Source organism: Streptomyces sp. NPDC006335, from assembly GCF_040612795.1.
Taxonomy (GTDB): Bacteria; Actinomycetota; Actinomycetes; order Streptomycetales; family Streptomycetaceae; genus Streptomyces.
The window spans coordinates 1-111552 of sequence record NZ_JBEXQX010000014.1 but is presented as its reverse complement, the minus strand read 5'-3'; the positions used below and the strand labels follow the sequence as shown (position 1 = coordinate 111552).

110 protein-coding genes, 4 tRNA genes and 2 pseudogenes (1 of these 116 only partly in view) are annotated in these 111552 nt (G+C 70.1%); 62 read left to right on the top strand and 54 right to left on the bottom strand.

All coding sequences use genetic code 11. The annotated features are described in order from the left end of the window. Positions 1 to 1706: the 3' portion of an immune inhibitor A domain-containing protein gene (locus tag ABZ098_RS32025; protein ID WP_356597111.1), read on the top strand. The gene continues 652 nt to the left of window position 1, outside the view; the window shows 1706 of its 2358 coding nt (coding positions 653-2358); its start codon lies off the left edge, out of view; it ends in the stop codon at positions 1704 to 1706. Positions 1707 to 1819: 113 nt separating this feature from the next. Then, positions 1820 to 2164, top strand: coding sequence for a hypothetical protein (locus ABZ098_RS32020; protein ID WP_356597109.1), 345 nt, complete (start codon positions 1820 to 1822; stop codon positions 2162 to 2164). Between the two features lie 14 nt (positions 2165 to 2178). Here the strand turns inward: ABZ098_RS32020 and ABZ098_RS32015 are convergent, their stop codons facing one another. Both ABZ098_RS32015 and ABZ098_RS32010 read right to left on the bottom strand, forming a co-directional pair. After that, positions 2179 to 2766 carry an isochorismatase family protein gene (locus tag ABZ098_RS32015; RefSeq protein WP_020121185.1) on the bottom strand — a complete coding sequence of 196 codons (588 nt, stop codon included), beginning with the start codon at positions 2764 to 2766 and terminating at the stop codon, positions 2179 to 2181. A 229-nt stretch (positions 2767 to 2995) separates the two neighbouring features. Further along, the gene (locus tag ABZ098_RS32010) at positions 2996 to 4342 is read right to left on the bottom strand and encodes a nicotinate phosphoribosyltransferase (RefSeq protein ID WP_356597106.1); all 1347 of its coding nucleotides are present in this window, start codon (positions 4340 to 4342) and stop codon (positions 2996 to 2998) included. 58 nt (positions 4343 to 4400) lie between these two features. Here ABZ098_RS32010 and clpS point away from each other — a divergent pair, with 58 nt between their 5' ends. The 8 genes from clpS to ABZ098_RS31970 all read left to right on the top strand — a co-directional run bounded on the left by clpS (position 4401) and on the right by ABZ098_RS31970 (position 10223). Continuing rightward, complete coding sequence (clpS, locus tag ABZ098_RS32005) at positions 4401 to 4718, top strand: ATP-dependent Clp protease adapter ClpS (RefSeq protein ID WP_007382360.1); 318 nt, start codon at positions 4401 to 4403, stop codon at positions 4716 to 4718. Between the two features lie 12 nt (positions 4719 to 4730). Then, positions 4731 to 5333, top strand: a complete 603-nt coding sequence (locus ABZ098_RS32000) for a DUF2017 domain-containing protein (protein ID WP_356597104.1) — start codon at positions 4731 to 4733, stop codon at positions 5331 to 5333. A 344-nt stretch (positions 5334 to 5677) separates the two neighbouring features. Next, complete coding sequence (locus tag ABZ098_RS31995; protein WP_356597102.1) at positions 5678 to 7129, top strand: amino acid permease; 1452 nt, start codon at positions 5678 to 5680, stop codon at positions 7127 to 7129. A 68-nt stretch (positions 7130 to 7197) separates the two neighbouring features. After that, complete coding sequence (locus ABZ098_RS31990) at positions 7198 to 7620, top strand: M67 family metallopeptidase (protein ID WP_356597100.1); 423 nt, start codon at positions 7198 to 7200, stop codon at positions 7618 to 7620. A 39-nt stretch (positions 7621 to 7659) separates the two neighbouring features. Then, the gene (locus ABZ098_RS31985; RefSeq protein WP_356597098.1) at positions 7660 to 8688 is read left to right on the top strand and encodes a LacI family DNA-binding transcriptional regulator; all 1029 of its coding nucleotides are present in this window, start codon (positions 7660 to 7662) and stop codon (positions 8686 to 8688) included. A gap of 88 nt (positions 8689 to 8776) precedes the next feature. Beyond that, positions 8777 to 8872: a putative leader peptide gene (locus tag ABZ098_RS31980; RefSeq protein WP_319256640.1), complete on the top strand. Its 96-nt coding sequence runs from the start codon at positions 8777 to 8779 to the stop codon at positions 8870 to 8872. Positions 8873 to 8987: 115 nt separating this feature from the next. After that, the gene (locus ABZ098_RS31975) at positions 8988 to 9266 is read left to right on the top strand and encodes a MoaD/ThiS family protein (protein ID WP_007382355.1); all 279 of its coding nucleotides are present in this window, start codon (positions 8988 to 8990) and stop codon (positions 9264 to 9266) included. A 6-nt stretch (positions 9267 to 9272) separates the two neighbouring features. Beyond that, positions 9273 to 10223, top strand: coding sequence for a cysteine synthase (locus ABZ098_RS31970; RefSeq protein WP_356597095.1), 951 nt, complete (start codon positions 9273 to 9275; stop codon positions 10221 to 10223). A gap of 7 nt (positions 10224 to 10230) precedes the next feature. Here ABZ098_RS31970 and ABZ098_RS31965 read toward each other — a convergent pair whose 3' ends face one another. Then, on the bottom strand, positions 10231 to 10683 hold the full coding sequence (locus tag ABZ098_RS31965; protein ID WP_356597093.1) for a type II toxin-antitoxin system PemK/MazF family toxin: 453 nt from the start codon (positions 10681 to 10683) through the stop codon (positions 10231 to 10233). 234 nt (positions 10684 to 10917) lie between these two features. Between ABZ098_RS31965 and ABZ098_RS31960 the strand changes: the two genes are divergently transcribed. Further along, a complete protein-coding gene (locus tag ABZ098_RS31960; RefSeq protein ID WP_356597091.1) occupies positions 10918 to 11670 on the top strand; it encodes an MBL fold metallo-hydrolase in 753 nt (250 codons plus the stop codon). Positions 11671 to 11741: 71 nt separating this feature from the next. On the opposite strand, the gene ABZ098_RS31955 is transcribed toward ABZ098_RS31960, so the two are convergent. Further along, positions 11742 to 12992, bottom strand: coding sequence for a PTS transporter subunit EIIC (locus ABZ098_RS31955; RefSeq protein ID WP_356597089.1), 1251 nt, complete (start codon positions 12990 to 12992; stop codon positions 11742 to 11744). A gap of 103 nt (positions 12993 to 13095) precedes the next feature. Next, on the bottom strand, positions 13096 to 14388 hold the full coding sequence (locus tag ABZ098_RS31950) for a PTS transporter subunit EIIC (protein WP_356597087.1): 1293 nt from the start codon (positions 14386 to 14388) through the stop codon (positions 13096 to 13098). Between the two features lie 126 nt (positions 14389 to 14514). Here ABZ098_RS31950 and ABZ098_RS31945 point away from each other — a divergent pair, with 126 nt between their 5' ends. From ABZ098_RS31945 to rdgB, 4 genes are all read left to right on the top strand, one after another. Beyond that, the gene (locus ABZ098_RS31945) at positions 14515 to 14748 is read left to right on the top strand and encodes a PTS glucose/sucrose transporter subunit IIB (RefSeq protein WP_007382349.1); all 234 of its coding nucleotides are present in this window, start codon (positions 14515 to 14517) and stop codon (positions 14746 to 14748) included. A gap of 47 nt (positions 14749 to 14795) precedes the next feature. Beyond that, on the top strand, positions 14796 to 15533 hold the full coding sequence (gene rph, locus ABZ098_RS31940) for a ribonuclease PH (protein WP_356597086.1): 738 nt from the start codon (positions 14796 to 14798) through the stop codon (positions 15531 to 15533). A 145-nt stretch (positions 15534 to 15678) separates the two neighbouring features. Further along, the gene (locus ABZ098_RS31935; protein ID WP_356597085.1) at positions 15679 to 16083 is read left to right on the top strand and encodes a hypothetical protein; all 405 of its coding nucleotides are present in this window, start codon (positions 15679 to 15681) and stop codon (positions 16081 to 16083) included. A 10-nt stretch (positions 16084 to 16093) separates the two neighbouring features. Continuing rightward, positions 16094 to 16696 (top strand): RdgB/HAM1 family non-canonical purine NTP pyrophosphatase, encoded by a 603-nt coding sequence (gene rdgB / locus ABZ098_RS31930; protein ID WP_356597083.1) that lies wholly within the window; start codon positions 16094 to 16096, stop codon positions 16694 to 16696. Between the two features lie 44 nt (positions 16697 to 16740). On the opposite strand, the gene ABZ098_RS31925 is transcribed toward rdgB, so the two are convergent. From ABZ098_RS31925 to bcp, 4 genes and pseudogenes are all read right to left on the bottom strand, one after another. Then, positions 16741 to 16815: transfer RNA gene (locus ABZ098_RS31925), tRNA-Leu, on the bottom strand. A gap of 15 nt (positions 16816 to 16830) precedes the next feature. Then, positions 16831 to 17494 (bottom strand): annotated as a pseudogene (locus ABZ098_RS31920) (HNH endonuclease signature motif containing protein). After that, positions 17491 to 18144: an HNH endonuclease signature motif containing protein gene (locus tag ABZ098_RS31915; RefSeq protein WP_356597291.1), complete on the bottom strand. Its 654-nt coding sequence runs from the start codon at positions 18142 to 18144 to the stop codon at positions 17491 to 17493. The pseudogene ABZ098_RS31920 and the gene ABZ098_RS31915 overlap by 4 nt, the downstream one beginning before the upstream one ends. Positions 18145 to 18285: 141 nt before the next feature. Continuing rightward, positions 18286 to 18753: a thioredoxin-dependent thiol peroxidase gene (gene bcp / locus ABZ098_RS31910; RefSeq protein WP_356597081.1), complete on the bottom strand. Its 468-nt coding sequence runs from the start codon at positions 18751 to 18753 to the stop codon at positions 18286 to 18288. 93 nt (positions 18754 to 18846) lie between these two features. On the opposite strand from bcp, the gene ABZ098_RS31905 reads away from it, so the two are divergent. Then, positions 18847 to 19176: a DUF3618 domain-containing protein gene (locus tag ABZ098_RS31905; protein ID WP_356597079.1), complete on the top strand. Its 330-nt coding sequence runs from the start codon at positions 18847 to 18849 to the stop codon at positions 19174 to 19176. 44 nt (positions 19177 to 19220) lie between these two features. Then, entirely contained in the window at positions 19221 to 19571 is a 351-nt protein-coding gene (locus tag ABZ098_RS31900; RefSeq protein ID WP_037710614.1) for a co-chaperone GroES, read from the top strand. 113 nt (positions 19572 to 19684) lie between these two features. On the opposite strand, the gene ABZ098_RS31895 is transcribed toward ABZ098_RS31900, so the two are convergent. Then, positions 19685 to 22102 carry a transglycosylase domain-containing protein gene (locus ABZ098_RS31895; RefSeq protein ID WP_356597077.1) on the bottom strand — a complete coding sequence of 806 codons (2418 nt, stop codon included), beginning with the start codon at positions 22100 to 22102 and terminating at the stop codon, positions 19685 to 19687. A 202-nt stretch (positions 22103 to 22304) separates the two neighbouring features. On the opposite strand from ABZ098_RS31895, the gene ABZ098_RS31890 reads away from it, so the two are divergent. The 4 genes from ABZ098_RS31890 to ABZ098_RS31875 are packed head-to-tail and all read left to right on the top strand — an operon-like array spanning position 22305 to position 25796. After that, entirely contained in the window at positions 22305 to 23105 is an 801-nt protein-coding gene (locus ABZ098_RS31890) for an ABC-2 family transporter protein (protein WP_356597075.1), read from the top strand. After that, positions 23098 to 23919, top strand: a complete 822-nt coding sequence (locus ABZ098_RS31885) for an ABC transporter permease (protein WP_356597073.1) — start codon at positions 23098 to 23100, stop codon at positions 23917 to 23919. The genes ABZ098_RS31890 and ABZ098_RS31885 overlap by 8 nt, the downstream gene beginning before the upstream one ends. 2 nt (positions 23920 to 23921) lie before the next feature. Next, entirely contained in the window at positions 23922 to 24941 is a 1020-nt protein-coding gene (locus ABZ098_RS31880; RefSeq protein ID WP_356597071.1) for an ATP-binding cassette domain-containing protein, read from the top strand. Between the two features lie 33 nt (positions 24942 to 24974). Further along, a complete protein-coding gene (locus tag ABZ098_RS31875) occupies positions 24975 to 25796 on the top strand; it encodes a DUF1707 domain-containing protein (RefSeq protein ID WP_356597069.1) in 822 nt (273 codons plus the stop codon). A gap of 109 nt (positions 25797 to 25905) precedes the next feature. Here ABZ098_RS31875 and ABZ098_RS31870 read toward each other — a convergent pair whose 3' ends face one another. Continuing rightward, positions 25906 to 27240 (bottom strand): SGNH/GDSL hydrolase family protein, encoded by a 1335-nt coding sequence (locus ABZ098_RS31870; protein WP_356597068.1) that lies wholly within the window; start codon positions 27238 to 27240, stop codon positions 25906 to 25908. A 165-nt stretch (positions 27241 to 27405) separates the two neighbouring features. Here ABZ098_RS31870 and ABZ098_RS31865 point away from each other — a divergent pair, with 165 nt between their 5' ends. Then, positions 27406 to 28803 (top strand): DUF445 domain-containing protein, encoded by a 1398-nt coding sequence (locus tag ABZ098_RS31865; protein WP_356597066.1) that lies wholly within the window; start codon positions 27406 to 27408, stop codon positions 28801 to 28803. 66 nt (positions 28804 to 28869) lie between these two features. Next, entirely contained in the window at positions 28870 to 30330 is a 1461-nt protein-coding gene (locus ABZ098_RS31860) for an MFS transporter (protein ID WP_356597064.1), read from the top strand. A gap of 489 nt (positions 30331 to 30819) precedes the next feature. On the opposite strand, the gene ABZ098_RS31855 is transcribed toward ABZ098_RS31860, so the two are convergent. Further along, a complete protein-coding gene (locus ABZ098_RS31855; RefSeq protein ID WP_356597289.1) occupies positions 30820 to 32229 on the bottom strand; it encodes an alginate lyase family protein in 1410 nt (469 codons plus the stop codon). 173 nt (positions 32230 to 32402) lie between these two features. Between ABZ098_RS31855 and ABZ098_RS31850 the strand changes: the two genes are divergently transcribed. Continuing rightward, a complete protein-coding gene (locus ABZ098_RS31850; protein ID WP_356597062.1) occupies positions 32403 to 32774 on the top strand; it encodes a VOC family protein in 372 nt (123 codons plus the stop codon). A 4-nt stretch (positions 32775 to 32778) separates the two neighbouring features. Here the strand turns inward: ABZ098_RS31850 and ABZ098_RS31845 are convergent, their stop codons facing one another. Continuing rightward, on the bottom strand, positions 32779 to 33081 hold the full coding sequence (locus tag ABZ098_RS31845) for a hypothetical protein (protein WP_356099501.1): 303 nt from the start codon (positions 33079 to 33081) through the stop codon (positions 32779 to 32781). A gap of 188 nt (positions 33082 to 33269) precedes the next feature. On the opposite strand from ABZ098_RS31845, the gene ABZ098_RS31840 reads away from it, so the two are divergent. The 5 genes from ABZ098_RS31840 to ABZ098_RS31820 all read left to right on the top strand — a co-directional run bounded on the left by ABZ098_RS31840 (position 33270) and on the right by ABZ098_RS31820 (position 36292). Beyond that, positions 33270 to 33695 (top strand): Hsp20/alpha crystallin family protein, encoded by a 426-nt coding sequence (locus ABZ098_RS31840; protein ID WP_356597060.1) that lies wholly within the window; start codon positions 33270 to 33272, stop codon positions 33693 to 33695. 93 nt (positions 33696 to 33788) lie between these two features. Further along, positions 33789 to 34223, top strand: coding sequence for a DUF2267 domain-containing protein (locus tag ABZ098_RS31835; RefSeq protein ID WP_356597058.1), 435 nt, complete (start codon positions 33789 to 33791; stop codon positions 34221 to 34223). A gap of 106 nt (positions 34224 to 34329) precedes the next feature. After that, on the top strand, positions 34330 to 35181 hold the full coding sequence (locus tag ABZ098_RS31830; protein ID WP_356597056.1) for an alpha/beta hydrolase: 852 nt from the start codon (positions 34330 to 34332) through the stop codon (positions 35179 to 35181). Beyond that, positions 35178 to 35753 carry a GNAT family N-acetyltransferase gene (locus ABZ098_RS31825; RefSeq protein ID WP_356597054.1) on the top strand — a complete coding sequence of 192 codons (576 nt, stop codon included), beginning with the start codon at positions 35178 to 35180 and terminating at the stop codon, positions 35751 to 35753. Before ABZ098_RS31830 ends, ABZ098_RS31825 begins: the two co-directional genes overlap by 4 nt. Further along, positions 35750 to 36292, top strand: a complete 543-nt coding sequence (locus tag ABZ098_RS31820; RefSeq protein WP_356597052.1) for an HAD domain-containing protein — start codon at positions 35750 to 35752, stop codon at positions 36290 to 36292. The genes ABZ098_RS31825 and ABZ098_RS31820 overlap by 4 nt, the downstream gene beginning before the upstream one ends. A gap of 6 nt (positions 36293 to 36298) precedes the next feature. On the opposite strand, the gene ABZ098_RS31815 is transcribed toward ABZ098_RS31820, so the two are convergent. Further along, positions 36299 to 37078: a hypothetical protein gene (locus ABZ098_RS31815; protein WP_356597050.1), complete on the bottom strand. Its 780-nt coding sequence runs from the start codon at positions 37076 to 37078 to the stop codon at positions 36299 to 36301. Between the two features lie 88 nt (positions 37079 to 37166). Next, on the bottom strand, positions 37167 to 37583 hold the full coding sequence (locus tag ABZ098_RS31810; protein WP_356597048.1) for an SsgA family sporulation/cell division regulator: 417 nt from the start codon (positions 37581 to 37583) through the stop codon (positions 37167 to 37169). A 217-nt stretch (positions 37584 to 37800) separates the two neighbouring features. Here ABZ098_RS31810 and ABZ098_RS31805 point away from each other — a divergent pair, with 217 nt between their 5' ends. Beyond that, positions 37801 to 39438 carry a sigma-70 family RNA polymerase sigma factor gene (locus tag ABZ098_RS31805; RefSeq protein WP_356597046.1) on the top strand — a complete coding sequence of 546 codons (1638 nt, stop codon included), beginning with the start codon at positions 37801 to 37803 and terminating at the stop codon, positions 39436 to 39438. 4 nt (positions 39439 to 39442) lie between these two features. Here the strand turns inward: ABZ098_RS31805 and ABZ098_RS31800 are convergent, their stop codons facing one another. Continuing rightward, entirely contained in the window at positions 39443 to 39742 is a 300-nt protein-coding gene (locus tag ABZ098_RS31800) for a zinc-ribbon domain-containing protein (protein WP_356597044.1), read from the bottom strand. A gap of 63 nt (positions 39743 to 39805) precedes the next feature. Then, on the bottom strand, positions 39806 to 39949 hold the full coding sequence (locus ABZ098_RS31795; protein ID WP_356597042.1) for a hypothetical protein: 144 nt from the start codon (positions 39947 to 39949) through the stop codon (positions 39806 to 39808). A 761-nt stretch (positions 39950 to 40710) separates the two neighbouring features. Here ABZ098_RS31795 and ABZ098_RS31790 point away from each other — a divergent pair. Beyond that, the gene (locus ABZ098_RS31790; RefSeq protein ID WP_356597040.1) at positions 40711 to 41337 is read left to right on the top strand and encodes a dihydrofolate reductase family protein; all 627 of its coding nucleotides are present in this window, start codon (positions 40711 to 40713) and stop codon (positions 41335 to 41337) included. Positions 41338 to 41382: 45 nt separating this feature from the next. Here ABZ098_RS31790 and ABZ098_RS31785 read toward each other — a convergent pair whose 3' ends face one another. From ABZ098_RS31785 to ABZ098_RS31770, 4 genes are all read right to left on the bottom strand, one after another. Next, entirely contained in the window at positions 41383 to 42372 is a 990-nt protein-coding gene (locus ABZ098_RS31785) for a BtrH N-terminal domain-containing protein (protein ID WP_356597038.1), read from the bottom strand. 67 nt (positions 42373 to 42439) lie between these two features. Beyond that, positions 42440 to 42727: a DUF6247 family protein gene (locus tag ABZ098_RS31780; protein ID WP_356597036.1), complete on the bottom strand. Its 288-nt coding sequence runs from the start codon at positions 42725 to 42727 to the stop codon at positions 42440 to 42442. An 11-nt stretch (positions 42728 to 42738) separates the two neighbouring features. Further along, positions 42739 to 42942, bottom strand: coding sequence for a DUF397 domain-containing protein (locus ABZ098_RS31775; protein WP_356597034.1), 204 nt, complete (start codon positions 42940 to 42942; stop codon positions 42739 to 42741). Beyond that, positions 42942 to 43787, bottom strand: coding sequence for a helix-turn-helix transcriptional regulator (locus ABZ098_RS31770; protein ID WP_356597032.1), 846 nt, complete (start codon positions 43785 to 43787; stop codon positions 42942 to 42944). The genes ABZ098_RS31775 and ABZ098_RS31770 overlap by 1 nt, the downstream gene beginning before the upstream one ends. Positions 43788 to 43990: 203 nt before the next feature. Here ABZ098_RS31770 and ABZ098_RS31765 point away from each other — a divergent pair. Beyond that, positions 43991 to 44401, top strand: a pseudogene (locus ABZ098_RS31765) (ATP-binding protein); the annotation flags it as partial. Positions 44402 to 44506: 105 nt separating this feature from the next. On the opposite strand, the gene ABZ098_RS31760 reads toward ABZ098_RS31765, so the two are convergent. Then, a complete protein-coding gene (locus tag ABZ098_RS31760; RefSeq protein WP_356597030.1) occupies positions 44507 to 45541 on the bottom strand; it encodes a hypothetical protein in 1035 nt (344 codons plus the stop codon). 101 nt (positions 45542 to 45642) lie between these two features. Between ABZ098_RS31760 and ABZ098_RS31755 the strand changes: the two genes are divergently transcribed. Next, positions 45643 to 46218 (top strand): hypothetical protein, encoded by a 576-nt coding sequence (locus ABZ098_RS31755; protein WP_356597028.1) that lies wholly within the window; start codon positions 45643 to 45645, stop codon positions 46216 to 46218. A gap of 52 nt (positions 46219 to 46270) precedes the next feature. On the opposite strand, the gene ABZ098_RS31750 is transcribed toward ABZ098_RS31755, so the two are convergent. Then, positions 46271 to 49411, bottom strand: a complete 3141-nt coding sequence (locus ABZ098_RS31750; protein ID WP_356597026.1) for a DUF3427 domain-containing protein — start codon at positions 49409 to 49411, stop codon at positions 46271 to 46273. A 545-nt stretch (positions 49412 to 49956) separates the two neighbouring features. Beyond that, entirely contained in the window at positions 49957 to 50160 is a 204-nt protein-coding gene (locus ABZ098_RS31745) for a hypothetical protein (RefSeq protein WP_356597024.1), read from the bottom strand. A gap of 653 nt (positions 50161 to 50813) precedes the next feature. Here ABZ098_RS31745 and ABZ098_RS31740 point away from each other — a divergent pair. The 3 genes from ABZ098_RS31740 (at position 50814) to ABZ098_RS31730 (ending at position 54633) form a co-directional block, all read left to right on the top strand. Continuing rightward, complete coding sequence (locus tag ABZ098_RS31740; protein WP_356597022.1) at positions 50814 to 53171, top strand: proprotein convertase P-domain-containing protein; 2358 nt, start codon at positions 50814 to 50816, stop codon at positions 53169 to 53171. 326 nt (positions 53172 to 53497) lie between these two features. Further along, a complete protein-coding gene (locus ABZ098_RS31735; protein ID WP_356597020.1) occupies positions 53498 to 54118 on the top strand; it encodes a hypothetical protein in 621 nt (206 codons plus the stop codon). 71 nt (positions 54119 to 54189) lie between these two features. After that, the gene (locus ABZ098_RS31730) at positions 54190 to 54633 is read left to right on the top strand and encodes a hypothetical protein (protein WP_356597018.1); all 444 of its coding nucleotides are present in this window, start codon (positions 54190 to 54192) and stop codon (positions 54631 to 54633) included. 351 nt (positions 54634 to 54984) lie between these two features. Here the strand turns inward: ABZ098_RS31730 and ABZ098_RS31725 are convergent, their stop codons facing one another. Both ABZ098_RS31725 and ABZ098_RS31720 read right to left on the bottom strand, forming a co-directional pair. Beyond that, positions 54985 to 55995, bottom strand: a complete 1011-nt coding sequence (locus tag ABZ098_RS31725) for an SEC-C domain-containing protein (RefSeq protein WP_356597016.1) — start codon at positions 55993 to 55995, stop codon at positions 54985 to 54987. A gap of 96 nt (positions 55996 to 56091) precedes the next feature. Continuing rightward, positions 56092 to 57564, bottom strand: a complete 1473-nt coding sequence (locus ABZ098_RS31720; RefSeq protein WP_356597014.1) for a beta-1,6-galactanase — start codon at positions 57562 to 57564, stop codon at positions 56092 to 56094. Between the two features lie 344 nt (positions 57565 to 57908). On the opposite strand from ABZ098_RS31720, the gene ABZ098_RS31715 reads away from it, so the two are divergent. Beyond that, positions 57909 to 58691 (top strand): class E sortase, encoded by a 783-nt coding sequence (locus ABZ098_RS31715; protein WP_356597012.1) that lies wholly within the window; start codon positions 57909 to 57911, stop codon positions 58689 to 58691. Between the two features lie 5 nt (positions 58692 to 58696). Here ABZ098_RS31715 and ABZ098_RS31710 read toward each other — a convergent pair whose 3' ends face one another. Beyond that, positions 58697 to 60088, bottom strand: coding sequence for an MFS transporter (locus ABZ098_RS31710; protein ID WP_356597010.1), 1392 nt, complete (start codon positions 60086 to 60088; stop codon positions 58697 to 58699). A 68-nt stretch (positions 60089 to 60156) separates the two neighbouring features. Here ABZ098_RS31710 and ABZ098_RS31705 point away from each other — a divergent pair, with 68 nt between their 5' ends. The 4 genes from ABZ098_RS31705 (at position 60157) to ABZ098_RS31690 (ending at position 62819) form a co-directional block, all read left to right on the top strand. Next, positions 60157 to 60684 (top strand): helix-turn-helix domain-containing protein, encoded by a 528-nt coding sequence (locus ABZ098_RS31705; protein ID WP_356597008.1) that lies wholly within the window; start codon positions 60157 to 60159, stop codon positions 60682 to 60684. A 37-nt stretch (positions 60685 to 60721) separates the two neighbouring features. Further along, a complete protein-coding gene (locus ABZ098_RS31700) occupies positions 60722 to 61033 on the top strand; it encodes a DUF6412 domain-containing protein (RefSeq protein WP_356597006.1) in 312 nt (103 codons plus the stop codon). 87 nt (positions 61034 to 61120) lie between these two features. Then, positions 61121 to 61834 carry a YidC/Oxa1 family membrane protein insertase gene (locus tag ABZ098_RS31695; protein WP_356597004.1) on the top strand — a complete coding sequence of 238 codons (714 nt, stop codon included), beginning with the start codon at positions 61121 to 61123 and terminating at the stop codon, positions 61832 to 61834. Between the two features lie 127 nt (positions 61835 to 61961). Then, complete coding sequence (locus ABZ098_RS31690) at positions 61962 to 62819, top strand: fumarylacetoacetate hydrolase family protein (RefSeq protein WP_356597002.1); 858 nt, start codon at positions 61962 to 61964, stop codon at positions 62817 to 62819. Positions 62820 to 62871: 52 nt separating this feature from the next. Here ABZ098_RS31690 and ABZ098_RS31685 read toward each other — a convergent pair whose 3' ends face one another. The 3 genes from ABZ098_RS31685 to ABZ098_RS31675 are packed head-to-tail and all read right to left on the bottom strand — an operon-like array spanning position 62872 to position 65352. Continuing rightward, entirely contained in the window at positions 62872 to 63729 is an 858-nt protein-coding gene (locus ABZ098_RS31685; protein ID WP_356597000.1) for an LLM class F420-dependent oxidoreductase, read from the bottom strand. Between the two features lie 43 nt (positions 63730 to 63772). Beyond that, positions 63773 to 64282, bottom strand: a complete 510-nt coding sequence (locus tag ABZ098_RS31680; RefSeq protein ID WP_356596998.1) for a heme-degrading domain-containing protein — start codon at positions 64280 to 64282, stop codon at positions 63773 to 63775. After that, positions 64279 to 65352, bottom strand: coding sequence for a Gfo/Idh/MocA family oxidoreductase (locus ABZ098_RS31675; protein ID WP_356596996.1), 1074 nt, complete (start codon positions 65350 to 65352; stop codon positions 64279 to 64281). The genes ABZ098_RS31680 and ABZ098_RS31675 overlap by 4 nt, the downstream gene beginning before the upstream one ends. Positions 65353 to 65409: 57 nt before the next feature. On the opposite strand from ABZ098_RS31675, the gene ABZ098_RS31670 reads away from it, so the two are divergent. The 5 genes from ABZ098_RS31670 (at position 65410) to ABZ098_RS31650 (ending at position 69808) form a co-directional block, all read left to right on the top strand. Beyond that, complete coding sequence (locus ABZ098_RS31670; RefSeq protein ID WP_356596994.1) at positions 65410 to 66612, top strand: ROK family transcriptional regulator; 1203 nt, start codon at positions 65410 to 65412, stop codon at positions 66610 to 66612. Positions 66613 to 66778: 166 nt separating this feature from the next. Beyond that, positions 66779 to 67519 (top strand): hypothetical protein, encoded by a 741-nt coding sequence (locus ABZ098_RS31665; protein ID WP_356596992.1) that lies wholly within the window; start codon positions 66779 to 66781, stop codon positions 67517 to 67519. 113 nt (positions 67520 to 67632) lie between these two features. Further along, positions 67633 to 68412 (top strand): HAD-IIA family hydrolase, encoded by a 780-nt coding sequence (locus ABZ098_RS31660; RefSeq protein ID WP_280851281.1) that lies wholly within the window; start codon positions 67633 to 67635, stop codon positions 68410 to 68412. A 112-nt stretch (positions 68413 to 68524) separates the two neighbouring features. After that, the gene (locus ABZ098_RS31655) at positions 68525 to 69052 is read left to right on the top strand and encodes a hypothetical protein (RefSeq protein ID WP_356596990.1); all 528 of its coding nucleotides are present in this window, start codon (positions 68525 to 68527) and stop codon (positions 69050 to 69052) included. Between the two features lie 6 nt (positions 69053 to 69058). Further along, positions 69059 to 69808: a class F sortase gene (locus ABZ098_RS31650; protein WP_356596988.1), complete on the top strand. Its 750-nt coding sequence runs from the start codon at positions 69059 to 69061 to the stop codon at positions 69806 to 69808. A 296-nt stretch (positions 69809 to 70104) separates the two neighbouring features. Here the strand turns inward: ABZ098_RS31650 and ABZ098_RS31645 are convergent, their stop codons facing one another. Further along, positions 70105 to 70884 carry a GAF and ANTAR domain-containing protein gene (locus ABZ098_RS31645; protein ID WP_356596986.1) on the bottom strand — a complete coding sequence of 260 codons (780 nt, stop codon included), beginning with the start codon at positions 70882 to 70884 and terminating at the stop codon, positions 70105 to 70107. Positions 70885 to 71047: 163 nt separating this feature from the next. Between ABZ098_RS31645 and ABZ098_RS31640 the strand changes: the two genes are divergently transcribed. After that, complete coding sequence (locus ABZ098_RS31640) at positions 71048 to 72088, top strand: glycoside hydrolase family 6 protein (protein ID WP_356596984.1); 1041 nt, start codon at positions 71048 to 71050, stop codon at positions 72086 to 72088. A 76-nt stretch (positions 72089 to 72164) separates the two neighbouring features. On the opposite strand, the gene ABZ098_RS31635 is transcribed toward ABZ098_RS31640, so the two are convergent. From ABZ098_RS31635 to ABZ098_RS31625, 3 genes are all read right to left on the bottom strand, one after another. Further along, complete coding sequence (locus tag ABZ098_RS31635; protein ID WP_356596982.1) at positions 72165 to 74102, bottom strand: kelch motif-containing protein; 1938 nt, start codon at positions 74100 to 74102, stop codon at positions 72165 to 72167. Then, positions 74099 to 76129: a glycosyltransferase family 2 protein gene (locus ABZ098_RS31630; RefSeq protein ID WP_356596980.1), complete on the bottom strand. Its 2031-nt coding sequence runs from the start codon at positions 76127 to 76129 to the stop codon at positions 74099 to 74101. Before ABZ098_RS31630 ends, ABZ098_RS31635 begins: the two co-directional genes overlap by 4 nt. A 593-nt stretch (positions 76130 to 76722) precedes the next feature. Then, positions 76723 to 76796 (bottom strand) — tRNA-Lys (locus ABZ098_RS31625). Between the two features lie 153 nt (positions 76797 to 76949). On the opposite strand from ABZ098_RS31625, the gene ABZ098_RS31620 reads away from it, so the two are divergent. The 4 genes from ABZ098_RS31620 (at position 76950) to ABZ098_RS31605 (ending at position 82318) form a co-directional block, all read left to right on the top strand. After that, on the top strand, positions 76950 to 78311 hold the full coding sequence (locus ABZ098_RS31620) for a peptidoglycan-binding protein (RefSeq protein WP_356596978.1): 1362 nt from the start codon (positions 76950 to 76952) through the stop codon (positions 78309 to 78311). A gap of 40 nt (positions 78312 to 78351) precedes the next feature. After that, positions 78352 to 79461, top strand: a complete 1110-nt coding sequence (locus ABZ098_RS31615) for an SPFH domain-containing protein (RefSeq protein WP_356596976.1) — start codon at positions 78352 to 78354, stop codon at positions 79459 to 79461. A gap of 96 nt (positions 79462 to 79557) precedes the next feature. After that, on the top strand, positions 79558 to 80163 hold the full coding sequence (locus ABZ098_RS31610; protein WP_356596974.1) for a lytic polysaccharide monooxygenase: 606 nt from the start codon (positions 79558 to 79560) through the stop codon (positions 80161 to 80163). 502 nt (positions 80164 to 80665) lie between these two features. Then, positions 80666 to 82318, top strand: a complete 1653-nt coding sequence (locus ABZ098_RS31605; RefSeq protein WP_356596972.1) for a long-chain-fatty-acid--CoA ligase — start codon at positions 80666 to 80668, stop codon at positions 82316 to 82318. Here the strand turns inward: ABZ098_RS31605 and ABZ098_RS31600 are convergent. The 6 genes from ABZ098_RS31600 to ehuB form a co-directional block, all read right to left on the bottom strand. After that, positions 82284 to 82357: transfer RNA gene (locus ABZ098_RS31600), tRNA-Lys, on the bottom strand. The genes ABZ098_RS31605 and ABZ098_RS31600 overlap by 35 nt on opposite strands. A gap of 163 nt (positions 82358 to 82520) precedes the next feature. Beyond that, positions 82521 to 83279, bottom strand: coding sequence for an IclR family transcriptional regulator C-terminal domain-containing protein (locus tag ABZ098_RS31595; RefSeq protein ID WP_356596970.1), 759 nt, complete (start codon positions 83277 to 83279; stop codon positions 82521 to 82523). Between the two features lie 221 nt (positions 83280 to 83500). Further along, on the bottom strand, positions 83501 to 84277 hold the full coding sequence (gene ehuA, locus ABZ098_RS31590; RefSeq protein ID WP_356596968.1) for an ectoine/hydroxyectoine ABC transporter ATP-binding protein EhuA: 777 nt from the start codon (positions 84275 to 84277) through the stop codon (positions 83501 to 83503). Positions 84278 to 84287: 10 nt separating this feature from the next. Beyond that, positions 84288 to 84938, bottom strand: coding sequence for an ectoine/hydroxyectoine ABC transporter permease subunit EhuD (ehuD, locus tag ABZ098_RS31585; RefSeq protein ID WP_356596966.1), 651 nt, complete (start codon positions 84936 to 84938; stop codon positions 84288 to 84290). After that, complete coding sequence (gene ehuC, locus ABZ098_RS31580) at positions 84935 to 85633, bottom strand: ectoine/hydroxyectoine ABC transporter permease subunit EhuC (RefSeq protein ID WP_356596964.1); 699 nt, start codon at positions 85631 to 85633, stop codon at positions 84935 to 84937. The genes ehuD and ehuC overlap by 4 nt, the downstream gene beginning before the upstream one ends. Then, positions 85630 to 86535, bottom strand: coding sequence for an ectoine/hydroxyectoine ABC transporter substrate-binding protein EhuB (gene ehuB, locus ABZ098_RS31575; protein WP_356596962.1), 906 nt, complete (start codon positions 86533 to 86535; stop codon positions 85630 to 85632). The genes ehuC and ehuB overlap by 4 nt, the downstream gene beginning before the upstream one ends. Before the next feature lie 96 nt (positions 86536 to 86631). Here ehuB and ABZ098_RS31570 point away from each other — a divergent pair, with 96 nt between their 5' ends. Continuing rightward, entirely contained in the window at positions 86632 to 87126 is a 495-nt protein-coding gene (locus ABZ098_RS31570; protein ID WP_356596960.1) for a DUF3830 family protein, read from the top strand. An 84-nt stretch (positions 87127 to 87210) separates the two neighbouring features. Here the strand turns inward: ABZ098_RS31570 and ABZ098_RS31565 are convergent, their stop codons facing one another. Both ABZ098_RS31565 and ABZ098_RS31560 read right to left on the bottom strand, forming a co-directional pair. Beyond that, on the bottom strand, positions 87211 to 88608 hold the full coding sequence (locus ABZ098_RS31565) for an amidase (RefSeq protein WP_356596958.1): 1398 nt from the start codon (positions 88606 to 88608) through the stop codon (positions 87211 to 87213). A 20-nt stretch (positions 88609 to 88628) separates the two neighbouring features. Beyond that, a complete protein-coding gene (locus ABZ098_RS31560) occupies positions 88629 to 89576 on the bottom strand; it encodes a D-2-hydroxyacid dehydrogenase (RefSeq protein ID WP_356596956.1) in 948 nt (315 codons plus the stop codon). A 199-nt stretch (positions 89577 to 89775) separates the two neighbouring features. On the opposite strand from ABZ098_RS31560, the gene ABZ098_RS31555 reads away from it, so the two are divergent. Both ABZ098_RS31555 and ABZ098_RS31550 read left to right on the top strand, forming a co-directional pair. Then, positions 89776 to 90600, top strand: coding sequence for an aspartate/glutamate racemase family protein (locus tag ABZ098_RS31555; RefSeq protein WP_356596954.1), 825 nt, complete (start codon positions 89776 to 89778; stop codon positions 90598 to 90600). Then, positions 90597 to 91328, top strand: coding sequence for a decarboxylase (locus ABZ098_RS31550; protein WP_356596952.1), 732 nt, complete (start codon positions 90597 to 90599; stop codon positions 91326 to 91328). Before ABZ098_RS31555 ends, ABZ098_RS31550 begins: the two co-directional genes overlap by 4 nt. A gap of 19 nt (positions 91329 to 91347) precedes the next feature. Here ABZ098_RS31550 and ABZ098_RS31545 read toward each other — a convergent pair whose 3' ends face one another. Together ABZ098_RS31545 and ABZ098_RS31540 are read right to left on the bottom strand one after the other, a co-directional pair. Then, positions 91348 to 91878, bottom strand: a complete 531-nt coding sequence (locus tag ABZ098_RS31545) for a hypothetical protein (RefSeq protein ID WP_356596950.1) — start codon at positions 91876 to 91878, stop codon at positions 91348 to 91350. Between the two features lie 11 nt (positions 91879 to 91889). Next, entirely contained in the window at positions 91890 to 92156 is a 267-nt protein-coding gene (locus tag ABZ098_RS31540) for a hypothetical protein (protein ID WP_356596948.1), read from the bottom strand. A 217-nt stretch (positions 92157 to 92373) separates the two neighbouring features. Here ABZ098_RS31540 and ABZ098_RS31535 point away from each other — a divergent pair, with 217 nt between their 5' ends. After that, positions 92374 to 93462 (top strand): LLM class flavin-dependent oxidoreductase, encoded by a 1089-nt coding sequence (locus ABZ098_RS31535; RefSeq protein ID WP_356596946.1) that lies wholly within the window; start codon positions 92374 to 92376, stop codon positions 93460 to 93462. A gap of 3 nt (positions 93463 to 93465) precedes the next feature. Here ABZ098_RS31535 and ABZ098_RS31530 read toward each other — a convergent pair whose 3' ends face one another. Continuing rightward, entirely contained in the window at positions 93466 to 95277 is a 1812-nt protein-coding gene (locus ABZ098_RS31530; protein ID WP_356596944.1) for an EAL domain-containing protein, read from the bottom strand. Positions 95278 to 95561: 284 nt separating this feature from the next. Between ABZ098_RS31530 and ABZ098_RS31525 the strand changes: the two genes are divergently transcribed. Then, the gene (locus tag ABZ098_RS31525; RefSeq protein WP_356596942.1) at positions 95562 to 96845 is read left to right on the top strand and encodes a M6 family metalloprotease domain-containing protein; all 1284 of its coding nucleotides are present in this window, start codon (positions 95562 to 95564) and stop codon (positions 96843 to 96845) included. Between the two features lie 51 nt (positions 96846 to 96896). Here the strand turns inward: ABZ098_RS31525 and ABZ098_RS31520 are convergent. The 7 genes from ABZ098_RS31520 to ABZ098_RS31490 all read right to left on the bottom strand — a co-directional run bounded on the left by ABZ098_RS31520 (position 96897) and on the right by ABZ098_RS31490 (position 103128). Then, positions 96897 to 96970: transfer RNA gene (locus ABZ098_RS31520), tRNA-Lys, on the bottom strand. Further along, positions 96961 to 97548 (bottom strand): bifunctional DNA primase/polymerase, encoded by a 588-nt coding sequence (locus tag ABZ098_RS31515; protein ID WP_356596940.1) that lies wholly within the window; start codon positions 97546 to 97548, stop codon positions 96961 to 96963. Before ABZ098_RS31515 ends, ABZ098_RS31520 begins: the two co-directional genes overlap by 10 nt. Positions 97549 to 97672: 124 nt before the next feature. After that, a complete protein-coding gene (locus tag ABZ098_RS31510) occupies positions 97673 to 98041 on the bottom strand; it encodes a hypothetical protein (RefSeq protein WP_355748044.1) in 369 nt (122 codons plus the stop codon). A 117-nt stretch (positions 98042 to 98158) separates the two neighbouring features. Next, positions 98159 to 99523 (bottom strand): AAA domain-containing protein, encoded by a 1365-nt coding sequence (locus ABZ098_RS31505; protein ID WP_356596938.1) that lies wholly within the window; start codon positions 99521 to 99523, stop codon positions 98159 to 98161. Next, positions 99520 to 101112: a hypothetical protein gene (locus tag ABZ098_RS31500; RefSeq protein WP_356596936.1), complete on the bottom strand. Its 1593-nt coding sequence runs from the start codon at positions 101110 to 101112 to the stop codon at positions 99520 to 99522. The genes ABZ098_RS31505 and ABZ098_RS31500 overlap by 4 nt, the downstream gene beginning before the upstream one ends. Further along, the gene (locus ABZ098_RS31495) at positions 101103 to 102224 is read right to left on the bottom strand and encodes a hypothetical protein (protein WP_356596934.1); all 1122 of its coding nucleotides are present in this window, start codon (positions 102222 to 102224) and stop codon (positions 101103 to 101105) included. The genes ABZ098_RS31500 and ABZ098_RS31495 overlap by 10 nt, the downstream gene beginning before the upstream one ends. After that, on the bottom strand, positions 102175 to 103128 hold the full coding sequence (locus ABZ098_RS31490) for a phosphatase PAP2 family protein (RefSeq protein WP_356596932.1): 954 nt from the start codon (positions 103126 to 103128) through the stop codon (positions 102175 to 102177). Before ABZ098_RS31490 ends, ABZ098_RS31495 begins: the two co-directional genes overlap by 50 nt. A gap of 209 nt (positions 103129 to 103337) precedes the next feature. Here ABZ098_RS31490 and ABZ098_RS31485 point away from each other — a divergent pair, with 209 nt between their 5' ends. After that, positions 103338 to 103931, top strand: a complete 594-nt coding sequence (locus ABZ098_RS31485) for a histidine phosphatase family protein (protein ID WP_356596930.1) — start codon at positions 103338 to 103340, stop codon at positions 103929 to 103931. Between the two features lie 149 nt (positions 103932 to 104080). On the opposite strand, the gene ABZ098_RS31480 is transcribed toward ABZ098_RS31485, so the two are convergent. Continuing rightward, positions 104081 to 105496, bottom strand: coding sequence for a tetratricopeptide repeat protein (locus ABZ098_RS31480; protein ID WP_356596928.1), 1416 nt, complete (start codon positions 105494 to 105496; stop codon positions 104081 to 104083). Between the two features lie 264 nt (positions 105497 to 105760). Between ABZ098_RS31480 and ABZ098_RS31475 the strand changes: the two genes are divergently transcribed. Beyond that, on the top strand, positions 105761 to 106141 hold the full coding sequence (locus tag ABZ098_RS31475; protein ID WP_356596926.1) for a hypothetical protein: 381 nt from the start codon (positions 105761 to 105763) through the stop codon (positions 106139 to 106141). A 99-nt stretch (positions 106142 to 106240) separates the two neighbouring features. Further along, positions 106241 to 107062: a fused MFS/spermidine synthase gene (locus ABZ098_RS31470; protein WP_356596924.1), complete on the top strand. Its 822-nt coding sequence runs from the start codon at positions 106241 to 106243 to the stop codon at positions 107060 to 107062. A gap of 9 nt (positions 107063 to 107071) precedes the next feature. Here the strand turns inward: ABZ098_RS31470 and ABZ098_RS31465 are convergent, their stop codons facing one another. Further along, positions 107072 to 107581, bottom strand: coding sequence for a hypothetical protein (locus tag ABZ098_RS31465; protein WP_356596922.1), 510 nt, complete (start codon positions 107579 to 107581; stop codon positions 107072 to 107074). 98 nt (positions 107582 to 107679) lie between these two features. Between ABZ098_RS31465 and ABZ098_RS31460 the strand changes: the two genes are divergently transcribed. The 3 genes from ABZ098_RS31460 (at position 107680) to ABZ098_RS31450 (ending at position 111235) form a co-directional block, all read left to right on the top strand. Then, positions 107680 to 108384 (top strand): response regulator transcription factor, encoded by a 705-nt coding sequence (locus ABZ098_RS31460; protein WP_356596920.1) that lies wholly within the window; start codon positions 107680 to 107682, stop codon positions 108382 to 108384. Then, positions 108381 to 109778: a HAMP domain-containing sensor histidine kinase gene (locus ABZ098_RS31455; RefSeq protein ID WP_356596918.1), complete on the top strand. Its 1398-nt coding sequence runs from the start codon at positions 108381 to 108383 to the stop codon at positions 109776 to 109778. Before ABZ098_RS31460 ends, ABZ098_RS31455 begins: the two co-directional genes overlap by 4 nt. 74 nt (positions 109779 to 109852) lie before the next feature. Beyond that, the gene (locus ABZ098_RS31450; RefSeq protein WP_356596916.1) at positions 109853 to 111235 is read left to right on the top strand and encodes a cellulose binding domain-containing protein; all 1383 of its coding nucleotides are present in this window, start codon (positions 109853 to 109855) and stop codon (positions 111233 to 111235) included. Positions 111236 to 111552 lie beyond the last annotated feature (317 nt).

Below are 111552 nucleotides of genomic sequence, written 5' to 3'. Positions count from 1 at the left end.
CCTGGTACGCGGTGCAGGACGGCGTCAACGCCTGGGTCGCCGAGCGCGAGGCCGCCGGGGACACCCCCGCCGAGATCGCCGCGGAGCTGGCCGAGTTCGACCAGTGGGACCGCTACGACTTCGACGGCGACGGCAACTTCAACGAGCGCGACGGCTACATCGACCACTTCCAGATCGTGCACGCCGGCGAGGACGAGTCCGCGGGCGGCGGCGCCCAGGGCGAGGACGCGATCTGGGCCCACCGCTGGTACGCCTTCGCGAGCGACTCCGGCGCCACCGGCCCGGCCGGCAACAAGCTCGGCGGCACCCAGATCGGCGACACCGGCATCTGGGTCGGCGACTACACCATCCAGCCGGAGAACGGCGGACTGGGCGTCTTCGCCCACGAGTACGGCCACGACCTCGGCCTGCCCGACGAGTACGACACCTCCGGCGGCGGCGAGAACTCCACCGGCTTCTGGACGCTGATGTCCTCCGGCTCCTGGCTCGGCACCGGCAAGGACTCCATCGGCGACCTGCCCGGCGACATGAACGCCTGGGACAAGCTCCAACTGGGCTGGCTCGACTACGACGTCGCCACGGCCGGCAAGCGCTCCGCCCACAAGCTGGGCGTCGCGGAGTACAACACCAAGAACCCGCAGGCGCTCGTGGTCCAGCTGCCGAGGAAGAAGGTCACCACCCCGGTGGTCACCCCGGCGCAGGGCGCGACCCAGTGGTGGAGCGGCAGCGGCAACGACCTGCGCAACACCCTGACCCGCCCGGTCGACCTGACCGGCAAGTCCTCGGCGGCGCTGACCCTCGACGGCTGGTGGGACATCGAGAAGGACTTCGACTACCTCTACACCGAGGTCTCCACCGACGGCGCCAACTGGACCGCGGTCGACGGCACCCTGGCCGACGGCACCGCGATCCCGCGCGACGGCAGCGGCAAGCCCGCCCTCACCGGCTCGGTCGACGCCCACCAGAAGCTGACCTTCCCGCTGAACGCCTACGCGGGCCAGAAGATCCAGCTGCGCTTCCGCTACCAGACGGACGGCGGGGTCGCCCTGAAGGGCTTCGCGGCCGACGAGATCACGGTGACCGCCGACGGCGCGACCCTGTTCTCCGACAACGCCGAGACGGCGGACGCCGCCTGGACCGCGAGCGGCTTCTCGCGCATCGGCGCCTCGATCACGGACGACTACGCGCAGTACTACATCGCCGAGAACCGCCAATACGTGTCGTACGACAAGGTGTTGAAGGTCGGCCCGTACAACTACGGCTTCTCGAAGACCCGTCCGGAGTGGGTGGAGCACTACGCCTACCAGAACGGCCTGTTGATCTGGAAGTGGGACACCTCCCAGGCGGACGACAACACCAGCCAGCACCCGGGTGAGGGTCTGATCCTCCCGGTCGACTCGCACCCGACCGCGCTGAAGTGGTCCGACGGCACGCTGATGCGCAACCGAATCCAGGCCTACGACTCCACCTTCAGCTGGTACCCGACGGACTCGATCACGCTGCACAACGCCGACGTCCCGACGAAGATCAAGTCCAAGCCGGGCGTCCCGGTCTTCGACGACGGCCTGTCGAGCTACTACGACGAGTCGAACCCGCTCGCCGGTGTCAACATCACTGACACCAACACCCGGATCAAGATCGTCAAGGAGCCCCTGAACGGCTCCACGATCACGCTCCAGGTCGGACCTTCGGCCAAGAAGAAGTAAAACCGCAGGTCAGAAGCGTATCGGCGGCAACCCCTGGCGGGTTGCCGCCGATCGTGTTTAGGTGCGTCCTGTGGCTCCCTTATTGACACCGACGCACACGGGGGTGTGACCGCATGGCCGCAGGAGGCTTCTGCAAGCTGCCGAACGGCAGGGTGGTGGTGGCGCTGAACCTGCCCCGCCCGCCCGCCGACGGCTACGGCAGCGTGCGGGTACTCGTCCACGCCCAGAACCGGGCGCGCGCCCTGACCAGGCTGCGCAACCTGGGGCTGCGCGCGGTGTACCTGCGCGGCAACGGCGCGCCCCCGACCCCGGACGAGATCACCGCCGTACTCCACCATCCGGACGGGCTGATATGGCGAACCGCCCCCGACAACGCTGTCGTGGGCGGGCCCGAGCTGGTCCAGGAGCTGTGGCATCCGATCAGGTCACTGCTGAGGAGGCCGACGGCACGGGCCTGAGCGGCCGTGCCCGCCTAGACGACCGGCTTCCCGGACAGTTCCACGCCCGCCTCCCGCAGCTCCTCGATCGCCCGCTCGGTCGTCGCCTCGGCGACCCCGGCGGTGAGGTCGAGGAGGACCTGGGTGCGGAAGCCCTCCCGGGCCGCGTCCAGCGCGGTGGCCCGTACGCAGTGGTCCGTGGCGATCCCGACCACGTCCACCTCCGTCACCTCCCGCGCCCGCAGCCAGTCGCCCAGCGTCACGCCGTTCTCGTCGGCGCCCTCGAACCCGCTGTACGCCGCCGCGTACGCCCCCTTGTCGAAGACCGCGTCGATCGCCCCCGAGGCGACGGCCGGCGCGAAGTTCGGGTGGAACCCCACCCCCTCGGTCCCGGCGACGCAGTGCGCGGGCCAGGAGTGCACGAAGTCGGGGTTGTCGGCGAAGTGGCCGCCGGGGGCGATGTGGTGGTCCCGGGTGGCCACCACGTGCTGGTAGCCGGAGCCGGCCGCCTGCCCGATCAGCTCGGTGACGGCGGCGGCCACATCGGCGCCTCCGGCCACCGCGAGGCTGCCTCCCTCGCAGAAGTCGTTCTGCACGTCGACGACGATCAAGGCGCGGCGCATGGTGGGTGTCCTTCGACTAAGAGTGAACTTACGAGCCTAGAGACTTCGGGGAGCGTGCGGGAGGGGGCGTGGGCGGGCGCGTTCGGGACGGCGCCCGCGGGGCCCGTCCGGCGGATCACGCCGACGTCGCCCGGGCCGGCGCGCCGAGCAGCGACGTCGTCGTCGGTGGCCGGATCCGCCGTGCTCGAACGACCTCGTACGGGAGCCGGCCCGATCGGCCGGACAGACCCTAGCTACCCGTGCGCGCGTTGACGTACTCCGTCGGAATGACCGGCTCCCCGCGCGAGAGCTGGGTCGCCGACAGCGGCAGGTTGGCCCGGGCGGCGGCATGCCGGTCCCGTACGACGTCCAGCGGCTCGCGTGCGACGACCTCGCCGCCCTTGACCAGCTCGACCAGGAGCTGGCGGTCCGTGAGCGCCGGGGGCACGGGCCCGGTGCCCACCACCTCGGCCTCCGCGATGCCCTCCGCGTCCAGCCGCCGGGCCGCCCACTTGCGGCCGCCGACCGAGCTCTTGCCGCCGGACGACTTCTTCGCGACCGGGATCAGCGGCGCCTTCGGGTCGTCGGACTCGGCGCGCGCGACCAGCTTGTAGACCATCGAGGCGGTCGGGTGCCCGGACCCGGTCACCAGCTGGGTGCCGACGCCGTACGCGTCCACCGGCGCGACGGCGAGGGAGGCGATGGCGTACTCGTCGAGGTCGGAGGTGACGATGATCCGCGTCCGCTTGGCGCCCAGCTCGTCGAGCTGCTGCCGGACCCGGTGGGCGACGAGGAGCAGGTCGCCGGAGTCGATGCGCACGGCCCCCAGCTCGGGCCCGGCGACCTCGACGGCCGTACGGACGGCCTCGGTGACGTCGTAGGTGTCCACCAGCAGGGTGGTGCCCCGGCCCAGCGACTCCACCTGGGCCTGGAAGGCGTCCCGCTCCTGGTCGTGCAGCAGGGTGAAGGCGTGGGCGGAGGTGCCGACCGTGGGGATGCCGTAGCGGAAACCGGCCGCGAGGTCGGAGGTGGTGGCGAAACCGCCGACGTAGGCGGCGCGGGCGGCAGCCACCGCGGACAGCTCGTGGGTGCGGCGGGCGCCCATCTCGATCAGCGGCCGGTCGCCTGCGGCCGAGGACATCCGGGAGGCGGCCGCGGCGATCGCGGAGTCGTGGTTGAGGATCGACAGGATCACGGTCTCCAGCAGCACGCACTCGGCGAAGGTGCCCTCCACCCGCAGGATCGGCGAGCCCGGGAAGTACACCTCGCCCTCCGGGTAGCCCCAGATGTCGCCGCCGAAGCGGTAGGAGGCGAGCCAGTCGAGGGTCTCCTCGTCGACGATGGAGCGCTCGCGCAGGAAGCCGAGGACGTCCCCGTCGAAGCGGAAGTTCTCCACCGCGTCCAGCACCCGGCCGGTGCCCGCGACGACACCGTAGCGGCGCCCCTCCGGCAGCCGCCGGGTGAAGACCTCGAACACGCTGCGCCGTTCGGCGGTACCCGCCTTCAGCGCGGCCTGCAGCATCGTCAGCTCGTACTGGTCCGTGAAGAGCGCCGTCGAGGGAACGTCCACCGGCAGCCCAAGGTCCGCTGTGTTCATAACAAGAGATGCTACCCCACTTCGCGTCAGTGTGACGATTTGTGGGGTGCGTGGCAGCATGGGCCGTGTGACGTCACCCGCTCCCGTAGAGATCGAACGCACCGAGTCGGCGGAAGAGGTCTTCGCCGTCCCCGAGCCGGACGTCCCCTGGGTCACGATCGTGCACAACGACCCGGTCAACCTCATGAGCTACGTGACCTACGTCTTCCAGACGTACTTCGGCTACTCGAAGGACAAGGCCACCAAACTGATGCTCGACGTCCACCACAAGGGCCGGGCGGTCGTCTCCAGCGGATCCCGCGAGGAGATGGAACGCGATGTGCAGGCCATGCACGGCTACGGTCTGTGGGCCACCCTCCAGCAGGACCGGAAGTAGCGACGACACCTGATGCCAGGAACCTTCGAACCGCTCCCCGGCGGCGGCGCCGCCGTCGCCCTCGACGACGTCGAGATCTCCATCATCCGGTCGCTGGCCGTCCAGCTCCTGGAACTCATCGGCCCGGGACCCGCCGAGGACGCCCCCGACGACCCGCTCGCCGAGCTCTTCGCGGACGGCCCGAGCGAGCCGCCCTCCGACCCCGTGCTCAAGCGGCTCTTCCCGGACGCCTACGGCGACCCCGAGGGCACCCCGCAGGCGAAGGAGGCCGAGGAGCAGCGGGCGTACTCCTCGGAGTTCCGCCGCTACACCGAGAACGACCTGCGGGCCGGCAAGCGCGACAACGCCCTCGCGGTGGTCCGCTCCCTGGACGCGCTGCGCTCCGCAGGTGACGACGGGGTGGTCCTCAAGCTGTCGGCCGACGAGTCCCGGCAGTGGCTCGGCGCCCTCAACGACCTGCGGCTCGCGATCGGCTCCCGCCTCGACATCACCGACGAGGAGGACACCGACCTCCTCTACCGGCTCCCGGACGAGGACCCCCGCAAGCCGATGGTGATGGCGTACCTGTGGCTGGGCGGTCTCCAGGAGACCCTCGTGAGCACCCTTATGCCGTGAGTTGTGACGGTTTCGCGCCCGGTCCTCGACCGCGATGTGTTCGCTCAGAGGACGCTCAAATCCGGATAACGATCACGTCACCGTGATGGCCGCGTATGTCCATCGAGGGTGCTTTTTGTCCGCTTCTCCCTGTGGTCCGCGCCACACGTCGTACCGGTGATCAATGTTGCGGCCGTGATAAATCTTCACGACCGCCCGGCGAACACCACCCGCATGTTCGCTCGGGTGCGCCACCGAGCCGGCAACCGCCGGCCAGGCACCACTCCATCAATCCGGGGGGATCGAAACCCGATCCGAGGCCGACGAAAGGCCCGGTTCGGCATGGAGAAAGGCGCACCACACACATGACCTCCGCTCAGGTCGAAGACAAAGGCTCAGGCTCGGAGAAGGCCCCGAACGCCTCCGAAGAGGGGTACGAGCGCGGACTCGGCAGCCGCCAGGTCCAGATGATCGCGATCGGCGGCGCCATCGGCGTCGGCCTCTTCCTCAACGCCGGGGCGAACATCGCCAAGGCCGGTCCGAGCCTCATCCTGATGTACGCCGTCGCCGGCGTGATCATCTTCTTCATCATGCGGGCCCTCGGCGAGCTGCTGCTCTACCGCCCGGTCTCCGGCTCCTTCGCGGAGTACTCCCGCGAGTTCCTCGGCCCGTTCTTCGGCTACTTCACCGGCTGGACGTACTGGCTGCTGTGGGTCGTCACCGGCATGGCGGAACTCACCGCCGCCGCGATCTACGTCAACTACTGGTTCCCCGCCGTCCCGCAGTGGACGACGGCCCTGGTCTTCCTGGTCGTCCTGTTCGTGGCGAACCTGATCTCGGTGAAGCTGTTCGGCGAGATCGAGTTCTGGTTCTCGATGATCAAGGTCACCGCCCTCATCGGCATGATCGTGATCGGCCTCGGCGTCCTGACCTTCGGCTTCAGCGCGGCCGGCGACACCGCCGCGGTCTCCAACCTCTGGGCCTTCGACGGCTTCTTCCCCAAGGGCATCGGCTCGTCCCTGATGACCCTCCAGGGCGTCATGTTCGCCTACCTCGCCGTCGAGCTCGTCGGCGTCACCGCCGGTGAGTCCGAGAACCCCGAGAAGACCCTCCCCAAGGCGATCAACACCCTGCCCTGGCGCATCGGCCTCTTCTACGTCGGCGCCCTCACCGTCATCCTGTGCGTGGTCAAGTGGACCGAGTTCGCGAAGGGCGTCAGCCCCTTCGTGAAGGCCTTCGCCGTGATCGGCATCCCGGCCGGCGCCGGCATCGTCAACTTCGTCGTCCTCACCGCGGCCCTGTCCTCCTGTAACTCCGGCATGTACTCCACGGGCCGCATGCTGCGCACCCTCGCCGACAGCGGAGAGGCCCCCCAGGCCTTCAACAAGCTCTCCGTCACCCGCACCCCGGCGCTCGCCATCACCGTCTCCGTGCTCTTCATGGGCATCGGCGTGGTGCTGAACTACGTCGTACCGGAGAAGGCCTTCGAATACGTCGTCTCGGTGGCGACCGCCGCCGGCATCTGGACCTGGCTGATGATCCTCATCAGCCACGTGCGCTACCGCCGCGAGGTCGTGGCCGGCCGCCTGCCCGCCTCACCCTTCCCGGCACCGGGCGGCTCCGTCGGCAGCTGGATCGCGATCGTGTTCCTGCTCTTCGTGACCGTCCTGATCGCGTGCGACGCCGAGTCCCGCGTCTGCCTGTACGTGATGGCCGGATGGGCCGTGGCGCTGGGCATCGGCTGGGCCGTCCTCAAGACCCGCAACCCCGGCATCACGGACCGGCGCGAGCCGGAGTTCGAGAAGGTCGGCGCCTAGAAGTCCGGCATGTGGGCCGCCCCGTACCGCTCCTCGGTACGCGGCGGCCCTCTGCTTATCCTTTCGGCATGCTGACCATCACCCAGGAGCTCGTCGACCGGATCGTCGCGCACGCGCGCAAGGACCACCCCGACGAGGCGTGCGGAGTCGTCGCGGGACCGGCCGGCTCGGACCGCCCCGAGCGCTTCATCCCCATGCTCAACGCCGCCATGTCGCCCACGTTCTACGAGTTCGACTCCGGCGACCTGCTCAAGCTCTACCGCGAGATGGACGACCGCGACGAGGAGCCGGTGGTCATCTACCACTCCCACACCGCGACCGAGGCCTACCCGTCCCGCACGGACATCTCCTACGCCAACGAGCCCGGCGCCCACTACGTCCTCGTCTCCACCGCCGACACCGACGGCCTCGGCGACTTCCAGTTCCGCTCGTACCGGATCGTCGAGGGCGAGGTCACCGAGGAGGAGGTGGAGATCGTCGCCGCGTACTAGGCTCGTACGCACGATCAACTTCCCGTATCGGAGCAGGTGTTGACCCCCCACGCGCACGGACGACGGCCCACCCTGGAGGATGTCGCACGACGTTCGGGGGTGTCGAGGTCCACGGTCTCCCGGGTGATCAACGGCGAGCCCAGAGTGCGTGCGGAGGTCGTCGAGCAGGTCCGCCAGGTCATCGCCGAACTCGGCTACGTCCCCAACCAGGCCGCACGCCAGCTCGTCACCCGCCGCACCGGCGCCGTCGCCGTCGTCGCCAGCCAACCGCAGAACCGGCTCTTCCTCGACCCGTTCTTCGACTGCCTGCTGCGCGGGGTCCGCCGCGAACTCGCCGAGTACGGCGCCCAGGCCGTCCTGCTGTTCCTGGACGACCCCGACGACCACCCCCGCGTCGCCGACTACCTCGGCGGCGGCCACGTCGACGGCGCCGTCCTGTTCTCCCTGCGCCCCGGCGACCGGCTCCACGAGATGGCCGACGGGCTCGACATCCCGGTCGTCTTCGGCGGCCGCCCCCTGCTGCGCGACGGCGACATCATGCGCGCCCACGCCCACGCCTACGTCGACGGCGACAACCGCGGCGGCGCCCGGCAGGCCGTCCAGCACCTCGTCTCCCTGGGCCGTACCAGGATCGCCACCGTCACCGGGCCCTACGACCAGGAGGACTCCGCCGCCGAACGGCTCGCCGGCTACCGGGACGTCCTCCCGGGCGCCCCGCCCGAGCTGACCGAGCGCGCCGACTACACCGAGCAGGGCGGCGCCGACGCCATGGCCGCGCTCCTCGACCGCTGCCCCGCCCTGGACGCCGTCTTCGTCGCCTCCGACCTCATGGCCACCGGCGCCCTGCGCGCCCTGCGGGAGTACGGCCGCCGGATCCCCGACGACGTCGCCGTCATCGGCTTCGACGACCTGACCGAGATCAGCGAGTCGGCCGACCCGCCGCTGACCACCGTCCACCAGGACGTCGAGCGGATGGGCCGGCTCATGGCCCGCCTGCTCTTCGACCGGCCTGCGCAGCCGTCCTCGGTGGTCGTACCCACCAGACTGGTCCTACGGCAGTCCGCCTGAGCAGCCGAATCTCAGCCAGCGATCGGATTCCGTCCGCATGGTGGGATCACATTCCGGGACCCGGACCGGGAATCGATACGATGACCCCATGGTTTCTTACGACGTGAGCGAGAAGACGCCGGGCGCCCTGCTCGTGGCGCGGCTGCACGTCGACCTGTGCAGGCTCGCCAGCGCCATCTGTTGACGCCGCGCTGCCGCCGTACGGCCGTGAGCCGCGGCGCTTCCTACACGCACGACCTGCTGTACCAGCGCTGCCGCGCGCCCACCGACCAGACACCATCCGACAGGAGCCCTGAGCCATGGCCATCGAGGTCCGCATCCCGACCATCCTCCGCACCTACACCGACGGCCAGAAGGCGGTGGAGGGCAACGGGAACACCCTCGCCGAGCTCTTCGCCGACCTCGAGACCCGGCACGCGGGCGTCCAGGCCCGCATTGTCGACGGTGGTGAGCTGCGCCGCTTCGTCAACGTCTACCTGAACGACGAGGACGTCCGCTTCCTCGACGGCATCAACACCAAGCTCACCGACGGCGACAACGTCACGATCCTGCCGGCCGTGGCCGGCGGCATGGCCTGATCGTCGATGCGTTACGACTCCCCGCTGGCCGCGGTGGGCAACACCCCTCTGGTGCGCCTGCCGCGGCTCTCGCCGTCCGCCGACGTCCGCATCTGGGCCAAGCTGGAGGACCGCAACCCCACCGGCTCCGTCAAGGACCGCCCCGCCCTGCACATGATCGAGCAGGCGGAGAAGGACGGCCGCCTCACCCCGGGCTGCACGATCCTCGAACCCACCTCCGGCAACACCGGCATCTCGCTGGCGATGGCGGCGAAGCTCAAGGGCTACCGGATCGTCTGCGTGATGCCCGAGAACACCTCGCAGGAGCGCCGGGACCTGCTCGCCATGTGGGGCGCCGAGATCATCTCCTCGCCGGCCGCGGGCGGCTCCAACACCGCCGTACGGGTCGCCAAGGAGCTCTCCGCCGAGCACCCCGACTGGGTGATGCTCTACCAGTACGGCAACCCCGACAACGCCGGCGCCCACTACGCGACCACCGGCCCGGAGATCCTCACCGACCTCCCCTCGATCACCCACTTCGTCGCGGGCCTCGGCACCACCGGCACCCTGATGGGCGTCGGCCGCTACCTGCGCGAGCACAGGCCGGACGTGAAGATCGTCGCCGCCGAACCGCGCTACGACGACCTGGTGTACGGCCTGCGCAACCTCGACGAGGGCTTCGTACCGGAGCTCTACGACGCGTCGGTGCTGACCACCCGCTTCTCCGTCGGCTCCGCAGAGGCCGTCACCCGCACCCGCGAGCTCCTCCAGCAGGAGGGCATCTTCGCGGGCGTCTCCACGGGCGCGGCCCTGCACGCGGCGATCGGCGTCGGCAAGAAGGCGCTCAAGGCGGGGGAGTCCGCCGACATCGTGTTCGTCGTGGCCGACGGCGGCTGGAAGTACCTCTCGACGGGCGTCTACACGGCGGCGACCACCGAAGAAGCGATCGAGACGCTCCAGGGCCAGCTCTGGGCCTGACCTCCCGCTAGGTCGCCAGGTGACGGACCTGGTCCCACAGGACCGGGTCCACCACCCCCGCCCTGCGCCGGAAGTCCCCCACCGGCACGTCCCGCAGCTCGCCCGTCTCCAGGAAGCTCGCCCGCCCCTGGGCATCGCCCACCGAGCCGAGCGGCAACGGGATCACCCCGGCCCGCTCGTCGTGGTACTTGCTGGTGATCTTCACGACGACGGCCCGCCGACCGTGCACCGCCAGCACGAGACACGGCCGGTCCTTGGCCCCCGGCCCGTCCTCGTACGGCACCTGCGCCCACCAGATCTCGGCGGGCCGCGGCCGCACCCCCGTCGTACGCCCGGACGGCCCAGTCGTACGGTCCGCGCGCCCCCGGGGCCGGTGCCCGCGACCCCACCCGTCGACGAGCGCGGCGACCAGCGCCAGCAGCACCACCGCCGCGAGCGCGAGCAACCAGGACGTGTCCATGAGGACGACGTTACCGGCGCGCGATCTGCCCCGCGCGCCCTCTGTTCAAGCCGTTAGCGCGGTCACACTCCCCACACGCCCCTGGTCCAGCCGAACCGGTGACACCACAGGTGAGTTCGCCCACAACAGCCCTTGGCGGAGGAGCGACCCGAGGTTTTGCGCCTTACGCTCGACGGACCGCACGACCCCCGTCTCTATCCCAGAAAAGTTCCCGCCAGCGGAGGTTTCTGTTTCATGAAGCTCACCGTCGTCGGCTGCTCGGGGTCGTTCCCGTCCGCGGAATCGGCCTGCTCGAGCTACCTCGTCGAGGCCGACGGCTTCCGGCTGCTTCTCGACATGGGCAACGGTGCCCTTGGCGAGTTGCAGCGCCACTGCGGTCTCTACGACCTCGACGCGATCTTCCTCAGCCATCTGCACGCCGACCACTGCATCGACATGTGCGCGTACTTCGTCGCGCGCTACTACCGCCACGACGGCGGCCGCTGCGACCCCATCCCGGTCTACGGCCCCGAAGGCACCGAACACCGTCTGACCACGGCCTACGCCGACACCCCCACCGCCTCCTCCATGAGCGAGGTCTTCGACTTCCACACGGTCAAGCCGTCCACCTTCGACATCGGCCCGTTCACCGTCCACACCGAACGCGTGGCGCACCCCGTGGAGGCGTACGGCATCCGGATCGAGCACGGCGGCCGGTCGCTGACCTACTCCGGTGACACGGGCCTCAGCCCCGCCCTCACCGAACTCGCCCGCGACACCGACCTGTTCCTGTGCGAGGCCGCCTTCACGCACGGCAAGGAGAACATCCCCGACCTGCACCTCAACGGCCGCGAGGCGGGTGAGACCGCGACCCGGGCAGGCGCCCGCCGCCTGGTCCTCACCCACATCCCCCCGTGGACCGACCCCCAGGTCAACCTCGCCGACGCGCGCGCGGTGTACGACGGTCCGGTGTCCCTCGCGACGCCGAGGGAGTCGTACGAGATCTAGCCCCCGCGGCATGACGAAGGCCCCCGGAGAGGTTCAGGACTCCGGGGGCCTTCGCTTGCTCCGACGGACTCTCACGCCTTGGTGAGATCCTCGACCTCCTCCTCGGGCTCGCGGCCGGGGGTGGGGAGGTTCCACTTGACGATGGCGAAGCGGAAGACCGAGTAGTAGATCGCCGCGAAGACCAGGCCGATGGGGATGATCAGCCAGGGCTTGGTGGCCAGGTTCCAGTTCAGGGCGTAGTCGATGAAGCCCGCGGAGAAGTTGAAGCCCGCGTGGACTCCCAGCCCCCAGGTGACGGCCATGGACACGGCGGTCAGCACCGCGTGGATCACATAGAGGATCGGGGCGATGAACATGAACGAGAACTCGATCGGCTCGGTCACACCGGTCACGAAGGACGTCAGGGCGAGCGAGACCATCATGCCGGTCACGGCCTTGCGGCGCTCGGGGCGAGCGGTGTGCGCGATGGCCATCGCTGCCGCGGGCAGACCGAACATCATGATGGGGAAGAAGCCGGACATGAACATTCCGGCAGTCGGGTCGCCGTGCAGGAAGCGGTTGTAGTCGCCCACCCAGACATGGCCCGCGGCGTCCTTGAACTCGCCGAGCTGGAACCACGCCACCGTGTTCACGAACTGGTGCATGCCGATCGGGATGAGCCCGCGGTTGATCGCGCCGAAGAGGGCCGCACCGAACGAGCCGAGCCCCGTCATCCACTCGCCGAAGTTGGTGATGGCGTCACCGATCGGTTCCCAGACCAGCCCGAAGAAGACGCCGACGGCCACGCCGACGAAGGCCATGATGATCGGGACGAGACGGCGGCCGTTGAAGAAGCCGAGCCAGTCGACCAGCTTCTTGCGGTGGTACCGCTGCCACAGGACCGCCGAGAGCAGACCCATGATGATGCCGCCCAGGACACCGGGGTTGTTGTAGGTCGCGGCTATGTCCGCGCCCTTCTGGATCTTGGCCTCGGTGACCGGGAACGACTCCAGGACCTTGCTGTAGACCAGGAAGCCCACCAGTGCGGCGAGCGCGGTCGAGCCGTCGGCCTTCTTCGCGAAGCCGATGGCGACGCCGATGCAGAACAGCATCGGAAGGGCGCCGGTGATGGCGCCGCCGGCGTTGGCGAAGACCGACGCGACCTTGTCCCAGCCCAGGCCGTCCTTGCCGAACACGTCGTCCTGGCCGAGCCTGACCATCAGCCCCGCCGCCGGCAACACGGCGATCGGGAGCTGCAAACTGCGGCCGACCTTCTGCAGGCCCTGGAAAAGACCGGATCCCCGCTTCTTCGCGGGGGCCGCCGTCTCGGTGGCGGTGCTCATAACGCTTCCTCCATCGGGTGGTGGTCTACACCACTCAGTGGTGTAGACCTGTTGTACACGATGGGGGCGTTATAAGGAACCCGTCAGTTCCGCAACCGGAGGACTACACCTTGGTGACGTCCTCGACCTCCTCCGCCGGCTCCCTGCCCGGTGTCTTCAGATCGAACTTGGTGATCGCGAACCGGAAGATCACGTAGTACAGGGCCGCGAAGCACAGCCCGATCGGGATGATCGCCCACGGTCTCGTCGCGAGGTTCCAGTTGATGACGTAGTCGATGAGACCGGCCGAGAAGCTGAAGCCGTCGTGCACCCCGAGCCCCCACGTCACCGCCATCGACACCCCCGTCAGCACCGCGTGCACCGCGTACAGCAGCGGCGCGATGAACAGGAACGAGTACTCGATCGGCTCGGTGATCCCCGTCACGAACGACGTCAGGGCCACCGAGAGCATGAGCCCGCCGACCTCCTTGCGCCGCTCCGGCTTCGCGCAGTGCGTGATCGCCAGCGCCGCCGCCGGCAGCGCGAACATCATGATCGGGAAGAACCCCGAGGTGAACTGCCCCGCGTTCGGATCGCCCGCCAGGAACATGTTGATGTCACCGTGCACCTGCGAGCCGTCCGCCTTGGTGTACGTCCCGAACTGGAACCAGATGGGCACGTTCAGGAACTGGTGCAGTCCGATCACCAGCAACGCCCGGTTCGCGACACCGAACAGCCCCGCACCCCACGCCCCCGCGTCCTTCAGCCAGTCACTGAAGTTCTCCAGCCCGTCACCGATCGGCGGCCACACCCACAGACACAGCGCCGCGAAACCGATCGCGACGAACGCCATGATGATCGGGACCAGCCGCCGCCCGTTGAAGAACCCGAGCCAGTCCACCAGCTTCGTGCGGTGGTACCGCTGCCAGAAGAACGCCGTCAGCAACCCCATCACGATGCCGCCGAACACCCCCGGGTTCTGGTAGGTGAACGCCACCACCGTGTGGTCCACCGCCGCCTGGCACCCGATGCCCGGCACGGCCTTCGCCCCGCTCGGACAGTCCTCCGGGAACTGCCTCAACACCGTGAAGTAGACGAGGAATCCGGCCACCGCCGCCAGCGCCGTCGACCCGTCCGCCTTCTTCGCCATCCCGATGGCCACACCCACGCAGAACAGCAGCGGCAGCCCCAGCTGGCCGTCGAGCAGCGCCCCGCCCGCGCCCCCCATCACCTTGGAGACGTTCGTCCAGCCCAGCCCGTCGTCCCCGAACACGTCCGGCTGGCCGAGCCGGTTGAGGATGCCCGCGGCCGGCAGCACGGCGATGGGCAGCTGAAGACTGCGGCCCATCTTCTGCAGCCCTTGGAACGCCGACTGCCATCGCCGGCGCGCAGGTGAGATCTCGGTCTCTGAACTCATCAGTTGGCGACCGCCTGTCGGGTGGTGTAGACCAGTCACGGGCGATTGGTTGCTGTGACGTCATACTTCGGTACGGACAGCGCGATCGCCCGCGAAGTTGGGCCAACTGTGCATGAGGAGAACGACATGGCCACCAAGGCAGAGAAGATCGTCGCCGGACTCGGCGGCATCGGCAACATCGACGAGATCGAGGGCTGCATCACCCGCCTGCGCACCGAGGTCCACGACGCGGCCCTCGTCGACGAAGCCGCCCTCAAGGCCGCCGGCGCCCACGGCGTCGTCAAGATGGGCACCGCGATCCAGGTCGTGATCGGCACCGACGCCGACCCGATCGCCGCCGAGATCGAGGACATGATGTGAGCTGAGCACGCCGAACGCCCACCCGGGAGGCCGATAGGCTCGGCGCCATGTCTCGAATCGACGGCCGCACCCCCGAACAACTCCGCCCGGTCACCATCGAACGCGGCTGGAGCAAGCACGCCGAGGGCTCCGTCCTCGTCTCCTTCGGCGACACCAAGGTCTTCTGCACCGCCTCCGTCACCGAAGGAGTCCCCCGCTGGCGCAAGGGCAGCGGCGAGGGCTGGGTGACCGCCGAGTACTCCATGCTGCCCCGCGCCACCAACACCCGCGGCGACCGCGAGTCCGTCCGCGGCAAGATCGGCGGCCGCACCCACGAGATCAGCCGCCTCATCGGCCGCTCCCTGCGCGCGGTCATCGACTACAAGGCGCTCGGCGAGAACACCATCGTCCTCGACTGCGACGTTCTCCAGGCCGACGGCGGCACCCGCACCGCCGCCATCACCGGCGCCTACGTCGCCCTCGCCGACGCCGTCGCCTGGGCCCAGGGCAAGAAGCTCATCAAGGCCGGCCGCCAGCCGCTGACCGGAACCGTCAGCGCCGTCTCCGTCGGCATCGTCGGCGGCGTCCCCCTCCTCGACCTCCGCTACGAGGAGGACGTGAAGGCCGACACCGACATGAACGTCGTCTGCACCGGCGACGGCCGCTTCGTCGAGGTCCAGGGCACCGCCGAGGCCGAACCCTTCGCCCGCGACGAGCTCAACGCCCTCCTCGACCTCGCCGTCCTCGGCTGCTCCGAACTCGCCGCCCTGCAATCCAAGGCGCTTGATACCGTCCTCGAAAAGTAAAGGAACCGCCAAGAACGGCGGTCGGCAAGCGCAACCCGACCGGCCGTCCCGGCGTCTTCGGGAGTACGGGCGCCCGCTGTGCACGACGGGCGCCCGGCCAGTCAACGGGGGCCTCCTGAGGCCTGCACAGGGAGGTAACAGATCCATGGCCGCGAGCCGACGCCGCCGTAGTCGCCGTATCACCATCGCCACCGCGGTGGCCGCCGCAGTACTCACGACCGGCCTCACCACCGGCTGCGACGCCGTCAGCAAGGCACTGGACTGCGTCCAGACCGCCGAGGCCGTCGCCGACAGCGTCACCGACCTCCAGCAGGCCGTGGAGAACGCGTCGAACGACCCGACCCAGATCGACGAGGCCCTCACCTCCATCGACCAGAACCTCGACGAGATCGGCGACAAGACCGACAACACCGACGTCAACCAGGCGGTCGACCACCTCAACGAGGCCGTGTCCAACGTCCGTACGGCCGTCAAGAACGGCGACGAGACGCCGGACCTCAGCCCGATCACCGATGCGGCCGGCGAACTGACCAAGGTCTGTACGCCGTAATACTGGGGACATGACCCGCCTGATCCTCGCCACCCGCAACGCCGGCAAAATCACCGAGCTCCACGCGATCCTCGCCGACGCAGGTCTGCCCTTGGACCTCGTCGGCGCGGACGCGTACCCCGAGATCCCCGACGTCAAGGAAACCGGCGTCACCTTCGCGGAGAACGCCCTGCTGAAGGCCCACGCGTTGGCCCAGGCCACAGGCCTCCCGGCGGTGGCCGACGACTCCGGCCTCTGCGTCGACGTCCTGAACGGCGCCCCGGGTATCTTCTCGGCCCGCTGGTCGGGACGGCACGGAGACGACGAGGCCAACCTGAACCTCCTCCTGGCCCAGCTCTCCGACATCGCCGACGAACACAGGGGCGCCCACTTCGCCTGCGCGGCGGCCCTCGCGTTGCCCGACGGCACGGAGCGCGTGGTCGAGGGCCGGCTACGAGGCCGGTTGCGCCACGCCCCCGTGGGCACGAACGGCTTCGGCTACGACCCGATCCTCCAGCCGGACGGCGAAACCCGGACCTGCGCCGAACTGACGGCAGAGGAGAAGAACGCGATCAGCCACCGCGGCAAGGCGTTCAGGGCACTGGTACCGGTGGTGCGGGAGCTGTTGGGCTGACACTGAAGGGCGCCTCACCTGGTGGCGGGGCGCCCTTCACAAGGTGGGCCCGGTGGGACTCGAACCCACGACATACCGGATCTAAACCGGCATCCTCTTGCCAGCTGGGATACGGGCCCGCGGCGGTGCCCACTCTACTGGGAGCTGCGCGTTGTGCGCCGACCTCCCCTGCACCAGGTGCTGGTGATCGCGTGACAGTTGGGGCACAGCAGCCGCAGGTTCTCGCGCCGGTCGTCGCTCCAGTCGCCGTTGATGTGGTCGACCTCCAGCGTCATCGGCTTGCCGAGCCACTCCGGACCCGTCCCGCACTCGGCGCACACCTCGGGTACGCCTACCTCCGAGAGCGCCCGGCGGAGCAGGTGAGTTCTGGTCCGCCTGTTGCCCTGATGCTGGACCAGGATGTCCTCGGCGCGTCTGAGCGGTGTAGGGCCCGGCCCGCCACGTCGACGTGCCTGCCCCAGAAAGTGCGAGGTATCAAGGCCGTCCTCGGTCATCCACTGTCGTAGCAGCGCGCGTTGCCCGCCGTTGTCCTTGCGTCCCAGGGTGCGCAGCACCTCTGCGAGGGAGAGCGACTCGGAGACCACGGTCCGCAGCTCCTCGGGCGGGGGCCGCGGCTGCCTGCATCGGCGGGCCGAAGTGGGAGACATCGATCCCGAAGTGGTCGAAGCGTTGAAAGAGGTGGCGGCGCAGATTGGCGTACGGCCGCGTTCCGAAGAAGGCGATCACCTCGTCGATGTCGGAGCACTGCGCGGCTGCTGCCTCCAGGCGCTCGCGTGTGTACTGCACGCCGGCGCTCACGGAGTGTTCTCCCCGGCGCGTCCTTTTCCGCGCCCTCGATAAGTGTCTGTCGTGGAGTGGCAGTTGGGGCAGAGGAACCGCAGATTCTCGATCCTGTTGTCGCGCCAGTCGCCGTCGATGTGATCGACCTCCAACGGCAGCGGTCGGCCCCGCCACACCGCTTCCGTACCGCAGAGCGCACACTTCTCCTGTACGCCCATGGTCGTCATCGCCCAACGGAGTCGGTCACTCGGGACACGCCGGGCCTCGGTCGGCGGCTGCTCGACGAGGAGCCCCTCCGGAGTCCGGGGGCGCCGCGCTTTGCCTCGCTGTGTCGGCAGGCGGAAGTGCGAGGTGTCGATCCTGTATGCCCTGATCCGCCGGCTGATGTGCGTGTGGTGCCCACCGACCACTTCCAGTCCCAGCCGCCGGAGCACCTCGCACATGTTCGTGGAGGCCGCGACCGCCCTTTCCAGGGTCTCCTTCTTCCACTTCACCCCCTCCCGCTCGAAGTGGGAGACCTCCACCCCCAGCTTCTTCATTCGCTCGAAGACATATCGACGAGTCGAACTCCGCGGATCCACACCCAGCCTCCCGCACGCCTCCGACAGCGTCCGAGCCCCCCGAGCCGCCTCCTCCAGCCGCTCCCTGGTGTACGCACTGGCCCCCACCGAACCCCCTCCGTCCTCGGCCACACGTTCGTGAGCCCGTACGGAGTAACGAACCGCTTATCGGGCAGTCACGCCCGGAACGTGGAGCGGCCCGCGTCGGTGTTCCGGTGCGGGCCGCTCGGCAGGGGAGAAGGGGGAGGTTCAGATACCCAGGTCCTTGATGATCTTCGCCACGTGGCCCGTCGCGCGGACGTTGTACAGGGCCCGTTCGACCTTGCCCTCCTCGTCCACGACGACCGTGGAGCGGATGACGCCCATGTAGGTCTTGCCGTAGTTCTTCTTCTCGCCGTAGGCGCCGTAGGCCTCGGTCACGGTCTTCTCCGGGTCGGCGAGGAGAGTGACCTTCAGGGATTCCTTCTCGCGGAACTTCGCCAGTTTCTCCGGGGCGTCCGGGGAGATGCCGATGACGTCGTAGCCGGCGCCGGCGAGCACCTCCAGGTTGTCGGTGAAGTCGCAGGCCTGCTTCGTGCAGCCGGGGGTCAGGGCGGCCGGGTAGAAGTAGACGATGACCTTGCGGCCCTTGTGGTCCGACAGGGAGACCTCGGTGCCGTCGGCGTCGGGCAGGGTGAAGGCGGGGGCCACGTCCCCGGGCTGGAGTCGCTCGCTCATTGGGTCAGCGTAACCGGGGGTCCTGACAGTGCGGTCGCGGGCGGAACTGACAGACTGTCCGGGACAAGTAGCAGCGACCCCGGAGGCTCTACCGTGGCTGACACGTCGGACATCAGAACCCCGGCGCAGATCGAGGCGGACATCAAGCGCCGCCGCGAGGTGCTGGCAGAGACGCTCGACGAGATCGGGGTGCGGGTGCACCCGAAGACGATCGTCGGCGACGCCAAGGCGAAGGTCGTCTCCAACATCGACCACACGCTCGGACGGGCGTACGTCTCCGTCAACAAGGCGGTCACGGACGTGAAGGCCCAGTTCGTGGACGAGGAGGGCGCTCCTCGTCTGGAGCGCCTCGTGCCGGTCGCCCTCGTCGCCGTGGGACTCGTGGGGCTCCTCGCCCTGGGCACCCGGCGTCGCAAGGGCTGACCCGGCCGCGTACACGGGCGTCGAGGACAGGTAGGTTCAGTGGCGTGAGCGCCAAGAGAAACGACACCCCGAACGACAAGCTGCCCATCCGGATGCTGCACGACCGCGTACTCGTGCGGCAGGAGAACGGTGAGGGCGAGCGGCGGTCCGGTGGCGGCATCCTCATTCCCGCCACCGCGGCCGTCGGACGCCGGCTGGCCTGGGCCGAGGTCGTGGCCGTGGGGCAGAACGTACGGACCGTGGAGCCGGGGGACCGGGTGCTGTACGACCCGGAGGACCGGGCCGAGGTCGAGGTGCGCGGGACGGGTTATGTCCTGATGCGTGAGCGTGATCTGCACGCCGTGGCGGCCGACCGGTTCGAGGGGTCCGAGGACTCGACCGGCCTGTATCTCTGAATCAGCGGTTCTGCATCAGGGGTTCTGCATCAGGGGTTCGAAAGGGCTGGTGACATCGTCACCAGCCCTTTCGCCGTTCCGTCGGGACCGGGGGCGGCCGCCCCCGGCCGCGGTCACTCCCGTCGGTTCGTGGTCACCAGGTTCTGGCCGCCGGTCGCCGCTCCGCCGCTCGGTGAGTCCCCGGTCGTGCCCTCGGTCGTGTCGCCCGTCGTGCCGCCGTCGGTCGTGCCGCCCCCGGTGGAGGTGTCGCCGGTGGTGCCGCCGGTCGTGGGGCCGCCGTCGGTCGTGCCGCCGGTGGTCCCGCCCGTCGTGGTGTCGCCCCCGGTGGTGGTGCCGCCGTTGTCCTGGCCCTGGGTCGGTCCTTCGGACTGGCCCCCGGTCTGCCCCTCGGTCTGGCCCGGGCTCTCCTGGCCGCCGGTGGTGTCGCCCGTGGTGCCGCCGTCGTCCTGGCCGCCCGTGGTCGGGTCGACGGGGGCCTGGCTGCTCGGGGCCTGGACCTCGGCGCCCGCCTGGAGCTGGAGGTCGAAGTCGCCGACCGGCTTCCCCTTGAGGGCGGCCTTGGTGTACTGAGCCCAGATCTCGGCGGGCGGCCCGCCGCCGTTGACGCGCTCCAGACCCATCGCGCCGTAGAGCGACTTGTGCGCGGCGGTCACCGGGTCCTGGCCCATGACGGAGACGACCGTGGCGAGCTCGGGGGTGTAGCCGGCGAACCAGGCCGCGGTGTCCTCCTCGGCGGTGCCGGTCTTGCCCGCGGCGGGGCGGCCCGCGCCCTGGGCCGCGGTGGCGGTGCCGTTCTCGACGACGCTCTGGAGGATCGAGGTGGTGGTGTCGGCGGCCTCGCGGCTGACGGCCTGCGTGGTCTTCTCCTCGGGCAGCTCGACGGTCGCCGCGCCGTCCTTGGTGATCTTGTCGATCATCGTGTACGTGCCGTGCCGACCGTGGTTGGCGAGGGTGGCGTAGGCCTCCGCCATGTCGAGGACGCTCGCGGTGTTCACGCCGAGCGCGATGGACGGGGACGCCGTCAGGTCCGGGGTGTCCGAGGGGATGCCCAGGTCGATCGCGGTCTGCTTGACCTTGTCGGAGCCGACGTCGACGGCCATCTGCGCGTACACGGAGTTGACGGACTTGTCGGTGGCCGTGCGGACGGTGATCTCGCCGTAGGAGCCCTGGTCCTCGTTCTCGGGGGCGTAGGAGCCGCCGGTCCACCCGACGACGGGGCGCTTGTTGGTGCCGTCGTAGTAGGTGTTGGGGGTGATGGGCTCGCCGTCCTGGGTCTCGGAGTGGTTCTGGACGGCCGAGGCGAACACGATGGGCTTGAAGATGGAACCGACCTGGAAGTCGCCGCGGGTCGCGCCGTTCGTGTACTGCTTGACGTAGTCGACGCCGCCGTACATCGCGACGACCTTGCCGGTCTTGGGGTCGACGGAGGCGCCGCCCGCGCGGACGTAGTTGTCGACCTTGTTGTTCTTCTTGTCGAGCTTCTTCATCACCTGGTCGTTCACCGCCTTCACGAAGGCGTCCTGCTTGCTCTTGTCCAGGGTGGTGGTGATGCGGTAGCCGCCCGCTTCGAGCTGCTCGGCGGTGACGATCTTGTTGGTGGTGAGGTAGTCCTTGATCGCCTGCACGATGTAGCCGCGCTGCCCGGACAGGCCGGTGGAGAGGGTCTGCTCCTTCGGCATCGGGAACTTCAGCCCGGCGCGCTCGGACTGGGCCAGCCAGCCCTTCTTGACCATGCCGTCCAGGACGTAGTTCCAGCGGGCCTCGGCCGCCGCCTTGTTCTCGGGGTGCGCGACGACGTCGTACTCGCTCGGCGCGTTGACCAGCGCCGCGAGGTAGGCGGCGTGGGCCGCGTCGAGGTCGACGGCGTCCTGGCCGTAGTAGGCCTGGGCGGCGGCCTGGAGGCCGTAGGCGTTGCGGCCGAAGAAGCAGGTGTTGAGGTAGCCCTCGAGGATCTGGTCCTTGGGCTGGGTGCGGTCCAGCTTGATCGAGATGAAGAACTCCTTCACCTTGCGGGTGACGGTCTGGTCCTGGGCCAGGTAGTAGTTCTTCACGTACTGCTGGGTGATCGTCGAGCCGGACTGCTTGCCCTTGCCGGTGGCGGTGTTCCAGCCGGCGCGGAGCATGGCCTTGGGGTCGATCGCGGACTCGGTGAAGAAGTCGCGGTCCTCGGCGGCCAGTACGGCGTGCTGGGCGTCCTTGGAGACCTGGGAGAGGGAGACGTTCTCGCGGTTGACCTCGCCGTCGCGGGCGAGCTGGCTGCCGTCGGCGTAGAGGTAGACGTTGGACTGCTTGATGGCGAGCGCGTTGGCCGGCGGGATCTTGACCATGGAGTAGCCGAGGAAGAACAGGCCGGCCAGAACGATCAGCCCGAGGACGAAGGTGCCCAGCACCATGCGCCAGGTCGGGATCAGCCGCCGCCAGCCGGTGCGCTTGGGCCGCTTGGCCTTCTTCTTCCCGCCGGGCTCTTCAGCCGTCTGTGGGTCTGTCGGTGCCCAGCCCTCGGTCGTCGGCTGCTGCGGCTGGTCGCTCATCTCGTGCACGGACTCCTGTTTCGCGTCGTACGTCCCCGTACGACCTCGTACGCTGTCTGCGTCCCCTGTTGAAGACTCTCGCACCCTGCGTTCCGTTCCCGGATATGGCGCGCGTCTCGCCCGGAAAATGGGTGGCCCGCCCCGTCACCTGCGCACTAGGCTCCTGCGCTTCGGTGTCCGCGGGCCGAGGAGGGCTGTTGATGTGGGTTCATGGCGGTTGTACGCGACCGTCGCGGCAGGGGGATTCCGACGATACGCGACATATCGCGCGGCCACGTTCGCGGGGGTGTTCACCAACACCGTTTTCGGTGTGATCCTCGTCTACACGTACCTCGCGCTGTGGGACGAGAAGCCCCATCTGGGCGGCTACGACCAGGCGCAGGCGGTCACCTACGTCTGGCTGGGGCAGTGCCTGTACTCGACGCTGGCCATCCAGGGCGGCGGCGCCGAGAAGGACGTGATCGAGCGGATCCGCACGGGTGAGATCGCGGTCGACCTGTACCGCCCGGCCGACCTCCAACTGTGGTGGCTGGCGAGCGACTTGGGCCGCTCGCTGTTCCAGCTGATCGGACGCGGGGTGATCCCCTTCGTGTTCGGCGCACTGTTCTTCCCGATGGCGCTGCCCACCGACGTCACGTCCTGGGCGGCCCTGCTCGTGGCGCTGCTGCTCGCGATGGTCGTCAGCTTCGGGATCCGCTATCTCGCGGCGCTGAGCGTGTTCTGGCTGCTGGACGGCATGGGCATCATGCAGGCCGTGATGATCACGGGGGTCTTCTGCTCGGGCATCGTGTTCCCGCTCAACGCCTTCCCCGGGGTGCTCGGCGACATCGTGCGGGCGCTGCCGTGGGCGGCGCAGCTCCAGATGCCGGCGGACGTGCTGATGGGGGAGACCGACCCGCTGGGGGCGTTCGCGTTCCAGGCGACGTGGGCGGTGGTGCTGCTGGCGGCCGGGCGGCTGCTCCAGTCGGCGGCGACGCGTCGGGTGGTGGTGCAGGGTGGCTGAGACGTCCCGCCTGGGCGAAGGAGTGCGGGCCTACTGGCTGATCGCGGGCATGTGGGTGCGGTCCGCCATGACCTACCGCACCTCCTTCGTGGTCACGATGTGCGCCAACCTGGTGATGACCGGCATGGACTTCGTCGGGATCCTGCTGATGTTCTCGCAGGTCGACTCGCTGGGCGGCTGGCGCCTGCCCGAGATCGCCTTCCTCTACGGCCTCTCGGTGACCGCGTTCGGGATCGCCGACCTGGTGCTCGGCTCGATGGACGTGCTGGGCTCCCGGATCCGGGACGGCTCCTTCGACATACTGCTGGTGCGTCCGGCGCCGGTGCTCGCGCAGATCGGCGCGGACCGTTTCGCCGTGCGCCGCCTGGGCCGGATCACCCAGGGCACGGTGGTGCTGGTCTGGGCGCTGGCGTCGGTGGACGTCGACTGGAGCCCGGCGAAGGTGCTGCTGGTGCCGCTGATGGTGGTCAGCGGAGCGGTGATCTTCTGCGCGGTGTTCGTGGCGGGCGCGGCCTTCCAGATCTTCGCGCAGGACGCCTCCGAGGTGCAGAACGCGTTCACGTACGGCGGTACGACCCTGCTTCAGTACCCGCCGACGGTGTTCGGGAAGGATTTCGTGCGCGGGGTGACGTTCATGCTGCCCCTCGCCTTCGTCAACTGGGTGCCGGCCTCCTACGTGCTGGACCGGCCGTACCCGCTGGAGCTGCCGGACTGGGCGGCCTTCACCTCGCCGCTGGTGGCGGTGGTGTGCTGTGCGCTGGCCGGGCTGGCGTGGCGGGCGGGGCTCGGGTCGTACCGGAGTACGGGGAGTTAGCGATGGACGTGGGGATGGACGTGGGGATGGACGCGGCGACGGACGGGGCGGCGGACGCCTTCATCGAACTCGACCGGGTCGAGAAGGTCTTCGAGGTGCGCAAGAAGACCGGTTTCCTGAAACGGGAGCGGCGCCAGGTGCGGGCGGTCGACTCGATCTCCTTCACCGTGGCGCGCGGCGAGATGGTCGGGTACATCGGCCCGAACGGCGCCGGCAAGTCGACGACGATCAAGATGCTGACGGGCATCCTGACCCCGTCCGGCGGCCGCCTGCGGGTGGCGGGCATCGATCCGTCCCGGGAGAGGACGAGGCTCGCGCACCGCATCGGCGTGGTCTTCGGCCAGCGCACGACCCTGTGGTGGGACCTCCCGCTGATCGACTCCTACAAGCTGATGCACCGCATGTACCGCATCCCGGACGCCCGTTACCGCGAGAACCTCGACCGCTGTGTCGAACTCCTCGAACTGGCCGATCTGTTGGACGTGCCGGTGCGCCAGCTGTCGCTGGGCCAGCGGATGCGGGGCGACATCGCGGCGGCGCTGCTGCACGACCCCGAGGTGCTGTACCTGGACGAGCCGACCATCGGGCTGGACGTCATCTCCAAGGCCAAGGTGCGGGGATTCCTACGGGAGTTGAACACCGAGCGCGGCACCACGGTCCTGCTGACCACCCACGACCTCCAGGACATCGAGCAGCTGTGCTCGCGCGTGATGGTCATCGACCACGGGCGCCTGATGTACGACGGCGCCCTCGCCGGCCTCCACGAGGTGGGCGAGAGCGAGCGCACCCTGGTGGTGGACCTGGAAAGGGAGTTGCCGCCGATCGAGGCGGCGCCCGCCCGCGTGGTCAAGGTGGAGGGGCCGCGCCAGTGGCTGGCGTTCCCGGCGTCCGAGTCGGCGGCGGCGCTGGTGGCGCGGGTCGCCGCGCGGTACCCGCTGGTGGACCTGTCGGTGCGGGAGCCGGACATCGAGGCGGTGATCGCCAAGATGTATGCCGGGGAAGCGGAGAAAGCGGTGTCGTAGCCGTGCGGTGAGGTAAATCGTAGGCTGCTGCACATGACCGACGAACTGCCAGAGCTGCGTGCCTCCGACGCTGATCGTGAGCGAGTCGCCGAGGTCCTGCGGGACGCCCTCGCGGAGGGGCGGCTCGACATGGAGGAGTTCGAGGAGCGGCTGGACGCCACGTACAAGGCGCGGACCTACGGCGAACTCGCGCCGATCACCCGGGACCTGCCGGTCGGCGGGGTGGCCGCTCCCAAGGTCGACATGATGAAGCGACCCGAGCCGGACGGGAGTTGGGCGTCCCGGATCGTGGGCGGCGAGGGCTCCTCGACGTGGGCCGTCGCGGTGATGTCCGGGTTCCAGCGCAAGGGGCGCTGGACGGTGCCCCGGCGGTTCAACTGCTTCGCCTTCTGGGGCGGCGGCGAGATCGATCTGCGGGAGGCGAACTTCGCCGCCGGCGAGGTCGAGATCAACTGTGTCGCGATCATGGGCGGGATGCAGGTGATCGTGCCGCCGGGGGTCGAGGTCGTGGTGCGCGGGATCGGGATCATGGGCGGCTTCGACCACCGCGAGGAAGGCGTCCCGGGGGAACCGGGAGCGCCTCGCGTGATCGTGACCGGGTTCGCCTTCTGGGGCGGGGTCGGGGTCGAGCGGAAGCTGACGCGCGCCGAGCGGCAGCGGATCCGGGAGGAACGGCGGCAGGAGAAGCTGGACCGCCGGGAGGCCGCGCGGGAGCTGCGGGACTCGGTCCGCGAGGAGGTGCGCGGCACCCATCGGCGGATGATCGAGGGGCATCACGACCTGATGTGGGAACGGCACGAGGAGCGGCGCGAGCGGAGGGAGCGCAGGGAGCGGCGCCGGCGGGGCGAGGACTGAGCGGTCCGTCGGCGGGTGCGAGCCGACTGTGGCTGGTCGCGCAGCTTCCCGCGCCCCCAGACGGGGTGGGTGCAGCAGGCATGCTTCCACTGCACCCACCGGCCCGCGGCTAAAGACGTGCCGCCGTCGAACCCTTCAGATACTCCAGGTCGAACACGGACGCCATCCGCTCGTACCCCCGGTCGTTGGGGTGGAGCCGGTCCCCCGAGTCGTACATCGAGGCGAGCCTGCGCGGGTCGTACGGGTCCCGTAGCGCCCTGTCGAAGTCGACCACCGCGTCGTACACCTTCCCCGAGCGGATGGCCGCGTTGACGGTCTGCCGGACGCTCTCGCGGGCCTCGGTCCAGGTGGTGCGCTTGCCGACGGGCATGAGGGTCGCGCCGACCACCTTGATGCCGTGGGCGTGCGCCTGGCGGACCAGGTCGCGCAGGCCGGCGAGGAGCTGCTGGGGGTCGACGGTGCCCGGCGTGCGGAGGATGTCGTTGATGCCGAGGTCGATGACGACGATCTTCACGTTGGGGCGGTCGAGCACGTCCCGCCGGAAGCGGCGGACGCCGGCCTGGTTCTCCAGGGGGCGGCCCCGGGCGTCCGCGAGGACTCGGTTGCCGCCGATCCCCTCGTTGACGACGCTGTAGCGGGGCAGCTCCCGGCCGGCGGCGAGCGCGGTGCGCAGGCGCCGGTTCAGGAAGTCCGGCCAGCGGGCGTTGGCGTTGGCGGTGGAGTTCTTGCCGTCGGTCAGCGAGTCGCCGAAGGCGACCACCGTGCCGTCGGCCTCCTCGCTGAGCACGTCCAGCGCGGTGAGGTACCGCCAGCGGTCGACCTGCTCCGTGTACCCCGTGCCGGTCTCGTCCTCGGTGAGGTCGCCCGGGCCGGCGTACGAGGTCTGCCGGGCTGTCGGGTGGTAGGTGACCGGACCGGACAGGGTGGGGGAGTAGGTGGTGACGAGGACGTCGGTGCCCGCCGGGACGGCCAGGGCGACGGCGTCGCTGAGCACCTGCGCGCCGGCCGGGATGACGACCGTGGTGTTGCCGGCGAAGGTGAGCCGCCGCGTGGTCCCCGCCTCGGCCGCGGCGGTCTCCCGGCCGGCGGCGAGGGCGAGGGTGGCGTGCGTGATGGTCAGCGCGGTCCGGCCGTAGAGATTGGACAGCGTGACGCGGGCACTCGTACCGCCGACGCTGGTGTGGACGACGTTGCGGACGGAGCGGCCGGTCATGCCCTCGGCCTGGGTGCCGGGCTCGGCGCCGACCGGGGAGGCGGACCAGGTGCCGACCCAGACTCCGGCGGAGGCGGGCGCGGCGGGGGGGAGTGCGGGCCGGGAGCCGGACAGCGGGTCGCGGTCCGTGGTGCCGGTGCCGGCGGCCACTCCGACATAGATGGCGGTGGACAGGGCCACGATCACAGAGACGATCGCGGCGAGCAGGGCGTAACCATGACGCCGAGTCATGTGGTGCTGTTCTCCTCAGGAGATGGGAACCCGGGGCTCCGATCTGATGAGCTCATGATGAGGCATGAACCTGCCGACAAGTGACGAGACCCCCTCCGGTTACCTCTTCCGGACAGACGCCGGGAACTCCTGTTCTGTTCCAGGAGTCGGTCAGGAAGGGACAATGTGTGGGGGATCACCGAACGGGTGGAGCGGATGGAACGTACGAAAACTGAGGAAACCGGACCATCTGACGTAGAGCGGCATGCCCGGACGGCACCGGCCGCGAATCGCGCCGCCCCCGCTTCGGCCGTACGCGCGATGACCACCTTCAGCGCCGCCGACGAGGAGAAACAGCGCGGTGTGCGCCGGATGAAACTCACCGCGACCGCCCTGCTGCTCTTCGTGGCGCTGGTGTACGTCCTCGCGAAGTGGGCCGAGAGCTCGGGCGCGGGCCCCTGGGCCGGCTATGTCGCCGCGGCCGCCGAGGCCGGCATGGTCGGCGCGCTCGCCGACTGGTTCGCGGTCACCGCGCTCTTCCGCCACCCCCTCGGCCTGCCCATCCCGCACACCGCGATCATCCCCACGAAGAAGGACCAGTTGGGGGTCTCGCTGGGCGAGTTCGTCGGCGAGAACTTCCTCTCGGAGGATGTCGTACGGCAGCGGCTGCGTGCCGTGGGGATCGGCAGCCGGCTCGGCGCCTGGCTGGCCGAGCCCGAGCACGCCGACCGGGTCACGGCGGAACTGTCGGCGGCGCTCAGGGGCGCCCTGACCGTCCTGCGGGACTCCGATGTCCAGGCCGTGGTCGGCGAGGCGATCACCCGGCGGGCCGACGCCCAGGAGATCGCGCCCGGCATCGGGAAGATGCTGGACAAGGTCGTCGCCGACGGCGGGCACCGGCGCGTCGTCGACCTGGTGGTGGCCCGGGCCCACGACTGGCTCGTCCTCCATGACGAGCAGGTCATGGACGCGGTGCAGGGGGGTGCGCCCGGCTGGACCCCGAGGTTCGTCGACAAGAAGGTCGGCGAGCGCGTCTACAAGGAGCTCCTCCGCTTCGTGACCGAGATGCGGGACATGCCGTCCCATCCGGCCCGCGGGGCGCTCGACCGGTTCCTGACGGACTTCGCCTCCGACCTCCAGTCCGACACCGACACGCGCGCGCGTGTCGAGCGGCTCAAGGGCGAGGTGCTGGGGCGCGGCGAGGTGCAGGACCTGATCGCGTCCGCCTGGACGGCCGTACGGTCGATGATCGTCTCCGCCGCCGAGGACGAGCGCAGTGAGCTGCGGCTGCGGGTGCGGGCGTCGCTGCTGTCGCTGGGCGCGCGGATGGCCGTGGACCCGAAGGTGCAGTCGAAGGTCGACGGGTGGGTGGAAGGGGCCGCGGTGTACGTGGTCACCACCTACCGGCGGGAGATCACCTCCCTGATCACGGACACGGTGGCCGGCTGGGACGCCGAGCACACGACACGGAAGATCGAGGCCCACATCGGCCGAGACCTGCAGTTCATCCGGATCAACGGCACGGTGGTCGGCTCGCTCGCCGGGTTGTTGATCTACACCGTGTCGCGGGCGCTGGGGGCGTAGCCGGACAGGCCGGGGGCACCCGGGTGGGGTCGTTCGAGGATCGCTCGACGAGGAGGGAGCCCGTCCGTGACCACCACCGCCCAGGCCGATGCCGGCCGCACCGTGACGACCAACATCCCCGCCAGACTCGACCGACTTCCCTGGTCCCGCTGGCACTGGACGATCGTCATCGGACTCGGCACCGTGTGGATCCTCGACGGCCTGGAGGTCACGGTCGTCGGCAACATCGCGAGCCGGCTCTCGGAACCGGGGAGCGGGTTGTCCATCTCCTCCGGGCAGGTCACCGGTATCGCGGCGGCGCTGTATGTGGCCGGGGCGTGCCTGGGGGCGCTGTTCTGGGGGCGGCTGACGGACAAGTGGGGCCGCAAGAAGCTGTTCATGATCACGCTGGCGGTGTATCTGGCCGCCACGGCGCTCACCGCGGTGTCCTTCGACTCCTGGTGGTTCTTCCTGTTCCGCTTTCTGACCGGGTTCGGGATCGGCGGGGAGTACGCGGCGATCAACTCCGCCATCGACGAACTGATCCCGGCGCAGTACCGGGGCCGGGTCGACCTGATGATCAACGGGAGTTTCTGGCTGGGGGCGGTGGGGGGTTCCCTGCTGTCGATCGTCGCGCTCAACACGGACATCTTCGCGAAGGACGTGGGCTGGCGGCTGACGTTCGCGCTGGGCGCCGTGCTGGCCTTCGTGATCCTTCTCGTACGGCGACATGTGCCGGAGAGTCCGCGGTGGCTGCTGATCCACGGGCAGGACGAGGAGGCCGAGCGGATCGTCTCGTCCATCGAGAAGCGGGTGGAGGCGGAACGGGGTGGCGAGTCTCTGCCACGGCCCGAGGGTGAGCTCACGATCCATCAGCGGAGCAGTGTGACGTTCGTCGAGATCGCGCGCACGGTGTTCTCCGACTACCGGCGCCGTTCGATCCTCGGGTTCTCCCTCTTCATCGGCCAGGCCTTCCTGTACAACGCGATCACCTTCGGGTTCGGGGCGATCCTCACGACGTTCTTCGACGTGCCGACGGGGGACACCGGGTACTACTTCGCCGTCATCGCCATCGGCAACTTCTGTGGGCCGCTGCTCCTCGGGAAGCTGTTCGACACGGTGGGGCGGCGGGTGATGATCTCGTCCACGTACCTGCTGTCCGGGCTGCTGCTGTTCGGGACGGCGTGGCTGTTCGACCGGGGCTCCCTCAGCGCGAGCACGCTGACGGCCTGCTGGTGCGCGGTGCTGTTCTTCGCGTCGGCGGGGGCGTCGAGCGCCTACCTCACGGTGTCCGAGGTGTTCCCCATGGAGACGCGGGCCATGTCGATCGCCTTCTTCTACGCGCTGGGCACGGCGGCCGGCGGCATCAGCGGACCGCTCCTGTTCGCCGACCTGACCAGCACGGGCAAGGTCGGCGACACGGTGCTGGCCTTCCAGATCGGCGCGGGTCTGATGTGCGCGGCCGGTCTGGTGGCGGCGTTCCTGGCGGTACGGGCGGAGCGGCGGTCACTGGAGGACATCGCGAAGCCGCTGACTTCTGTGGCGTAACGGGTCGTGAAGGGGCCGGTTGTCGGTCGGCTGCGGGTTCGGTGGGGGCGGGCGTTCTTTGCGCAGTTCCCCGCGCCCCTGGACGCCTGCGGCGGCCTGCGAGGGTTCGGTGGGGGTGGGTGGGGCGCGTGCGGTTCGGTGCACGGTCGGCCATGGCGGACGGTCCCTCGTGGACGCCGGTGACCGCAACTCCCCAGGGGCGCGGGGAACTGCGCGACCAGCCCCCACCGGCCCGCACCCGCCCCGGCACGTCGCGGCGCGCGAGATGAAGAACGGCCCATCTTGACGCAGGCGACTGCAACCCCTCAGGGGCGCGGGGAACTGCGCGACCAGCCACAACGGACCCGCAGCCGCCCCGACAACCCGCCCCGGCACGTCATGGTGCGTGAAGTGGCGGACGGTCCCTCGTGGACGCAGGTGACTGCAACCCCTCAGGGGCGCGGGGAACTGCGCGACCAGCCCCCACCGGCCCGCACCCGCCCGCCAACCTCACCCGGCGCCCTCACCCCGCCCCCGGCGCCGCAGCAGCAGCAGTCCCCCCGCCACCGCAGTGATCCCCGCCGCCGCGGACCAGCCGACCAGGTCGTCGGAACCCGTGGCCGCGAGGTCGTCGTGGCCGGGGGCGGGGGACGCCGTACCCCCCGTCCGGGGCCGCGCACCGGAGGGCGAGGGTGCCGTCGGGGCAGGAGACGCCCCCGTGTCCGACACCCGGTCCCGCGTGAACGCCAGCGTTCCGAAACCCAGTTGGTCGTAGCCGCCGCTGTTGGGGCCGTAGTCCCCACCGCCCCCCTCCGGCGAGGACTTTGCCGCGATGCGGGTGAGGTACGACGCCGAGAGCCCCCGGCGCTTCGTGTAGTGGTTGGCGATCATCGCCCAGATGGGGCGGGTCATCGCTGGGTCGACACGGGCCGCCGCGGACGCCGTCTCCCTCCCGGACCAGCCCCCGATCGCCCCCTTCGCGCGGGTGTTCGCGGTGTAGGAGACGTCCCCTCCCATGCTCCACTTCGCCACGTACTGGGCCCCCTTGAGGAACCGGCTGTCGTCGTAGCCGTACAGGTCGTACCCCTGGTTCCACGCCATCTCGCAGAACGTGCCCATCAGGCCGACGCCGAGGAGCGCGTGCCCCTGGTCCCGGCCGGCCTCAAGCCACTCGGCGAGGCCGTCGCCGTACACGACGGGGATGGCGTTCCGGATCGCGCCGAGTCCGTCGCCGTGCTTGAAGTAGTCGATCGCACGGGCGACTTGGGCCCGGTCGTCGCAGAAGACGCCGGTGGCCAGGACGCAGGCCATGGCGCACAGGTCCCAGTTGGTCCAGTAGTTGGTGACGACCGCGCCGTTGTGGCGGACCAGGAAGTCGTCGCTGAGCGGGGCGAAGACCTTGCTGAGCAGTTCCTGGAAGCGGGGGAGGTCGAAGTCCGGGTGGTCGCGGACGAGTTCGGCGGCGTTGGCGAACTGGTAGCCGTAGAGCCCGGCGGCGAGGAAGCGGTCCGCGGTGCCCTCGACCGAAGTCAGCTTCGACGACCAGGCGTTGAGGATGGCCACGGCGGTGTCGGCGTGCGCGCTGTCGCCGCTGACGTGGTACCGGAGGCCGTTCTGGTAGGCGGCGTGGATGTCGTTGTAGAGGGTCGCGTAGTTCTCGGGGGTGCCGGATCCCCGGTACACCGTGGTCTGCGGTCGGGGCGTCCAGCCGCTCTGCGCATGGCGGTTGGCGGTCAGTCGCGCGAAGCCCGCCGTGTAGGGCGTGGCGCCCGCCTTCACCTTGGCGGCCATGCGGGCGAGGTCGGCCCGCGTGTGCAGCAGGCCCGGGTGCGCGAAGCCGGAGTCGGCGGCGGTGGCGGTGGCGGGCAGGGCCGTCGCGGCGGTCACCGCGACACCCGCGGCTCCCGCCGCCTTGAGCATGCCGCGGCGGCTGATCTGTGAAGTCACGAACGTCATTCCTCGCGTGCCGGTGGCTGGGGACGGTCAGGAGACGCGAGGGTGGGACGGTCGATAACAGAAACGGGAACAGGAATCAGGAACAGGAACCGGGAACAGAAAAGGGAACTGGAACCGGGAACAGGAAGGACCTGCCCATGAGCATCCGCAGGATCATGCCCGACATCCACGTCCGGTCCGGGGAGGCCCTGACCGCCAACCGTGACTTCTACGGCCTGCTCGGCTTCGAGGAGGTCATGGACATGGGGTGGGTCGTGACGCTGGCGTCGCCCGCCAACCCGACCGCCCAGATCAGCTTCCTCACCGAGGAGCGCACCGCGCCCGTCGTCCCCGACCTGAGCGTGGAGGTCGAGGACGTCGACGCCGTGTACGCGCAGGTCGTGGCGTCCGGCGCGGAGGTCGTACGGGAGCTGCGAGACGAGGAGTGGGGCGTACGGCGCTTCTTCGTCCGGGACCCGAACGGCCGGGTGGTGAACGTGCTGACCCACCAGGCCGGGCGAGACCGGTGAGCGGTCAGGCGTTGCGGTCCGCCACCGCCCACGACGCCAGGGCCACCGCGCCCGCCACACCGAACACCGCGGGCCACGCGCCGACCTTCTTGGCCAGCGGGTGCGACCCGGCGAAGGCGGCCACGTACGCCGCCGAGAGCGCCCCGGCGGCCTTCCCGCCGGCCCGCTCCCGCCACTGCTGGGCCGCCGCGGCCCCGGCGACGGCCAGCACCGCCCCGCCGAGCTGCCGCTTCTTCGTCCAACGGGCCACGCCGTACCCGCCGACGAGCCCGCCCGCCGCGACCAGCGCGCTGGGAACCTTCGCCATGTCCGCCTCCTCCTGACGCTCATGATCGGCGCGGTCGCGATCGACCTCGCCGGTGGGTCGAGGCTAACTCCGGACCGGATCCGTCAAGCAGACCTGAGTCGGGGCTTGTCAAGTTTCCTGGATCCGAGCTATATAAGAAGGCGTAGGGCATCGCACCCGGAGAGTCTGTGGAAAGGAGATGGACTGTGATGCTCATGCGTACCGACCCCTTCCGTGAGTTCGACCGGCTCACGCAGCAGGTTTTCGGTTCCACGGCCCGTCCCGCCGCGATGGCGATGGACGCGTACCGGTCGGGGGACGACTTCGTCGTCCACTTCGACCTCCCCGGCGTCGACCCCGAGACGATCGACCTGGACGTCGAACGCAACGTCCTGAACGTCCGCGCCGAGCGCCGCCTCCCCGCCCCCGAGGGCGCGGAGATGATCGTCGCGGAGCGCCCCACGGGCTCCTTCACCCGGCAGCTCTTCCTCGGCGACACCCTCGACACGGAACGTATCGACGCCTCGTACGACGCCGGTGTCCTCACCCTGCGCATCCCCGTGGCCGAGCAGGCCAAGCCGCGCCGCATCCAGATCTCGGGCGGCGACAACGCCCGCAAGCAGATCAGCCGCTGACCGCGGCGGCCGAAGAACCGACGAAGGCAGTCGCGCCCCCGCGGGCCCGGCAGGTCCGCCCGCGGGGCGCAACGACCCCCAGGAGACCAGTACATGAGCGCACTCAGCGCGGAACGAGCGATCAGAACGACACGGTGGAGCGACCTCGTCGACGCCGTGCGGGATGCCGGACAGTACGCGACCACGGCGGACGCGGAACAGGTCGTCCGCGTCGTCCTGTCCGCCCTCGGCGGCCTTGTCACCGGCGACGAACGTGTCGACCTCGCCCGGGCCCTGCCCGAGGAGGCCGCCAGGCTTGTCGCCTCCCGGATCCCGCTCAACAGGCCCCTGACGGCACCGGAGTTCGTGGACACGGTGGCCGCCCGCACGGAGGGCGCGACGCCCGCGACCGCCCGCTGGGACGTCAGCTCGGTCCTGAGCGTGCTGCCCGAGCTGGTGGGCGACGAGCTCGTGGACCGTGTCCTGGCCCAACTGCCGTCCGGTTACGCGCTGTTGTTCGGCAAGGCGGAACTGGCCCCCGCGGCCTGACCCGCGCCCGCCCCGCCTGGCGGTCCCCGCGGAAAACGGCTGGCGCGGACGGCACGGGCAGGCGAGTCTTCCCTCACGTACGCAACCGACGTGAGGGGGAGGGCAGTTGACGCGCACCACCACGCACCCGACCGGTGCAGCTGAGCACCTCACGACTCCCACCGCGCACCTCACCACCGGTGACGGCATCCGCCTCGCCTACCGCGACCGCCCCGGCTCCGGCTCGACCGTGCTGCTCCTGCACGGGCTCGCGGGCCACCTGGGCGAATGGGACGACCTGGCGGGGCGGTTGCGGTCGGCCGGGCACCGGGTGGTGGCGTACGACGCCCGCGGTCACGGGGAGAGCACCCGCCGCCCCGCGTCGGTGAGCCGCGCCGCCCACGTCGAGGACGCCGTGACCCTGCTGCGGGACCTGCACCTCGCCCCCGCGATCCTCATCGGCCAGTCCATGGGCGGGCATACCGCGATGCTGCTCGCGGCGGACCACCCCGAACCGGTGCGCTCGCTCGTCCTGGTCGAGGCGGGCCCGGCCGGCCCGCACCCGGAGCTGCCGGGCACGATCGCGCTCTGGCTGGAGAGCTGGCCGCTCCCCTTCGCGTCCCTGGCGGCGGCGACGGACTTCCTCGGGCACGAGGCGTGGGCGCGGGGGCTGGAGAAGAGCGCGGACGGCCTGCGCCCGCGCTTCGACCGTGACACGCTGGTCGCGACGGCGGCGGAACTGGCCGCGGACGGCTACTGGCCCCAGTGGTCGCGGATCCGCTGCCCCACCCTCCTCGTACGCGGCGCGTCCGGCACCATGAAGCCCGCGGAGGCGGCCGAGATGCTGAACCGGCGCCCGGACACCCGCACGGCCGTCGTGCCGGGCGCCGCCCACGACGTACACCTGGACCAGCCGGAGCCGCTGCACTCGCACATCGAGAGGTTCCTGGCCGACGAGTCGACGAGGAGGGGCCGGTGACGTACGTCTTCCTGGAGACCGCGCGGCTGCGGCTGCGGGCGTTCACCGAGGCCGACGCGGGGCATCTCGTGGCCCTGGACGGCGACCCCGAGGTGATGCGCTTCCTCACCGGCGGCGCGCCGACACCCCCCGAGACCATCCGCGTCCGCACCCTGCCCCGTCTCCTCCACGACCACCCCGGCCTCGGCACGCGCGGGTACTGGGCGGCCGAGGAGAGGTCCACCGGCACCTTCCTCGGCTGGTTCGAGTTCCGCCCCCTCGACGACGACAGCCCGGCCGTCGTCGAACTGGGCTACCGCCTCAACAGGGCCGCCTGGGGCCGGGGTTACGCCACGGAAGGCTCCCGCGCCCTCATCGACAAGGGCTTCACCGACCTCGGCGTCGAGCGCGTCACCGCCAACACCATGACCGTCAACCGGGGCTCCCGCCGCGTGATGGAGAAGTCCGGCCTGACCTTCCTCCGCACCTTCGACAGCGACTGGCCCGAGCCGATCGAGGGCTCCGAGCAGGGCGAGGTGGAGTACGAACTCACGCGGGCGGACTGGGAACGACGCCGAAGCGAGCAGCCGTGAACGCCGGCCGCCCGCTCCTCTACCTCGACGTCGACGGCCCCCTCAACCCCTACGCAGCCCGGCCCGAACGCCGCCCCGAGGGCTACACCACCCACCGCATCAAGCCCGAGGGCTGGATCGCCCAGCACCCCGGCCTGCCCCCGTCCGCCGTACGGCCCCTGCGGGTCTGGCTCAACCCCGACCACGGACCCGCGCTGCTGGCCCTCGCGGACCGCTACGACCTCGTCTGGGCGACCACATGGCGCCAGGAGGCGAACACCTTCATCGCCCCCGTCCTCGGCCTCCCGCCCCTCCCCGTCGTCGACTGGCCCACGCCCCCCACACCCGGCCCGAACGGCACCTTCTGGAAGACCCGCCACCTCGTCACCCACGCCCACGGCCGCCCCTTCGCCTGGCTCGACGACGAACTCGACGACAGCGACCGCCAGTTCGTGACCGCCCACCACGACGCCCCGGCCCTGCTGCACCGCATCGATCCCCGACTCGGCCTGCGGGACCGCGATTTCGACGCACTCGCGGTCTTCGCGCGGGACCTGTGACGCGAACTACGCCCAGTCGTCCGGTGGCCCCGCCGGACGGCCGTAGGCCCAGATGCGGTCGAACTCGGCCTGGAAGTTCTCGTACCACTGCCCGTCGCGGTCGGGGCGCAGGGTGAAGACGGCGTCGCCGGTGGCGGAGCTGTGGGAGTAGATGTCGACATGGATGAGGCCGTCCGGGCGCCGAGAGTCCAGCAGGACCAGGCCGAACGCGGGGACGAAGGGGAGGAACCGCACCTCGACCCGGGCATCGGCCCCGGGGGTCTCCACAAGCTCCCGCAGCAGGTCCAGCGAGGAACGCAGCCGGTTCGCGTACACGGAGGGCCGGTCGGGCATCGTGCTGCGCCGGGCCGCCTCCTCCGGAGTGGATCCGTGCGGGTCGATCAGCGCCACCCTGACCGTCGCCCCGGCGGCCGCCCGGCTCTGGAGCTCGTCGATCAGGTTCCGCAGGGTCCGCCCGAGGGTCACGCCGACGATCCTGATGTCCTGTGCCCCGTGGACCTGTTCGACGAGGCCGGGCTTGTCGTGAGCCAGGAAGTCCTGCGCCGACACCTCCCCGGCGACCCGCGCGCGGACCTGGTCGGCCAGAGCCGTCAACTGCCTGCGGCTGCCCAGGAGGCTCCCGGCGAGCAGGGTCAGCGTCGCGAGGGTGGCCGCGGCCAGTGTCCTGTCGCCCACCAGGTCCAGTGCGCCCAGGACCGCGAGGGCCAGCGACAGCAGGGCCGTCGAGTAGATCTCCAGGTTCTCGCCGCGGGACAGGTCCCGGACCGCTCGCCGCAGGAAGCGCATGCCGGTCAGTGTGGGAGTGGGATGCGCGCCTGTCGAGATCGCCCTGTCGAGATCGCCCTGTCGAGACGACCGCGTCGAGATCGCCCCGTCACACCTCGTCGAGCAGCGTCGCGAGGCCGTGGTCGAGGTCGGGGACCAGGTTCTCGGTGCCGGGCTGGACGACGTCGTAGGAGCGCAGCAGGAAGCGGCGGAGGGTGGCCGTGCCGAAGCGGATCACGGCGAGGCCGAGCGGCGAGCGGAACTCGATGGCGGTCCGGGCCCAGCCGCACGGCCGTATCCGCACGTCCCCCACCCCGGCGGGGACCTCCAGCCCCTCCTCCAGCAGCGCCCGCCCGAACATCCACGTCACGCCCTCGCCGTCGGCCGAGACATGCGCCGGGAAGTCGATGTGCACGGCGAACGGCTCGGCGGAGCTGTAGCGCAGCGTGGGCCGCACCGGGAGTTCCGGGTGGTCGGGGGTGACCAGACGGGCGCGGACGGTCTGTTGCAGGCTGGTGAGGCGCATGAGTGGTGGTCTCCGTCTCGGTGGGGCCTGAGGCCTCGGGCTCGGTGCTGTCGGGTCCATTGCTTTGTCGAGTGGCCGGAGTACCGCTTGATTACGCCACTACCGGCGCCGGGTTTTGTGATCTGGATCACGACCGGAACTGAATGATTGAAAGTTTTGTCATCTACGCTGGCAAACCCTTCCGCACCCCACCCGCCGGGAACTGGAGCGTTCCTGCATGACCGATCAACCGGCCAGAGTGCCCGCCCGGACGTCCCCCTCCACGACCGCCGCGTACGTGCGGATCTACGAGGAGGAGCAGCCGCGCCTCGTCGCGTACGCCCGCTCGCTCACCCGCAACACCTGGGCGGCCGAGGACCTCGTCGCCGAGGCGCACTTCCGCGTGTGGCGGCGGCTGTCCGCGGGGCACGAGATCGACAACGTCCCGGCGTACCTCATGACGACCGTCCGGCACCTCGCGTCCTCCGCCGCCGGCGCCACACGCGAGACCCCGCGCGACCCGCAGCTCTCGGAGCAGGTCCCGGAGCAGGCGTCGGCCGCACACGCGGCGGACCCGGCCGAACAGGTCTCCGCCACCGACCTGTTGGTCCGTGTCCTCGGCGAACTCCCCGAACGCTGGGTACGCGCCCTGTGGCTCGCCGACGCCGAGGGCCAGCCGCTGGAGACGGTCGGCCGGCAGATCGGCGCCAAGCAGGGCGCGACGGCCGTACTCCTGCACCGCGCCCGCGAAGGCATGCGCCAGGCGTTCCTGCGCTCGCAGACCGACGCGCCCGACGACCCGGCGTGCGAGGTCCACTGGGTCCGTATGCCGGCCTACGTCCGCGGCAACGCGACCCCGCGCCAGTCCGAGCGCCTCCTCGCCCACGTCGACGCCTGCGACGGGTGCCGCGGCCGCCTCGCCGTCCTGATCCGCGCCAACGACCGGCTGCCCGCGCTCGTCGGTCCCGCGCTGCTCGTCTTCGCGGTGGGCGGCGGCGCGGCGAAGTTCCTGACGTCGCTCACGGCCGGCTCCGCGGGGGCCGCCTCGGCGACCGGACAGGGACTTCTCCATACGGCCCGTGCGGCGGGCCCCAGGACCAAGGCAGCCCTCGCCTCCGGCACGGCGGCCGCCGCAGCCGTCGCGGTCGTGCTGGCCCTCGGCGTGAACGACTCTCCCGCGACGGCGACTTCACCGGCGAAGGTGCCGGTGGCGCAGGGACCGGTCGCGCAGGGGCCGGTGACGGAGCCGTCGGCGGGTGCGGTGGGGGAGACGCCGGGGGGTGGCCTGCCGGCGGGGGCCGAGCGGGGCCGGGACCGGGGCGACGGCAGCGAGGCGGTCGTCATCGAGGATGCCGGTGTGTCCGCGAAGACGGAGAACACCGGGAACAACGGGAGCAACGGGAACACCAGTAACGCCGGTGATTCCGGGAGTGGTTCGGGCGGTTCCGGCGGCGGGGGTGTAGTCGGCGCCCCCGGAACACCGGAGGATCCCGCGCCCGCGCCGGTGGTGCCGGAGATACCTGACCCCGGGCCCGATCCCGTGAAGCCCGCCCCGGAGGTGCCCGACCCCGGGCCCGAGCCAGCGGACCCCGCGCCGGGGGAGGAGAACCCGAAGCCACCCGCGGAGCCGACGCCGGCTCCCCCGAAGGAACCGCAGCCCAAGCCCAAGCCGCAGCCCAAGCCGAAGCCCGAGAAGCCGAAGCCGAAGCCCGAGAAGCCGAAGCCCGGCACGCCGGGGGAGGGGACACCCGTACCGGAACCGAAGCCGCAACCGGAACCGAAGCCGCAACCGGAGCCGCAACCGGAGCCGGAAACGCCAACCCCCGCCGCCCCCGAACCATCACCCGCACCCGCCCCAGGCGACGACTGCGGCTGAGACCTCAGTGCTGGTACGGCTGCTGCGGGGCCTGTCCGCCGTACACCTGACCCCCCGACCCGCCCGCGGCGGCCTGCGCCTGCAACTGCTCCGCCTCCTGCGCGCTCACCTTGTTCTCCGCACCGCAGAAGGTGCACTGCGTCGCGTACTTGGTGGAGATCGGGAACAGCGGCACGAAGAACAGCGTGAACTTCGTGACGCGCTTGCGCAGGGTGTGCGCGGCCGGGTTCCCGCAGCGCCCGCACACCACGGTGAGTATCGCGAGCTGGTACAGGTACCCCTTGGTGCCAAAGAGGATGAGCATGGTGTCGTCGCCTTCCGGGTCGGTGCTTGAGAGGCAGTATCCCCGCGGCCGACGTCCGACCGCTCAGAGCTCGGGCAGGACGCGGTCGAAGAAGACCAGGTCCTCCTGGAGGACAGGATGCAGCCCGGCGGACTCCTCTGCTGTGACCCAGCGCACGGCACTCACCTCGCCCGGGTCCACGACCACCTTTCCGTCCTCGGTCCCCACGGTCCACCGGTGCGGCCGGAACCGCTAGTCACGGGTCTGGGGACTGCCACATCTTCGGGCCCGGCACCACCTGCGGCCCGACCCCCTCCGCCACCTCCCGCACGAGCGTCCCGGCCTGCGCGCCCCCGCCCCCCGGGGCTCCACGGTCCCACTGAGCGGAGCCCAGCACCCCGGCAGCCGGGCCGAGGGCCTCCACTGGACGACGAGTACCCGCCCACACGCCGGATCACCGAGACGACCGCGTCCCGCCGCTCCACCACCGCCCTTCCCGGAGGGGCCGCCGGACCGGCCCTCCCGCCCCGCCAGCTCGTACGACCCCACGCACGCGAGGCGGCCGGACGCGGACCGCCGGACGCGGACCGCCGGGCAGACGCCGCCCCGACACGTCACCCGGCCCCCACGAGCCCCGGCCCCCCCACGAGCCCCAGCCCCCCACGAGCCCCCGACCCGACCGGCCCCGACCCCAGCGCCGACGGCGTACGACGGAACCGGCCCATGACCCACGCCACCCGTAGCGCAGCCGACCCCCTCAAGCCTCATCGGGCCAGGACAGGAGGGAGCGGTAGGCACAGACGCGCGATGAGCATGTGGTTCCGGTGCGACTCCCGTACGACTCCTCCCCGGCATGTCGAACGCACCGCCCCCCGATCGACGTGAGAGTGAGGAACCCGCCCCGGGACCCACCCGCGGGCCCACTCTCGGTACCCACCCCGGGACTCACTCTCGGTACCGACCCCATGACCTCAGGAGCGCACCCCGCCATGACCGTGAACGTGACCGTGACCGTGACCGCAGATCTGGCCATCTCCCTCGACGGCTGCGTCGCCGGCCCCGACGTGACCCTCGACAACCCGGGCGGCACCGGCGCCGAGCCCCTCTTCGAGTGGATCCACAACCTGGCGAGCTGGCGCGAACGCCAGGGCATGACCGGCGGTGAGGAGAACCGCGACTCCGAGCTGATGCGGGAGTGGTTCGACGCGACCGGGGCGGTGGTCATGGGCCGCACGATGTACGACACGGGCGAGTCCTTCTGGGGCGAGAACCCACCCTTCCGTACCCCGGTCTTCGTCCTGACCCACCGTCCGCGCCTCACCCTGGTCAAGCAGGGCGGCACGACCTTCACCTTCGTCACCGACGGCATCCACAGCGCACTGGCCCAGGCTCGGGAGGCGGCCGGGGACAGGAACGTCGACATCGCGGGCGGCGCGAGGACGGTACGGCAGTACCTGCGGGAGGGGCTCATCGACGAACTGCAACTGCACGTGGTGCCGGCGTTGCTGGGGGACGGGCTGCGGCTGTTCGAGGGGGTGGGGAGCGGGCACCTGGAGCAGGTCAGGGTGGTGGAGACACCTCTGGCGACCCACCTGAAGTATCGCGTGGTGAAGTGAGGCGAGATGTGATGACGTCCCAACTCGCCCGGACCCGGCCGGGGGTCAGGACTCCAGACGGCTGAGCGCCTCCATGGCCTCGCGTTCGATGCGGGCGAGTTCGTGCAGGGCGGCACCGGCCTGTACGAGGTACTGCTCCTCGCCCGACTCCCCGGCCTCGGTGATCAGCGCGGCGACCTCCGTCCACAGGACGGCTGCCTCTGTGTACAGCCGGTGGCCGGTGCGCAGGTGCTCACTGTCGAGCAACTGGCCGCACTCGGCGAGGAAGTCACGGTAGAGGTTGCGGAACAACGCACCCCCGGTACCGGCCCTCTCCATCAACAGGGCGGTCTGCGGCAGATCCCGCCCCGGGTCGTCACTCCGCCGAAGCCAGGTGCGTACGGCCTTCCCGGCCTTGTCGATGCCGCGGTGCCCCAGGTTGGCGATGGGCGGATGGAGAAAGGCGCGAGCACACCCGGCGAGGGCGGGAACGATCCTCGTATGCGGAGCGGGCATGCCCTGGGGCACGGCGACGGTGAACGACCGATGCCTGGCAGCCATGGGCCCCCGCGCCGCCCTGGCCAGCGCCAGACTGTCCAGTCCCGTGGACACCGCTCCGCCCTGCTGCTCGGTGTCCACGAGGTGGGCGACCTGGTCGTCGTAGCCGTACATCGCGACGACATGCCCCCCGAAGTGCACCTTCGCCGTGAAGTACTCCAGGTGAAAACTGTCGAGCTGAAGCCCGACGGGCCGCCCGCCGTCGATGTCCTCCACGACATTCGCCCACGCCTTACGGGGCGAGGTCGTCTCCCGCACCCGCAGTTCGAATCCGAGAACGTCAGCCAGATTCCTGGTCAACTCGAACGGCTTCACCCGCCCCCCGAGAAAGGGGAACCCCATGTTCTTGCTGTCCCAGTAAATGAAGGACAGCCCCCGACCCAGTCCGAAGAGCATGGGTTCGGAGAGATCGACCCCCTGATGCCGAAGGAGCACGCCGAGAGTGGTGGTCTCGCAGTGGTGCGTGGGGCGGGGGGTGATGCCGGTGACGGTGGTCACGGGGTGCGCTCCTAGTGGGCGTGATCGACCTGGTTGTCATCGCTGCGATGACGGCACGCACCGCTCATCAATCTCCCCGTTTCAGGCGTCCTGCGAGCTCGATGCCTTCCTCTACCGCAGCGCCGAAGTCCGGGGCTTGGCACAGACGGATCCTGCCTCTGTAATCGACGATCACCGACGCGACCGCGCTCAGATCCGTCTCCGACGACGCCTCCAGCGCCCGTTGGAGGTCCGCTTCGAACGACGCCTGGTCTTCGGCGAATCCGTGGCCGGACCTGAGGGCGGCACGGATATCGCCGATGGTCAGCAACGGCAGTGGCACGGGTGCGGGCGTCCTCGCGTACGGTCCGCTCACGTCGTCTGCTCCTAGAAGCCTTCGGGAGGGGTACGCCGTACCCCGGCCAGGAAGGTGCGCCAGGCCCCCACCGACAGGGCGAGGTACGGGCGTTCAGGTGCCTTGGAATCTCGCACCAGGACCGCGGGCTGAACGAAGGCGGCCTCCACGCACTCGGTTCCGCTGCCTCCGCTGTAGGAGGACTTGAACCACTCGTGCGTCGGTGCCTTCGCCATCAAAGCTCCTTGCTTATACGGCGGATGACCGCCGCAGAGGACTCAAGGTCGAGCGCTTGTGCGCTGAGGTACTCGAACGCCAATCTATAACGCTCCAGTTCCCGTTGCTTCTCCATGAAGAGGCCTCCGCCGAGCAAGTCCACGTAGACCACGTCCAGTTCGGGAGTCGGCCCTCTCAGGACGGCGAAGCTGCCCACGGAAGCCGCGTGTGCGCCGGATGAAAACGGGAGTACTTGGACGGTGACGTGCAGTCGTTGCGTCATGGTGAGTAGGTGTTGGAGCTGGTCCTGCATGACCTCATGGCCGCCCACCCTGCGCCGCAGTGCCGCCTCGTCGATCACACACCAGAGCAGCGGGGGTTCATCACGCTCTAGAAGCTCTTGCCTCTTCATGCGGATGTCCACCATGTGCTGAACTTCGCGCTCGGGGCACTGCACTTCCGAGGCCCTGTGGACGGCTTCCGCGTAGGCGCGGGTCTGTAGCAGACCTGGGATGTACATGCAGGCGTAGTGGTCCTCGCGTACGACTTCATCCTCAAGCGTGAGCATGAGGTTCATCGACTCGGGGATGGGGTCGTCGAGGGAGCGCCACCAGCCTTGGATCTTGGCGCCCTTCGCGAGCTCTACGAGGGCGAGTCGTTCCTCGTCGGAGGCACCGTACTCGCGGCAGAGGGCATCAACCGCTGGCCACTTGACGGCCCCTTCCTTCGTTTCGTAGCGGCTCAAGGTCGCCTTCGAGATGCCGACGCTGGTGCCTGCTTCCTCTAGGGTCAGTCCCTTTCGCTCGCGGAGACGACGGAGGTCGGCGCCGAGCTGGCGCCTTCGTGTCGTGGGTCCAACTGCCATACCTACGGCCCTTCGTGTCGATCTAGCAGATCGTCCTGCTTGTCCCAAGAGGACGGCAAGGTGGCGTGCGCCGGGGGCGCTCGCCATGGGTGCACACCACCAGAGACGCGATATGAGAGTTCCATTTTGAGAGTTGCAATGCAACTCTCTGTGTGTGGCTAGTTGCACCCCGCAACTCGACTCGAAGGTAGAGGTGTTGATGGATGGACTGCGTTGCTGGTGTTCCGAGGAAGCCCTGGAGTCTTCCCTTCACGGCGGAGCCGCAGGAGGTCGCGGCGCTCCGGCGGATCATGCGGCTTCACTTGGGACTGTGGGGGCTCCACGGGGTCATTGATGCCGCTCAGCTCTGCGTCAGCGAGCTTGTGTCGAACGTCATCAGTCACGTGGGTACCGGTACGCCCGCCACCCTCGTCGTCTCCATGAGCGGAACCCGTCTACGGATCGAGGTCCACGACTCCGACACCCGTGCCCTGCCAGTGCTTCTCGATGCCGGCCTAGATGCCGACTCGGGCAGAGGGATGGCGCTGATCAGTGCCGTTACTGACCGTTGGGGCGTTCAGCTTCGGGCCGACCAGAAGGTCACCTGGTGCGAGCTGCCGACAGGCCTGTCTTCGGTCGAAGGTGCTCCGAGGGGGGCTCGTGTGAATCGGGCGGAGGTCGAGTAGCTAGCAGAGGACTACCAGTACATGCGCTGGTAGTCCTCTGCTTCCAACGGAAGTTCAGGACGCAAGCGCCGGGCAATCCATGCAGCGGAAGTTGGAAGTGCTGTCCGGTGTCACGGTGTTTGCTCCGAACTCAGAGAAACCGCCGCTGTCATTGCGATACACGATGCCTATCCCGTGCTCAGCGAGCAGGTCGCGGAGGTCTTCGCGGGGGAGTGTCGGTGTGAGCACCATCAGATGGAGGGGATGATCGTGGCTGAGGCGTCTCAAGTAGCGGCGCGCGTGTAGGAGTTGAGCAAGAGCCTGAGTGATGGACTCGCTTGCTGCGCTACTTGTTGGCTCGTACAGCGTGTTGTTCGTTTGGTTGTAAAGGTCGAACACGAGTTGAGACGTCGAGTTTCGCATGGACAGTTCCAGTTGAACGATCGTTTCTCCGGCTGCTACCTCACGATCCTCGAAGGCGTCTGCCAGGTCATCACGGGCCGCCACCCCCACCTGATCGGCGTTGGGCGGCTGTTGTTGGCGCCTCTGTCGCCGGTAGGCCCGGGCGAGACGGCCTGCGGTCCGATGGAACCGAAATCGGGAAGTGGGTGCCGGTTGGAGCGTGTCGGAAATCTCTCGGATATACGGACCCACGGGACGCAGGCGAAAGACTATGACGTTGCGGTCCTGGCCCAGTTCGTCCTTGGCTTCCCGTATTTCGAACGGGTTGCGTTCGTCAACCTTAAACCGACCTATGTATCTGTGTGTTCGGGTATCGCTTCCCGGGACCTTTCCTACGGCAATAAATAAATGTAAAGTGCGCCCCTTGGTGGCGTGTTCCAGGATTGCCAAGTTTCCGCCACTGAGGGTCTGGTTACCTCGCTTCCCTGCCCCGGTGTAGGTGAACACGGGCCCTATATCGTCATCCTCAGCGAGCCATCCATCGCTATATCCGTAACGCTCGCCAATCTTGCTGTCGGAGAATAAGAGGACGTTTCTTTTCTCCTTCGCTGGACAGATTCCTGCGTACCCGCTGCCGCCAAGTACGGGATGGATATCTGCGCGAGTGAGGACGTCGCCAGGTCGAAACTCGGGAGTGGGCGTTGTCATAGGTCAAGGTTAGTAGCTCCCGTGCTCGCGGAGTGCACGAAGCGACGCAGTCCGCTTGGAGGGGCGTTGTGATAGCCCTGGAGCCAAGCGAGGATGGTGTGATGAGTGATGCGACGGGGACGGTCATCTCGGGGGTTATCGCTTTCGCGGCCGCGGTCATCGGGGCTGTGATCGCTGGACGGTATGCCAAGCGTGGGGCGGAAGCGGGCGGGCGTAAGGCGGTTGAGGCGGCGCTAGCGCAGGTGCACGGTCAGGCGGCAGCGGAACACTGGCAATGGGTGCGTAGTCAGAGGCATCAGTCCTTTGCGGCCCTCCTTGCGGCTTATGCCGCTCTTGATGAAGTGCTTGCCCGGATCGCCCCTGAGGTGCGAAGCGGAAGTGGACTTGATGAGGCGGCAGGGAGCGAGGTGCGAGGGCGTCTGCTCGAACTACAAGCCAAAACTAGCCAATTGGCGCTATGGGGGCCAATTGCGGCAAATTCTTTGGCCTACGCCATCACGGGCAAGTCGGTCGCAGCCGTGCGGTGCTTGCTCCATATCGATCGTATGAACCCTTCCAGCGATAGCACGGATTGGTCCCGTTTCGAGCAGGCTCGACAGGAGATGGCGGAGGCGCACGCAACCTTCCTGCAGCGTGCTGGTGAGATCATTCGCGACCCTCGGCAGCCGGTTGGCTAGCTGGTCAGCTAGCCGGTTCCGGCTTACCGAGGGGGAGAGACGAGCTAGTTTGCTATCCCGCAGCAATGGCCGAGTAGGACCAGACGTCCGCAGGCAGCTCATGGTGCAACTGCCAGGTGATAGCCATGGGCTTGCTGCCCTCGTGTCGGACGTAGGTTGCCGGACCGAGCAGCATCCACGGCTGGGCTTTGCCGATGTCCGTGTCTTTGTAGCGTCGCATGAACAACAGGACATGGCTGCCGCGTTGGACGTGCTCTTGGTAGCGCAGGCCGGTGGGAGAGGTTTCTGCGGTGGTGCTCTGTGACTCCCAGTGGAAGAGGGAGGGGCTTAGCGCGTAGTCCTTGTACCTGATCGTGGGAGAAAAGTCCTTCTCGTTCTTCTCTAGAGTGATCAGCAGTGCGTCCGTCTGGTTCGGCTGGTCCCACAGGACCCCTTGCGCGAACGAACCGGGCATCTGCCCATTGAGGCGAGCCACACCAAGTGCAGCCAGGATCTCCGAGCGGTTGTACGCGCTGTGAATCTTCAGAGGGATGTGCGAGTGGGGGCCGTCCAAGGGGATGGGGAAGTGGTCCGCCTGGCCCATGACGTAGTCGAGCACCTGCCGCAGCTCGCTACGAAGAGCTCGCTGCTCGCGGAGACTCTCAAGACCTTGCGTGTAGGAGTCGAACCCACCGGCCTTGTCCCAGAGGTTGAAGAAGAGCATGCGCGCGTACGTCTTGTCTCTCGCGCTCAGATCCTCATACGGCACGGCGTCATCGCTCAGCAGGCGGGTATATGCCTCAGCGCGTTCTAGATCGTCGACATGCAAGAACGCATGCACGCGCTTCAACAGGTCTTCTTCACCCGCCTGTTCAGGTAGCTCGGCCAAGCCGGCCCGGCGCAGGACGGAGGTCCATGAGTTGCTCGACTTGTACAACTCCTTGATCTCGCGCCGGCTCTCCCTGAGGTAGTCCGCGAGGAGCGGTGTACTGAAAGCCCTGACTTCTTTGGCTAGGGTCTGAACGGTCGCCTTAATCTGAGCGCGGATGTTGTCCAGCACGATGTCCTTGGACTTACCTTCAAGGATGATCTGGCAACCGGACGGAAGTAGAGGGAAGTCATGCTCAGCGTGTTCAAGAAGTCGGTTGCGTGACAGGTTTGTCATCGCGCGGAACTGCTCCTCGAATCGGAACTCCGCACGATGCTGGCCGATGAAGTCGAGGACAGTGAGCACCGGCTTGTCCGGCGTGCGGCGCAGACCACGACCGAGTTGTTGCAGGAAGACGGTGGCGCTGTTCGTTGGCCGGAGGAGCAGCAACGTATCGACATCGGGGATGTCCAAGCCTTCGTTGAACAGGTCGACGGAGAAGATCACTTGGACTTCTCCGGCCTTGAGTTCGGCCAGGATCCGCTCGCGGACCTCGGGCTTGGACTCGCCGTCCAAGGCCGCAGCCTTGATCCCCGCTTCTTGGAAGCACTTTGCCATGAAGTGCGCGTGCTTCCGGGTCACGCAAAAGCCGAGAGCTCGCATGCTTGACGGGTCGGATACCTTGTCCCGCACCTGCTTGATGACGATACGAGCCCGTGCATGGTCCGCAGAGAACAGGTCGCCGAGTTGGCTCTGGTCGTATGTGCCCGAACGCCAGTTGAGGCGGGTGAGGTCCGTACCGTCTGGGACGCCGAAGTAGTGGAACGGGCACAGGAGGTCGTTGTCGAGGGCCTCCCATAGCCGCATCTCGGCAGCGATCCTGCCCTCGAAGAACTCGTCCTGCACATTGAGTCCGTCAGCCCGTTCGGGCGTGGCGGTCAACCCGAGAAGCTGCTTCGGCTTGAAGTGGTTGAGAACGCGGCGATATGTCGTAGCCGTAGCATGATGGAACTCATCGACGACGATGATGTCGAAGTGTTCCGGAGCGAACTGGTCGAGGCGCTGGCCGGTAAGCGATTGGACGCTGGCGAAGACGTGCTGCCAGTCGCGCGGTAGCTCACCGCTGTAGAGCGGCTCGCCGAAGGACGCATCATCGAGTACTTCGCGGTACTTACGCAGTGACTGGTTCAGGATCTCCTTGCGGTGCGCCACAAAGAGCAGCCGCGGGTACTTCTTGCCGCCCCACTGCTTGTGCAGATTGCGGTAGTCAAGAGCGGCCATGACGGTCTTGCCTGTCCCCGTGGCAGCGACCAGGAGGTTATGCGAGTGACCGCGGACCTCTCTCTCGACGCGCAGGCGCTCCAACATGTCGGCCTGATGAGGGTAGGGCCGAACCTCAAGGCCTGAGAGGCTGATCTTTGAGTCCTGGGGAGACGTCGAACTACCGGCCACGCCCAGAGCTTCGTCCAACTTGAGGGCGTCGCGAGCTGGGTCGTAGCTCTCAAAAGCGATGTCATTCCAATAGGAGTCAAAGCTGGCCTCGAACTTGTTCAACACAGCCGGTGTTGCCACGGAGGACAGGCGTACGTTCCACTCCAGGCCGTCGAGAAGTGCCGCCTTGGAGAGGTTGGAACTGCCTACGTACGCGGTGTCGAAGCCGCTGTTGCGGCGAAACAGCCAGGCCTTGGCGTGGAGACGCGTAGAGCGGGTCTCGTAGTTGACCTTTACTTCGGCGCCGAAGTCTTGGACGAGACGGTCGAGGGCATGCCGGTCGGTCGCGCCCATGTACGTCGTGGTGATGACGCGAATGGGCACGCCACGATGGGCGGCCTCACGGAGTGAGCTCTCCAGGACACGGATGCCGTACCACTTGACGAACGCGCACAGCAGGTCGATGCGGTCGGCCGTGGCCAGCTCCGCGCGCAGCTCGGCGCCGAGGTTGGGGTCGTCTGGAGCGTTGGTGATCAGTGCGGTTTCGGAGAGGGGCGTCAGCGGGCGGATCGCGTAGACGCCAGGGGCTTCCTGCTCCGCGAGGGCGAGCAACTGTCGCGGACCGGCGACGATGGTGCTGTTGTGCGCACTCTCACTCAGTTCGGGTGCGCTACTGGTCAGCGACTGCATGATCTGGTTGGCGACGGCCACTTGTTCCTGCTGTGGCAGTTGAGCCAACCGGCGGCCGATGGTTTCGCCAATATGCCTAGCCAGCACGTGCGGGGTGGACTCTGCACTGACCTCTGCGTCGATGGCTTTCCATCCCGCAGCTTCGAGTCCCTGTATCTGGTCGTGCAGCTCCTGAGTGACAAGCCGTTCGTGGACGCCAGCCTTGAGGTCACTCGATTCCGTCACGACCGCTCCTTCGCTCCCACGCTGATGTGGATCTGTTCTAACAGCACTCACTGACAGTCGAAGGCGTTGTGCCGAAAAATGATCGTTTCCAGCCGTCGTACCTGACCAGCTCTTGGGAGGAGGCGGTTGAGCGGTTGCCGTCTGGCCACCCGCTTCTCGACCAGTGTCGTGCCTCCGCGGACTGCATCAAGGGCGCTCCCTCCGGTCGCGTCGCCTGCGGCGATCGGCCTGCGGCCGACCCTTGACCCAGTCCGCTCCGGCACGGGAGAGAAGCGAGCGGGCGGCCCGGAGGAACGGGTGGCCCAGGTGGGTCGGGGGTGCGGGACGGCTGGCAAGTGGGCCGGTGTCAGGGGCGCGCGGACGCGGCTCGCATGCACGCCGGGTTCGTTCGGCGGCTTTCCGTCCACGGGGCCTTTTCCCGGCTGGAGCGGGCGATGCGGGGTGTGACCCCGGCCGCATTCGCGCGCTGAAGCTGCGTGACCGCGGTGACGACGCGGCCCGTGCCGGTCGCCGGCCGTACCGAAGCGGCTCCGCCCACGCCAGGGTCAGCGGCCAGACGACAACATCTCGGCGCCTGGCAGCGTACTCACGGCGCTCACGCCCACTTCGCGGGTGCGAGCACGGCGCTTCGCCTGCGCGTTACTGACAAGGTAGAAGACTGCTCCCGGTGCAACGAGGACGGTGCAGAAAATGGCGGCGGTGAGCCCGCCGCCGCTCATGAGAATGGCCCACAAGATCCAGACGACCACAAGGGCGAGAATGGCGGCTGTGAGCCATAGAAGGCTCCGGACCACGAGTGACCCTCCGCGTAATCTTGGCGGGTTGACGAAGTGTGGGTCGCCTTGCCCTGTGATCTGCACTGGACGAATGTACATGACAGCTTCACAGGAAGCACACCGGCGCCCTCCGTGATCTTGCCAAGTGGGCTTACATAACCGGGAGACTACGTTCCGGTTTGCTGCCAAGATTTCGCCGACTCTGATCCATCAGGCGGCCGTTTTCGACTGTCGCTGACCGGTAAGGCAACCGAACCACATCGAGAAATTTGCATAAGCGACGCATTGAATGCTGTGTTCCGTGGACATGACGCCTTGTAAGCATTCACAACTCGATCTAAGGTTCGTGCCGATCCAGCGGTGATCGGCACGAGGGGGCGTGCGGCACTTCGACACCGTTGCTGGCGGAGCCTGGGGAGCTCTGCGTCTCGGCCATGCGAGAGGCGAGGCCGTCTCCTTATTCATTCATGTGCGGCAGTTGCGGCATTCATGCTGCCCTAGTTGCTACTTGATCGAGCCAGCGCACGACGGTTCGCGCTGGGCTCTCGCAACTGGGGTGCAACTTCAACTGGCGGGCTTCGCCTGCCCACTTCCACGAGAGCGATATGAACAGACCGATATGGACCGTGGTGGCAACCGCGGCGATGGCTTTGGCCATGGGGGCGGCGCCGGCCGTGGCTGACACGCCTTCGCTCGCTGCTCCAACTCCCGCGGCGCACGGGCCGATTGACCCGGCGCTGTACGACCTCGCAGCCAAGAAGGGCACTGCTCGCGTCAATGTCGTGACGGAAGAGCGAGCGGACATCTCCAGCGCATCCGCTGCGGGCAAAACGATGCAGAAGTTCCAGAAGCTGCCGATGGTCACACTCCAGGTCAGCAAGGGCGGCCTCGATGCTCTGGCCACCAAGCCTGGCGTGGTGAGCGTGACGGAGGACACTCTCTCGGAACCCACCCTGGACACCAGCGTGCCCTTCATCGGCGGCGATCAGGCCATCAAGAAGGGCAAGACGGGCAAGGGCAGCGCAATTGCCGTCATCGACACGGGCGTTGCGGTAAAACACCCGTTCCTCCAGGGACGCGTGATCTCCGAGGCGTGCTTCTCGCCGATCGACCCCGCGTACTCCGCCACGAGCCTGTGCCCCGGAGGCACGGCGGCTGAGGAAGGGCCAGGGACGGCCGACTCCGAGGTCGGCCCCTGCGCCACCATCACCGAGTGCGAGCATGGAACGCATGTCGCGGGCATCGCGGCCGGCGACGGAACCGGCATCGCCGCAGCTCCCGTCTCGGGCGTTGCCCCGGATGCCGACGTGATCGCCATTCAGGTGTTCAGCAAGCTGGATTCCCCTGACTACTGCGGTGAGGGCAACACGCCCTGCGTGAAGAGCTTCAGCAGCGCTCAAGTCGCGGCGCTGGAGAAGGTTCTGCAACTTCAGCAGGCCGGCACTCCGGTAATCGCCGCGAACTTCAGCCTCGGCGCTGGACAGTACAGTTCCCCCTGTGGCTCCGACGTACGCAAGCCCATGATCGACGCCCTGCTCGAAGCCGGAGTCGCCACCGTCGTCGCAGCAGGCAACAACGGCTTCAGCAACAGGGTCAACAGCCCCGCCTGTGTCGACAGTGCAGTCACCGTCGGTTCCTCGAGCTATGGCGACACCGTCTCGGAGTTTTCCAACCGCGGCGCCATGCTGGACCTGTTCGCACCGGGGGAGGGGATCGTCTCTTCGATACGCAAGGGCGCGTACGCGGCTGAGAGCGGCACCTCAATGTCGGCGCCTCACGTGGCCGGCACACTTGCCGTCTTGCGCCAGACGTATCCCGCCAAGCCCATTGCCGAACTGGAGCAGTTGCTCAAGTCGACCGGCAAGCCCATCGTCGACGGGACTGTGACCACCCCCCGTCTGAACATAGGCGCGGCGCTGGGGGAGAGCGAGCCGACACCGCCGCCTACGCCAGAGCCCAAGCCGCGGGCGTCACACATCAGCAACTACAAGGCCTACGCCATTCCTGATCCGGGAATTGTGCAGTCGCCGGTGACCATCTCCGGGGTGGCGGGCAAGGCATCCAAGTCGCTACAGGTACGTGTGAACCTGACGCACGACTGGCACCCTGAGGTGAAGATCGACCTGATTGCCCCGGACGGCAAGTCCTACCCGCTCAAGGCAACTGGCGGAAGCCAGACCGGCGGTGCGCTGAGCGCGACGTACGCTGTCGACGCCAGCGCATCCCCCGCCGGCGGCACGTGGAAGTTGCAGGTGGAGGACCGCTCCAAGGGCGGTGTCGGCACGCTCAAGAGCTGGACCCTGATCCCGAATTCGTTCGCGAAGAAGGGAACCGCCGCGATCCCGGATGCCGGCACACTCGACTCGACCATTGCCGTAGCCGGCCTGCCCGGCGGGGCCTCCGGGGCACTGCAGGTGCAGGTGGACGCCGTCCATGAGTGGTCCGGGGACCTCAAGGTCGATCTGATCGCTCCTGACGGGAAGTCCTACCGGGTCAAGTCCACCTCCGCAACTGACTCACCAGTTAGCGGCACCTACACGGTAGACGCCCGCACCTCTCCCGCGAGTGGGACCTGGACGCTGCGAGTCCAGGACACATCGACCGGCGCCGTCGGCTCTCTGAAGGGTTGGTCGCTGGACTTCCCGTCGTACGAGAGCCAGACCCGTGTCACCCTGCCTGACGCCGACTACGTGCGTTCGCCGATCACGGTCAGCGGACTCACGGGTAGCGCTCCCAAGGAACTCAAGGTGTACGTCGACATCACCCACGGATGGATCGGCGACCTGACCATCAACCTGGTCGACCCGAACGGCAAGCTGCACTTGCTCAAGCCGGATTCTGCATCGGAGTCAGGCGGCACCCTTCAACACATTTACACAGTGGATGTCAGCACAGCGCCGGCATCCGGCACCTGGAATCTCAGCATAGATGACACGGACGAGGGTTCCACAGGCACGCTGAACGGTTGGTCACTGACCTTCTGACCGTTTTCACCTGCGTGATGAGATGAGAAAGACGGCTCGATCCGAGGATTCGACGAGCCGTCTTTTTCATTCCACGAACGACAACGTTGTCCCGAAGCAGGCAAGCTCAGATCTAGCTCAAGCAATTGAGGTTTCCTCGCAACGGGCTCAGACACCGTGCAAGAATTCATTTCAGGGCGCAATTCCAACGGGGAACGCGTACTAATTATGGGGGTAAAATGTCCGTTCGTACCAGAGTCGCGGTCGGCGCAGTCAGTAGCATTCTGATCCTTGGCGGTGCGGCTTCGCCGGCGCTCGCGGATACGGACGTTCCGGTCGACGCGCCAGTGATCGCAGAGGGCTCGACGATCGTGCCGGACGAGCTCGGCGACGCCCCGTCCGGAGGAGGAGAGATCCTTGGCGGTGTCGAGTCCATCGACGAACTGAACGAGGAGTTCGACCTGCCCAACCAGGTGGATGGACCGGACCTGCCCGATCAGCCCATCACCGGCACCGAAGACCTCTCCTCGCCCACCGGACAGTACTGCGGCAGGCCCTACAACTTCGTGCACATCACCAGAAACCTGCCGAACACCATGGCCGTCAAGTACAGCACGTTCGTGCAGAACAACCGCAGCACCACCATGGACTGGAAGTTCACGACGAAGCGGTCCGGCACGACCGAGATCGGCGCTTCCGTCACCATCGGCGGCGAGGCCAAGGTCCTGTGGCTGGGGAAGATCAAGACCGAGGTCACCGGGTCGGCCAAGAAGTCCTGGACCTCCGAGCTGGGCGTCGAGGCCTACGGCAAGGTCAAGGCGCACAAGACCGTGTACGGCGACTACGGCATCAAGAAGGAGAAGGTGTACGGCTACTCGGCCCACGTCTCCAGCGACTGCGTTATCAGCAACAAGAAGTACATGACTGTCTGGGCCCCGTACCGTGAGGGCTGGGTCATCAGCGGCTGACCACGCCTGTACACGAGAGGTGCCCCGGACGACCTTAGGGCCGCCGGGGCACCCGTTTGAGGAGATCACTGATGCGCAAAGTTGCATTCGTCGCCCCGGCGTTGCTCGCCTTGCTTCTCTCGGCATGCTCATCTGAGGACGGTGAGTCGGGAAAGGAGGCTGACGCCAAGCCGGCTTCTGCTTCTTCGACCGCCAGTAAGCCCCTGGACCTGAGGCTGCCAAAGAAGGCAGATTATTTGATCCCGGAAACTACCGGAAAAGGCACCCGGGAAATCGAGTCCTTCGTGTCGAAAAAGGACGTCTATACCGTTCATGTACGGTGTGGCGGAAAGGGTAATCTTTCCCTTCGGGAAGAGTCTGCAGACCCGGTGAAAGTCAAATGTGGTGGCCCGGTATCCATCGGCTACATCTTCATCGACAAGGGTGAAGAGCAGAGCTTGACAGTTTCACCCGATAACGAGAAGACGCAATGGGCGCTCGCCATTTTGGACGGCAAGCAAAAACCCGCACCGTAAGAGCTGGTAACAGGGTGGTGTGGAGGTGCCTCGGTCGGGCGTGATCGCTGATGGGTGTTGGTGCAGCTCGGCCGGTGGACCTGCTGCGCGCGAGGGTTCTGGCTCTGCGCTGACTGGCTTCCGACTCAGACGGAACATCCGCGGTTTCCCAGGCCCGAACCGTCGACCTTTTGCAGGGCGGCCCTCGCGAGGTTGCAGGACCTCCAGCAGTGGCTGGTGACCGGAGAGTCGCCGTACGTGCCGGGCAGCCTGGTTGTGGATCTGTAGGAGGGCTACGCGCACACAGGAGGGGCAGGTCCCCGGCGCCGACCAGCAGCTCCTCGGACCCGCCCCGCCCCCCTCAGCGCTCGCTCACTCCCCGTGGCACTCGCCGTAGATCCGGCCCGACCCGCACCAGCACGCCGTCCCCCGCTGCGGCGGCCACTCCACCGCGCGTCCCCGCGCCGCCAGGGTCGTCGCGTACTGGGGGAGCAGGGAGGCCTCCGCCGGGGACATGCCCTCCGAGGCCGCGAAGGCCTCGTAGGAGGGGACCGTTCCCGACACGATGCCCAGGTTCGCCGTGCCGGAGGCGGAGAGCTCGCGCAGGGACGCCTCTATTGTCACCAGGTGCTCCTCGTGGGAGGGGTACTCCGAGGCCAACGACGGGTAGGCGGATACCAGTTCCGTCAGTTCGGCAGCAGGCCAGTGCAGGACCGCTACCGGGAACGGGCGGGACAACGCCTCGCGGTACGTGCCGAGTTCGGCGCGCAGGCGGGAGATCTCCGCCTCCAGTTCCGCCGGGTTCTCCGAGCCGAGCGACCAGACCCGCTTCGGGTCGTGCAGTTCGTCGAGGGAGACCGGGGAGGAGTTGACGGTGTCCGCCAGCAGGTCCCAGTCGTCGTGGGCCAGGCCCAGCATGCGGCGGACGCGGTGGCGGCCGAACAACAAAGGATGCGTGGAGTACGGCGGCTCCGGTACGTCCGTGAGGAGCACCCTCGCCCCCTCCGTGAACGTCGCCTGCGCCTGCTCCAGCTCGTCGTGGGACTCCAGGGCCTCCGCGACGATCACCCAGGGCGCCGGGTCCCGCGGTGACGCCGTGCGGACGCCGTCGATGATCGCGCGGGCCTCGGCCTCATGGCCGTACTCCCACAGGTTCGCGGCCTTCAGGGCGCGGACGAGGAACGGGTTCTCCAAGCCGTCCTGCGCGGCCAGCAGGCGGTCGTAGAGGGAGGACGCGGCGGGACGGTCGCCGGCCAGTTCCAGATGGGCCGCGGCCTGCAGGAGCAGGGCTTCGGCGTCCTCGGGATACCGGTCGGCGGTCCGCTCCAGGCGCGCCGCTTCGGCGTTGTGGTCGACGTTCTCGGCAGGCGTGTCGGGGCGCATGGGGGACACCGTACTGCCGATCAGTGTCAAAGGAGAGGGAGGTGCAGGCCAGGGGCCGGTTGACGCGAAGGGCCCCGGCCCGCACCACGGGCTCGCTCAGATCGTCACGCCGTCGATCTGCAGTGTCTGTACCGCCTTCGCCGCGAACGGCACCGCCACCGACTTCCCGCTCAGGAAGGTGTTGGAGTACGAGGCGTACTTGTCGCCGCCCGTCGTCACCGTGTTCCAGCGCGGGACCACGCCGCCGGAGCCGCCCGTCACCGTGGTGAAGCGGGACAGGTCGAAGGTGAGGGTCTGGGCCGAGGTGGAGGTGTTCAGGGCCACGATGACCAGGCGCTTGGCCGAGGAGTCGTAGGCCGCGACCGCGTTGCTCACGCCCGTGTCGAGGATCTTCATCCCGGGGCGGATGTGCCGGCTGAACTGGGCCAGCACGTAGTACTTCGTCTCGATCGCGCCGGCCTGAAGGGTGCTCGCGTCGTACTTGATCACTCCCCAGCCCGCCGTCGGGTCCATGACCTGCCAGTAGACCCAGGCCGTGGGGTGCAGCCAGCGGAAGTCGTAGAGGAGGTTGAAGGCCGTGGTGTAACCGGTGCCGTCGCTGTCACCGGTCTCGGAGTTCCACAGCTTCTTGCCGGCCGTGGTCACCACGTCCGTGTAGAGGAGGTCCCGGCGGCCGTTGGAGCCCTGGTAGCCGTGCACGTTGACCTGGTTGACGTACCCCTTGGTCGTCGAGCTGAAGGAGTTCCAGGTGGTGCGGGCGAGGTCGTAGCTGGTCTCGTCGGAGGCCGAGATCTTCACGCCGGTCAGGCCGCGGTTGTTCAACTCGCTGCGCAGGTACGGCAGTACGGCCGACTGGACGCTCGCGTCCATGTGGCAGCCCTCCTGCGTGCCGGTCGCCGTCCACCAGGACGAGGAGGGCTCGTTGAAGGCGTCGACCGTCGAGAAGTTCACGCCCCAGTTGTTCTTGGCGTACAGGGCGGTCGCGGCGAGGTGGGAGGCGTGCTGGCGGTAGTTCCAGGTCTGGAGGTTGTTGCCGCCGCCCGAGGCGCCGGAGGGGTTGTGGTTGTTGCACATCCACCACATCGGGGAGTTCGCGAAGAGCTCGCTCACGGCGCCTCGCTGGGTCGCCTTCACCAGCATCGCCCGCTGGTTGGCGTCCGCCGTCCAGTCCCACGCCGAGGACGTCGGGTCCTCGTTGTTCCAGTCCTGCCAGTAGCCCTCGATCTGCTTGAAGGCGGGGATGTTCGGCGACTCGACCATCGACGAGCCGCTCACGGTGTTCCAACTGCACGCGCCCAGGTTGTAGCGGGCGATGTTCAGGCCGAGACCGGGGAGCGAAGTGCCGTTGTAGGACGTCGACTTGGTGGTGAAGAAGATGTCGGCGAAGTCGTCCCGGGCGCCGAAGACGTTGGCCCACCAGGCCAGGGAGGTGCCCCAGCCCTCCCAGGTGCCGTACGACGTCCCCGGGCTGACCGCGATCGTGGCGTCCGCACGGGCGGTACCGGTGGCCAGCGCGCTGCCGAGGAGGGTGCCTCCTGCGGCTGTCAGCAGCGTTCTGCGTCGGATCATGGCTACTCCGAACTCCGATGGTCGACACTCCGATGGGTCGACACTCCGATGGATCGACGCGGCTTCTGACCCGCGCCGTGGCCTGCCCCGTTCATGCCACGACGAAGCATCGGGTGTGGCCAGTGAGCTTGTCGAGAGTTCTGACAGCCCTTCCTAAAACCGGTGGAGGAAGTTCGGTATACCGGACGCGTCCCCGGCCGTGTCCCCCGGCCACGTCCATGTTCGCGTCGGCTCCACGAGGTCCTCGGCCTGGTGACTTGCGTCGGCTGCACAGGTCCTCGGCCTGGTGACTTGCGCGCCCTGCCCTTATCGTGCGGGCGGCCCCGTCCGAGGAGGCGTGATCCATGCGGCAGCGCGTCATGCACCACGGAGCCCGGCGCCGGCGCGAGCGTCGCCGACGCGCGGTGTGGGCCGGTGGCGAACTCCTCGTCACCGCGGGCGTCGTCCTGCTGCTCCTCGTCGCGCACCAGCTGTGGTGGACCAACCGGCAGGCCCGGGAGGGCGCTCGGCGCGAGGTCGAGGTGCTGGAGCGGGAGTGGGAGCGGGGCGCGGGAGCCGACCCGGGGGCCCAGGCCGATCAAGACCTCCACACCACCACTCCGGCCACGACCACCCTGGCCACCACCACCCCGAAACCCGCCGCCCAGGACGACCCCACCACCCCGCCGCCCGACCTGTCCCAGGCCTACGCCGTCCTCCGCATCCCCCGCCTCCACCTCCGCGTCCCCGTCGCCGAGGGCGTCGGCAGGCGCGGTGTCCTCGACAAGGGGTACGTCGGCCACTACCCCGGCACCGCGCAGCCGGGCGGCGCCGGGAACTTCGCGCTCGCCGGGCACCGCAACACCCACGGCGAGCCCTTCCGGTACGTCGACCGGCTCGCGCCCGGGGACACCGTCCAGGTGGAGACGCGCGGCGCGGTGTTCACGTACGCCGTGGACAGGACCCTGCGCCAGACCTCGGCCCGCGACTCGGGGGTGATCGGCCGGATCCCCCGCTCGACGGTGCGTCCCTCCTACGGCTACACCGAGCCCGGTCACTACCTCACCCTCACCACGTGCACCCCCGAGTACACGTCCCGGTACCGGCTGGTGGTGTGGGGCAAGCTGGTGTCGACGCGGCCGCGTTGACGCGGTCACCGCTCCCGCAGTCCCACCACGCTCGCGGCCGCCACCAGTGCCAGCACCGCCGACACCACCATGGCGATGTCCGCGCCGTGGGCGAGGCCGCCGCCGGAGGAGGTGGCGATCGCGATCGTCAGGGCGACCCCGGCGCAGGAGCCGATGTAACGGAAGGTCTGCTGGGCGCCCGAGCCCATTGCCGCACGGGCCGCCGGGACGGACTCCACGGCGAGCAGCGGGAGCGCCGCGTTCAGCAGGCCGCTGCCGACGCCGGCGACGACCAGGCCCGGCAGCAGCCGTACCCAGGAACCCGCGTCGAGCGAGCCCAGCATGGTCAGCACGCCCGCCGCGTGCAGCAGGAAGCCGATCGCGAGCTGCCGGCGCGGCGGCACCCGGCCGGCCAGGCGCCGGACCTGGAGGGCCACCGCGAAGGACAGGCCGGACCAGAGGAGGAAGAGCCAGGCCGTGTCCATCGCGGACAGGCCGACGGTCTGCTGGAGGAGGGCCGGCAGGAAGCTGAACAGGCCGATCACCGCGAGGCCCGTGAACAGGCCGCTGGAGGAGGACGCGAGGAAACGGCGCTGGCGCAGCAGGCCCAGGTCGATCATCGGGGTGGCCGAGCGGCGTTCCACCGCCGTGAACGCGGCGAGCAGGACCACGGACGCCAGCAGCAACAGCCCGATCGGTGCCCGCAGCCACCCGTCCCGGCCCAGGGTCAGCGCCGCGACCAGGGCGACCAGAGCGAGCCCGAAGGTCACCGCGCCGGCGAGGTCGGGGCGGCCGCCGCGCGGGGCCCGGGACTCCGTCAGGAGCCGTGCGGACAGGGCGGCCACGAGCACGGCGGCGGCGCCGAGAACGCCGTACGACACTCTCCAGCTCGGCATCGCGCCGCTCAGCAGGGGGCCGACGGCGATGCCGCCGCTCACGAAGGCGCCCCACACGCCGGTCGCGTGCAGGCGGCCCCTCGGTGAGGGGAAGGCGTGGACGATCAGGCCCAGGCTGCTCGCGAGGAGCGCCGCGCTGGCCGCGCCCTGGGCGACCCGGGCCAGCGTGAACAGCCAGGTGGACGAGGTCAGTGCGCCCAGGGCGGTGGTGAGGCCGAGGGCCAGGGTGCCCGCGACGAAGATGCGGCGGCGGCCGTAGTCGTCGGCGAGGGAGCCGGCGACCAGGAGGAGGGCGGCGAGGCCGAGCGGGGTGCCGTTCAGGAGCCAGGCCTGGGCGGACAGCGGGGTGTGCAGGTCGGCGGCGACGTCGGGGAGCGTGACCATCGGCGCGGTGTACGTCATGAGGGCGACGGCGGTGGCGGCGCTGGTCAGGGTGAGCGTGGCGGTGGGGTGCGCGGGAGAGGCCTGGGGGGTCTCGGCGACCTTCACCTCAGTGAGAGTTCGTTCATTGAACCTAGCCATGGCGAGAACCGTAGCAGAGTAGGTTCGGTCATTGAACCTATGGGCGGAAAATGGTTACAGTGGGCGGCATGGCACTGGGCAAGGACTACGCGACACAGGAATGCTCGATCGCCCGCGCGCTGGAGATCGTCGGCGAGCGCTGGACCCTGCTCGTCGTCCGCGACGCCCTCTACGGCGTCCGGCGCTACAATGACTTCCTCGTCCACCTCGGCATCCCGCGCGCCGTCCTCGCCGCCCGCCTCCAGATGCTCACCGAGGAAGGGATCCTCCAAAAGCGCCGGTACCAGGAGTCCCCGCCGCGTGACGAGTACGTCGTCACCGACCGTGCCATCGCCCTGTGGCCCACCCTGCGCGCCCTCGGCCGCTGGGGCCGCGAGCACCACGGCGAGAGCGCGCTGCGGACTTTCCACCACGCCGAGTGCGGCACCGAACTCGGCTCCTACGGCGAATGCCCCGCCTGCGCGACCGTCGTACCGGTCGAGGACGTCCTCATGGTGCCGGGCTCCGGGCTCGACCCGGACCCGGCCGACCCGGTCAGCCGGGCGCTGCTGGAGCCGAGGAGGCTCCTTCAGCCGATCGTGGTCGATCAGGTATAACCGGGGGAGGACCGACAAGCAGGGAGGAGGGAGCGCCGTGATCCGCAACTGGACGACCGGGCGCCCCGCCGCCGTGTTCCTGCTCCTCGTGCTCGACGTCGTCCTGCTCGACACCAGCAGCCTCTCCGCCGCCGTCGCGCTCGCCGCGACCGCCGCGGCCGGCTCCGCGTTCGTCGCCTGCTCGCTGATCGCCTCGCGCTGCGCGCCCGCCGTGCCGCCGACCCGCGTCCGCACCGCCATCCGCGACCGCGCCCGCCGCACGGCCTTCCTCACACAACGCGACCCCGACGCCCAGGGGCGCCCCCGCCCCCGAGCCCCCGGTCACGCCCTCCGGACGATCACCGCGTAGAAGCCCCTCGCACAGGGGTGTTCCGCGCGGGTCGTCATGCCGCCTCTCACCACTTCCGGCACGACGAGACCCCCGGAGGGCTCACCCATGTCCGTCTTCGCTGATCTGGTCCAGCATCTCGCCGACCTGCTCCACCCCCTCTTCGGCGCCACCGCGGCCGCCGCCGCGATCGTCCTGTTCACCGCTTTCGTACGACTGCTCGTGCACCCCCTGTCCCGCGCCGCGGCCCGCGGCCAGAAGGCCCGCACCAGGCTCCAGCCGAAGATCGCCGAGCTGCGGAAGAAGCACAAGGACGACCCCGCCGCGCTCCAGAAGGCGGTGATGGCCCTGCACGCCGAGGAGAAGGTCTCCCCGCTGTCCGGCTGTCTGCCCGGACTGTTCCAGCTCCCCGCGTTCTTCCTGCTGTACCACCTCTTCTCCAACACGACGATCGGCGGCAAGGCGAACGAGCTGCTCGGCCACGAGCTGTTCACCGCGCCGCTCGGCGGACGCTGGGCGGACGCGCTCGGTGACGGCGGGGCGTTCGGGGGAGCGGGGCTCGTGTACGTCTGCCTCTTCGCGTTCGTCGTCGTGGTGGCGACCTTCAACTACCGCCGTACGAAACGGATGATGGCCGCGAACCCGGTCCTGCCGGTGACCGACGGGCAGCCGGTGCCCGGGATGGGCGCGATGAGCAGGGCCATGCCCTTCATGTCCTTCTTCACCCTCTTCACCGTGGCGGTAGTGCCCCTCGCGGCCGCGCTGTACGTGGTGACCAGTTCGACGTGGGCCGCGGTCGAGAGGGCCGCCCTCTATCGCTGACCGGAGCGGGGACGGTCCAGTCCGTGAACCGGGTATTGCGGACTGGACACTCAGCTTGGAGGATCGACCAGTCATCCGATGGCTGCACCCGTCGGCGGGCGCCCCGCGATCTAGGGAGATAGTGATCATGAAGCTGCTGCGAGTCGGTACGGCGGGAACGGAGACGCCCGCGCTGCTCGACACCGACGGGGTCCTGCGGGACCTGTCCGGTGTCGTGGAGGACATCGACGGGACGCTGCTCGCCGACGACGCGGCACTCGGCCGGGTCCGCGCGGCCGCGGAGGCCGGGGACCTGCCGGCGCTGGACACCACGGGGCTCCGCGTCGGGCCGCCGGTCGGAGGGATCGGCAAGATCGTCTGCATCGGCCTGAACTACCACGACCACGCGCGCGAGACGGGTGCCGAGCCGCCCGCCGAGCCGGTGATCTTCTTCAAGGCCGCGGACACGGTGGTCGGCCCCTACGACACGGTCCTGGTGCCCCGGAAGTCGGAGAAGACCGACTGGGAGGTCGAGCTGGCGGTCGTGATCGGGCGTACGGCCCGCTACCTGGCGTCCACCGAGGAAGCGCTCGCCCATGTCGCCGGGTACGCGGTGGCGCACGACGTGTCCGAGCGGGAGTTCCAGATCGAGCGCGGCGGGACGTGGGACAAGGGGAAGAACTGCGAGACGTTCAACCCCCTGGGACCGTGGCTGGTGACGGCGGACGAGATCCCCGACCCGCAGAACCTGTCCCTGAAACTGTGGGTCAACGGCGAGCTGAAGCAGAACGGCACGACCGCCGAGCAGATCTTCCCCGTCGGTGAAGTGGTGCGCTACGTCAGCCAGTTCATGACCCTGTACCCGGGCGATGTGATCAACACGGGTACCCCGGCCGGGGTCGCGATGGGGGAGCCCGAGCCCAAGCCGTATCTGCGGGCCGGGGATGTGGTGGAACTGGAGATCTCGGGGCTCGGGCGGCAGCGGCAGGAGTTCAAAGACGCCTGAGGCGTGGGGGACTGCGGTCGTTCGGCCCTCCCGCGCCCCTGGGTGGGGCCAGTCACCCCAGTAGCGATGCGAGCCTGCGCCAGGCCTCCCTCGGGAGGCTGTAGCGCGGGCCGCCGTCCACGATCTGCAGGGCCACATGGTCCGCGCCCGCCTCGAGGAACTCGTCGACGCGGGCGCGGATCTTCTCGTCCGTGCCCCAGGCGTAGACCGCGTCGACCAGGCGGTCGCTGCCGCCGTCCTTGAGGTCGTCCTCCGTGAAGCCGTTGCGGAGGAAGTTGTTGGTGTAGTTGGGCAGGGCCAGGTACATGGCGAGGTAGTCGCGGGCCACGGCGCGGGCGCGCGCGGGGTCGGACTCGAGGACGACCTTCAGCTCCGGGGCCAACAGGGGCGCCTCGCCCAGGAGTTCACGGGACCGTGCCGTCTGGTCCGCGGTGATCAGGTACGGGATCGAGCCGGCCGCGCGGTTCTTGGCCAGTTCGATGGTCTTGGGGCCCAGTGCGGCCAGGACCCGGCCCTCGGCCGGTGCTCCTGCCTTGTCCAGGGCGTCCAGGTAGGCCACCAGGGCCGAGTACGGGCGCCGGTACTGCTCCGCGAGCTTGGCGTGGCTGACGCCCAGGCCCAGGACGAAGCGGCCGGCGTGGGCGGCGTCCAGGTCGGTGAAGCTCGCGGCGGCGGTCTCGGCCTCGTGGTCCCAGATGCTCTGGATGCTGGTGCCGACGACGATCCGCGAGGTCGCCTCCAGGAGCGGGGCGGCGTTGGCGGCGGAGCTGCTGCCGCCCAGCCATATCGCGCCGAACCCGAGTTCCTCCAACTCGGCGGCGGCCTCGGCGCGTTCGCCCCGCAGGGACGGGTCCTCCCCGCGCAGACCGCCGCCGTTCCAGATGCCGTACTTTCCGATGATCTGCTTCATGGCAGGTGCCAACGCGGGAGGACCCGGCGATCATTCCTGTCCGTCAGCGGCCCTTGCTCAAGAACTCCTCCAGCGCCTCGACCACGAGACGGTGGTCCTGGAGCTGGGGCAGGCCCGAGACCGTCACCGTGCCGACCACACCCACGCCCTCCACCGTGATCGGGAAGGAGCCGCCGTGGGCCGCGTACTCGTCCGGGTCCAGCCGCGAGGACTCCTCGAAGGTGCTGCCCTTGGCGCGGAAACGGGCGCCGACCAGGTAGGAGGCGGAGCCGTAGCGCTCCACGACCCGGCGCTTGCGGTCGATCCAGGCGTCGTTGTCCGGGGTGGAACCCGGCAGGGCCGCGTGGAAGAGCTGCTGGCCGCCGCGCCGGATGTCGACGGCCACCGGAGCCTGCCGCTCCCGGGCCAGCTCCACCAGCAGCGAGCCCAGCGCCCACGCGTCCTCGTACGTGAACTGCCGGAAGACCAGACGGCGTTCCTGCGCCTCCAGCTCCTCCAGGGGCGGGGTGAGTTCCGGCTGGAACTTCGGGGTCAGCCCGGTGTTGTGCGTCACAGCTGCACCGCCACTCCGTCGTGGGCCGAACGGCGCGCCGCCTCCAGTACGTCGAGGGCGGCGGCCGCCTCCAGCGCGGTCACCGGGTTGGTGCCGCCGTCGGCAAGGGCCCTGGCCACGGCCGCATAGTAAGCGGGGTAGTCGCCGGGGAGGGTGGGGACGGGGCTGCCGCCGCCCGTCACGGGGGACTCTCCCGCGCCCAGCCGGCCCCACAGCGACTCGGGCTCCCGGCCCCAGCCGGCCGCCGTACCGGGCCGCTCGCCCTCCCTGAGCGCCGCCTCCTGCGGGTCCAGGCCGTACTTCACATAGCCCGCCTTGGAGCCCAGCACCCGGAAACGGGGGCCGAGTTGGGCGGTCGTGGCGGAGACGTAGAGGTGGGAGCGGACGCCGCTCGCGTGCGTGATCGCGATGAACGTGTCGTCGTCGACCTCGGCGCCCGGGCGGCGGACGTCCGCCTCGGCGTACACGGAGGCGGCGGGCCCGAAGAGAGTCAGGGCCTGGTCGACGACATGGCTGCCGAGGTCGTAGAGCAGACCTCCGATCTCTGCCGGGTCACCGGACTCGCGCCAGCCGCCCTTGGGCTGCGGCCGCCACCGCTCGAAACGGGACTCGAAACGCCATACGTCGCCCAGTTCGCCCGCGTCGAGGAGCTTGCGGAGCGTCAGGAAGTCGTTGTCCCAGCGGCGGTTCTGGAAGACGGAGAGGAGCAGGCCGCGGTCCTCGGCGAGGGCGGCCAGCTCGCGCGCCTCGGCCGCCGTGCCGGCGATCGGCTTGTCGACGACGACGGGGAGGCCGGCCTCCAGGGCGGTGGTGGCGAGGGGTACGTGCGTCTTGTTGGGGGAGGCGATGACGACCAGGTCGAGTTCGTCGGCGCGCGCGAACAGTGCGTCGGCGCCATCGACGGTACGTACGTCCGGGAACTCGGCGCGGGCCTGTTTCTGCCGCTCGGGGTTCGAGGTGACCACCGTGTCGAGGGCGAGGCCCTCGGTGGCGGCGATCAGCGGGGCGTGGAAGACGGAGCCCGCGAGGCCGTAGCCGACGAGGCCCACGCGGAGGTCAGCAGCAGTCATGCCCTCCACTTTCGCAACGGTGTTGCCAAAGTGCAAGCGTGGCGGACAATGGCAGGCGTGAACAGGACGAACGGCGGAGCCAACCTCCCGGCCCTGCGCAGCCACAACACCGCGCTCGTGCTCGACCTGCTGCGGGGCGCGGGCGCCGGGGGGATCAGCCGCCTGGAACTCGCCGAACGGACCGGACTGACCCCGCAGGCCGTCAGCAAGATCACCGCCCGGCTGCGGGGTGCGGGCCTGGCGGCGGAAGCGGGGCACCGGGCGTCGACGGGCGGCAAACCACGGACCGTCCTGCGCCTCGTGCCCGGGGCGGGCCACGCGGTGGGCGTCCACCTGGACCGGGACGCGCTGCGGACGGTGCTGGTGGACCTCGCCGGGGCGGTGGTGGCGGAACGGCACGCCGCGCTGGACCTGGGCGCGGGCGCGCAGGCCGTCGTCGCGGTGGTCGCGGGAGAGGTCGAGGGGCTCATGGAGGGGCTCCTGGAGGAGGCGGGGGGAGAGCGCGCGGCCGAGGACGCCGGGCCGCCGGAGGCCGGTGCGACCACCGGGCCGTCGGCCCCAGGCGCCGACGACGAGGGCACCGCCCCGCACTCCGCCGCCGACTCGCTCCCCTCCCTCCTCGGGGTGGGCGTCGCCCTCCCGGGGCCCCTCGACCACACCAGGGGTGTGCTGCACCGCGTCACCGGCTTCCCCGAGTGGGACGGCTTCCCCCTGCGGGACGCGCTCGCGCGGCGGCTCGGAGTGCCCGTCGTGGTCGACAAGGACACCAACGCGGCCGCACTGGGGCTCGCCGTCGCCGGGGAGCGGGGCTCGTTCGCGTATCTGCACCTCGGTACGGGGCTCGGCGCCGGACTCGTCATCGGCGGGGCCGTGCACCGGGGGGCGCGGACCGCGGCCGGGGAGTTCGGGCACCAGGTCGTCCAGCTCGACGGGCCGCCCTGCGGCTGCGGCGACCGGGGCTGCGTCGAGGCGCTGTGCCTGGCGGCGGTGGCCCGCGGCGACCTCACCGAGGCGGCCCGGGTCCTCGGCATCGCGGCCGGCAACCTCGTCGCCCTCCTCGACATCGACCTGGTACTGCTGGGCGGCCGTACCGTCACCACCGCCCCGGACGCCTTCCTGCGAGGCGTCGAAGCCGTCCTCGACGAACGCGCCCGGCGCACCGGCGAGGAACCGGTCCCCGTGCGCACCGCGACCGGCGAGGTAGCCGAGGGCGCGGCACAGCTCGTCCTGGCCCCGCTCTTCGGCCGGTCCGACGCGTGAGGAACGGTCGGTCCGACGCCTGGGGGAGGGCACCGGCCGGACACCGACGACCCGACCGGTTTCACCCTTCGCTCGCCACCCCGCGTCCGCTGATCGAGGGGACTTCCCCGGCCGTACGGAGCGGCATCCCGCGTCGGGCGCCGTCACCCGACATGGTCATGTGTTCATGCGACGGTATGCCCACGGTGGTACGCCCACCTTCCTCGGCCTCGCGGCAGCAGCCGCCCTGATGTCGGCGCCCCCCGCGACAGCCGCCACCCCTTCCCCCGCCCCCGTCGACCACTCCTGCGCCCCCGTCGGCCGTTCCTTCCCCCTCACCACCCGTATCCACGGCGGCCCCGACGTCTACGAGGCCGGGGGCGGCTTCCACACCTGGTACCTGGACCTCGTCAACACGACCCGGCACACCTGCGAGGGCATCCACCCGGTCGTCGTCCTCGTCGACGAGCGGCACGCCCTGAAGCCCTCCCAGCCCCGCCTGGAGTTCTACGACGGCCCCCGCACCCACGCCGTCCGCTTCGAGACCACCGACGAGGACGAACTCGTCGGGGTGTTCGGCGGCGCCGGGCTCACCGTGGGCCCGGGCAGGACCCTCACCGTGAAGGTACGGCTCGCGCTCACCGAGGACGCCGTACCGAACGAGGTCACCGTCAACGCGGCCGTCGTCCAGCGGCACGGCGACGACGGCGACTGGGTGGGGCAGTCCGACGACTACCGCTTCGGCATCGGCTCCCCGCCGGGTACTGTGCGGCCCGACCCCACCCGCACCCCCCGCGGCCTGCCCTTCGCGGACGCGGCCGAGGAACTCGCCAGCACCGGCCCCGCCGCAGCCGCCGCCGTCCTCGGGACCGCCGCCCTCCTCCTGGTCACGGTGGGAGCGATCCTCAGGGCCCGCGGCCGCCGCTGACCCCGGACGTTCCGGGACCCGTCCCCAACCGGCCATTCCCTCAAGATCCGGCCACTGTCTAGGCTGGGGCGGACGCAGCAAGGCGTACACGCGTACGGCAGGAGATCCCGCACATGGCAGACCGCAAGCCCATCGATTCGTGGCTCACCGACATGGACGGTGTACTCATCCACGAGGGCGTACCGATCCCCGGCGCCGACGCCTTCCTCAAGAAGCTCCGCGAGTCCGGCAAGCCCTTCCTGGTGCTGACCAACAACTCCATCTACACCCCGCGCGACCTGCACGCCCGTCTGCGCCGCATGGGCCTGGACGTGCCGATCGAGAACATCTGGACCTCGGCCCTGGCCACCGCGCAGTTCCTGGACGACCAGCGGCCCGAGGGCACGGCGTACGTCATCGGCGAGGCGGGTCTGACCACCGCCCTGCACGACATCGGCTACATCCTGACCGACCACGAGCCCGACTACGTCGTCCTCGGCGAGACGCGCACCTACTCCTTCGAGGCCATGACCAAGGCGGTCCGGCTCATCAACGACGGTGCCCGTTTCATCTGCACCAACCCCGACGAGACCGGCCCCTCCGCCGAGGGCGCGCTGCCGGCCACCGGTGCCGTCGCCGCCCTGATCACCAAGGCGACCGGCAAGCAGCCGTACTTCGCGGGCAAGCCCAACCCGCTGATGATGCGCACCGGACTCAACACCATCGGCGCGCACTCCGAGACCAGCGCGATGATCGGCGACCGCATGGACACCGACGTCCTGGCCGGCATGGAGGCCGGCATGCAGACCTTCCTGGTCCTCACCGGACTGACCCGCCCCGAGCAGGTCGAGGCATTCCCGTACCGGCCCTCGAAGGTCGTGGACTCGATCGCGGACCTCGTCGACCGGATCTGAGGCGGGACCCCGTCGGCCGGATCCGAGGCTGACCCGAACGGAGCAACGCGGCGCCCCTCCGGGTGCGGGCCCGGAGCCCCCGGGGGACTCTCCACATATCTGGAGGTTCACGATGGGTTCACTACGCCTCACTGTCTGTACCGTCGTCCTGGCTTTCGCGGCCCTCACCCCGCCCGCGCAGGCGGCGGACGGCCGCAGCGTCTCGGTGACCCCGTCGACCCCCGCAGCCGGCGCCGACCTCACGCTGAGGGTGACCGGCTGCGCCGGGAAGACGGCCACCGCCGCCTCGGCCGCGTTCGTCGCGAGCGCCCGGCTGACCGGGGCGGACGGCAGCCTCGCCGGGGAGACCCGCGTCCGCTCCTCGGCCGAGCCCGGACCCTACGACGTGCGGATCACCTGCGCCGACGTCGAGGTGACGGGCAGGATCACCGTCGTGGCGGCGCTGGGCGGCTCCGTACCGGCGTCCCCCGCCGCCCCCGTCGACGCGGGCGGCGGCTGGACCGCCACCCACCTCTCCGCGATGGAGCCCCATGCCACCGGGCCCGGCACCGGGCACGCGGTGACGGGCCTGGTGCTCGCCGGGGTCGCGGCGGTGGCCGTCGTGCTGCGCCGCAGCCGCCGGAGCCGCGAGGCGGACTGACCGGCGATGGCCCACCGCCTCTCCCACCGCTTCTCCGGCCGCTTCGCCGACCGTCACTCCGACCGTTTCTCCGACCAGGACGGCGGTCGCGCCCCGCACGGACGCGCCTCCGGGACCGGACGGCTGCTGACCGGCGTGACCTGGGCGGTACTGCTGTTCGGGTTGTGGCTGTGGGGACGCGAGGTCACCGACGTACGGCACGGCCCGTCCGCGCCGGTCGCCGGCGACGTGGCCGCGATCGGGCCCCCTTCCGAACTGGTCGAACTGCCGCCCGCGGCACGCCCGTTGAGGGGAGCGCTGCCGCAGCGCCTCGACATCCCGGAGCTCGGGGTGCAGGCGCCCGTGGTGGCCCGCGGCCTGGACGCCAGGGGTGCCCTCGACCCACCGCCCTTCGACCAGCCCGGCGTCGTCGGCTGGTACGCGGCCGGCGCCCGACCCGGGGCAGCCGGGACCGCGCTGATGGTGGGACACCTCGACACCGAGACCCGGCCCGCCGTCTTCCACAGGATCAGCTCCCTCAAGCCGGGCGGGACGATCCGCGTGATCCGCGACGACGGCAGGGTCGCCGAGTTCACCGTCGAGGACGTACGGGTCCTCACCCGCGAGCACTTCGACGCCCACCAGGCCTACGGCCCACGCGAGCCGGGCCGCGCCGAACTGCGCCTGGTCACCTGCGGCGGCACCTTCGACCGAGCGAGCCGCAGCTACACGGCCAACGTGATCGTCTCGGCGTATCTGACCGGCACGGGCCTGTAGGACCCGACCGGCGCGGGCCGGTGGGGCGGCGGGTGGCATCACCTGGCCCGGTCGGCGACCCGCTCCCCCTGAAGTCGCCGACCGGGCTGGTCCTCGACCGCGCGTGCTCGGGCTGCGGGAGTAACCCGGCGGCGGCACGGGAGGCCTGGAGGCTCGGTGGTGATGACTCGGCCAGGGGCTGGGGCCGTATCCGTATGGGAAGACAATAGAACGGATGAGCGCCTGGGCCTAGAGGCTGATGTACGCCAGGTCCCGTCCCGGTGGCTCTGCGTCATACGCCCTGGTGGCCCAGGGTGCTACGCGGGTCCGTCGGCGCTCCCGTCGATCTCCCGGCGCAGTGCGGCGTCGTCCGCGACGCCCTCGATGACCGCGCCCGCCACCTGGTCCAGGGGCAGCCGGTGGCGTCGCGCGTACTGCCGTAGCGCCATGAACGCCTGGTCGGCCGGGACGCTCCAGCGCTCGGCGAGCATCCCCTTGGCCTGCTCGATGCGGACCCTGCTGGACAGGGCTTCCTGCAACTGACCCGACAGAGTGCGGTACTGGGCATAGGTGTGACGGTTCTGCAGACCGAGGGCGGCGGCGTCGGCGAGGGCCTGGGCGACATGGAGCTCGGAGGTGACGCCGTCGGCCGGGGCGGTGTCGGGCAGCGTGGGCACGAACACGTTGAGGGCGCCCAGCAGGTTCTCGCGGCGGCGCAGCGGGACCGCGAACGTCGTCACGATGTCGTGCCCGAGGGCCCGTTCGGTGAAGTCGGGCCAGCGGGCGGCCGCGTGGGCGACCCGTATGGAGACCGGCGGTACGGGCTCGCCCGAGCCGTAGCTGTCCAGACAGGGGCCGCCGCCGTGCTGCGCCTCCAGCAGGTCCAGCGCCACCTGCTCGTGCCGGCTGCTGGGGGCCAGCGACACCGACCGGCCGCCGTCGATGAGCATCACCCCGGCCGCCCGCGCGTGCAGCAGTTCGACGCAGTGATCGGAGACGCGTTGTAAGTACCGGGTGGCCTCGAAGCCGTCGACGAGGGTGTCCGCGGCCTCCACCAGTGCCGAGGCCAGCCGGATCTCCCTGGTGGCGTACCGCATCGCTGAGCACTCCCCTTCATCGACGAGCGCCCCCGTACGGCGCGCACCTACCCCGACCTTCGAGGCTGTAACAGCTCCTGGACAAGGCTCCGGCGACCTCGTGGGCGGCGCGACCGGTGTGTCACGATTGAGACTTGCCACAGTGCACCCAGGGGGGAATTGGATGTACGTCAGCAGGGGGGCCAGGAAGGCATCCCGCGCACGGGCTTCGGCGGCGGTGCTGGGGGCGGCACTGCTGCTCGCCGCGTGTTCGACGCCCGAGGATCCGAAGGAAGAGGGCGAAGGCGGCACGGCCGGTGCGGGGATCACCCAACAGCCCAAGGAGGCCGACCCGTTCTGGGTCAACCCGGACGGCAACGCGGCCAAGCAGGTCGCCGCGTACCTGAAGAGCGGCAAGGACGACCAGGCCGAGCAGATCCGCAAGATCGCCCAGCAGCCGACCGGCGAGTGGATCGGCCCGGAGAACCCGGAGCAGGAGGCGCGCGGCTTCACCGAGGCCGCGGACAAGGCCGGCCGTACGGCCCTGCTCGTCCTCTACAACATCCCGCACCGCGACTGCGGCCAGTACTCCCAGGGCGGCGCCGCCGACGGCAACGCCTACCGGGCCTGGATCGACGGCGTGGCCGCGGGCATCGGCGACCGGTCGACGACGGTGATCCTCGAACCGGACGCGGTCCTGCACCTGGTCGACGGCTGTACCGAGGACGAGTTCCACGAGGAGCGCTACGACCTGCTCACCGGCGCCGTCGAGAAGCTCAAGTCCCTGAAGAACACCAAGGTCTACCTCGACGCGGGCAACGCCGGCTGGGGCCACCCCGACCAGATCTTCGAGCCCCTGAAGTGGGCCGGCATCGCGAAGGCCGACGGCTTCTCGGTGAACGTCTCCAACTTCTACTCCACCGAGGACTCCATCGCCTACGGCAAGCAGCTCTCCTCGAAGGTCGGCGACAAGCACTTCGTCATCGACACCAGCCGCAACGGCAACGGCCCGTACAAGGCCGGCGACGAGAACGAGCGGTGGTGCAACCCACCGGGCAGGGCCCTGGGCGAGACCCCGACCATAAAGACGGCGGACCCCTTGGTGGACGCCTACCTCTGGGTCAAGCGCCCGGGCGAGTCGGACGGCGAGTGCAAGGGCGGCCCGAAGGCGGGCCAATGGTGGCCAACCTACGCGTTGAAACTGGCGCGAGCTTCAGGTACCTAGGGGCGCGGGGAACTGCGCGACGAGCCCCAACGCTCCCGCACCCGAAAAACCAAGGTGCGGGAGCGTTGTTTCGGCCCTACGGCACTCGAACCCACTGCGCCTTCGACGGCGTCCCCTGATCGTCATCGACGAACAGCATGTACCACCCCGACTGCACCAGGTTCTTGTTCTCCGGCACCGTCACCTTCACCTTGTCCCCGGACACCGTGAACTTCAGCTCGACGGACCGCTGATCCACATCGGTCACGTGCGTCGACGCACTGGGCCGGATCAACCGCACCTTCTTGATCACGGAAGCCTGCGGAGAGGTGAACGTCCCGGACGAACCCCGCGCGATGGTCTGCGGCCCCCCGGACAGGGACGGCCGGGAGTCCCGGTACAGATAAGGCGGCGTGTAGATCTCGATCCGCTGCTCGAAGACACCCGGCTTCGTGTTCGCCTTGTCCCCGTACAACGAGTCCGACCCGAAGAACATCACCCGCCCGTCCGGCAACAGCAGTGACCCGGAGTGGTAGTTGCGCCCCACGAGAGGATCGGCCACCGACTCGAACGTGTTGGTGTCCGGGTGGTACAGCCGGGCCTGGAGGATGTTGGAGTCCCCGCGCCCGCGGTAGTCCTCCGACCCCCCGGACACCAGCACCGAGTCGTCGGGAAGGATCGACGCCTGCGGGTACCGCGTCCCCTTCTCCAGTGTCGGCCCGTCGACGAACCGAGGGCTGTCCGCCTTCATGTCCACGATCCGCGTCCTGTTGCTGGACCGCGCGGACTCGCCGACCCCGCCACCCCCGATCACCATGAACTTCTCGTCCTGCGCCGGAGGCAGCAGTACGGTCCCGGAGGTCTCCATCTCGTCGGCGTCGCTGAGCCCGGGGACCTTCGTGAACTTGTTGCTGTCCACGTCCCAGACTCCTGGCTCACGCCCCACGTTGTCCGGCCCGTACCCCGCGTTCGACCCGGAGTAGAAGATCTTGCCGTTCTGCATCAGGAACAGCGCCGGGTAGGTCGGGAACTGACGGATCTTCGAGGTGTACGTCCACTTCCTGGTCCGGGGGTCGAACACCTCGTTCTTGCCCGGGACGAGCTGCCCGATGTCGTCGAGCCCGGAGACGCTGAGGATCTTCCCGTCGCTCAGGGTGGTGAGCGTCGGGTACCAGCGGGCCTCCTTCATCGGGTCGACCTTGATGTACTTCTCGGCGACCGGGTCGAACTCGAAGGCGTCCCGGATCCCCTGGAAGTCCTTCTTGTCGAGCGCGAGTTTCTGCGCGATGCCGTAGGTGTTGCGCGCGTCCGTCCCGGTGAGCCCTTGGATCCGGTAGTTGTCCTGGGTGCCGGTCTCGTACGTGCGGCCGCTCTTCTGGGCCTCGACGTAGATGCGCCCGAGGCCCGGGGTGTTGCGCAGGAACTTCCCGGTCGCCTTGTCGAAGACCTTCGTGGCCCGCTCCACGACGACCGGGTCCCTGGACACGAAGGTCTTGCCGTTCTCCTTGCCGGTGAACTTGGTGCCTGCGGGCAGGGTGATCGGCCGGTCCGGGTTCTCGTTGTGCACGATCATCAGGCCGCCGGCCTTGGTGACGTCACCCTTGAGCTTCTCGTACCGCTTGGTGCCACCGGCGATCAGCAGATTGCCGTTGGCGAGCTGCGTGTGCCCGGTGCAGAACAGGTCGCTCGGCGTCGGCACCTTCTTGATGGTGCCCTTGACCGGGTCCCAGATCCGGGTGTCGAACTTCTTCGCGTCGAAGTTGTCCTGGTTGTTGCCCGAGCCCGCCACCAGCAGCACCTTCCCGGTGCGCAGCAGCGCCGCGTGGATGGTGTTCTGCCGGTACTCCTCGGGGAAGTCGACGATCTCCCACTTGCCGTTCTCGGCTTTGTACTCGGGCTTGTTGATTTGGTACTGGTGGTATTTCTCCGTCCCGAAGCGGTACAGCCACGGGCCGTTCATCCCGGCCAGCGCGAGCACCACCGCCGTACCGATCGCGAGTCGACGGGCGCGGCGGCGGCCTGCACGGTCGTTCATTCCTTACGTCCCCCAAGTCCACCAAGGGCGATCTGCATGGTCTGGTCGTTGCCCCCGTCGTCCGCGGAGCCCCCGGAGTCCGGCTTCGGGGCGGCGGCCCAGGTCGGCTTGTGGGCGGGGGCGTGCTGGGCCGGCGTGTGCTGCGCGGGCAGCGGCTGCGGCTGGTAGTGCGCCGAGACCTGTGCCGGGACCTGCGCCGGGACCACCGGTGCCTGGGGCGCCTCGGCGGGCGCGGTGGGCTTCTTCCTCGCCTGTCGCAGCATGTGCCGCCAGGTGAGGATCGGGGTCGCGGTGATCAGCATGGCGAAGGTCGCCCAGATGATCATCGCGGGGTGCGAGTGCCCGAGGGCGACACCGGCACCGATCGAGCCGCCGAAGATCGCGATGAAGTACCAGTGGTAGCGGAAGGTGCCGAACCACCGGTCGGGGCTGGCCGAGTCACCCTTGGGCGTGACCACGAACTTGCTCTTGCGCCGCAGCACCGAGTCGACGAGCGCCTTCGCGTACAGCGGGGCGGACAGCGCCGACATCACCATGCCCGCGACACCGCCGGAGCCCTCGGGCTCGTGCGGGGAGACGTTGTGGCGGCGGTTCCAGATGTACAGGCCGATCTGGAGCGCGGAGGCGTTGCCGTAGAGCATCAGCCACACGGTCGGGTCGATGTTCACACCCGAGGCGCCCAGACCCAGGAACAGCGCGCAACTCAGGGCCGCGAGGATCCAGTTGAGGGCGGACATCGGGTAGAAGATGATCATCATCGTGTAGTTGAAGAGCTTGCTCGGCGGCAGCGAGTACCAGCCCTTCCAGTACTGCTTGAGGATCGTCTCGTACGTCCCGCGCGACCAGCGCATCTGCTGGGTGAAGAAGTCGGTCCAGGCGCTCGGGCCCTCACCGACCGCGAGCACGTCCGGCGTGTAGACCGAGCGCCACTTGCGACCCGTCGCCGGGTTCTTGTGGCGGTGGATCTCGAAGCCGGTGGCCATGTCCTCGGTGATCGAGTCGTACAGCCCGCCGATCTGCTTGAGCGCCTTGATCCGCACGGCGTTCGACGTGCCAACGAACATCGGGGCGCCGTACTTGTTGCCGGCGCGCTGGATCAGGGCGTGGAAGAGGAACTGCTGGGACTCGGCGGCCTTGGTGACGAAGTTGTCGTAGTTGCCGTAGACCTGCGGGCCGATCACGAAGCCGATGTCCGGGTCGCGGAAGAAGCCGAGCATCCGCTCCAGGTAGTTGGGCAGCGGCACGTGGTCGGTGTCGACCGAGGCGAAGAAGTCGTACTGGTCGCCGTGCGCGTCCAGCCAGGCGTTGTAGTTGCCGTGCTTGGTCTTGGCACGGTGCGGGCCCTTGGGCTGGTTCCACTTCTCGACGCCCTTGCGGGAGAAGTGGTGCACACCGAGGCGCGCGCACACCTCCTTGACCGCCGGGTCGTCGCCCTCGTCCAGGAGCCAGACGTGCATGAGGCCGCGGTGGCGGATCCGCACCGCGGCTTCCAGAGTCTTGGTCACCATCTCCAACGGCTCCTTGCCGGGCACGAAGGAGGTGAGGAAGGCCACTCTGGTGCCGGTCTCGGGCACCACCGGGACCGGGTCGCGGGCGACCAGGGTGGCGTGCGCGTTGGACAGCACGTTCATGCAGCGGAAGAACTCGATCAGGCCGATCGAGACGAGCATGACGATGTCCAGGGCCGGCAGCCAGGAGAAGGCCGGGTAGTCCCGCTCGGTCCAGTGCTCCGGCTGGAGCAGCCAGGCCAGCAGGACCAGCGAGAGCAGCGGGGCCGCGGCGAGCATCAGGGCGACCCGGATGCGGTGCGGCTCCTGCGAGATCAGCGAGCGGTACTGCACCTTGTAGGGCCGGCTCGGGTCGGGCTGTGTGAGGGGACCGGCCAGTCTGCTGTAGTGCTCGTAGTCGTATTTCGGAAGCGTCTTCTTTATCCGGCGCAGTGTGCCGGTCCGATGCGAAGGCAGCCTGAGCTGTGTGGTGTCGGACGGGTCGAAGTTCTGCCGGGCGCCCGTCGGCGTCGACGTCATGATGAGTCATCCCCCCACACGCGGACGGGCCGCGTGTTGTCGTTTCCTTACGGCTGATCCGGTCCCCCTCGACCTTCACAGACGTATCAGTGGTGGGCCGCAGTCACCACATTCTTCACATCACTAGACAGGTAACAGCGACCTTCCGGTTGCAGACGCCCCCCTCGGCGTCCTCCGAAGCGGGGCCCCCTTTCCCCGCAACACCGGCAACCGTCTCCTTGCCCCCCAACTGCCGCGTATACGCAGCATCTTGAAAACCAGGGTTCTACGGTGCTCATCATGATCGCAAGATGCGAAACGCGGTGTTTACCGGTCATACGCGTTCATTGTGGCTCCTGTGGGGGCCTCGTGGAGTCCTTGCGGACATCCGTACGGCCACCGGCTCGGCCGGGTTCACCCCCTGCCCCGCGAGAAGCCGCACGCAGGGGCGAGCGCCGTCCATGCGGCAAGGCCCCCCACGGCAGTAAGCGCCTTCCACACAAAAAGGCCCCCCGCCTGAGCGAGGGGCCTTCCACAGTTGCGCGCGCTCCCAAGGAGCACCTCCTTCAAAACCGGCAGGCCCCCCGCTTCCACGGGAGGCCTGCCATCGTCTGTGCGCCGCCAGGGACTCGAACCCCGGACCCGCTGATTAAGAGTCAGCTGCTCTAACCAACTGAGCTAGCGGCGCCTGCTGACCTGCACAACTCTACCCGACCCGAGAGGGTGCTCCGGGTCGCCGTACATCATTCGGACCGTCAGCATGCGCGTGCGGGCGACAGTTGAGAAACTGGCGAACGTGCACAGTTGCGGACATTTCTACCTGGAGCGTGAGGGGCGTCGCATGGAGACTCCGGTGTTCGAGGAGATCGATCCCGCGAGCGACTGCGACTGCCCCGGCTGCGTCCACTGGCGGCGCGTACTGCCCCGCTCGACCGGCGGCCACCCCGCCACCACCCGAGCCGTGATCCTCGCCGCCGCGGCCTCGACCGCCCTCGGCGCGGTCCACGCGGCCCCCGCCTTCGCCGCCCCCCACGCCCCGGCCCGTCCGGGGGGACCCTCGGTCGACGAGCCCGAGACCCCCCAGGGCCGCAAGGCCCCGCTGCACGGCCCCGGCGGCAGGCCCTCGGTCGTCAAGGCGCCGACCACCACCCGCGCCGACATCATCCGGCGGGCCAAGCAGTGGGTCGCCGCGAAGGTGCCGTACAGCATGTCCGCCTACTGGGGCGACGGCTACCGGCAGGACTGCTCGGGCTTCGTGTCCATGGCCTGGAACCTGCCGGGCAACGAGTGGACCGGCAGCCTCGCCAAGTACGGGATCAGGATCGCCAAGGACGACCTCCAGCCCGGCGACATCCTGCTCTTCCACAACCCCGCCAACCCCGAGCAGGGCTCCCACGTCGTCATCTTCGGCGGCTGGACGGACTACACGCACACCTACTACCTCGCCTACGAGGAGACCCGCCCCTACGCCCGCAAGCAGGCCACCCCGTACGCCTACTGGAGCAACTCGGACCGGTACGTCGCCTACCGGTACAAGGGGCTCGCGGGCGCCACGGCGGGCACGGAGCCGGACCCGCCCCGGCCCGGCACGCCCGAACCCGGCACGCCCGAGCCGCCCGTGCCGGACAACGCCAAGCCGGAGGCGCCCACGGTGACGCCCTACCCGGGAGCCGCCTACTTCGGCCCCGGGGCCGACAACAAGTACGTCACCCAGCTCGGCCGCATGCTCGTGGGGCGCGGCGCCGGGCGCTACTACACCTCCGGTCCCGGCCCCCGCTGGACGGACGCGGACCGCAGGGCCACCCAGGCGTTCCAACGGGCGCAGGGCTGGCGAGGCCAGGACGCGGACGGGCTGCCCGGGGCGCAGACCTGGACGCTGCTGGTGACCGGCAGGGGCAAGGACATCGAGCCGGCGGGTGGGGGGAGCGGGACGGCGGGTCCGCCCGCGCCCGCCTCGCACGGGGTCCCCGGCTACCCCGGACGCGCGATGTTCCGGCCCGGCGCGACCAACGAGTACGTCACCCGGCTGGGCGGACAGCTCGTGAAGAAAGGGTTCGGCAGGTACTACACGTCCGGACCGGGACCCCGCTGGGGCGAGGCGGACCGACGGGGCGTCGAGGCCTTCCAGCGCGCCCAGGGCTGGCGGGGCGGCGCGGCGGACGGCTACCCGGGACCGGAGACCTGGCGGCGGCTCTTCTCGTAACCACCTGTGGTGACATCTGGCGCGGAGGCTGGAGACACGCATGACGACGACCGCTTCACCCACACCGGAGTCCGAGGGCCACGCACGCCCCGCCCGGCTCATCCAGAACGAGTCGACCACCGAGATCCCGGTCCACCTGCTCTTCCGTGACGACCCGGACCCCGTGTCGGTCCCGCTGAAGCCCGCGGTGGTGTCCCGCCGCCAGGGCACCGGGGAACAGCCCCGGCTGCGCAGGCCCGGCCAGGTCACCCCGCGGCCCGCCCCGGACGTCGACCCCGACCTGACCGAGCGCCCCGCGCGGGTGCTGCCGGGCTCGGTGGGCGTCCTCGCCGGTGCCTGCGGACTGGCCGGGTGCGCGGTGACCTCGTGGTGCGCCGGCGTGCTGCCGAGGCTCGCGCTGGAGGCGCTCAGGGTTCCGGCCTACGCGGGCGCGGGTCTGGGGCCGGTGCAGTGGGGGGCGTACGCGGGAGCCGGCGCCCTCGGTCTGTTCGGTTTCGGCGGGCTGGCCCGCGGCCGGACCGGGCGGGCCTGGGTGCTCGGTCTGTTCGGCCGCTACCGGGGGACCGTCCGGCGCACCGGCCTGATGTGGGTCAACCCGCTGCTGCTGCGCCGCCGGGTCGACGTACGGCTGCGGCACTGGCGCGGTGAGCCGATGGCGGCCGCCGACGCGAGCGGGGTCGCGCTGCGGGTCGTCGTCCTCGTGGTGTGGCGGGTGCGGGACACCGCGCGGGCCACTCTCGGCGTCGACGACCACGAGACGTACTTGCGCGAGTGCGTCGAGGCCGCGCTCGCCCGGGTTCCGGTGGAGGCGCCGGGCTCGGGACGGGGCTCGGCTGACGCGGCGGGGGAGGCGCTGACCCGGCTGGTGGCCGCGGAGACCGCGCCCGTCGGCGTCGAGGTGTTCTCGGTGCAGCCGCTGCGCGTCGAGTACGCCCCCGAGGTCGCCGCCGCGATGCACCGCCGCCGGATCGCCGCGCTGGACGCCCAGCAGCGGGCCACCATGCTGACCTCGGTCGTGGACTCGGTGGAGGACACGGTCACCCGGCTGACCATGCGGGGCCTGGTGGAGCTGGACGACTACGAACGCAAGGCGCTGGTGAAGGACTTGACGGTGGCGTTCTGCGCGGGGCGCGGAGAACAAGGGGCGTAGTTGGTATGGACATGTTCAACGCTCAGTAATAATCTGGGACTTGGTCTAGACCTGCAAGCTCACTGAACCTCCCCCACGTTCTCCAGGAGCAGCAGCATGCGCGAAAAGACCAAGTGGTACGCCGCCGTGGTGGGCCTCGCCACCACCGGCGCCCTCGTCCTCTCCTCCGGCGGCGCCAGCAGCCACGGCTACACCGACCTCCCCATCAGCAGGCAGAAGCTCTGCCAGAACGGCACGGTGGCGAACTGCGGCTCGATCCAGTGGGAGCCGCAGAGCGTCGAGGGCCCGAAGGGCTTCCCGGCCTCCGGTCCCGCCGACGGCCAGATATGCAACGCAGGCCTGAGCCAGTTCAGTCAGCTCAGCGCGCCGCGGACCCCGTCGGGCGCCGCCTGGCCGGCGACCAAGGTGACGGGCGGGCAGAGCTACACGTTCCGCTGGCAGTTCACCGCCATGCACGCCACGACCGACTTCAAGTACTACGTCACCAAGCCGGGCTGGAACCAGAACCACAACCTGGCCCGCTCCGACCTCAACCTCACCCCGTTCCTGACCGTCCCCTACAACGGTCAGCGACCCCCCTCCACCCTCTCGCACAGCGGCACCCTGCCGTCCGGGCTCAGCGGACGGCATGTGATCGTCGCGGTGTGGACGATCGCCGACACGGCGAACGCGTTCTACGCCTGCTCGGACGTCACGTTCTGAACGGCACTCGGGGCGGGGCGTGCGCTAACTCGATCGTGTGATGATCGGGTTCCTGGCCTGCTGTGTCGTACGTGAGCCGGGATAGCGTGATCCGTGGTGCGATCTGGAACGTCGGGTGTGGCGTCGGTGTGCTGGGCCCCTGCTCCACCAGCGAGATGGTTCAGGGCCTCCCCGTCGCCTCGGCCGCCCTCGACGGGCCTGGTCGTGAGGGAACTGGCCTCCCGGGACCGGACCACGCATGGGATGCGTGTCGCCGCCCCGGGGATGAGTACGCCGGGGACCAGTGCGCTCAAGACCGTTCGGGGCGTGCCAGTACGAGGCCTCGGCCGCGTACTGCTGAGGAACGGTAGGTTCCCCCGCACGAGCTGCATTCAGCCCCCCGGGGGAGCGCGCCACGGCCGTGGCCCGGCTCACGCTCCGGGCCACGGCAAGCACGCGGTGAACGCGGGCGGTATGTTCTCGACCTCCACATCTGACGGACCGTCAACTACCGTACGTCCCCATGGACTCCAGGAGGCGTACGGTCGCGGAGCTGGTCGCCGGGCGGTGGGGCGACCACCGGCCAGGGCTGTGGTTCGAGGGGCGGGTGCTCACCCACCACGAGGTCGCCGCGGGCGCCGCCGCCCGGGCCGCACTGCTCACCGACCTGCTGCCGGGGCCGGGCGCCCACATCGGCGTACTGCTCGACAACACCCCCGAATACCCACTCTGGTTGAGCGCGGCCGCCCTCGCCCGCACCGCCGTCGCCGGCATCAACCCCACCCGCCGGGGCCCCGAACTTGCCCGCGACATCCTGCACACCGAGTGCCGCCTGCTGATCATCGAGGCCTCCCGACTGCCGTTGCTGCGAGGGCTCGACCTCCCCGGCGTCCGCCTCCTGGTGACCGGCACCGAGGAGTACGACACCCTCCTCGCGCCCTACGCCGACGCCGAACCGGACAGCTCCCGCGCCGCTCCCGGCGACCGGCTGCTGCTCTACTTCACCTCCGGCTCCACCGGCGCCCCCAAGGCCGCGCTCTGCTCCCAGGGTCGGCTGGCCGCAGCCGGGCGCTCACTGGCCGACCAGTTCCGGCTCGGCCCCGACGGCGTGCACTACGTCTGCATGCCGATGTTCCACGGCAACGCCGTGATCGCCGACTGGGCGCCCGCGCTGGCGACCGGGGCGGGCGTCGCGCTCAGGCGGCGGTTCTCGGCCTCGGGGTTCCTGGCGGACGTGCGCGCGTACGGGGCGACGTACTTCACCTATGTCGGCCGGGCGATCCAGTACGTCCTGGCCACCGAGGAGCGCGCGGACGACCGGGACAACCCGCTGCGGCTCGGCTTCGGCACCGAGGCGGGGGCCGTGGACGCGGCGGCCTTCGAGCGGCGGTTCGGGGTGCGGCTGGTCGAGGGCTACGGGTCCTCCGAGGGCGGCGCGGCGATCCAGTGGGCGCCCGGGACTCCGCGGGGCGCGGTCGGGCGGGCGGGGCCCGGGCTCGTCGTACTCGATCAGGAGACGGGGGAGGAGTGTCCACCCGCGCGCTTCGACGCGGCCGGGCGGCTGCTGAACGGGGAGGAGGCGATAGGTGAGCTGGTGAACAAGGCGCCGAACCCCTTCGAGGGCTACTGGCGCAACCCTGAGGCGGAGGCCGAGCGGCGGCGCGGTGGCTGGTACTGGACCGGGGACCTCTTCTACCGGGACGCCGACGGCCACCTCTACTTCGCGGGCCGCACCGACGACCGGATCCGGGTCGACGGCGAGAACCTGGCGGCGGCGATGATCGAGAACATCCTGGCGCGCTATGAGGGGGCGGACGCCGTCGCCGTGTACGCCGTGCCGGATCCGGTGACCGGGGACCAGGTGATGGCGACGATCGCGGGGACCTTCGATCCGGTGGCCTTCGCCGACTTCCTGGCAGCCCAGCCCGACCTCGGCACGAAGATGGCGCCCCGGTTCGTGCGAGTGGTGGAACGGATGCCGGTCACGGCGACGAACAAGATCCAGCGGGCACGGCTCAGGAAGGAAGGCGTGCGCTGCACGGACCCGGTGTGGTGGCGGCCGCCGGGCACGAAGACGTACCGGAGACTGGCCCCGGAAAACGCCGAAGGGCCTCTCGCTCCCACGAAAGGCCCTTCACCGGTGCGCCGCCAGGGACTCGAACCCCGGACCCGCTGATTAAGAGTCAGCTGCTCTAACCAACTGAGCTAGCGGCGCATGACTCTCGCCCTCCGCCTTCGGCGGCTGGCGACAGAGAAAATACTACCCGGTCGGAGGGGGTGCTTCTGACCACGGGCGGGTGAGCCCACTCAGGGGCGCGGGGAACTGCGCGACCAGCCCCCACGCACCCGCGGACGACAGACGGCCTTCTACCCCGCCCCTAGATCGCCAGTGACAGGAGAACCGGCGCCGCACCCCGGTTCAACCGGTCCGTCGCCTGGCGCAGGCGGTGGGCCTGGTCGACCGGCAGGGACAGCGCGAGGCACCCGACCAACGACCCCGCGGTGATCGGCACCGCCGCGCACACCGTGCCCACCGCGTACTCCTGGAGGTCGAGGTGGGGGACCGTCGGCGGCTGGGCCTCCAGGCGGGAGAGCAGCAGCCTGTCGTTGGTGATGGTGCGCGAGGTGAGGCGGGTCATGCGGTGCCGGGAGAGGTGGTCGCGGCGGCCGTTGTGGTCGAGCTGGCTGAGCAGGCTCTTGCCGAGCGCGGTCGCGTGGGCGGAGGAGCGGAAGTCCACCCACTCGTTGACCGCCGGGGTCGCGGGACCGTCGGCGTACTGGGCGATGGTGACCTCGCCGTCGACGTACCGGCTGATGTAGACGGCCGCGCCGATCGAGTCGCGCAGTTCGTCGAGGGTGCGCTGGAGCTTGTCGCGCAGGGCCTCGTCACGGTCGTGCGCGGAGCTCAGCCTGGTCAGGGCGGCTCCGGTCACGTACGCGCCGTCGGCGACCTGCTCGACGTACCCCTCGCGGCGCAGCATCCTCAGGAGCGTGGTCAGTCGCTCCGGGTCGAGGCCGGTGGTACGGGCGAGTTCGGTGTCGGTGACTCCGGCGGTGTGCCGTGCCACGGTCTCCAGGACGCGCAGCGCGTCCTGGGCCGAGTGGTACGGCGCGGTCGGCTCGTGCTTCAGCGCCACGGTGTTCCCCCTGCGCTCGCTCGGTCGCACTACTACTGGGCCGTAATCCAGACAGCGATCCCTTCCACGATAACCGGCAAACGGCTTGTAGTGAGCGGCTGTTGACGAGATTCCGTCCCCGGGCCGGGCCCTCTCAGCAGGGGCGCTGACACGCTGGCATATGCCAGAGACATGACCCGGGTCCGGGACCTCGGACATTGAACGTTGTTCACTTCTGGCGGTCAGAGAACCGCGCTGAGAAATTCCCGGGTGCGGTCCTGCGCGGGGTCGCTGAAGATCTTCTCCGGCGGGCCCGACTCGATGATGCGGCCGGAGTCGAACATGAGGACCTGGTCGGAGATGTCCCGGGCGAAGTTCATCTCGTGGGTCACGCAGAGCATCGTGATGTCGGTGGTGCGGGCGATGTCCCGCAGCACGTCGAGGACGCCGGCGACCAGCTCGGGGTCGAGCGCCGAGGTCACCTCGTCGAGCAGCAGGACCCGCGGCCGCATGGCCAGGGCCCGCGCGATCGCCACCCGCTGCTGCTGCCCGCCGGAGAGCTGGGTCGGCCGGGCCCCCGCCTTGTCGGCGAGCCCCACCAGGTCGAGCAGTTCGAGGGCGCGTGCCTCCGCCTCGTCCTTGGACATGCCGAGCACGGTGACGGGCGCCTCGGTGATGTTGCGCAGGACCGTCATGTTCGGGAACAGGTTGAACTGCTGGAAGACCATCCCGATCTTCTTGCGCACCTCGCGGAGCTGCTTCTCCGGCGCCGGGAACAGCTTCTCCCCGTCGACGGTGACCGTGCCCTCGTCGGGCTTGGTCAGCGTCATCAGCATCCGCAGGATCGTGGTCTTGCCGGACCCGGAGGGGCCGATCAGCGTCACGTGCTTGCCGGAGTCGACGGAGAAGTTCAGCCGGTCCAGGACGGTGTTCGAGCCGAAGCGCTTGGTCACGTCCTCGAAGCGGATCAGCTCACTGCCGTCCACCGGCGGGTTGGTGTTCGCGTCGGGTTCCTTCATGAGGGGAGTGTCAGCGGACAAGACGTCGCTCCAGGGATCGCAGGAGAAGGGAGGCCAGGTAGGAGATGACGATGAAGGCCACGCCGATCACGGTCAGCGGCTCGGTGAACTGGAAGTGCTCCTGCGCGAACAGCCGCGCCTCGCCGAGCATCTCCAGGACCGTGATGACCATCAGCATCGGCGTGTCCTTGAGCATCGAGATCACGTAGTTGCCGAGGGCCGGCACGACCCGGCGGATCGCCTGCGGCAGGATCACCACCTGCCAGGTCCGCACCCGTGGCAGGTTCAGCGCCGTCGCCGCCTCCCACTGACCGGCCGGCACCGCCTCGATACCGGCCCGGTAGACCTGCATCGTGTACGTCGAGTAGTGCAGCCCGATCCCGATGACACCGGTGGTCAGCGCGGAGAGGGTCACGCCCCACTCGGGCAGCACGTAGAAGAGGAAGAAGAGCTGGACCAGCAGCGGGGTGTTGCGCACGAACTCCGTGACCACCCCGACCGGCCAGCGCACGAACCGCGAGGGCGCGCGCATCAGCAGCGCCCACACCAGGCCGAGCGCGAACGAGATCAGCGAGCCGAGCGCGAGGGCCTGCAGGGTGACCAGCAGACCGTCCCAGAACTGCGGCATGAAGTCGCTTACGGCACTCCAGTCCCAGGTCATCCGACACCACCTCCGACGGGCTGGGGCACCTGTACCTCACGCGCGGGCTCCTTGCCGACCCCCGCCTTGAGCTTCTTCTCCAGACCCCGCATCAGCCGGGTGAGCAGGAAGGCGATCACGAAGTAGATGAGCAGCAGATACGTGTAGATCCCGGCGCTCTCCTGGAGCGCGAGCCGTACCAGGTTGCCGCTGAACGCCAGGTCGCCCATGCCCATCACGGACACCAGCGCGGTGCCCTTGAGCAGTTCGATCAGCAGGTTGGAGAACGGCGGGATCATCTCCGGCACCGCCTGCGGCAGCAGGATCAGCCGCAGTCGCTGCCAGGGCGTGAAGCTCAGCGCGATCCCGCCCTCCTGCTGCGCCGGGTCGACCGCCTTGAGCGCCCCGCGCACGATCTCGGAGCCGTACGCCCCGTACGTCAGCCCCAGTGCGAGCGTGCCCGCCCACATCGGCACGAGCTGCCAGCCGAAGGCCGGGGGCAGCACGAAGAACACCCAGAAGATCATCACCAGCGCGGAGGTACCGCGGAACACCTCGGTGTAGAAGCCCGCGAGGAAGCGGACGATCCACAGCCGGTGGGTGCGCAGGACACCGACCACGAAGGACACGGCGGCGGCGAGCAGCGAGCTGAACACCAGCAGCTGGACCGTCGTCCAGACGCCCTTGAGCACCAGTTCCCAGAGTCCGGAAGTCATCCGCCGCAGAGCTCCTTCGCGGTCAGGTCCGTCATCTCGGCCTGCGTGAACCCGAAGGGCTTGAGGATCCGGAACAGCTCCCCGCTCTTCTTCAGCTTCCGCAGCTCGACGTTGAAGGCGTCCCGCAGGTTCGTCTCGGTGCGGCGGAACGCGAACGCGCCCCCGTCGACGTGCGGCTTGCCGCCCACGGTCGGGGTGAAGGCCTTCGTCGCCTCCGCCTTGGCCGACTTCTTCACCACCTCACGGGTGGTGAGCGCGGTCCCGGCGAACACGTCGACGCGTCCCGCCTCCACCGCGTTGAGCCCGGCGACCTGGTCGGGAACGATCAGGATGTCGCTCTCCTTGTAACCGGCCTCGACGGCGTACCCGATCTCCGCGTAACCGGTACCGGTGGCGAACTTCGCCTTCTTCTCGACGACGTCCTTGTAGTTGTGGAGACCTTTTGGATTTCCCTTGCGGACGATGAAGGAATCGAGCATCTGGTAGTCGGGATCGGCGAAGATCACCTGTTCGCAGCGTTCCGGGGTGACATACATCCCGGCCGCCACGACATCGAACTGCTGCGAATTCAGTCCGGGAATGAGCGAGCCGAACTCGGTGGGCACGGGCTGCACCCGGTCCACGCCGAGCCGCTTGAATATGGCCCTCGCGAGTTCCGGCGCCTCGCCGGTCAGGTCGCCGTTCTTGTCGATGTAACCGAAGGGGATCTCGCCCGCGATTCCCAGCCGTACGACACCCGCCGCCCTGAGCCGGTCGAGCAGTTCACCGCCGCCCTTGGTGGAGGCGGTGGCCACGCGTGAGCAGCCGGCGGTGCCCAGTGCGCCGAGCGCCGCCACCCCCGCGAGCAGCGATCGGCGGGTGGTCCCGGATATGTGTTCGCCGTGTTCCAGTGGTGGAGCCATGGCGGCGCGGCTACCCGACCGGATGCGACTTATGCGGATCGATTTGAGCCCTGTTTCCAGCGAGGCCCTCTTGACCGGCGAGGGACCATGGAGTGCATGGCTGACCGCTACATCGAAGTCTCGCTGGTCAAGCGCGGGATCACCGCGACGGCAAAGCTCCTCGACGATCGGGCGCCGATCACCTGCGCCGCCGTGTGGGATGCCCTCCCGCTCGCCGGTGACGTCTATCACGCGAAGTACGCACGCAACGAGATCTACGCCCTTTTCCCGCCTTTCGCGGAAACGGAACCACCCCTGGAAAACCCGACAGTTACCCCGATTCCCGGAGATCTCTGCTATTTCTCCTTCGCGGGCGCGCAACTCGGCACCAAGTCCCACGGCTACGACCGCGAGGTCCGCCCGGGCACGACCGTCGTCGACCTGGCCCTGTTCTACGAACGCAACAACCTCCTCCTGAACGGCGACGTGGGCTGGGTCCCGGGCATCGTCTGGGGCCAGGTGGTGGAGGGGCTGGACGCCCTGGCCGAGGGCTGCAACGACCTCTGGCGGGCCGGCGCCCTCGGCGAGAGCCTCCGCTTCAGCCGGACCTAGGCCCTGTCGTTTGGATCATGCCGGCGTCGGCCGAAACGCACCGCACCTCACGGCCGACCTGATCCAAACGACAGGGCCTAGCGCTCAGCCCACCCGGCCGGCGCCCGCCGCACCCGAGTCGTACAACGCGTGCGCCGCCCGCAGCACCAGGTCGTCCCGGTGGCGGGCCGCCACGATCTGGAGTCCCACGGGGAGGCCGTCGGCGTCCGTGCCGACGGGCACGCTCGCCGCCGGCTGCTGCGTCATGTTGAAGGGGTACGTGAACGGCGTCCACCCCGTCCAGCGGCGATGCCCCGAGCCCTTCGGGACCTCCGTGCCCGCCTCGAACGCGGTGATCGGCAGGGTCGGGGTGACCAGCAGGTCGTAGGAGTCGTGGAAGCGGCCCATCCGGCGGCCGAGTTCCATGCGGACGTCCACCGCGGCCAGGTAGTCGAGCGCGCTCATGCGGGCCCCGAGGCCGCGGATCTCCCGGAGCCCCGGGTCCAGCAGTTCCCGCTGGTGCGGCCCGAGATGCTGGGTCACCCGGGCCGCCCCGCTGAACCACAGGGTGTGGAAGGCGTCCACGGGGTCGGCGAAGTCGGGGTCGGTCTCGGTGACGTACGCGCCGAGTCCGGCGAGGTGCTCCACCGCACGGCGGACCGCGGCCGCGACCCCGGGCTGCACGGCCACCTGGCCGCCGAGGGACGGCGAGTAGGCCACCCGCAGCCCGCGCACCCCGCCCGGCAGAGCCGCCGTGTACGGACCGGCCGCCGGGCCCAGCGCCGACCAGTCACGGGAGTCCGGCACCCCGATCACGTCGAGCAGCAGCGCCGCGTCGGCCGCGTCACGCGTCATCGGGCCGACATGGGCTAGCGTGCCGAAGGCGCTCGCCGGGTAGAGCGGCACACGGCCGTACGTCGGCTTCAGGGCGAAGATCCCGCAGAACGCGGCCGGGATGCGGACACTGCCCCCGCCGTCCGTGCCGAGCGCGAGCGGCCCCGCGCCGAGCGCCACGGCCGCCGCGGCACCACCGCTGGAACCGCCCGCGGTGCGCGCCGGATCGTACGGATTGCGGGTCACGCCCGACAGCGGCGAGTCCGTGACGCCCTTCCAGCCGAACTCGGGGGTCGTCGTCTTGCCGAGGAACACCGCGCCGCTCTCCCGCAGCCGGGCCACCGAGGGGGCGTCCTCGTCCCAACTTCCGTGCTCCGAGATCGTCTTGGAGCCCTTCAGGGTCGGAAGCCCGCGCGTCAGCAGGATGTCCTTCACCGTGACCGGGACGCCGTCCACCGCGCCGGACGGCTCCCCGCGCCGCCAGCGGTCGGCCGAGGCGCGGGCCTGCGCCAGGGCCTCCTCACCGGTCAGGCGCACGAAGGCGTTCACATCCGGCTGGATCCGTTCGGCCCGCTCCAGGGCCGCCCGGGTGGCTTCGACGGGGCTGAACTCGCCCTTGCGGTAGCCCTCGACGAGTTGTACGGCGGTCAGTTCGGTGAGGTCCCGCATATGTGCCCCTCCGTCGACGTTCAGTGCCCTGGGACATACCCGCGTTGCTTGTCGACCACGTTCGTCAGCGATCGGCCCGCAGCCCAGCGCTCGTACATCTCCACGAACTGCGTGCCGAGTTCATCGCGCCAGCCGACCGTGTCGCCGCTCATGTGCGGCGACACGATCAGGCCCGGCACGTGCCACAACGGGCTCTCGGGCGGCAGGGGTTCGGTGTCGAAGACGTCGAGGGCGGCTCCGGCGATCCACCGCTTGGACACCGCCTCCACCAGCGCCTCCTCGACGACGAGCTGACCGCGGCCGATGTTGATGAACCGGGCGGAGGGCTGCATCATCCCGAAGCGGCGGGCGTCGAACATGCCGTGCGTCTCCGCGGTGAGCGGGGCGGCCGCGATCACCCAGTCCGCGCGGGCCATCAGCCGGTCGAGGTCGTCGGGGCCGTGGATCCCGGTGCGCGAGCGGCGGCCGACGAGGGCGGTGACGACGCCGAGCGCCTTGAGGGTGCTCACGATCGCCCGGCCGATGGGCCCGGAACCGACCACGCACGCGCGGGTGCCGGCCACCCGCTGGGACTCCCGGTGCCGCCACACGCCCTCGCGTTGCAGGTCAAGGGTCCGGGGCAGGTCCTTGGCCATCGTCAGGACCAGGGCGGCGACGTACTCGGCGATCGGCTGGTCGAAGATCCCGCGCGCGTTGGTCACCCTCGTGTCGGAGGCGACGAGTTCGGGGCACATCAGATGGTCCACGCCCGCGCTCGCCGTGTGCACCCAGAGCGGTCGCGGGCCCTCGCCCGGCCACGCGTCCCGCACCGCGGTCGAGGTGAAGTCCCAGACCAGCAGCACGTCGGCGACCGGCAGCCGCTCGGCGAGCCCGGCCTCGTCCGTGTGCAGGATCCGGGCCCGGCCGGTGAGGCTCCCGAGGCGCGGCGGGGGGTCTGCGTCGAGGACCAGAAGGACGGGGACGGACATCCAGGCACCGTTTTTCTACGGATTGTCGCGGGGCTGCCGGACGTCTGACGTGGGCGGGAACACCGGCGGCAACCCCGGGGTGACGTGAGCGTGACATGGGCGGATTGACCACGCTCGCACCCGAACCTACCTTCGTCAACACGGGCGTTGTGCACGCTCCGCTGTCCCCCCGTCTCCCACCGTGAGGCCGGTCCCCGCCATGGACGTTTCCTTTCTGGGTGGTCCGCGCCCGCAGCGCGGTGTCGGTGTCGTCGCCCCCTTCGACTTCGCGCTGGACCGCGAGCTGTGGCGCTGGGTCCCCGACGAGATCTCGCTCCACATGACCCGCACCCCGTACGTCCCCGTCGAGGTCAGTCTCGACCTGGCCCGTCTGGTCAGCGAGCACGAGACCCTGCACGAGGCGGTGCGCACCCTCAACGCCATCGTCCCCGAGGTCGTCGCCTACGCCTGCACCTCGGGCAGCTTCGTCGGCGGGATAGCCGGGGAACGCGCCATGTGCGCGGCCATGACCCGGGCCGGCGCGGTCCCGTCCCTGACCACCTCCGGCGCCCTCCTGGACGCCCTCACCGAGCTCGGCGTCCGCCGGGTCGCGCTGGTGACGCCGTACACGGTGTCGGTGACCAGGTCGCTGGAGGAGTACGTCGCCGAGGCCGGCGTCTCCGTCGCCGGGTGCGCCTACATGGGCCTGACCCGGCACATCTGGAAGGTGCCCTACCGGCAGGTCTCCGAGATGGCCCACAAGGCCGTACGGGCCGACGCCCAGGCGCTGTTCATCAGCTGCACCAACCTGCCGACGTACGACGTCATCCCGCAGCTGGAGGCGGAACTGCGCATCCCGGTGATCTCGGCCAACCAGGTGACCATGTGGGCGGCGTTGCGCCGACTGGGTACCCGAGCCGTGGGACCGTACCAGGCGCTGATCGACCCGGCGGCGAGGTCCGGTCCCGTGCGCCCGGAGATTCCGGGTCTGCCGGAAGTCCGGGAACTGCCGGACGGAGAACAGCAGCAGGAAGGCTGGACATGACCGCACTCGGATTCCTCTACCCGGGCCACTCCGCCGAGGACGACTATCCGCGCATCGAACAGCTCCTGGGCAGCGACATCCGCCTGGACGTGGTCCACACCGACATCGGCACGGACGCCCACCGCGTGGACGCCCTCCTGGAGATGGGCTCCGCCGAGCGGCTCGCCGCGGGCGTCGAGGAACTGCGCATGTCGGGCGCCGAGTCCGTCGTCTGGGCCTGCACCAGTGGCGGTTTCGTCCACGGCTGGGAAGGCGCCCAGGAGCAGGTCCGCACCCTGGCCCGCACGGCCGGCATGCCCGCCTCCTCGACGTCCTTCGCGTTCGTGCACGCGACGAAGGAGATCGGGGCCGGGCGGGTGGCGGTCGCGGCGACCTACCCGGACGACGTGGCGGGCCTGTTCGCCGAGTTCCTGCGGGCGGGCGGCATCGAGGTCGGCCAGGTCCGCGGCGCCGGGATCATCACCGCCGCGGAGGTCGGCACCTGGGGCGAGGAGGAGGTCTTCGCGCTGGCCCGGGAGGCCGACTCGCCGGACGCCGAGGCGGTGCTCCTCCCGGACACGGCACTCCACACGGCCACCCACATCCAGGCCCTGGAGAAGGAGCTCGGCAAGCCGGTCCTCACCGCGAACCAGGTCACCGTCTGGGAGGCCCTGAGGCTCACGGACCGCCGCGTGAACGCTCCGGCGATGGGCGCGCTGTTCACGAGGGAGCCGATCGTCCAGGTCTGACGCGGGCGGCTCCAGGCGCTCACCGTCGCGGTTCCTGCGGGGCCTCGGTGGTGAGCGCCGCGCGCATGGTGCGCAGCCGGCGGTGCTGGAGGTTGCCGTAGAGGACGAGCCAGCCCACGAAGACGGCGCTGAACACGGCGAAGCCGACTGTCTGCCGTGCTCCCGCGGTCAGGGCGGTCAGCACCACGACGGCTCCGCACAGCACGGCGAGGAAGATCGCGGCCGCGACCCGGTGGCGGGTGCGGTGCAGGCGCTGTTCCACCAGGTCGCGCATGGCCTGCCGGTCCTCGGGCGCGGTAGGGACCTCGCCCCGGCGCAGCTTGCGGTCCAGGGCGACGAGGCCGTCCGTCGATCCCGCGGCCCGCTTCTCCTTGCGGCGCACGGCGATCACCACGGCGATCCCGCCCAGGGAGGTGATGGCCATGCGCACCAGGACGGAGGCGGGTGACCGCCCGGGGAACAGCAGCAGGACCAGGGCGGAGGCGGCCAGCACGGACAGCGCGTACTGAAGCCACAGATGGCGGCTGAGCAGGGCGTTGACGCGTTCCACCGGGTCCCCCCTCACAGCCGGGTCCGGGCCCGGCGGCGGATGCCGAGGATCCGCATGGTCAGGCCGATGGCGAGCAGGACGAGGGAGACCGCGCAGTACGCCCACGAGCCCGTGCCGCGGACGGCGTCGACGCAGGTCAGGATCGCCCAGAGGCCGGCCACGACACATAGTGCGGTCCAGGCGGTGTCGGCGATCCGGACGGAGAGCTGGTCGCGTTGTCTGGTGCCGGGTTCGAGGGGGCCGGGCTCATGCGGTCGCGGTGTCTCAGAGCGCGTCATGGAGGCTGCCTCCGGTTGGGTATCGGGGCATTTCGGGTACCCGGGGGACCCCGCGGCAAGCGACCAACTCCCTTGCGGGATACGGAATCTGATGCTCCGTGGGGTCATGGCGGACCCGTCCCCGTGCCGCCGCGCGCGAAAGCCACGGGAACAACCGGCGACCTCCCCCTGTTACCCGCAGAGCAACAGCGCACGGCACACACAGGAGGAGCCCACCGTGGCGGAAGACGAGATCCGAGGTACCGCACAGGGCACCGCCCCCGTACCCCTCTCGGTACTCGACCTGGTCACCGTCGGCGCCGGACGCACCGCCACCGACGCCCTGCGCACCAGTGTCGCCATCGCAAGGCTCACCGAGTCCCGCGGCTTCCACCGCTACTGGGTCGCCGAGCACCACTCCATGCCGGGCGTGGCGTCCTCCTCGCCCGCGGTGATCCTCGCCCACCTCGCCGCCCACACCACCCGCATCCGGCTCGGCTCGGGCGGTGTCATGCTCCCGAACCACGCCCCGCTGGTGATCGCGGAGCAGTTCGGCACGCTGGAGGCGATGGCCCCGGGCCGCGTCGACCTGGGCCTCGGCCGGGCCCCGGGCACGGACGGCGCCACCGCGGCCGCCCTGCGCCGCACCGACCGGCTGCACGAGGGCGCCGACGACTTCCCCGAGCAGCTCCTGGAGCTCACCCGCTTCCTGGACGACGACTTCCCGGACGGCCACCCCTACCGCCGTATCCACGCGGTACCCGGCCCGATCCAGGCGACCTCGCCCGGCGGTGTCCAGTCCCCGCACCGGCCGCCGATCTGGCTGCTCGGCTCCTCCGGCTTCAGCGCCCGGCTGGCCGGCTCCCTCGGCCTGCCCTTCGCCTTCGCGCATCACTTCTCGGCGCAGAACACCGTTCCGGCCCTGGACCTGTACCGGGAGTCCTTCCGGCCCTCCGCGGTCCTCGACGAGCCCTACGCCCTCATCGGCGTCTCCGCCCTCGCCACCGACGACGAGAAGGAGGCCCGCCGCCAGGTGCGCGCCGCAGCCCTCAACATGATCCGGCTGCGCACCGGCCGCCCCGGCCTGGTCCCCACCCCGGAGGAGGCGGAGGCCTACGAGTTCAGCCCCATGGAGGAGGAGTTCGCCGCCTCCTGGAACGCCAACGTCGTCCACGGCACCGCCGACGAGGTCCGCACCGGCCTCGACGACCTCCACAAGCGCACCGGCGCCGACGAACTGATGCTCACAGGCAATGCGCACAGCGGCGAGGTACGCCTGCGTTCGTACGAACTGATCGCGGACGCCTACGGGTTGCCGACGGCCTGACCGTCAGACCTGGGCGCCCATCAGCCCGGAGATACGATCCGGCGACACCGGCCGCGAGTACAGCCAGCCCTGTCCGGTGTCGCAGCCGATGCGGCGCAACCGGGTGGCCTGGGCCGAGGTCTCGACGCACTCCGCGGTGACGGTGAGGCCGAGGCGGTGGGCGAGCTGGATCATCGCCTCGACGACGACCTCGTCGGCCGGGTTCGGGGGGACGCCCTCCCCCTCGTACTGGAAGCCCCGGACGAATGAGCCGTCCAGTTTCAGGACGGAGACCGGGAGGCGGCTGAGGTAGGCGAGGTTCGAGTAGCCCGTGCCGAAGTCGTCGATCGCGATGCCGACGCCCATGTCGCTCAGCGCCTGGAGGGCCTGGAGCGGGCGGCCGGCCGAGCCCATCACCGCTGACTCGGTGAGTTCGAGCTGGAGCAGGTGCGGTGCCAGGCCGGTCTCCGCGAGGGTCTTCGCCACGTCCGCGACCAGGTCGGAGTCCCACACCTGGCGGACCGCCACATTGACGCTGACGAAGATCGGCGGCTCGTCCGGGTGGTCGAGCTGCCACTGTCGGGCCTGACGGCAGGCGGTGGCGAGGATCCAGCGGCCGAGCGGGACGATCGAGCCGTCCTCCTCGGCCAGTGCGATGAACCGATTCGGCGTCAGCAGACCGAACTGCGGGTGGTCCCAGCGCACCAGCGCCTCGACCCCGCGCAGCCGGCCGTCCTCCATGCCCACCAGCGGCTGGTAATCCAGCTTGAACTCGCCGCGCTCGATGGCCGGGCGCAGGGTGGAGGCGAGGGCCTGACGGGTCATGCGGTGGGCGTTGCGCTCCGGGTCGAACAGCGTCCAGCGGTCTCGGCCGTCGGCCTTGGCCCAGTACAGCGTGGTGTCGGCGGCCTGCATCAGCCCGGTGGCCGAGGTGCCCTCGGCCCGCCGTTCGACGACCCCGATCGACGCCGACACCGACATCCGGTGGCCGGAGAGGTCGAAGGGCGCCTGGATCGCCTTCAGCAGGGACTCGGCGAGGTCGGCGAGTTGCTCGGTGCCGGTGGAGTCCTCGACCAGCAGCGCGAACTCGTCGCCGCCCAGCCGGGCCACCAGGGGAGCGGTCGCCCGGTCGTGGCCGGCCTCGTCCGCGCAGCGCGTCAGACGCTCGGCCACGGCGGCCAGCAGCCGGTCGCCGACCCGGTGGCCGAGGGTGTCGTTGACGGCCTGGAACCCGTCGAGGTCGAGATAGCACAGCCCGATCCGGCCCGTGCCGCCCTGTTCGTACGACTCCGGTTCCAGCGCGGCCGTCAGCCGCTCGAAGAACAGCGTGCGGTTGGGCAACCGGGTCACCGGGTCGTGCATCTGCAAGTGCCGCAGCCGGGCCTGGAGTTCACGGCGGGCGGTGATGTCGGCGACGGAGAGCAGGACACCGGGGGAGCCGTGCGGATCCGCCAGCGGCGTCACCGTGATCTGCGCCCACATGGAGTGCCCGTCGGGATGCTTGAGCCGGCGCTTGCAGCGCAGCTTCGCCTGCCGGCCGCGCAGCACCTCCCGGTAGGCGTGCCAGGTGCGGGCGTCCGAGGCCAGGTCCACCAGATCGGCGGCCGGCGTCCCGGTCAACTCCTCCGGTACGGCGCCGAGCAGCTCGCCGAAGGCGGGGTTGGCGTCGACGACCGTGCCCTCGCGGTCCACCACGGCCATGGCCAGCGGCGCCGCCGCGAAGGCCGCCCGATGCGACGGGTACTCGGTACGAAAAGGTGTCGCGATGTCACTCTCTGTTACGGCTGACCCGTCGAGGTCTGCCGCGGGCGCCGGCCCTTCGGACGTTCCGTTCACCGCTCGCTCCCGCAGTGCACTCGATCGCTGTCCGCGCAGGAAAGTGTGCCGATCATAGAGGCTGCCCCCAGGCCCTTCCAGCCATTGCCCAGTCTCGGGGACCGGCAACCCCTTCTGGCAGATCGTTTCTGCCCGCGACTGGACGGGTTCTTCGGGCCAGAGACCGGTTGTGACGTTCCGTGAGTGATTCGGGGGTGTCGGCCGGTCCGGCAGGTCACGCCAACTCACTCGTCCGGTGCAGATAAACAGGACGTAGTACCGCAAATCATCACAGGCTGGGTGCGGTGTCCCGTGAACCGCTCCCGGAGGTCCCGTTGCCGCGCCCGTTTCCGCGCACGTTCCCGCGCCCCCCACTGCGCAGCACCGCCGCCGTGTTCACCACCATGGCGGCCCTCGCGGCCACCTCCCTCATCACCGGCCCCTCGGTCGCCGGGCCCCTCTCCTCGGCGCCCTGCACGCTGGAGCGCACCGAGGCCCACCACTCGGAGGGCCTGGACACCTGGAACACCGCCTATCCGCGCCCGGCCCGTGCCCTCGACGCGGTGATGGTCTTCCTGTCCTTCCCGGACGCCCCGCCGATGACCACCCCCGCCCAGCTCACCGCCGACCACTTCCCGGCCACCACCCGCTTCTTCGAACGCGCCTCCTACGGCCGCTTCACGCTGCGCCCGCACCCGCTGCGGCACTGGATCCGGATGCCGCGCCCGTCGACGGCGTACGCCATACAGCGCGACTGGAGTGCCGCGGACCGGGGCGCCTACCTGCGGGACGCGCTAGCGGCGGCCGACAAGCAGGTCGACTTCTCGCGCTTCGACGTCGTCTACTTCGTCGCCGATCCGGACGCGCCGGGCGTCGACTCGGACGCCACGAAGGTCGTCAACCTGGATGTGCCGCTGCGGGCCGACGGCACGGACATCCGCCGGGTCGTCACGGTGTTCGAGAAGCACCCGCCGGACCGTCTGGTGCTGGCCCACGAGACCGGGCACGTCTTCGACCTGCCGGACCTGTACCACCGGCCGATGGACGGCAAGGGCGACTGGGACACCTACGTCGGCGACTGGGACCTGATGGGCAGCCAGTTCGGTCTGGCCCCCGAGCTGTTCGCCTGGCACAAGTGGAAGCTGGGCTGGCTGGAGCGGCGGCAGGTGGCGTGCGTACGGGGGCCTGAGCCGGTGCGGCTGACGCTGGAGCCGGTCGCCGCCGGCCCCGGCCGGGCCGGGATCTTCGGACTCGGTCGCGGCACCAGGCTCGCGGTCGTGCGCACCGGAACCGACAGCGCGCTCGCCTTCGAGGCGCGCGGGGCGGTCGGCAACGACGCGGCGGTCTGCAGGCAGGGTGTGCTGGTCTACCGCATCCAGAGCGGCGCGGCGTCCGGTGGCGGCCCGATCCAGGTGATCGACGCCCATCCCCGCACCGAGGCCTGCTGGGAGAACTCCGTCTACCCACCCCTCGCCGACGCCCCCGTCGAGGCCGGCGAGACCTTCAGGGTGCCGGGTGAGGACGTACGCGTGAAGGTGACGGGCCGGACGACCACGGGGGCGTGGGACACGGAGATCACGGTCGGGTAGTCCTGGATACGCGAAAGGCCCCTCGCTGAAGCGAGGGGCCTTTCCTGTCTGTGCGCCGCCAGGGACTCGAACCCCGGACCCGCTGATTAAGAGTCAGCTGCTCTAACCAACTGAGCTAGCGGCGCCTGCTGACGTCGTAGACCTTAGCATCCTGATCGGCCGGGGGAAAAATCGAAATCCGCACGGCGGCGCGGGCCGCGCGCACGGCCGCCCAGAGCAGGATTTCGGGGCCCGGCAGCCAGGGGTGACGGGTGTCGGGGGCGACCAGCCAGCGGGAGGCCGGCGCGGATTTCGCGGCGCCGAGCGGGGCCGGGACGGTCACTGCGTCGCCGGTGCCGTGGCACAGCAGCGGCGGGATCGCCGCCGTGCGGCCGAACTCCTCCCACCGCAGCAGGGACGGCAGCCGCTGAGCCGTGCCCGGCGCCGCGAAGAGCAGCAGCCGACCCCGCAGCGTCGCCACCGGCCCCGAGCCGGGCCCCTCGTCCCAGAGCCGGTCGAGCATCCGGCGCCCGAAGACCGCGGGGACGCTGACCACGTCGAAGACGGTGCCGCAGGGCAGGACGACCGGGGCGGCGGGGCGCTCCTGCCAGAACGACAGGGTGCTGCGCGGATACGTTCCTGCCGAGGCGAGCCAGGCGGCGCCGTCCGCGGTGACGCCGGACACGTCGAATCGGTCGGAGAAGGGTTCGTCGCGAGTGCTCATGCCGCATACATCTACCGGGCGTGAGCGGTCGGTTCCCCAGAGTTGCGGGAAATCGGGACAGGAGGGAGCGGAGAGGGGTATCTTGCCCGCCTGGCATATGCCAGGCGAGGTCTCGTCCGAGGCCTCAGACCGGGTCGGCGTGCCCCGCCCCGCCCTCCGCGCCGCGCAGCAGATCCCGGCCGAACTCGACCATCTTCTTCGCGTAGTCCTCGGTCCACTCGGCGCGCTCGGCGATGTCCGCCGTCGTGAGCCGGTCGAAGCGCCTGGGGTCGGCGAGCTGGGCCGCCGCCATCGCCTGGAACTCCACGGCACGGTCCGCCGCCGCGCGGAAGGCGTGCGCCAGCTCGGTGGACCGGGTCAGCAGCGCGCGCGGGTCGTCGATCGACTCCAGGTCGAAGAAGTGCTCCGGGTCGTCGGCCACCTGTGTGGGTTCGAACAGCAGGGGCGCGGGGCGTAGCCGCGGCTCGTTCCGACGCGGCGTGGGCTCCGCCATGTCTTCATCTCCTCGTACGTCGTCCGACCGTCGGCCCGCCGGCGGAGGGCCGTCGTCCATTGTCCCGCGCCCGTGCAAGAGGGCGGGGCGGCCCAGGCCAGGGCGGCCCCGCGCCCGTCACGGACGCCAGGGCACCCGGTGTTCCGCCAGCCGCGCGAGCACCGCGTGGTTCGCCTCCCAGCCGTCCGGGAACTTGACCAGGGTGCCGAGCTGGACCGGTTCGGTGGACGGGTAGTCGTCCAGCAGGTCGCTCACGCCCTCCCGGCACACCACGATGCACGCGTGGCGGTGGCGGGACGCCAGCACGCACAGGCGCCCCGTCTCCAGGTGGAAGGCGGTGGCGTCGGGCCGACCGGAGAGCGGGTGCAGGACGACGGTGACGTCGTACTCGCGGCCCTGGAGACGGTTCGCCGTGTCCACGGTGACGTCCGCGACGCCGAGGTCGGTCAGCGCCGCGCGGACCGCCGCCGCCTGGTCCCGGTGTGCCGTGCCCACGGCGATCCGGTCGGCCGTCAGCGGCACGGGGTCCGGTGAGCGCTCCGACGTGGCCGCCCCGCCCCGGTCCAGGAGACGCCGTACGACGGTCGCGAGGGCCCGTACCGCCTCCGGGTCCGTGCGGGGGGTGTGCCGTGCGGGCAGCTCCAGCAGGCCCCAGCCGGACTCCGCCGCCGCGTCGATCACGCGGTCGGGGCCCGAGCCGTCCGAGGGGACGCCGAAGGTGAGCCGGCGGTCCCCGTGGCCGGTGCCGCTGCGGAAGGGCGTGTACGGGTAGAAGGCGTCCGAGACCAGGGGCGCGGCCGAGGCGGGGAGCCGCCAGGACACCGGCAGGCGGTGCTGGGGCAGCTGCGGGTTGTGGGCCAGCAGGGTGGTCACCGCCGAGGCAGAGGGGTCGTACGACAGCCCCGCCCACTGCTCGCTGCCCACGATCGCGAACGGGTCCAACTGCCCCGGATCGCCCACGAACAGGGCCCGCTCGAACAGTCCCGCCACCGCCAGCAGCGCGTCCGAGCGCATCTGGTACGCCTCGTCCACGATCGCGTGCGCCCACGGCTCGTCGACCTTCACATGCCCCCACTTGGCGGCCGTGGAGATCACCACAGGCAGCCCGGTCAGATCTGCGGCCTTAGCCGACTTGCGGACCTGGGGCAGGTCGTCCAGCGCCTTGTCGTACGGGTCGGCGTCACTGCTGTGCAGCCGCCCGACCGGCAGCTCGGGGTTCTTCTCGGCGAGCCTGAGCACGAGGTCGTCGACCTGCGCGTTGGTCTGCGCGACCACCATCAACGGGCGCCCCGCGTCGGCCAGTTCCAGTGCCGCGCGGACGACGAGGGTGGACTTGCCGGCGCCCGGCGGGGAATCGACGACGACTCCGCGGTGGGTGCTGTGCAGCGTGTCGTGGAGGATCGCGTCGGTGGCCCGCGCGGCCTCGGCACCGGGGTCGAAGGTCCGGGAGCCCTCGGTGGCCCCGGTGGTCTGAGGGGTCACAGCACGTCCTCCGGGGTCACGGGATCGGCGGTCTCCTGCACGGCCTCACCGGGCGGCCCGCCGTGCGTCCACGGGGTGTCCTCCGGGTCGGGCAGCTTCGCGCCCCCGCGCTGCTCGTGCTCGAAGAGCGTGAAGCACACCCGGTCGCCCTTCTCCGGGACGGACCCGGCCTCCGGCTCCTTGCCCCGGCCCATCTTGTCGAGGATCTTGAGCACGAGCAGCGCGCCCTCCTCCTCGGAGCCCACGAACTCGGCGGACTGCGGCTTGCCGCCCAGCGAGCGGTACACCTTGACCCGCTCGCCCAGGTGCGGCCGGTCGTCGGTGCGCACGGTCACCAGCGGGCGCGGGCTCGGCCGCTTGCCCTCGCTGTACGTCATCACGACGTCGGTGACCTCCCCGGCGAACGCCTCACCGGCCAGCCGCCGCCCCGCCATCACCAACGGGTCGTCGAGTGCCTCCTGCGCCTCCAGACGGGCCTGTTCGCGCTCGCGCGCGGCGAGCTTGTTGGCGGCGGTGACCGCGTCGTCCCGGCGCGGCTGCGGGGGCTCGCCCGCCACGACCCGGTCGCGGTGGCTGGTGAACGACCAGCGGTCGCGCGTCCAGCGCTCCTCGACATGGGCCCCTTCCGGCAGCGCCCGCAGCAGGTCCAGGCCCCGCCACACCGCGTCCCAGGTGGGACGGGTACGGCTCGCGACGAGCGCGCGGATCTCCCGCTCGGCGGCGGTGAGCGCGCCGAGCCGGTCGTCGGCCTCCAGACCGTCCTCGGCGGCGGCGAGGGCGGTCCGCGCGCGGTCGTAGCGCTCGATGGCCGGGGCGAGCAGCTTGTTGTCGAACGCCGGGTCGGTGGCGGGACCCGCGGGCGGATGCAGGAGCTGGCCGCGGTCGTCCCGGGCGAGCTCGGCCTCCAGCGCGGCCTCGGCGCCCGAGCGGCCCTCGGGCGGGTCGATCCACGCGAGCAGCGCGCCCAGGTGCTGGTCCTCCAGGGTGGACTGGCCGGTGGACCAGTGCCGGGCCAGCACATCCGTCATCGCCAGCAGCAGCGAGGAGCCCGGCACCCGGGCCCGCTCCCCGAAGTGGGTCAGCCACCGGCCCAGCAACGGCACCCGGGGCGGGGCCGGGTACGGGGTCTCCGGGTCCTGCTCCGCCGTACGCCGAAAACGCATGGAACGCCCGAGCAGCCGTACGAAGTCAATGCCCGCGCGGCTCGGCAGGATCAGCTGGGGGGCGTCCGCGCACAGCTCGACCTCGACCTTGACCCGCTTGCCGGTCTCCGGGTCGGTCTCGTTGCGCTCGGCGGCCTCCACCGACTCGGCGTACCCGTCGACGTACGGCAGCACGATGTCCGCCAGCTCTGCCAGGAACGCGAACCTGAGGTCGCGGTCGCGCGGCTGCGGTACGACCAGGAGGTGCGGGGCGTCCCGGTCGGTCCCCACGAGCGCGCCGAGCGGGGCGCCGGCCTCGCCCGCGGTGGTGAGCGGGACGAGGACGAGCGGGCGGTCCGAGAGACGGCGGTGGCGGACGGTCGCGGCGGGCTGGGCGCGGCCCGTGCTGACGGCTTCCAGGCGGGCGAGCGTGGCGATCAGCGACATGCGGTCACCCCCAGCGCCTCCGCGCGCAGTTCGGCCGCTCGGCGCAGGGCCGCCACCGCCGGGTCGTCGGGATCGCCGGCCTCGCCGCGGGATGCCGCCAGGACCTCCTCGACCGTCGTCAGGCCGCCCAGCTCCGCGCGCACCGAGCGGCCCAGGGAGGTCACCGCGCCGGCCGCGCGGGAGCGGTCCCGGCAGTGGAAGGCCAGTTCGCACGCGGACAGGCACTCGGGGGCGTAGGTCGCCGGCACCGACTCGACCGCGGCCGTCAGCTCGTCGGCGGGCAGGTCGGGGGCGAAACAGGTGCCGTCGGGCAGGGCGTCGGCGATGTCCTGGATGCGGGTGAGACGGGCCAGCTGGCGGGCGGTGACCGCGCGCTGCTTGCGGATGTCGACGGCGGAGGCGGTGGGCAGGTTGGAGAAGTCCTTGGGGCAGACCAGCAGCACCCGGTGGCGGACCTTCGGCGCCTGCTCCAGGCGGGCGGCGACCTCCTCCAGCGCGAGGACGTACACGGCGGCCTGGCGGGCGGCCGCGCCCACCTTCGACGGGTCGGCCGAACCGTCCAGCATCGGGAAGGACTTGATCTCCACGACCGTCCAGCTCCCGTCCGGGTGCACCACCACCGCGTCCGGCTCCAGGAAGGCGGGCGAGCCGGCGACGTCGAGCGCGAGTATGGGGTGGTCGAGAAGCGTCCACCCACCCGTCTCGGTGGCTTCGCGCAGCGCGAGGGCCGTACGTGCGGTGCGGCCCTCGGGGCCGATCGCCGTGAGGTCGGGGACCTCGGCCTCGGTGGGCGGCTCGGCGGCCCGGTCCAGCCGCTCGTGCACCAGCCGCAGCAGCTCCGCGCCGCCGTCCGCCTTGACCTTGGCCTCGAAGGCGTTGCCCCGGGTCAGGGCGAACTGCGACTGCCCGAAGGCGGACGGCGAACCCAGCGCGCTCGCCAGCGCCGTCTTGTCCACCCCGGCGCCGTCGAGGATCGCACGCCGCCTGCACCCCGGGTTGGCGGCGAGGGCCGCCAGGGCGCGCGCGTCCAGGGCCTTGGCCGGTACCTCGGGGCCGCGCAGCTCAGCGAGCCGCTGCCGGAGCGCCGTCCCCGGCGTCCGTGGGAGCGGCACTCGGCTCGGCTCCGCCTGGGAAGCGTGACTCGCGCTGCCGTGGAATGTGCTCACCCGCGGAAGTCTGGCATCCGCCACTGACAATCGAGGTCTCTGTGGCCCGAGAGGCGACGGAAACGGTGGCTATCCGGGCGCGGACTCCCGCCGTGGCCCGCTCCGCCGCCCGGCTGACGTGCGGGGCGAGCAGGAACCCCACCCCCATCACCGCGGCGCCCGCGACCGCGTCGAGGAAGTAGTGGTTGGCGGTGCCCATGACCACGATGGTGGTGATGAGCGGGTAGGCGACGGCCGCGACCTTCGTCGTACGCGTCCTGCCGTAGCGCCACAGCATCACCCCGCACCACAGCGCCCAGCCGACGTGCAGGCTCGGCATGGCCGCGTACTGGTTCGTCATGCCGCCCATGCCCCGCGGCGCGCTCGCCTCGCCGCCCCACCAGCCGTACGAGCTGTACTGGGCCATGGTGTCGACGAAGCCGTGGCTCGCCGAGAGGAGGCGGGGCGGGCAGGTCGGCAGCAGGGTGAAGCCGATCAGGCCCATGAACGTGGACGTCATCAGCCAGGTGCGGGCCGCGCGGTAGTGCAGGGCACGGGAGCGGAAGAGCCAGACCAGGACGGCCGGCGTGACCAGGTAGTGCAGCGAGGCGTACCAGAAGTCGGCCGGTACGCCGATCCACGCCTGGCCGGTGAACAGCCGGTTGAGCGGGTGCTCGGCGTTCAGGTACAGGGCCTTCTCGACCTTGAGGATCGTCAGGCCGTGGTCGACGGCGCCCGTGACATCGCCCCTGGCGAGGAGCCGGCCGGCGCTGTAGCAGGCGTACACCAACAGGATCAGGGGCAGCTCGGTCCACCAGCGCAGCCGCGTCTCCGGGACTGCCTCGGTGCCTGGTGTCTCGGTCAGCGGCATCCGATCCTGTCCCCCTTCGTTTCGCGCGGCGTCCGGCGGTCGTCGTCCGGGGGTGCCACTTTACGGCGTATGTGCGGGCCCTTGTGGAGTGCCCCCACGCAGCGCCTTCGGCCCTCAAAGACGCTGGGATCGCCCGTCGGGTTGCCCTCCCTCAGGGTGCGCGATGATGGAGGGGTTCCGCCTCCGCTTTCCCCCGGAAAGGTTTCTCCATGGCACCGCGCATCCTGCTGGCCCGGCACGGACAGACCGAGTGGTCGCTGTCCGGCAAGCACACCGGCAGGACCGACGTGCCGCTCCTGGAGGAGGGCCGGCGGGGCGCCAAGCTGCTCGGCGAGCGACTGCACCGGCCCCCGTACGACGGCCTTCCCGGGGTGGAGATACGCACGAGCCCGCTGGCACGCGCGCGTGAGACCTGCGAACTCGCCGGGTTCGGGGACCGGGCGGCCGGCTGGGACACGCTCATGGAGTGGGACTACGGCGCCTACGAGGGCATGACGCCGGACGAGATCCAGGCGGTGCGGCCCGGGTGGCTGATCTGGCGGGACGGCGTCCCCGAGGGGGAGTCGCTGGCGGAGATCACGTCCCGCGCGGACGAGGTCGTCGCGTGGGCGCGCTCGGCGGACCGGGACGTGCTGGTCTTCGCCCATGGGCACATTCTGAGGTCCATCGGGGCGCGGTGGCTGGGGCTGCCGATCGACTTCGCCGCGCGGGTGCGTCTCAATCCGACGTCCTTGTCCGTGCTCGGGTGGGCCTACGGGGAGCCTGCGATCGAGAGCTGGAACGACTTGGGGCATCTGGGGTAGTTGCTCGGCTGCGGGCCGGTGGGGGCTGGTCGCGCAGTTCCCCGCGCCCCTCGGGCGGTGCGGTGACAGCCCGCCCGGCTGTACCCACTCAGGGACGCGGGGAACTGCGCGAGAAGCCCCACCGGCCCGCGGGCGGACGACCACCCCCCTCAACCGGTCCGCGGCAGCGACGCGTGGCGTTCCAGGAACGCCGACACCCCCGCAGCCCGCCGGTGGGGCAACAGCACCCGCGCCGTCGCCGCCAGCATCGTCTGGACGCGGGACGACTGGACCTCGCCCAACAGCTCCAGCACCCGCAGGCCCGCCGCCGCACCCTCGTCGGGGCGGCCGCCGCGGGCCAGGTCGTCGGCGAGTTCGGCCGTGTACAGGGCGATGTTGCGGGTGAAGTGCGGGTCCTGCAGATCCGCCGCCCGGCGCGCGTGCCGGGCGGCCCGGCGCCAGTCGCCCAGCGCGGACCAGCACTGCGCCTCCAGGCCCTCCAGCTCGGCCTCGCCGTAGAAGCTCATCCACTCGGGGTCGGCGTCCGAGAGGCCCCGCTCGAAGTAGGCCTGGGCGCGGGCGAGGGCCTGCTCGCACCCGGTGCGGTCGGCGAGCCCCGCCCAGCCGCCCGCCTCGCGCAGCGAGAGCAGTGACATCAGGCGGGGCGAACCCAGCGGCCGGGCGACCCGCTGCGCGGCCTGCGCGGCCCGCACCGCCTCCCGCGGCCGACCCGAGTCGCGCGCGAGGAAGGCGGTGTTGCAGAAGGCGTGTGCCTCCAGGGCGTCGTCACCGGTCACCCGGGCCGTCGCGAGCGCCTCCGCGTAGTGCGAGCGGGCGTCGTCGAACCGTCCGGAGTCGTGCGCGAGCCAACCCACCGAGATGGCGAGTTCACCCGCGCCCGAGTGCAGCCGGTCGGCGGTCGTCTGCCGGGTCGCGCCCGCGTCCAGGAGCGCGTAGGCGGCGCGCAGAGGAGCCGCCGCGCGCTGGTACAGACCGTCCGCGCCGTGCCGGTCGTCGAGCAACCGGATCCGGCGCACGGCTTCCTCCAGGGCACCCGCTTCACCGGTCCCGGCGCGGCGGACCGGCCGTCCGGCGGCCGCGGCGTCGAGGGCGAGCCCGATGGGCCCCAGTGAGGCGGCGGCGACCGTGGCGCCCCCGCCGGTCATGAATGCGCGACGCAGCACGTCGCTCTCCTCGTAGTCGTCGTACGTCTCGTCAGGGTCTTGCGTGTCCCGCGTGTCTTGCGTGTCATACGGTTCGTACGCCCCCGGCGTCTCACCCGTGGTGCGCACCCGGCGTCCGCGTACGGCCGCGCGGGAGGCGAAGCCCAGGTCGGTGAGCGTGCGGCCGGGGAACATGTGCAGGAACACCCGCTCGTACGCGTAGTTGGGGCAGCGGATCTCGCCCGCCTCCACGCGGCCCACATAGCGCGCGTCGCAGCTCACGCTCTCGCCGATCTCGCGCGCGGCCCGCCGCACCGCCGCGGCGAACTCGGCCGGCGAGCGCTGTCCGCGCAGGCGCCGGAACGCGAGGTTCGGCCTCGGTGGTGTGGGGGACTGGGACGAGGTCACCGTTGACGACGCCATGGCCGGGTCCTCTCGTGCGAACCGTCGAACCATGCCGGGGAGCGGCGAGTTGACTGGTTTGTCAGTGTGACGCCCTGTTTCCGGCGGGCAAGAACGTACCTGTTGTGCCGGGGCCGTCACGCGGGGTTTGGCTACAAACCGGATATCTCATCCGGGATCCGCCATGAACTGCCATCCTTTGCGGCGGACTTCCGCCGTAGCCGTTGACGCCGACGCGCGTTGGACCTCTCGGAGTCGGACGAGGGTTCCTTGATGGAGGCCGCGATGGAGATCAGCCGGAGCGTCAATCCTTGTACACCGGTGTCGTGCGATGTGGTCACGGTGCCGACGCGACACGGCCTGGAGGCCGTCGACATCCTGCGGCGGGGGGTGGGGGAGGGGGTCGGGCCGGTGCTGCACGACGGCGGCGGCCAGACGCTGGGATTCCTGGTGCCGCCGGGGACGGCGGCCGCGTGGGACGTGCCCGGCAGTACCTGTACGGAGACCGACGGCCGGGGGCTGCGGCTGACCCCGGAGCCTCCTGTGGAGGGGGCGGACTGGCTGCTGCCGCCGGGAGACGCGGACCTGGCGACGGACCCGGCGGTGCTCCGGGCGGCACTGGGCGAGGCGGCGAGACTCATCGAGGCCGCGGACAACTGCCGGTGACGCGGCACCGCGCGATCAGCTCCCCGGCCCGCGGACGCGGGAGGACCTCGCTCCGCGGATAATGGCGGGGTGGGAAAGTCCAGGAGATCCGTCGAAGCCGTGGTGGAACCAGTCGACGGCGGTCTCGCCGAGCTCATCCCCGACCGCGAGCGCACGCGCGCGTGGACGCTGCTCATCGACGGCGCCCCGCAGTCGCACGTCGACCTGGACGACCCGGCCCACCTCTCCTTCGAGTACCAGCGCCGGCTCGGCCATGTCATCGACCTGGTCGCGCCCGCCCACAAGCCCGTGCACGCCGTCCACCTCGGCGGAGGCGCCTTCACCCTCGCCCGGTACCTCGCCGCGACCCGCCCCCGCTCCACCCAGCAGGTCGTCGAGCGGGACGCGGCCCTCGTCCAACTGGTCCGGCGCGAGCTCCCCTTGGAGCCGACCGCGCGGATACGGGTGCGGTCCGTCGACGCGCGCCAGGGACTCGCCAAGGTCCCCGACGGATGGGCCGACCTCGTCATCGCCGACGTGTTCAGCGGCGCCCGCACCCCCGCGCACCTCACCTCCACCGAGTTCCTCGACGAGGTCCGAAGGGCGCTCAGGCCGGGCGGCTGCTACGCCGCCAACCTCGCCGACGGGCCGCCGCTCGCCCATCTCCGCGGCCAGATCGCCACCGCCGCCGCCCGCTTCGCCGAACTCGCCCTCGTCGCCGACCCGACGGTCCTGCGCGGCAAACGCTTCGGCAACGCCGTCCTGGTCGCCTCCGACACCCCCCTGCAGGTCGCGGAACTGACCCGCCGCGCCGCCTCCGACCCGCACCCCGGCCGCGTCGAACACGGCAAGGCGCTCCTCGACTTCACCGGAGGAGCCGTACCCGTGACGGACGCCGAGGCCGTGGCCTCACCGGTGCCGCCCGCGTCCGTGTTCCGCTGAGCCGGTGAGTCAGTAGGTCCCGATCTCCACCCGCGGCGGTCCGTCGTGCCAGGTGCAGAACACCGACACCCGGTCCGCGCCCGAGGAGAACTCCACCCGGATCCACGACTCCGTCTTCCACACCTGCATCGACCAGCCCGTGCCCGGCGTCGCGGACACCAGCGTCGCCGACTTCTCGCCGAGGTCGAAGACCGCGCGGCCGCCGTCGGTGTCGTAGCTCCTGACCCGACCGGAGGCGGTGGGCGAGGGGCTCTTCGAGGAGGGGGACGGTTTCGCGGTCGTGGTCCTCGGCGCCGGCGAGGGGCTCCTCGACGGGGTCGCCCGCTCGGTCCGCGTCGGCGTCGGTGACGCCAGCGGCCTCGACTCCTGCGTGGTCGCCTCGGCCGCCGTGATGGGCAGGGCGCGCGGCGGATCGTAGGCCGTGCCCGCCATGACCGTGTGGACACCCCACCACGACAGCGTGACCGCCGCGCCCGTGGCGAGCAGCCAGGCCAGTACGTGTACGAGTCCTCTGCGCATCGCCCGCCATACTGCCTCACACGTCTCACGGGCCGCACCCGGACTGAGTTGTCCACAGGCCCCGACCGGGCTCGCCCGAATCGCGTACGGTGCGGCGCATGGCAAGTGTGCTCGTGGTCGAGGACGACCAGTTCGTCCGCTCGGCGCTCATCCGGCACCTGACCGACGCGGCACACACCGTGCGCAGCGTCGGGACGGCGCTGGAGGCGCTGCGCGAGGTCGCCCATTTCCGTTTCGACGTGGTGATCCTGGATCTCGGTCTGCCCGATCTCGACGGGTCCGAGGCCCTGAAGATGCTGCGCGGGATCACTGACGTCCCGGTCATCGTCGCCACCGCGCGGGACGACGAGACGGAGATCGTCCGCCTGTTGAACGCCGGGGCGGACGACTACCTCACCAAACCCTTCTCGGTCGAACACCTCTCCGCGCGGATGGCCGCCGTACTGCGGCGGTCCCGGGCCGCCGGAGGGGACGCGCCGCCCGAGACCGTGCTGCGCGTCGGCGGCCTGAGCGTCGACCCGCTGCGCCGCCAGGCCGAACTGGACGGCGTCCGGCTCGACCTGACCCGACGCGAGTTCGACCTGCTCGCCTTCCTGGCCGCCCGGCCCGGAGTGGTCGTCCCCCGCAAGGAACTCCTCGCGGAGGTCTGGCAGCAGTCCTACGGCGACGACCAGACGATCGACGTCCATCTGTCCTGGCTCAGGCGCAAGTTGGGCGAGACGGCCGCGCGGCCCCGCTATCTGCACACCCTGCGGGGCGTCGGCGTGAAGCTGGAACCACCGGGCGGGGGGCTGCCGTTGTGAGGTGGGCTCTGGTCAAGGTCTGTCTGGCGGTCACCACCATGGTCGTGGTCGCCTTCGCCGTCCCGCTGGGCCTCGTCATCAAGGAGATGGCCCGGGACCGCGCGTTCTCCAACGCCGAGCGGGAGGCGGCCGCCGTCGCCCCGGCCCTGTCCATCACCACCGACCGCGACCAGTTGGAGCGGGTCGTCGCCTCGGCGGGCTCGGACTCCGGGATGGCCGTCCACATACCGGCGGGCGGAGGCCAGCGGGCCGTGGACCTCGGACGGCAGCGGGCCGCCGCCGACGACATCACGACCGTGCGCGGGCTGGGCCGCGCCTCCACCGCCGAGGTGCCCGGCGGCTCCACCCTGCTCCAGCCGGTCGCGCTCAGCTCCGGCGAAATAGCCGTCGTCGAGGTGTACGTCCCCGAGTCCGCGGTGAGCAACGGCGTCGCGACCGCCTGGGCGGTCCTCGCGGGCGTCGGCACCGCGCTCGTCGTCGGCTCGGTCGCGGTCGCCGACCGGCTCGGCGTACGGATGGTGCGGCCCGCGCGGAAGCTCGTCGAGGGCGCCCACGAACTGGGGGAGGGGAAGCTGGGCGCGCGCGTGCCGGAGGAAGGGCCGAACGAACTCAGGCTGGCGGCCGTCGCGTTCAACTCCATGGCCGACCAGGTCGTCCAACTGCTGGCGAACGAACGGGAGCTGGCCGCCGACCTGTCCCACCGGCTGCGCACCCCGCTGACCGTGCTGCGGCTCAACGCGGCCTCGCTCGGGGACGGCCCGGCCGCCGAGCAGACCCGGGCCGCGGTCGCGCAGTTGGAGCGCGAGGTCGACACCATCATCCGCACCGCCCGGGAGGCCAAGCCGCAGACCGCGGCCGCCGGGCCCGGCGCCGGGTGCGACGCGGCCGAGGTGGTCCGGGAACGGATGGGGTTCTGGTCGGCGCTCGCCGAGGACGAGGGCCGCAAGTGGCGGGTGGCCGGCACCGAGCGGCCGGTGCGCATACCCGTGGCCCGGGCGGACCTCGCGGCCGCGCTGGACGCCCTGCTCGGCAACGTCTTCCGGCACACCCCGGAGGGCACCGCCTTCGCGGTCGACGTGCACAACGGCGAGGACGCGGTGATCGTGCTCGTCTCCGACGCCGGCCCCGGCATCCGCGACCCCGAGGCCGCCATGGCACGCGGGCGGGGGTCCGGCAGCACCGGGTCGACCGGGCTCGGCCTCGACATCGTGCGACGGCTCGCCGAGGCGACGGGCGGGGACGTACGGATCGGGTCGTCGGTGCTGGGCGGCACCGAGGTGCGGGTCTGGATCCAGCTCGACGGGCGTGAACCGGTACGCCGCGGACACCGGGTGCGCAGACGCCGTACGGGCCGACTGGTCTCGACCTTTAACCGGCCCCGATCTCTTCCTTAAGCGCGCCCTAAGATCCCCGTCGCCCGTCCTGATCAGGTCATTTGCCCGATTCCGGATCGCTAGCGTGCCACGCCATGAGCATGCATCGGCGCAGACTGAACGGCAGGAACAAGGCGATCGGCGGGGCGGTCGCCGCCGCCGTGGTGGGGACCGGCGCGGTCCTGTGGGGCGGTACCGCCCAGGCGGCCGGGATCGGCGCCGCGTACACGAGGACGAGCGACTGGTCGACGGGGTACACCGCGCAGTACGTCGTCACCAACAACAGCGGCTCGGCGGAGAAGGACTGGAAGCTGGAGTTCGACCTGCCGGGCGGAGCCACGCTCGGTTCCCTGTGGAACGGGGAGTCCAGTGTGGGCGGGCGGCATGTCCTGGTGAAGCCGCCCCGGTGGGACACCGACGGCCTGGCCGCGGGTGAGTCGGTCACGGTCGGGTTCGTGGTCAGCGGCACGGGCGACCCCACGGGCTGCCTCGTCGACGGCGGCGCCTGCGCGACCGGAGACAGTGGCACACCCGCCCCCACCCCGACACCCACGTCCACCCCCACCTCGACCGCCTCCCCCGCGGAGAGCGCCGGCTTCGCCCCCTACGTCGACACCTCCCTCCACCCCGCCTTCGACCTCCTCGCCGCCGCGGACGCCACCGGCGTGAAGGACTACCACCTCGCCTTCGTCACCGACGGCGGCGGCTGCACCCCCAAGTGGGGCGGGGTCGGCGACCTGGCGAGCGACGCCGTGGCCGCGCAGATCGGCGCGCTGCGGGCGAAGGGCGGCGACGTCCGGGTCTCCTTCGGCGGCGCCTCCGGCTCCGAACTGGCCACCACCTGCTCCTCGGCGGACGCGCTGGCGGCGGCGTACGGCAAGGTCGTGGACGCGTACGGCCTCACCAAGGTCGACTTCGACGTGGAGGGCGGGGCACTGCCGAACACGGCCGCGAACACCCGGCGGGCGCGGGCGATCGCGAAGCTCCAGGACCGGCACCCCGGCCTGGACGTCTCCTTCACCCTCCCGGTGATGCCCGAGGGCCTCACCCCGGACGGGGTCGACCTGCTCGCGAACGCCAAGTCCAACGGCGTGGAGATCGACACCGTCAACATCATGGCGATGGACTACGGGGCCTCGTACAGCGCAGACATGGGCACCTACGCCGAGCAGGCCGCCACGGCCACCCAGGCGCAGGTCAAGGGCGTCCTCGGGCTGTCCGACAGCGCGGCCTGGAAGGCGGTCGCCGTCACCCCGATGATCGGGGTCAACGACGTGGCCTCGGAGACCTTCACGGTCGAGGACGCCGCCCAGCTCGTGAGCTTCGCCAAGGCGAAGGGACTCGGTTGGCTGTCGATGTGGTCCGCCACCCGGGACAAGCAGTGCCCCGGCGGTGCGAAGCCCTCCGCCGACGCGAGCTGCAGCTCGGTCGTCCAGGCCCCGTTCGCCTTCTCGAAGGCCTTCGCCGCCTTCGACTGAACCGCTCTCCGACGAAGCTCCTGGGTCACCGGTAGGCAGGGATGTCGGTCACGTTTCGACAAATCGGGCCGATAGCTATTGACGCATGACCTGACATACCGCTGTCATTGCGCCACCGTGTTCGGTCAAGTTGGTTTCTGGTCGATTACGACTGGTCTCCGAACCCCTCCATGACCGGACCCCTGCCTTCAGGAGCCGTACATGCGTGATCTCTCGTCTTCCCTTCCTTCGCCGAGCCGTCGTGGTGTGCTCAAGGGTGTGGGTGGTGCCGCCCTGCTCGGGGCGGGTATCCCGTTGCTGTCCGCGTGTGGGAGCAG

Bases quoted from the DNA above. Each gene is read 5' to 3' on its own strand.
- ABZ098_RS32020 (WP_356597109.1), top strand. From the start codon at position 1,820: ATGGCCGCAGGAGGCTTCTGCAAGCTGCCGAACGGCAGGGTGGTGGTG.
- ABZ098_RS32015 (WP_020121185.1), bottom strand. From the start codon at position 2,766: ATGCGCCGCGCCTTGATCGTCGTCGACGTGCAGAACGACTTCTGCGAG.
- ABZ098_RS32010 (WP_356597106.1), bottom strand. From the start codon at position 4,342: ATGAACACAGCGGACCTTGGGCTGCCGGTGGACGTTCCCTCGACGGCG.
- clpS (WP_007382360.1), top strand. From the start codon at position 4,401: ATGGGCCGTGTGACGTCACCCGCTCCCGTAGAGATCGAACGCACCGAG.
- ABZ098_RS32000 (WP_356597104.1), top strand. From the start codon at position 4,731: ATGCCAGGAACCTTCGAACCGCTCCCCGGCGGCGGCGCCGCCGTCGCC.
- ABZ098_RS31995 (WP_356597102.1), top strand. From the start codon at position 5,678: ATGACCTCCGCTCAGGTCGAAGACAAAGGCTCAGGCTCGGAGAAGGCC.
- ABZ098_RS31990 (WP_356597100.1), top strand. From the start codon at position 7,198: ATGCTGACCATCACCCAGGAGCTCGTCGACCGGATCGTCGCGCACGCG.
- ABZ098_RS31980 (WP_319256640.1), top strand. From the start codon at position 8,777: ATGGTTTCTTACGACGTGAGCGAGAAGACGCCGGGCGCCCTGCTCGTG.
- ABZ098_RS31975 (WP_007382355.1), top strand. From the start codon at position 8,988: ATGGCCATCGAGGTCCGCATCCCGACCATCCTCCGCACCTACACCGAC.
- ABZ098_RS31970 (WP_356597095.1), top strand. From the start codon at position 9,273: ATGCGTTACGACTCCCCGCTGGCCGCGGTGGGCAACACCCCTCTGGTG.
- ABZ098_RS31965 (WP_356597093.1), bottom strand. From the start codon at position 10,683: ATGGACACGTCCTGGTTGCTCGCGCTCGCGGCGGTGGTGCTGCTGGCG.
- ABZ098_RS31960 (WP_356597091.1), top strand. From the start codon at position 10,918: ATGAAGCTCACCGTCGTCGGCTGCTCGGGGTCGTTCCCGTCCGCGGAA.
- ABZ098_RS31955 (WP_356597089.1), bottom strand. From the start codon at position 12,992: ATGAGCACCGCCACCGAGACGGCGGCCCCCGCGAAGAAGCGGGGATCC.
- ABZ098_RS31950 (WP_356597087.1), bottom strand. From the start codon at position 14,388: ATGAGTTCAGAGACCGAGATCTCACCTGCGCGCCGGCGATGGCAGTCG.
- ABZ098_RS31945 (WP_007382349.1), top strand. From the start codon at position 14,515: ATGGCCACCAAGGCAGAGAAGATCGTCGCCGGACTCGGCGGCATCGGC.
- rph (WP_356597086.1), top strand. From the start codon at position 14,796: ATGTCTCGAATCGACGGCCGCACCCCCGAACAACTCCGCCCGGTCACC.
- ABZ098_RS31935 (WP_356597085.1), top strand. From the start codon at position 15,679: ATGGCCGCGAGCCGACGCCGCCGTAGTCGCCGTATCACCATCGCCACC.
- rdgB (WP_356597083.1), top strand. From the start codon at position 16,094: ATGACCCGCCTGATCCTCGCCACCCGCAACGCCGGCAAAATCACCGAG.
- bcp (WP_356597081.1), bottom strand. From the start codon at position 18,753: ATGAGCGAGCGACTCCAGCCCGGGGACGTGGCCCCCGCCTTCACCCTG.
- ABZ098_RS31895 (WP_356597077.1), bottom strand. From the start codon at position 22,102: ATGAGCGACCAGCCGCAGCAGCCGACGACCGAGGGCTGGGCACCGACA.
- ABZ098_RS31880 (WP_356597071.1), top strand. From the start codon at position 23,922: ATGGACGTGGGGATGGACGTGGGGATGGACGCGGCGACGGACGGGGCG.
- ABZ098_RS31875 (WP_356597069.1), top strand. From the start codon at position 24,975: ATGACCGACGAACTGCCAGAGCTGCGTGCCTCCGACGCTGATCGTGAG.
- ABZ098_RS31870 (WP_356597068.1), bottom strand. From the start codon at position 27,240: ATGACTCGGCGTCATGGTTACGCCCTGCTCGCCGCGATCGTCTCTGTG.
- ABZ098_RS31855 (WP_356597289.1), bottom strand. From the start codon at position 32,229: ATGCTCAAGGCGGCGGGAGCCGCGGGTGTCGCGGTGACCGCCGCGACG.
- ABZ098_RS31850 (WP_356597062.1), top strand. From the start codon at position 32,403: ATGAGCATCCGCAGGATCATGCCCGACATCCACGTCCGGTCCGGGGAG.
- ABZ098_RS31845 (WP_356099501.1), bottom strand. From the start codon at position 33,081: ATGGCGAAGGTTCCCAGCGCGCTGGTCGCGGCGGGCGGGCTCGTCGGC.
- ABZ098_RS31840 (WP_356597060.1), top strand. From the start codon at position 33,270: ATGCTCATGCGTACCGACCCCTTCCGTGAGTTCGACCGGCTCACGCAG.
- ABZ098_RS31835 (WP_356597058.1), top strand. From the start codon at position 33,789: ATGAGCGCACTCAGCGCGGAACGAGCGATCAGAACGACACGGTGGAGC.
- ABZ098_RS31815 (WP_356597050.1), bottom strand. From the start codon at position 37,078: ATGCGCTTCCTGCGGCGAGCGGTCCGGGACCTGTCCCGCGGCGAGAAC.
- ABZ098_RS31810 (WP_356597048.1), bottom strand. From the start codon at position 37,583: ATGCGCCTCACCAGCCTGCAACAGACCGTCCGCGCCCGTCTGGTCACC.
- ABZ098_RS31805 (WP_356597046.1), top strand. From the start codon at position 37,801: ATGACCGATCAACCGGCCAGAGTGCCCGCCCGGACGTCCCCCTCCACG.
- ABZ098_RS31800 (WP_356597044.1), bottom strand. From the start codon at position 39,742: ATGCTCATCCTCTTTGGCACCAAGGGGTACCTGTACCAGCTCGCGATA.
- ABZ098_RS31790 (WP_356597040.1), top strand. From the start codon at position 40,711: ATGACCGTGAACGTGACCGTGACCGTGACCGCAGATCTGGCCATCTCC.
- ABZ098_RS31775 (WP_356597034.1), bottom strand. From the start codon at position 42,942: ATGGCGAAGGCACCGACGCACGAGTGGTTCAAGTCCTCCTACAGCGGA.
- ABZ098_RS31770 (WP_356597032.1), bottom strand. From the start codon at position 43,787: ATGGCAGTTGGACCCACGACACGAAGGCGCCAGCTCGGCGCCGACCTC.
- ABZ098_RS31760 (WP_356597030.1), bottom strand. From the start codon at position 45,541: ATGACAACGCCCACTCCCGAGTTTCGACCTGGCGACGTCCTCACTCGC.
- ABZ098_RS31755 (WP_356597028.1), top strand. From the start codon at position 45,643: ATGAGTGATGCGACGGGGACGGTCATCTCGGGGGTTATCGCTTTCGCG.
- ABZ098_RS31730 (WP_356597018.1), top strand. From the start codon at position 54,190: ATGCGCAAAGTTGCATTCGTCGCCCCGGCGTTGCTCGCCTTGCTTCTC.
- ABZ098_RS31725 (WP_356597016.1), bottom strand. From the start codon at position 55,995: ATGCGCCCCGACACGCCTGCCGAGAACGTCGACCACAACGCCGAAGCG.
- ABZ098_RS31720 (WP_356597014.1), bottom strand. From the start codon at position 57,564: ATGATCCGACGCAGAACGCTGCTGACAGCCGCAGGAGGCACCCTCCTC.
- ABZ098_RS31715 (WP_356597012.1), top strand. From the start codon at position 57,909: ATGCGGCAGCGCGTCATGCACCACGGAGCCCGGCGCCGGCGCGAGCGT.
- ABZ098_RS31710 (WP_356597010.1), bottom strand. From the start codon at position 60,088: ATGGCTAGGTTCAATGAACGAACTCTCACTGAGGTGAAGGTCGCCGAG.
- ABZ098_RS31705 (WP_356597008.1), top strand. From the start codon at position 60,157: ATGGCACTGGGCAAGGACTACGCGACACAGGAATGCTCGATCGCCCGC.
- ABZ098_RS31695 (WP_356597004.1), top strand. From the start codon at position 61,121: ATGTCCGTCTTCGCTGATCTGGTCCAGCATCTCGCCGACCTGCTCCAC.
- ABZ098_RS31690 (WP_356597002.1), top strand. From the start codon at position 61,962: ATGAAGCTGCTGCGAGTCGGTACGGCGGGAACGGAGACGCCCGCGCTG.
- ABZ098_RS31685 (WP_356597000.1), bottom strand. From the start codon at position 63,729: ATGAAGCAGATCATCGGAAAGTACGGCATCTGGAACGGCGGCGGTCTG.
- ABZ098_RS31675 (WP_356596996.1), bottom strand. From the start codon at position 65,352: ATGACTGCTGCTGACCTCCGCGTGGGCCTCGTCGGCTACGGCCTCGCG.
- ABZ098_RS31665 (WP_356596992.1), top strand. From the start codon at position 66,779: ATGCGACGGTATGCCCACGGTGGTACGCCCACCTTCCTCGGCCTCGCG.
- ABZ098_RS31660 (WP_280851281.1), top strand. From the start codon at position 67,633: ATGGCAGACCGCAAGCCCATCGATTCGTGGCTCACCGACATGGACGGT.
- ABZ098_RS31655 (WP_356596990.1), top strand. From the start codon at position 68,525: ATGGGTTCACTACGCCTCACTGTCTGTACCGTCGTCCTGGCTTTCGCG.
- ABZ098_RS31650 (WP_356596988.1), top strand. From the start codon at position 69,059: ATGGCCCACCGCCTCTCCCACCGCTTCTCCGGCCGCTTCGCCGACCGT.
- ABZ098_RS31645 (WP_356596986.1), bottom strand. From the start codon at position 70,884: ATGCGGTACGCCACCAGGGAGATCCGGCTGGCCTCGGCACTGGTGGAG.
- ABZ098_RS31640 (WP_356596984.1), top strand. From the start codon at position 71,048: ATGTACGTCAGCAGGGGGGCCAGGAAGGCATCCCGCGCACGGGCTTCG.
- ABZ098_RS31635 (WP_356596982.1), bottom strand. From the start codon at position 74,102: ATGAACGACCGTGCAGGCCGCCGCCGCGCCCGTCGACTCGCGATCGGT.
- ABZ098_RS31630 (WP_356596980.1), bottom strand. From the start codon at position 76,129: ATGACGTCGACGCCGACGGGCGCCCGGCAGAACTTCGACCCGTCCGAC.
- ABZ098_RS31620 (WP_356596978.1), top strand. From the start codon at position 76,950: ATGGAGACTCCGGTGTTCGAGGAGATCGATCCCGCGAGCGACTGCGAC.
- ABZ098_RS31615 (WP_356596976.1), top strand. From the start codon at position 78,352: ATGACGACGACCGCTTCACCCACACCGGAGTCCGAGGGCCACGCACGC.
- ABZ098_RS31610 (WP_356596974.1), top strand. From the start codon at position 79,558: ATGCGCGAAAAGACCAAGTGGTACGCCGCCGTGGTGGGCCTCGCCACC.
- ABZ098_RS31605 (WP_356596972.1), top strand. From the start codon at position 80,666: ATGGACTCCAGGAGGCGTACGGTCGCGGAGCTGGTCGCCGGGCGGTGG.
- ehuA (WP_356596968.1), bottom strand. From the start codon at position 84,277: ATGAAGGAACCCGACGCGAACACCAACCCGCCGGTGGACGGCAGTGAG.
- ehuD (WP_356596966.1), bottom strand. From the start codon at position 84,938: ATGACCTGGGACTGGAGTGCCGTAAGCGACTTCATGCCGCAGTTCTGG.
- ehuC (WP_356596964.1), bottom strand. From the start codon at position 85,633: ATGACTTCCGGACTCTGGGAACTGGTGCTCAAGGGCGTCTGGACGACG.
- ehuB (WP_356596962.1), bottom strand. From the start codon at position 86,535: ATGGCTCCACCACTGGAACACGGCGAACACATATCCGGGACCACCCGC.
- ABZ098_RS31570 (WP_356596960.1), top strand. From the start codon at position 86,632: ATGGCTGACCGCTACATCGAAGTCTCGCTGGTCAAGCGCGGGATCACC.
- ABZ098_RS31565 (WP_356596958.1), bottom strand. From the start codon at position 88,608: ATGCGGGACCTCACCGAACTGACCGCCGTACAACTCGTCGAGGGCTAC.
- ABZ098_RS31560 (WP_356596956.1), bottom strand. From the start codon at position 89,576: ATGTCCGTCCCCGTCCTTCTGGTCCTCGACGCAGACCCCCCGCCGCGC.
- ABZ098_RS31555 (WP_356596954.1), top strand. From the start codon at position 89,776: ATGGACGTTTCCTTTCTGGGTGGTCCGCGCCCGCAGCGCGGTGTCGGT.
- ABZ098_RS31550 (WP_356596952.1), top strand. From the start codon at position 90,597: ATGACCGCACTCGGATTCCTCTACCCGGGCCACTCCGCCGAGGACGAC.
- ABZ098_RS31540 (WP_356596948.1), bottom strand. From the start codon at position 92,156: ATGACGCGCTCTGAGACACCGCGACCGCATGAGCCCGGCCCCCTCGAA.
- ABZ098_RS31515 (WP_356596940.1), bottom strand. From the start codon at position 97,548: ATGAGCACTCGCGACGAACCCTTCTCCGACCGATTCGACGTGTCCGGC.
- ABZ098_RS31510 (WP_355748044.1), bottom strand. From the start codon at position 98,041: ATGGCGGAGCCCACGCCGCGTCGGAACGAGCCGCGGCTACGCCCCGCG.
- ABZ098_RS31500 (WP_356596936.1), bottom strand. From the start codon at position 101,112: ATGTCGCTGATCGCCACGCTCGCCCGCCTGGAAGCCGTCAGCACGGGC.
- ABZ098_RS31490 (WP_356596932.1), bottom strand. From the start codon at position 103,128: ATGCCGCTGACCGAGACACCAGGCACCGAGGCAGTCCCGGAGACGCGG.
- ABZ098_RS31485 (WP_356596930.1), top strand. From the start codon at position 103,338: ATGGCACCGCGCATCCTGCTGGCCCGGCACGGACAGACCGAGTGGTCG.
- ABZ098_RS31480 (WP_356596928.1), bottom strand. From the start codon at position 105,496: ATGGCGTCGTCAACGGTGACCTCGTCCCAGTCCCCCACACCACCGAGG.
- ABZ098_RS31475 (WP_356596926.1), top strand. From the start codon at position 105,761: ATGGAGATCAGCCGGAGCGTCAATCCTTGTACACCGGTGTCGTGCGAT.
- ABZ098_RS31465 (WP_356596922.1), bottom strand. From the start codon at position 107,581: ATGCGCAGAGGACTCGTACACGTACTGGCCTGGCTGCTCGCCACGGGC.
- ABZ098_RS31460 (WP_356596920.1), top strand. From the start codon at position 107,680: ATGGCAAGTGTGCTCGTGGTCGAGGACGACCAGTTCGTCCGCTCGGCG.
- ABZ098_RS31450 (WP_356596916.1), top strand. From the start codon at position 109,853: ATGAGCATGCATCGGCGCAGACTGAACGGCAGGAACAAGGCGATCGGC.